Origin of the sequence: Buttiauxella massiliensis (assembly GCF_902500225.1) — a bacterium.
Classification (GTDB): domain Bacteria; phylum Pseudomonadota; class Gammaproteobacteria; order Enterobacterales; family Enterobacteriaceae; genus Buttiauxella; species Buttiauxella massiliensis.
On the sequence record NZ_LR722648.1, the window covers coordinates 195,019 to 310,361 of the forward strand.

Consider the following 115,343-nt stretch of genomic DNA (forward strand, 5'->3'; position numbering starts at 1 on the left):
AGTTGATCACGTTCTGCGCTGTTTTCGGATTCGATAACTGCACGACGAGAAACAACAACGTTGTTACGCTTCTGGTCCAGCTTGATGACTTTGAACTCAAGCTCTTTGCCTTCCAGGTGCAGAGTGTCACGTACCGGACGAACATCTACCAGTGAACCTGGCAGGAACGCACGAATACCGTTCAGCTCTACAGTGAAGCCACCCTTAACTTTGCCGTTGATGATACCGACCACAGTTTCAGCTTCTTCGTAAGCTTTTTCCAGCGTGATCCAAGCTTCGTGACGCTTAGCTTTTTCACGGGACAGCAGAGTTTCGCCAAAGCCATCTTCAACAGCATCCAGAGCAACATCAACTTCGTCACCAACCTGGATTTCCAGTTCGCCAGCAGCATTTTTGAACTGCTCAATCGGAATTGCAGATTCAGATTTCAGACCGGCGTCAACCAATACTACGTCTTTATCGATAGAAACTACAACACCACGAACGATGGAACCCGGACGGGTTTCGATTGTTTTAAGGGATTCTTCAAAGAGTTGAGCGAAAGATTCAGTCATGTTGTTAATCTTCAAGGTTCTTTAGTTTAACGTCCATTTAGCATCCCGCCGAATGGGGTTGTTTCACATACCCCGCCATTGGCTCCATGCCGACAGGGTTTAGGTTACAGGGGTAAAAATCTACCCGATATGTCAGGATACCACTATGGCAATATCATGACAAATATGACAAAACAGACACCAGCGCAATATTGACTATTGAGCTGGTGTTAAAATTTTCTGCGCGTACGTCAACGCTTGTTTGATGACTTCGTCAATGGACATGCTGGTTGAGTCCAGCACCAACGCATCTGCGGCTGGCACTAACGGTGCTACAGCACGGTTACGGTCACGATCATCACGTTCTTTAATTTCTGCCAAAAGGCGCTCAAAGTTAACACTAAAGCCCTTCTCCTGCAACTGCAGCATACGCCTGTGAGCACGCTCTTCAGATGAGGCATCAAGGAAGATTTTTACCGGTGCATCAGGGAAAACGACTGTTCCCATATCACGGCCATCAGCAATCAGGCCAGGGGCCTCTCTGAACGCACGCTGACGGCGTAATAACGCTTCACGTACACGAGGAAAAGCGGCGACTTGAGACGCTGCATTAGCAACCTCCTGAGTACGAATCTCCGCGCTGACATCCTCACCTTCAAGGATAACTTCCAGATTGCCATTACTCGCTACAAAGCGAACATCCAAATGTGCAGCTAAAGGAACCAGCGCATCTTCAGAAGTCACATCAACCTGGTGATGCAGGGCTGCTAATGCAAGAACTCGATAAATTGCACCAGAATCAAGTAGATGCCATTGCAACGCTTCCGCCATGGCCTTACACAGCGTACCTTTACCTGCGCCGCTTGGGCCATCAATCGTTATTACCGGGGCGGGTGCCGTCATCGTACTCTCCTCTCGCTGGAATTGCGGACCTAAAATATCAACGCCGCATATTATACGCCGCCAGATTACTGACCGTTATCTTTCCTGCCAATTATCGTAGTTAATGAGGCTGAGTGTAGAAGAATTGCGCAACTTACGTTAAAAAGCCTGGGAAAACAGCAGGAATGGATACAAAGGATGTGATATCAGAAGGGAAAATTCGTTGAAATCAGCTCCGCCTCATTGTGAGGTCGGAGCTTATCTTCAGGTATTAAGCAGGGGTGCTAATACGCGCTAACTGCTCAAAATAGTCCGGGAAAGTTTTCGCGGTACATTTCGGGTCAAGGATAGTTACTGGTGTGTCGGACAATGCCACCAGCGAGAAACACATCGCCATACGGTGGTCGTTATAGGTGCCGATTTCAGCAACCTGTAGCTGAGCTGGCGGCGTCACAGTAATGTAATCTTCGCCCTCTTCTACCACCGCTCCGACTTTACGCAACTCTGTTGCCATCGCGCTCAGGCGGTCAGTCTCTTTCACACGCCAGTTATAAATATTACGCAGTGTAGTGGTGCCTTTAGCAAACAACGCAGCGGTAGCAATGGTCATTGCCGCATCTGGGATATGGTTCATATCCATATCAATGGCGTTAAGTTCCCCGCGCTCGCAGGAGATGAAATCATCGCCCCAGGTAATTTTTGCACCCATTCTTTCCAACACATCAGCAAAGCGGATATCGCCTTGTACGCTGTTACGGCCAATACCCGTGACTTTTACCGTGCCGCCTTTGATTGCGCCAGCCGCGAGGAAGTAAGAAGCAGAAGAGGCATCGCCTTCCACCAGATACGCGCCTGGTGAGGTGTACTGCTGGCTGCCACGAATAACAAAGCTCCGGTAATCACGGTTTTCGACTTCAACACCAAAAGTTTTCATCAGGTGCAGGGTGATATCGATATACGGTTTCGATACCAGCTCACCTTTAATGGTGATTTCGGTGTCGTTTGCCGCCAGTGGAGCGGTCATTAAAAGCGCCGTCAGGAACTGGCTGGAAACACTGCCATCAACCGAAACCTGGCCGCCGCTAAAACCGCCACGCAAACGCAACGGCGGGTAATTATCCTGCTCCAGATAATCAATCTGAGCGCCGCCCTGGCGTAATGCATCAACCAGATGGCCAATTGGACGTTCTTTCATGCGCGGTTCACCCGTCAGCACGATGTTACTGCTACCCAGACACAATGCCGCCGCCAGCGGGCGCATTGCCGTACCGGCATTACCTAAAAACAACTCAAGTTCACCCGATGCTTGTAACGGACCACCCATTCCTGTGACTTCACAACGCGTACGATCGGCGGAAAGTGTGTAGCTCACCCCTAATGCTTTCAGCGCGTTGAGCATGTGACGCACATCGTCGCTATCCAGCAAATTAGTCAGTTCGGTGGTGCCATTCGCCAGCGCTGCCAGCAACAAAGCTCGGTTAGAGACACTTTTTGAACCAGGGAGATTAATTGTGCCGTCGACAAGGGCGATGGGTTGTAACGTCAGGGATTCCAGCATGGGGAAAATACTCTCAACTCAAACAGAATAAAACCCCGCGAAGCGAGTCGCGGGGAGAATAACAACGAGCAACGATCAACCGTGGCGACGTTCGAAGTCGACCATAAAGTTGGTTAACGCTTGTACGCCCTCAAGCGGCATTGCATTGTAGATGGATGCGCGCATACCACCCACTACGCGGTGGCCCTTCAGTGCATGCAGACCCGCGGCAAACGACTCTTCCAGGAACACTTTATCAAGTGCGCTGTCAGCTAACTGGAACGGCACGTTCATACGTGAACGGTTAGCCGAAGCCACATCGTTACGGTAGAAGTCGCTTTTATCGATAACACCATATAACAACTCGGCTTTTGCTTTGTTGGTTTTGTCCATTGCTTCAACGCCGCCCTGCTCTTTCAGCCATTTGAAGACCAGACCGGAAAGGTACCAGGCGAAAGTTGGCGGGGTGTTAAACATGGAGTCATTTTCGTTAAGCACGGTATAGTCAAGAATTGACGGGCAAGCTTTATGCGCCTTGCCGAGCAAATCTTCACGCACAATAACCAACGTCAAACCCGCAGGGCCGATGTTTTTCTGCGCACCTGCGTAAACAACACCAAAACGACTGATATCCATCGGGTGCGACAGAATAGAGGATGAGTAGTCAGCAACCACGACTGTATCGCCGAAATCAGGCGTTTCATGAGTCGCGATACCGTCAATAGTTTCATTCGGGCAATAGTGCAGGTAGGCACTGTTTTCAGAAACCTGCCACTCGCTCATCGGTTTGATGGCACGCAGGCCATCAGTGGCGACTTTGGCATCAATAACATTCGGAGTGCAGTATTTATGCGCTTCTTTTACTGCGCTACTCGCCCAGTAACCGCCATCAACATAATCTGCGGTAGTTTTGTCGCCCAGCAGGTTTAACGGTACACCAGCAAATTGGCCGCGACCGCCGCCGTGACAGAACAAAACTTTGTAGTTTGAGGGGATTTGCAGCAGATCACGAAAATCTTTTTCAGCTTCTTCAGCGACCTCAATAAACTCTTTACCACGGTGGCTAATCTCCATTACGGAGGTGCCTAAACCTTGCCAGTCGCAGAGTTCAAGTTGCGCACGACGAAGCACTTCAGCCGGCAGCATTGCCGGGCCGGAACTAAAATTGTATACCTGAGCCATTTCCCCTCACCACGCTTAGAGCAATAAGTTTTATCACGCTATCGGTTTTATCACTCAGATGCAGAGGCTGCAACGGTTAATCAGGCATGGCTAGGTAATGTGCGCAAAATCACACAACATAATCAACTAGTCGCTGAAGTAAACGCCCGATAACCGCCCGTCACGTCACTCGCGTGGCGGTGCTGGCTTTGACCCATTTCAGATGTTTACAACGTGGGCATGCTGCTTCAACGCCCGCATTAAAGGTAAGCACTTCGCTGCAATGTATGCAGGCGTAATCACCATCTTCAGGAATCACTTCGAAACGTTTGCTGCAATACTCCGGCAAAATTGATAAACCAGGCCGGACAAGATCGTCGGGGAAGTAATAAACGCTAATCTGGCCGTTAGTTTCGAGTATCGCCAGGCACACCTGCCCCAAATGCTCCACGCCATGCAGTCGTAGCTCCATAAAAAACTCAAACTCGGTCATGTTCTGGGCGTTCATTTTCTCCCACGCAAACTCACCATCTTCGATAATGACAGCCGGTTTCCCTTCCAGAAGGTTTTCCAGTTTTTCACTGTGGCTCATCAACCACATGACCAGACGATACAAACAGGCCAGAGTAATGAATACGACAAACACAGGTAGCATCGGGACATCATGATAAAACGCCACATCCCCTGCCGCCGAGCCAAGCGTCAGTATAATTAGCACTTCAAAAAGCGACATCTGCCGTACGCCACGCCGTCCGGTTATCTTCAAAAACAGGAACACTAATATAAAGGTGTAGAGACTACGAAAAGCCACTTCCCACAGAAAATCGAGAGGGACTTCGTCAAGAGCCATCCGCTGGAGATCAAAAGTCTTCATTTATACCGCCATAACAGTAGGTTACTGACAGTAAGCATAGCCTGTTATGCTAAGGCCGCCTGCGTGCTGCTGACGATGGCGTCAGTCTGCTAAAACCCGTATCATTGCGCGCTTTGCGTACGACAAAAGTGAAACCTCATGACTCAAACCTTTATTCCTGGCAAAGATGCCGCTCTGGAAGACTCCATCGCTCGCTTTCAGACCAAACTCGCCGATCTTGGCTTTAATATAGAAGAAGCCTCCTGGTTAAACCCAGTACCGAACGTCTGGTCAGTGCACATCCGTGATAAAGACAGCGCGCTTTGCTTTACCAATGGTAAAGGCGCAACTAAAAAAGCTGCTTTAGCTTCAGCGCTGGGTGAATATTTCGAACGTCTGTCGACTAACTATTTCTTTGCTGATTTCTGGTTGGGCAAAACCATAGCCAATGGCCCGTTTGTGCATTATCCAAACGAGAAGTGGTTCCCAATCCCAGAAGATGAGCAATTGCCGGAAGGCATCCTGGACTCTCGTCTGCGCGCGTTTTACGACCCTGAAAACGAAGTCACCGCAGGTATGCTTATTGACCTGCAATCTGGTAATGAAGAGCGCGGTATCTGTGCACTGCCATTCACCCGCCAGTCCGATCAAGAAACTGTGTATATTCCGATGAACATCATCGGCAACCTGTATGTTTCAAATGGGATGTCCGCAGGGAACACTGCAAACGAGGCTCGCGTACAAGCACTATCTGAAGTCTTCGAACGCCATATTAAAAATCGCATTATTGCCGAAAGCATCAGCTTGCCAGAAATCCCGCAGGAAGTGCTGGCACGTTATCCGAGCGTGGTTGAGTCTATTGCAACACTTGAAGCTGAAGGTTTCCCAATCTTCGCGTATGACGGTTCATTAGGCGGCAAATACCCAGTTATCTGTGTTGTGTTATTCAACCCGGCAAATGGCACCTGCTTTGCCTCGTTTGGTGCTCACCCAGATTTTGGCGTTGCGCTGGAACGTACCGTAACAGAACTGCTGCAGGGTCGTGGTCTGAAAGACCTCGATGTATTCACCCCACCAACCTTTGACGACGAAGAGGTGGCCGAACATGCAAATCTGGAAACTCACTTCATTGATTCCAGCGGTCTGATCTCCTGGGATATGTTCAAGCAAGATGCTGACTATCCATTTGTTGACTGGAGCTTCTCCGGCACAACAGAGGAAGAGTTTGCCACGTTGATGGCAATTTTTGATGCAGAACACCAGGAAGTCTACATCGCTGACTACCAGCATCTGGATGTTTACGCTTGCCGCATCATCGTGCCAGGCATGTCTGATATTTACCCGGCTGAAGACCTGTTACTCGCAAACAACAATATGGGCTATCACCTGCGCGACACTATTCTGGCACTGCCGGGCAGCGAGTGGGAAAAACAGGATTATCTCAATCTCATCTCGCAGTTAGATGAAGAAGGCCATGATGATTTCACTCGTGTGCGTGAACTGCTGGGCCTGGCGACCGGTAAAGACAACGGCTGGTACACGCTGCGTATTGGTGAGCTGAAGGCCATGCTGGCACTGGCGGGTGGCGATACCGAGCAGGCGCTTATCTGGACTGAATGGACGATGGAGTTCAACGCCTCTATTTTCAGCGCTGAGCGTGCTAACTACTACCGTTGCCTGCAAACGTTACTGCTTTTAGCAATGGAAGAAGATCGCCAACCGCTGCAATACCTGAATGCCTTCGTACGCATGTACGGCGCCGAAACGGTTGAAGCTGCAAGCGCCGCCCTGAGTGGCGAAGCTGCATTCTATGGCCTGCAAGTTGTAGATAGCGATTTAAAAGCCTTCCCTGCGCACCAAGCGTTGTTAAGCGCGTATGAAAAATTGCAACGCGCAAAAGCGGCATTTTGGAAATAAAGTCAAAAACTAAAACTCAAGCTACGTAAACCTTAATGTTTACGCTATATTACGGGGCGATTTTTATTGCCCCGTGTTTTTATTGTCACCACAATAATTTCATTTGTGACTCAATAGTTAAATATTGGTGAAATAATATTATTTTAAGCTATAAATATTGTTGCAAAATTATTGAAATACTCATTTCTAATTAACCATTCACCTGGGCTTCGAGGGTAAATATCAAATTACGTTATAAATTTTAAACTTTATTTTTATAATTAATATCAATTACTTACGCTGAAAATCAGGTAATCACCTGCTTTTAACAGGCCTATAAGCTTGGCGAGATATGATCCATATCAATTTTTACTCTATAATGCTTTGTTAGTATCTCGTCGCCGAATTAAATAAGAGAGAGTTAGTGTGAAAGCTGACAACCCTTTTGATCTATTGCTCCCAGCCGCTATGGCGAAAGTCGCCGAAGATGCTGGCGTCTATAAAGCAACAAAACACCCGCTGACTACGTTTTATTTAGCGATCACTGCGGGCATGTTCATCTCGATTGCCTTTGTCTTTTACATCACTGCCACTACAGGTACTGCAACTATTCCATTTGGGATTGCAAAACTGATTGGTGGAACTTGCTTCTCCTTAGGGCTTATCCTTTGTGTCATCTGCGGTGCCGACCTTTTCACCTCTACGGTGTTAATCGTTGTTGCGAAAGCCAGCGGGCGAATCACCTGGGGTCAGCTAGCCAAGAACTGGATTAACGTCTACGTCGGAAACTTGGTTGGTGCATTGCTATTCGTGGTGTTGATTTGGTTGTCAGGCATGTATATGACGGCCAACGGTGCGTGGGGTCTGAATGTGCTTCAAACCGCAGACCACAAAATGCATCACACCTTTATTGAAGCTGTTTGCCTCGGTATTTTAGCTAACTTGATGGTCTGTCTGGCTGTCTGGATGAGCTACTCGGGTCGCAGTTTGATGGACAAGATGTTTGCTATGATCCTTCCGGTCGCCATGTTTGTTGCTTGCGGTTTTGAGCACAGTATCGCAAACATGTTCATGATCCCTTTGGGTATCGTAGTACGCAACTTTGCAAGCCCGGAATTCTGGACCGCAGTTGGGTCGTCTCCGGACAATTTCACACACTTGACCGTACTGAATTTCATCACTGATAACCTGATCCCAGTAACTATCGGGAACATCATTGGTGGCGGTGTACTGGTTGGGTTGACGTACTGGGTAATTTATCTGCGCGGTGGCGATAAGCACTAAGTGCTAACCATTGTTCAGGGAATAAGAAATCCACATTAGAAGGTAGGTGTTAAATGTCCGAACTTAATGAAAAGTTAGCCACCGCTTGGGAAGGTTTTGCTAAAGGCGACTGGCAGAATGAAGTCAACGTGCGTGACTTTATTCAGAAAAACTACACCCCTTACGAGGGTGACGAGTCCTTCCTGGCAGGTGCTACAGACGCAACTACCGCTCTGTGGGACAACGTTATGGAAGGCGTTAAACAGGAAAACCGCACTCACGCGCCTGTTGACTTCGACACTGATCTCGCTTCCACCATCACCTCTCATGATGCTGGTTACATCAACAAGTCCCTCGAAACTATCGTTGGCTTGCAGACTGATGCTCCACTGAAACGTGCAATTATTCCGTTTGGTGGCATCAAAATGGTTGAAGGTTCTTGCAAAGTATACGGTCGTGAACTTGACCCAATGCTTAAAAAGATCTTCACCGAATACCGCAAAACCCACAACCAGGGTGTGTTTGACGTTTATACCAAAGACATCCTGAACTGCCGTAAATCAGGCGTAATCACCGGTCTGCCGGATGCTTACGGTCGTGGTCGTATCATTGGTGACTACCGACGCGTAGCGCTGTACGGTATCGACTTCCTGATGAAAGACAAATTTGCTCAGTTCAACTCTCTGCAGACCAAACTGGAAAACGGCGAAGATCTGGAAGCAACTATCCGTCTGCGTGAAGAAATCTCCGAGCAGCACCGTGCTCTGGGTCAGATCAAAGAAATGGCTGCTAAATATGGCTGCGATATCTCTGGTCCTGCTAAAAATGCTCAAGAAGCTATTCAGTGGACTTACTTCGGCTACCTGGCTGCGGTTAAATCTCAGAACGGCGCTGCAATGTCCTTCGGTCGTGTATCCACCTTCCTGGATGCATTCATCGAACGTGACCTGAAAGCAGGCAAAATTACTGAGCTTGAAGCACAGGAAATGATTGACCACCTGGTCATGAAACTGCGTATGGTTCGCTTCCTGCGTACCCCTGAGTATGATGAGCTGTTCTCTGGTGACCCAATCTGGGCGACCGAATCTATCGCCGGTATGGGTGTAGATGGCCGTACTCTGGTTACCAAATCTAGCTTCCGTTTCCTGAACACCCTGTACACCATGGGGCCGTCTCCGGAGCCGAACATCACTATTCTGTGGTCTGAAAAACTGCCACTGAACTTCAAGAAGTTCGCAGCTAAGGTTTCCATCGATACCTCTTCTCTGCAATACGAGAATGACGATCTGATGCGTCCTGACTTCAACAACGATGACTACGCAATCGCATGCTGCGTAAGCCCAATGATTGTTGGTAAGCAAATGCAGTTCTTCGGTGCTCGTGCAAACCTCGCGAAAACCATGCTGTATGCAATCAACGGCGGCGTTGATGAAAAGCTGAAAATCCAAATTGGTCCTAAAGAAGCACCAATTATGGCTGATGTTCTGGACTACGATAACGTCTTGGATCGCCTGGATCACTTCATGGATTGGCTGGCTAAGCAGTACGTCACTGCGCTGAACATCATTCACTACATGCATGATAAATACAGCTACGAAGCGTCTCTGATGGCTCTGCATGACCGTGACGTTGTTCGCACCATGGCTTGTGGTATCGCGGGTCTGTCTGTTGCAGCTGACTCCCTGTCTGCAATCAAGTATGCGAAAGTTAAACCTGTTCGTGACGAAGACGGCCTGGCTGTAGACTTCGAAATCGAAGGCGAATACCCAATGTTCGGTAACAACGATTCTCGCGTAGATGATATCGCTGTTGACCTGGTAGAACGTTTCATGAAGAAAATTCAGAAACTGACTACTTACCGTAACGCTATCCCGACTCAGTCTGTTCTGACCATCACCTCTAACGTGGTTTATGGTAAGAAAACCGGTAACACCCCAGACGGTCGTCGCGCTGGCGCTCCATTCGGTCCAGGTGCTAACCCAATGCACGGTCGTGACCAGAAAGGTGCTGTTGCCTCTCTGACTTCCGTTGCTAAACTGCCGTTTGCTTACGCTAAAGATGGTATCTCTTACACCTTCTCTATCGTTCCTAACGCACTGGGTAAAGACGACGAAGTTCGTAAAACTAACCTCGCGGGTCTGATGGATGGTTACTTCCACCACGAAGCGTCCATCGAAGGTGGTCAACACCTGAACGTGAACGTGATGAACCGTGAAATGCTGCTGGATGCGATGGAACACCCTGAGAAATATCCTCAGCTGACCATTCGTGTATCTGGTTACGCTGTACGTTTTAACTCCCTGACTAAAGAACAACAGCAGGACGTTATTACTCGTACCTTCACTCAAACCATGTAATTCACGGTTTGTCTGAAAAGGCGTAGAATACAAGGCTCCACCTCGGTGGAGCCTTTTCTTTGTGAAGAACCGGTTTTGCAAGATAACTGCTACGTTTAAGGTATCTTGCAAAATTGATTCGACGCGGCAATTTATTAAAGACCGCGCTCAACCTGGCTTATGCGTTTGCGCATCAGTCAATACTGGAGATAACACCGCAATGTCAGTAATTGGCCGAATTCACTCCTTTGAATCCTGCGGTACCGTGGATGGTCCCGGTATTCGTTTTATCACCTTCTTCCAGGGCTGCCTGATGCGCTGCCTGTATTGCCATAACCGTGACACATGGGATACGCACGGCGGCAAAGAGATTACCGTTGAAGAACTGATGAAAGAAGTGGTGACCTATCGCCACTTTATGAACGCTTCTGGTGGCGGTGTCACAGCGTCTGGTGGCGAAGCCATTCTGCAGGCCGAATTTGTACGTGACTGGTTCCGCGCTTGCCGTACCGAAGGCATTCATACTTGTCTTGATACCAACGGTTTTGTGCGCCGCTACGATCCGGTGATTGATGAATTACTCGAAGTGACCGATCTGGTGATGCTGGATTTGAAACAGATGAACGACGAGATTCACCAGAATCTGGTTGGCGTTTCAAACCATCGTACGCTGGAATTTGCACGCTACCTGTCCGACAAAAACGTGAATGTCTGGATTCGTTACGTTGTTGTACCGGGCTGGTCTGATGATGATGACTCTGCGCATCGCCTTGGCGAGTTCACGCGTGATATGGGCAACGTCGAGAAGATTGAGCTGCTGCCATATCACGAACTGGGCAAACATAAATGGGTGGCGATGGGCGAAGAATACAAGCTTGATGGCGTGCATCCACCGAAGAAAGAAACCATGGAACGCGTTAAAGGTATTCTGGAACAGTACGGTCACAAAGTGATGTACTAACCTCGAAGCACTAGCAAAAATGGCCCTCGTTGAGGGCCATTTTTGTATCAGGCATGGGCAATCGGTGTCGTATGAGGCCCTGCTTTACGCAGCAACATCAGCAAGTAAACAAATGCCACACCCGCAATCATCACGAACAGTAAGCTGTCAGAGTAGCTTTGCATCAACATTGACGTAAACGTTGGGCCAAGCAAGCTGCCAACGGTGTAACTCAATAACAGCGCCTGGTTCATTGCCACCAGCTGGTGATGTTCAACTTTCTCACAGGCCCAGGCCATTGCCACCGGGTACAGCGTAAAGCCGGCCGCCCCGAGCACAAACAATGTCGGCCCCATCGCGGCATTGGTCAGCATCGCCATGCAACCCATAATCACAATAAACACCTGAACGCGCAGCACTAACAAACGGCCAAAACGGTCAGCAAGGCGGCCAACTGGCCACTGCCCCACAATCCCCGCGCTAACCATCACCGCCATCCAGAAACCAATACCGGCATCGCTGAAGCCTTTATGGTTTAAATACAGCGGCATTAATCCGTACAGCGAACCGAGAACAATCCCGGAAATAATACAGCCGTTTACCCCAAGTCGAGCGTGGCGTAGGCGCAGCATCGGCCATACTAGCGTCGCTTCGTGGTTTTCACTACGGTCATTCACAATTCGAGCGAACAACAGCGGCAGAATCGCGGCCAAAATCAGTGCGGTCACCCACGGCAGAACACTGGCTAAATCCGTTGGCATTTTGCTGATCATCAGCTGGCCCAGAACCGTGCCAACGTAATAAACCATCATATAAGCCGCCAGCAAGCGCCCGCGATTACGGGAAGTCCCGCTGCACATCAGCGCGCTCTCAACCACCACCCAGATCATCGCGCAGCCAATACCCGCGATGAAACGCCACATCATCCAGCTCCAGAACCCGGTCATTAACCCAAGCCCTGCGCAACCCGCAGCAAAAATCAGCGACGCAAGATAGTAGCTGCGATTAAAGCCCTGCCGTTTGATGAGCCATCCGGTCAGTAATGTACCTACTAAGTTTCCGGTAAAGTACGACGAACCGACCATCCCGACTTGCCAGGTAGGAAGATGTTCATGGGCTAACCAGAGGGGAACCAGCGTATTTAAAACCGCTATCGCCAGGGTCAAAAGCATCAGACCACAGAGCAAAAGCATCACTGGTCGGGTATAGGTGGACATGTAGAAACCGCGAGGAAGAGAATAATTTGTGCGCATCATGCCACTGGAAAAATGATTGTCAATCCAGTGCTGACGGGGCCTGGCACGATTTGAAAACTGTCGATTTGAAAAACTTATCTTACTTTTGAGCAAAGCATATAGACGAAATGCTATCTCTCTGTTTTTGATGGGATCAGGTATTGGGAATCGAAGCGGGTTGGATGAAAATTTTCATGGTAAATCGGATGATATTTTTTATACGAAAAGATTAAATGCGCCCGAAAGCGCATTTAATCGAGATGGCATTAACTTGCGATAGCCATACCAACCGTCATATGCAGACCGTAGAACACACCGCGGCCAATTAGCTCACCAACAATAACCAACACGAAGGCGAATGTCAGAACTGCAGGGTTTGCCTGGCCACCTTTGAGTTGCGGGATAATCCAACAAGCTAATGCAAGCGCCAGCACCAACAAGCGCCATGACATCAATGCACCGTATTCAGGAACCAGTGCAGATGCCTGCATGATTGAGCTGTGGATTGTCGCTAAATCCATACCCTGCAACATCACAACCATGGAACTTACTACAACAGCCAGCAATGAAATTGCAGGAAGAAGACGCATTCCCCAACCCGTTACACCTGCAACACGCAGCAGTAAGTAACCGAGTAGCGGCCCACCTATAAACATCGTCAGGAAGAAACTGAGCGGCGTATAAACACTATACCAGGTCGGTACGGTATCAATCAGGTAGACCTTACACATCATCCAGACAAAAAATACGCCCAGAACCATCGTCAGCGTCATCCAGATTTTACCCAGTGCCTGCGGCATTTTGCCCAGCACGGTAATCAGCCACCAGAAACCACCCACTGCAAAGAAGACCGAGCCGCTGGCAATTTCATTACTGAGCGCTGATTCCCCGATGCGATTAAGCGAGTTGAAGGCGCGTAGTGGTGAGCCGAGATGCAGTACTGAGGCCATAAAACCAATGCCCATCAACACCCACAGCACGATCATCGCCCAATGCACACGCTTTTGCTGTGCCCGGTCAGAAACACCAGTCAGCAATGCTAATGCCATAACAATAAAACCACCTGCGACGCACTGTCCTAAAACCGTAAAGACCATTAGTGGCCATTCATGCCATCCGTTACCCATCTCACACCTCCTTCGGGTTTGCCAGATAACCGGTTTTATCCCCACATGGGCGGCTGTTGGCGTTAGGTTTAATGACAATATTTGGCTTGGTGAAATGTGCTGATGGCAGCGGAGCGATGGCGGCCTGTTCTCCATACTTCGCGCGCAGTTCGGCAATTGGTGCCATATCTAGCGCGCGTAATGGGCAGGACTCAACACAGATGGGTTTCTTGCCTTCAGCAATACGCTCATGACAGCCATCACACTTAGTCATATGACCTTTTTCAGCGTTGTACTGTGGTGCGCCGTACGGGCAAGCCATGTGGCAATAGCGGCAGCCAATACAAACATCTTCATTAACGACCACAAAACCGTCATCACGCTTATGCATCGCACCGCTTGGGCAGACCTTGGTGCAAGCCGGATCCTCACAGTGGTTACAAGCAATCGACAGATAGTAGGCAAAGACGTTTTGCTGCCAAACTCCGTTGTCTTGTTGCCAGTCACCGCCAGCATATTCATAAATGCGACGGAAGCTGACGTCCGGGCCTAAATTTTTGTAATCTTTACAAGCCAGCTCGCAGGTCTTACAACCAGTGCAGCGGCTGGAGTCTATATAAAATCCGTATTGGGTTGTCATCAGCTATTCCTTACGCCTTCTCGACCTGGACGAGGTTACTATGGGATGGGTTGCCTTTTGCCAGTGGCGACGGTCGCTGCGTGGTTAACACGTTAATGCTACCCGAGTGGTCAACTTTATTGGCATCAGGGCTATACCAGGCCCCTTCCCCCATCGCGACAACGCCAGGTATTATGCGTGGTGTCACTTTCGCATTGATTTGAACTTCCCCACGTCCATTGAAGATGCGCACTATGTCACCGTTCTTAATCCCACGTTGCTGTGCATCAATTGGGTTGATCCATATTTCCTGACGACAGGCTGCTTTCAACACATCCACATTGCCGTAGGTTGAGTGGGTACGCGCTTTGTAATGGAAGCCCGTCATCTGCAATGGCCATTTCTCGGCCAGCGGATCGCCAAAGTTTTCAAAGCCCGCGCTGTAAACCGGCAGCGGATCGATGACATCTCCTTCATCAAGTTGCCAGGTGGCTGCAATTTCGGCTAACTGCTCAGAATAGATTTCAATTTTCCCTGATGGTGTCGTCAGTGGATTCGCCGCAGGGTCTTCGCGGAAGGCTTTATACGCCACGTGGTGGCCTTCAGGGTCGCGCTGCTTGAAGATGCCAACTTTCCGGAATTCATCAAAGCTCGGTAGGCCAGGAATCGCTTCCTGAGATTGTTGATAGAGATGACGCATCCAGCCTTCTTGCGTGCGCCCTTCAGTGAACTGTTGCTCAACACCCATGCGTTTTGCCAGTTCAGTCGTCATCTCATAAATGGTTTTGCACTCAAAACGCGGTTTGATCACCTGATCGGCAAAAATTACATAAGCCATGTTTCCGCATGACGCATCGAGGCAGAAGTCCATCTGCTCAGATGCGGTGCAGTCAGGCAGCAATATATCTGCGTATTTAGCTGATGAAGTCATGTGGTTATCGATCACCACAATCATTTCGCATTTCTTGTCGTCTTGTAGGATATCGTGAGTACGGTTAATTTCTGAGTGCTGGTTAATCAGGCAGTTACTGGCGTAGTTCCAGACCATCTTGATTGGCACATCGAGCTTATCTTTACCACGCACGCCATCACGCGTTGCCGTCATTTCCGGGCCACGTTCAATAGCATCGGTCCACAGGAACATCGAAATACTTGTCTGTACCGGGTTTTCCAGTGTCGGCATACGCACAAATGGCAAGCTATAAGAGCCTTCGCGCGCGCCGCTGTTGCCACCGTTAACCCCTACGTTGCCGGTCAGAATCGACAACATGGCGATGGCGCGGGAAACCAGCTCACCATTTGAATGGCGCTGCGGCCCCCAACCCTGGCTGATAAATGCCGGTTTCGCCGTGGCGATTTCACGAGCAAGTTTAATAATGCGATCGGCAGGAATACCGGTAATTTGGGCCGCCCATTGTGGCGTTTTTGCCTGGCCATCAGCTCCTTCACCAAGAATATAGGCTTTGTAATGTCCGTTAGCAGGAGCTGTTTTTGGAAGAGTTTTTTCGTCGTAACCGACGCAGTATTTATCGAGGAATGGCTGATCAACCAGATTTTCAGCGATCATTACCCATGCTAAAGCTGAGATAAGGGCGGTATCAGTACCAGGACGAATAGGGATCCATTCATCTTCACGACCAGCCCCAGTATCGGTATAACGTGGATCGATGATAATCATGCGAGCATTAGATTTCTCGCGCGCTTGTTCAAGATAGTAAGTCACCCCGCCGCCGCTCATACGCGTTTCGCCAGGGTTATTGCCAAACAGCACGACTAATTTGCTATTTTCAATATCAGATGGACTATTGCCATCCGCCCAGCCCCCGTAGGTATAGTTCAGGCCAGCGGCAATTTGTGCAGTTGAATAGTCGCCATAATGATTCAGATAACCACCGCAGCAGTTCATCAAACGGGCAATAAGCGTAGAACCTGGTGGCCAGGAGCGAGTCATTGTTCCACCCAACGTCCCCGTACCGTAGTTCAGATAGATAGCTTCGTTACCGTACTCTTTGATAATGCCCTTCATGCTGTTGGCGATGGTATCGAAAGCTTCATCCCAACCGATTTGCTCAAACTTCCCTTCTCCACGCGCACCAACACGCTTCATCGGATATTTCAGGCGATCGGCATTATAGACACGGCGACGCATTGAGCGGCCACGCAAGCAGGCACGAACCTGATGCAACCCTTCATAGTTGTCATCACCGGTGTTGTCTGTCTCAACATATTTGATTTCACCATCCGCCACATGCATACGAAGTGGGCAACGGCTACCACAGTTTACTGTACAGGCGCTCCAGATAACTTTTTCAGCATCTGTTTGTGTATCAGCGGCGGCCTGTGCAAAAGCCAGGCGGCTAAAGGGAAGTGTTAATGCTCCACTCGCAGCAGCAAGACCACCGATAGCTGTGGTTTGCACCAGCTTACGACGACTCACTTGTGCGGTAAGGACCGCATTAGAAGTTTTCTCTTTCATAATGACCCACTTGTTTAGTGCTCACATTTAAACAAGCTGGCAACGGTTGCTGACTAAATTGCGGCACGCGTGTCCATTGCTCAGCCCAAAAGAGAAAGGAGTGTTTTAGGCTATGTCAGGGCCGCTATTGGTAGTCCAGTTACATCATGTAATCTGAAACTATCAAATGATAAGGACGCCGAATGAATTGTATTAATAATCACCACTCTCTTTCTGGGAAAGATAATACCCATATAGGGGTATTTGTTATTGTCTGGTGTCAATAAAGGCAGATTATCTATGGGAATGAGAATATTTACGGCATAAAAAAAGCGCCCGCAGGCGCTTTTCAAGAATAAAATAGCACTAATACATTAGCCGATGAACTCAAGCCCTTTCATGTAAGGACGCAGCACTTCAGGAACTTCGATACGGCCATCAGCCTGCTGGTAGTTTTCCAGCACAGCAACCAGTGTACGACCTACAGCCAGACCAGAACCGTTCAGTGTATGCACCAGACGGGTTTTCTTGTCGGCTTTGCTGCGGCAGCGAGCCTGTAAACGACGCGCCTGGAAATCCCCGCAGTTGGAGCAAGAGGAGATTTCACGGTAAGTATCCTGCCCAGGCAGCCACACTTCCAGATCGTAAGTTTTGACTGCACCAAAGCCCATATCTCCAGAACACAACAACACTTTGCGGTACGGCAGGTTCAATAACTCCAGGACTTTCTCAGCGTGGCTGGTCAACACTTCCAGTGCTTCCATAGAGTCTTCCGGACGCACAATCTGCACCATCTCAACTTTATCGAACTGGTGCTGACGGATAAGGCCACGGGTATCACGACCATACGTACCCGCCTCGGAACGGAAGCATGGGGTATGTGCGGTCATTTTCAGCGGTAGAGTATCTTCATCGAGAATTTCATCACGCACCAGGTTGGTCAACGGCACTTCTGCGGTTGGGATCAACGCGTAGTTGCTTGCATCAGCCTCTTCTTCCAGCGGACGAGTATGGAACAAGTCACCGGAAAATTTCGGCAATTGGCCTGTACCGTAAAGCGTGTCGTGGTTGACCAGATACGGAACATAGTTCTCAATATAACCATGCTGCTCAGTATGCAGGTCAAGCATGAACTGGCTCAGAGCGCGGTGCAGACGAGCAATTTGCCCTTGCATCACAACAAAACGAGCACCGGTCAGTTTAACCGCAGATGCGAAATCCAGGCCTTTAGCCATTTCGCCCAGCGTCACGTGGTCACGTACTTCAAAATCGAATTTACGCGGCTCACCCCAGCGGCAGATTTCAACGTTTTCGCTGTCATCTTTACCCATCGGCACGCAATCGTCCGGGATGTTAGGCAACGTCAGTGCAATGTCGCGGATCTCTGCAAGCAGGACATCAAGCTCACTTTTCGCTGCATCCAGCTCTTCACCCAACTGGTTGACTTGCAAACGCAACGGCTCGATGTCTTCTCCACGCGCTTTCGCCTGGCCAATGGATTTCGATCGCGAGTTACGTTCAGCCTGCAGATTTTCAGTTTTTACCTGCAATACTTTACGACGCTCTTCTAAAGAGCGCAGCGTTTCTACATCCAGCTTGAAGCCTCGGCGTGCCAGTTTTTCAGCGACTGCGTCTGGCTCTGTACGCAGTAGATTGGGATCGAGCATGCTTATCCTGTGCTTATCGAATTAAATGAAGGGGATGCGGCCACAGACTGCAACCACAGTGATAGTTTTCCTAACCTTACCGCAACGTCTGCTTTAGCGGTAGCGTTTTGTCGGGCTATTTTGATCCTGTTCAGCAAGCCAGGCGAGCTTTTCACCAATCTTGCCTTCAAGACCTCTGTTTGTCGGCTGATAATAGCGTGTTTGTGCCATTTCCTGCGGAAAGTAGACTTCGCCGGAAGCATAGGCGTTAGGCTCGTCGTGAGCATAACGATACTCCTGGCCATAACCCATTTCTTTCATCAGCTTGGTTGGGGCATTACGTAAGTGAACCGGAACGTCATAATCCGGACGCTCACGAGCATCCGCCATTGCTGATTTGAATGCTGTGTAAACCGCATTACTTTTAGGTGCACAGGCTAAGTAAACAATGGCCTGAGCGATGGCGCGTTCCCCTTCCGCTGGGCCGACACGGGTAAAGCAGTCCCACGCAGAGATAGCAACCTGCATGCCACGAGGGTCAGCATTACCTACATCTTCTGAGGCAATCGCCAGCAAACGACGAGCCACATACAAAGGATCACCGCCTGCCGTGATAATGCGCGCGTACCAGTACAAAGCCGCGTCAGGGGATGAACCGCGAACCGATTTGTGCAATGCAGAAATCAGATCGTAAAAACGATCGCCTTTGTTATCAAAACGCGCGCTGCGTTCGCCCGCGATTTCAGTCAATAGAGCAATCTGCAAAACGCGATTGCCACTAGAATCGACTTCGGCCATGTCGGCCATCATTTCCAGCGTGTTTAATGCACGCCGGGCATCGCCGTTGACAAGTTCTGCAATAGCAAGACGCGTGTCATCGGGCAGAACAATGTTTTGCCCGCCATAGCCACGAGCGGCATCTCTCATCGCTTGGCTCAAAACTTTTTCAATGTCTTCCGTGGTCAGCGATTTAAGCAAGTAAACGCGAGCACGCGACAATAGTGCAGAATTGAGCTCGAATGAGGGGTTTTCAGTGGTTGCGCCGATAAACGTAATCGTGCCGTCTTCAATGTGTGGCAAAAAAGCATCTTGCTGGCTTTTGTTGAAGCGATGGACTTCGTCGACAAACAGAATCGTTCGCCGCCCGGCGTTGCGATTCTGGCGCGCACGTTCTATGGCTTCGCGGATTTCTTTGACACCTGAAGTGACAGCCGAAATGCGTTCTACATCGGCGTCAGCATAGTGAGCAATCACTTCAGCAAGTGTGGTTTTGCCCGTACCTGGTGGTCCCCATAAAATCATCGAATGGAGATGACCCGCTTCGATTGCTTTAGGAAGCGGTTTACCAGGTGCTAGCAGATGTTGTTGGCCGATGTATTGCGCGAGGTTCTCTGGCCGCATACGCGCAGCCAGAGGTTTGAAGGTATTCTCAGAAAAATCGAGCGACAGGTTGCTCACTGATACCCCTACTTACGTTGATCGTCCACCGTCACGCCTTTAGGCGGGGTAAACGTAAACTTGCTCATATCCACCGCACCATTTTGCTGAGTTTTCAGCGCATAGCTGCTGCGTTGATCGTCTTGCTCAATCGCACTGAACTGATGGATAGTACCGTCGCTTCCGACATTAATAGTGAATTGCTTGAGATTACCTGCACTGGTTTTTGGCGTCAGTACAAAATCATCACCGCTTTGTTTAATGTTGTATTGCTGCCAGTCACTGCTCTGGTTACGCGCAATCAACATGAACGGTGTATTACCGGTGGCATCCTTCAGCCAGGTTGCACTCACTTGTTCAACAAACGGGTTGTAGAACCACAATGTTTTACCATCAGAGACCAGAATACTTTCATCCGGTTGAGTCATGTGCCAGTTGAAAAGATTTGGGCGTTTAACCCACAAGTCCCCCTGACCCTCTTGAACAGCCGCGCCACTACCGTCGGTCACTTTCTGCGTGAAACTGGCGTGGAAGCTGCTGACCTTATCCAGACGCGTTTTCAGGTCACCTGCGGCATCAGCCCAGGCAGCGGTTGCGGTAAGAGCGGTCAACAAAGCACAAGTAATAACGATTTTTTTCATTATGATCCCTTTAAATTCACGCACCACAAAACGAATACACTGTGGCATTTCTGCTGCCCACTCTAGTCGAGAGCTATTCTGTAGCAACAGAAGAATAAGCTGATTTTCCGGTAATTTACCCTTCTTTGCAAAAGAGCCTCAACCATGACTCTTTTGCACAGGGTTACTCAAATGGCGGTGGCGCAAGCACTTCGCGGTTACCATTATGCCCTTGCGGACTCACGATACCCTGCGCTTCCATCTGCTCTACAATTCGGGCTGCACGGTTATAGCCGATGCGGAACTGACGCTGAACGCCGGAAATCGACGCTTTACGTTTTTCAACCACAAACGCGACAGCCTGATCAAATAACGGGTCGAGTTCTTCATCACCGTCAAGACCGCCTCCTGCACCGCCTTCACTTTCGGTATCTGAAGTAATACCGGTGATATATTGTGGGCGGCCACGCGCCTTCCAGTCCTGAACAACTGCATGCACTTCCTGGTCACGAACAAACGCACCATGCACACGCACTGGCAGCGTAGAGTTTGGCCCGGAATAGAGCATATCGCCCATCCCCAGTAGTGACTCAGCACCGGCCTGGTCAAGAATGGTACGGGAGTCAATCTTACTCGACACCGTAAACGCTACACGCGTAGGAATGTTGGCTTTAATCAAGCCGGTAATCACGTCTACCGATGGACGCTGGGTTGCCAGCACTAAGTGAATACCCGCAGCACGCGCTTTCTGCGCCAGGCGAGCAATCAACTCTTCAACTTTTTTACCCACCGTCATCATCAGGTCAGCAAATTCGTCCACCAGCACCACGATATACGGCAGTTTTTCAAGCATTGGATGAGCAGTTTCCATGCTGTCGCCCGGCTTCCAGAATGGGTCTGGAATCGGACGGCCCATACGTTCAGCTTCCAGCACGCGTTCGTTATAACCCGCCAGATTTCGCACGCCTAAAGCTGACATCAATTTGTAGCGGCGTTCCATTTCGTTAACGCTCCAGCGCAATGCATTGGCCGCATCTTTCATATCTGTTACGACTTCAGTTAACAGATGTGGAATGCCTTCATACACTGACAACTCGAGCATTTTCGGGTCGATCATGATAAAGCGCACTTCTTCAGGCGTCGCTTTATACAACATGCTGAGGATCATCGCGTTTACGCCGACTGACTTACCGGAGCCGGTTGTACCCGCGACCAGCAAGTGTGGCATTTTCGCCAGATCGGCAATCACCGGTTCGCCGCCGATGTCTTTACCTAAGACAACCGTTAACGGCGAAGCACTTTCACGGAACTTGGCACAATCCAACACTTCGCGCAGGTAAACGGTCTGGCGTTTTTTGTTCGGTAATTCGAGGCCAACGTAAGGTTTGCCCGGAATAACTTCAACGACACGAACCGCAACAGTGGACAATGAACGAGCAAGGTCACGCGACAAGTTAGAAATACGCGCAGCTTTAACTCCCGGCGCTAAATCAAGCTCAAAGCGCGTGATTACCGGACCTGGGGAGTAATCCACCACATCGGCTTTAATACGATAATCCGCAAGACGAGCTTCAACCAGACGCGCCATTTGCTCAAGTGCAAAGGTATCTACCGGCTCAACTTCCGCAGGTGGTGAAGTCAGCAAATCCAGAGATGGCAGCGGCGTGGTTGGGCGCTGCAATGGGCGATCGTCACCATTACGCATCAGGAAAGGATGGATCAAACTTTCATGAATCTGCGCCTGTGGCGCCGCTACAGGTGCAGAAGGTGCTGGCGACTGTTGCACATTGTGTTGCTGCGGCGGTGCAGGCTGCCAGCTTTGTGGCTGCTGAACAGGCGCAGCTTCTTCAATGTGACTAGGCGTAAACATTGGCTCACCAGGTCCATCGTTCACTAACGTTTTCATTGGCGAGAAATCAAAATCATCCAGTGAGAACGGTACATTGTTTGGCTGTTGTTGGTTAGGTTGCTGCTGGGGTGCTGAATAACGCTGTTGCTGCTGGGCAGCAAACTGACGCGCCAATTCTGCCTGCTCGGCCTCATCCGCATCCTGCTGCAAAGAGTTGTCTTCATACTCTTCGCCATAACGCTGCTGCTGTTGAGCTGCGAACTGACGAGCAAGTTCATGCTGTTCCATTTCTTCGGCATCGTCAGCATAGTCGTTTTCAATATCCATACCATTCTGGCGACGCGCTTCTTCTTCAGCCATACGCTGAGACGGCAACTTGATCCCATAGGAAGCAAGTTCACGGCGAGTCGGGACACGCACACGATTTGGGCGTGGCAACTGCGGGCCAATCCCCTCTTTTGTCTGCGGACGTGGCGCATCACTGGCAATGCTGAATACCGGGCTAAAGGCAGCCACAGCACTGGCAGCTTTTGCCGCATCTTTGACACCTTGAGGAACAGGGGGAGCCGCTACGACAGGAACCTCAGGCACAACGCCAGAGAAGCCCTGAGGAATAGCTGGCGCTTCAAAGCGTGAAGAATCCGGTACAGATGTTGATGCAAATGCCGGGGAGCTGTCATACCCATAAGGATCGGGTTTCGGCTCACTAACCGGTTGATACCAAGCCGCTAGTTGTTCACGCTCACGAGCACGTTTGGCTTCTACTTCTTCAAAATGATAGATAGGCGGACGAACGGCTGGCTTTACCTCTTCTACAGGCTCAGGCTCAACAATTGGTTGCGCTGGGGTGGGGTCGTAATAAATTGGCTGAACTGGAGCTTGTGCAACAACAACTTGTTCAACAACAGGCTGAACTATTTCTGGCTCTGCCCAATAGCTGGTCACCTGTTGAGGGTTGTATTGTTCAGCGGCACGAGGTGCGTGATAACTTTCAGGTGTCGGCGCAAGCACAGGCTCAGGCGTCACAGTAGTCGGTGCTGGTTCCCAGGCAATTGCAGGAGTCTCTACTACTTCCGGCGCAGGCGTGGCGACAGGAGGCACGGTTGCTGTTGGCATCACCGGGGCGGCGTATGCTGAGTTCGCCATAGCGGCAGCGACCGGCGCAACGATAGATTGCCCATGTAATAACGGATCGTACTCATCGCTTTCCGGCATGGTTGCTTTATTACCAGAGAACAATACGTCATCCTCAGGCTGAGTGGCTCTGTTTGGCGAGAACAAAACATCATCCTCGGCATCATCCATTCGTTTGCCAGAAAACAGCGCCGAATCTGTTTTGCGTGCATTTGGATTGGCGAATTTTTCTGAGATGCGCTGCTTGCGAGCCAATGCGCCACGCAAAATACGCGCACGACGAGACTCACGCTTTTCTACTGCTGGTGCGTGTTCTTCATCATGTTCTTCTTCGTCGTCATAATCATCGTCCTGCCAGGTGTTATCCCGACGAGTGCGGTTGCTGGCAAACGTCAGCACGCTTAAAGTCGCGCTACCAATTTTCTCAGCGATCCCGACCCAAGACCAACCAGTAAACAACGTTAACCCTGCTGCCCACACGCACAAAAGCGCAATAGTGCCGCCACTGCTGTTGAGCAATGGCATCATGGCAGTGCTCAGCAAGCTACCAATTACCCCGCCAGAGGCAAAATACCAAATATCATCGGCGTTAATCGCAGCAAGGCCGCAGGCGGTAAGAACCATAGCCAACACACCTATCAGGCGTAAGGAAACGGCAAAATAATCAATAAACTCTTCGTTATCCCGATTGCGGAAAGTAAACCAACACGCACCGATAATGATAACCGGGATGGTGTAGGCCATTACGCCAAAAATAAACAACAGTGTATCGGCCAACCACGCGCCAGGCATCCCACCTAAATTATGGATAGGTTCATGCCATGCGGTTTGTGACCAACTGGGATCGGAAGGATTAAAACTAAGCAGCGCTACCATCAAATAGACGGCAAAAATGGCAACAAGGAGCAGTAAGGCTTCTAATGCCCGACGCCCGCTGCTGAGTTTCCTCAATGTAACTTCTTTTTCTTCGGTGTATTCCTGGCTCAAGTAAGACTCTCCAGGTCCTTAATAACAATGGAGAGCAACAGTGCCGGGCATTCCCGGCACTGTTGCTGTATGAATTACCAGGAGTGTAACCAAAATACGCAGATTTTGCACCTGGCCCGTGTTAACGGGTCTTAATAACCAGACGATTGCTCTGTTTGACCTCTTCCATGACCACATAGGTACGGGTATCGTTCACACCCGGCAGTCGCAACAAGGTTTCGCCTAGTAATTTGCGGTACGCTGACATATCAGGCACGCGGGTTTTCAACAAGTAGTCGAAATCGCCGGATACCAAATGACACTCTTGAATTTCTTCAAGTTTTTGAACTGCGGCGTTAAATTGCTCAAACACATCCGGTGCGCCACGATTCAGAGTAATCTCAACAAAAACCAGAAGTGATGCATCCAGATAATGCGGGTTCAGCAGAGCTGTGTAGCCCTGAATGAAACCCTGTCGTTCCAGGCGACGCACGCGCTCAAGGCACGGAGTCGGTGAAAGCCCTACTCGCTTCGAAAGCTCGACGTTGGAAATACGTCCATCCTTCTGCAGCTCGTTTAGAATGTTACGATCGATGCGGTCGAGATCTTTGCCAGGGCGCTTCTTACTATCTACCATTATTATTGTCTCTCTGTGTTCCTTCCTTCACCTGCCATAACCCGGGCAACGTCAATGTTCCGAGTGTACGTGAGAAGACCGGTGCCCAATGGCCGCCATCGACATCACTCATGGCGTCTGTCCACGCCATGAGTAGATTTCAATAACCCGGTAAAATTGCATCAGGTATGCGTGATTATTTTACAGCTCTCATACCAAATGTTTTTCTTCCTCGAATGTTTTCGCAAATGCTTAGCGGATTGTCAAAGCAAAACATCGAAATTTAGTGGAACGTGCCATATATCCCGGCCACTTGACGATTATTCATCACTTTAGTGCCGTGATTAATTACCCTGTTGTGATGGATTTTTATGCATTTTCTATTCACTCAACACGTCTGATTGAACACAGCTATTACACATATAGTTAACACAATGCCCTAACACCGCCGCTTCACCCTTTTTTTACCTCGCCAAATTCCCTACAATCCCTCGATTGTCTGCCAACGAACAATGAGGATCTCATGGGCACCGCTAAACACAGTAAATTGCTAATTCTTGGCTCCGGCCCTGCGGGCTACACCGCAGCAGTCTACGCGGCACGCGCCAACCTCAAACCCGTTCTGATTACCGGAATGGAAAAAGGTGGCCAGTTGACCACTACGACCGAAGTCGAGAACTGGCCGGGTGATCCAAATGACCTGACTGGCCCAGCTCTGATGGAGCGCATGCACGAACACGCAACCAAATTTGAAACCGAAATTCTGTTCGATCATATTTCTAAAGTTGATCTTCAAAATCGTCCATTCCGACTAACGGGTGATAGCGGTGAATACACCTGTGATGCATTGATCATCGCAACCGGCGCCTCAGCACGTTACCTGGGTCTGCCTTCAGAAGAGGCATTTAAAGGCCGTGGTGTTTCTGCCTGTGCTACCTGTGATGGTTTCTTCTATCGCAATCAAAAAGTTGCGGTCATTGGCGGTGGTAACACCGCCGTTGAAGAAGCGCTTTATCTGGCAAACATTGCCTCTGAAGTGCATCTGATTCACCGCCGTGACAGCTTCCGCGCTGAGAAAATCCTGATTAATCGCCTGATGGATAAGGTGAAGAACGGCAATATCGTACTTCACACTAACCGCACGCTGGATGAAGTAACTGGCGATCAGATGGGTGTTAGTGGTTTGCGTCTGCGCGATGCGCATAATACTGACCAGACTGAAGAGCTAGAAGTTGCGGGTCTGTTTGTTGCTATCGGCCACAGCCCGAACACGGGGATTTTTGACGGTCAGCTAGAGTTGGAGAATGGTTACATCAAAGTCCAGTCCGGTATCCACGGTAATGCCACGCAAACCAGCATCCCGGGTGTATTTGCCGCTGGTGATGTTATGGACCATATCTACCGCCAGGCAATTACCTCTGCAGGCACAGGATGTATGGCTGCATTAGATGCTGAGCGTTACCTGGACGGACTCGCCGAACAGAATAAGTAACTCTCGTAACCCATAGCGACAGTTTGAAGATACGTAAAGGCGACTGAATAAGTCGCCTTTCTTTTGCCTGCGTTGTAACATTGCCCGCAAATTTTGCCTGATAATTCATCATTTACCTGCACTGGCAACCATGAATAAAACCCGTCAACAAGAACTTAGCCGCTGGCTAAAAACACAAAGCATTATCTCGCGCCGCTGGCTGGGGCTTTCCCGTTTTTTGGGTTTGGTCAGTGGGCTGCTGATCGTTGCTCAGGCCTGGATTTTAGCCAGGATGTTGCAGCATATGATTATGGAAAACATACCGCGTGAAGCTTTGCTTCTGCTGTTCGTTATCCTGATTCTGATTTTTGTATTACGAGCCTGGGTCGTATGGCTGCGTGAAAAGGTCGGTTTTTATGCCGGGCTGCACATTCGGCAGGAAATACGCCGTAAAGTGCTCGATCGCATCCATCAAGCTGGCCCGGCCTGGATTCAGGGCAAACCTGTAGGCAGTTGGGCAACGCTGGTTCTCGAACAGATTGAAGATATGCATGATTATTACGCCCGTTACCTGCCGCAAATGTCACTTGCGGTGATGGTTCCGGTACTGATTTTAATCGTAATTTTCCCATCTAACTGGGTCGCTGCATTGATTTTGCTCTGCACCGCACCGCTTATCCCGCTGTTTATGGCAATGGTCGGTATGGGGGCTGCAGATGCGAACCGCCGTAACTTCCAGGCGCTGGCTCGCCTTAGCGGCCATTTCCTTGACCGCCTACGTGGTATGGAAACACTTCGCTTGTTTAATCGTGGTAGCGCTGAAACAGAGAATATCCGCGTCGCTTCGCAGGATTTCCGCCAGCGGACAATGGAAGTACTACGCCTTGCGTTCCTCTCCTCTGGCGTGCTGGAATTCTTCGCCTCACTTTCAATTGCGTTGGTTGCGGTTTACTTCGGTTTCTCCTATCTGGGCGAGCTGAACTTTGGCCATTACAGCACCGGCGTGACGCTGTTTGCGGGTTTCCTGGCCCTGATTCTTGCTCCTGAATTTTTCCAACCGCTACGTGACTTAGGCACTTTCTATCACGCTAAAGCACAAGCCGTGGGTGCAGCTGATAGTCTGATGACATTCCTCGATACGCCATTGCAGGAACGTAAAAAAGGCAGTGCACAATTTAATTGCAACGAGCCAATCTGCATTGAAGCGCGTGATTTAGTTATCCTGTCAACCGAAGAAAAAGTTCTCGCAGGGCCTCTGAATTTCACCCTTTCAGCCAACCAACGCGTCGTTTTGGTAGGGCAAAGTGGTGCCGGTAAAAGCTCACTACTCAATGTGTTATCTGGTTTTTTACCTTATCAAGGGCACTTGCTAATCAATGGTATTGAGCTTTCAGAGCTTGACCCTAAATGGTGGCGCGAACAACTTAGTTGGGTTGGGCAAAACCCACAACTTCCGGCTCCAACCATCCGTGAAAACGTGCTATTGAGTGCTCCCGATGCGAGCTCTGAACAATTAGCTACCGCACTGGAAAAAGCCTCTGTTAGCGAATTCCTGCCGTTGTTACCGCAAGGTATTGATACACCGCTTGGCGAAGCCGCAGCGCGCTTATCGGTCGGCCAGGCACAACGTGTTGCCGTAGCACGAGCCTTGCTGATGCCATGCGGATTGTTACTGCTGGATGAACCAGCCGCAAGCCTGGACGCTCACAGCGAGCAGCGAGTGATGGATGCTTTGAGCGATGCTTCCCGCCAACAAACGACGTTAATGGTAACGCACCAATTGGACTACATCAGCGACTGGGATGAGGTGTGGGTGATGCGTGAGGGTCGTATCGTGCAACAAGGGAATTACGCAACGCTTGCCTCTCAGGAAGGTCCGTTTGCTACGTTACTGGCTCATCGCCAGGAGGAGATTTAATGCGCGCTTTACTGCCCTATCTGGCGCTTTATTGCCGTCATAAATGGCTACTGACACTTGGCGTGGTGCTGGCGATTATCACACTGCTGGCAAGCATTGGGCTGCTCACGCTTTCTGGCTGGTTCCTCTCCGCATCGGCTGTGGTCGGCGTGGCAGGTATTTATAGTTTTAACTATATGTTGCCTGCCGCTGGTGTGCGTGGTGGCGCAATTACGCGTACCGCAGGGCGCTATTTTGAACGCTTAGTCAGCCACGATGCGACTTTCCGCGTGCTTCAGCATCTGCGCGTTTCCACTTTTAGCAAACTGCTTCCGCTCTCCCCTGCTGGGCTTGCTCGTTTCCGCCAGGGTGAATTACTGAATCGCCTGGTTGCGGATGTCGACACCCTTGATCATCTTTACCTGCGCGTGATTTCGCCGATGGTCGGTGCATTTGTCGTCATTGCCGTTGTCACGTTCGGTTTGAGCTTCCTCGATATGCAGTTAGCTCTAACGCTCGGCGGTGTTTTGCTGGCGACATTACTCATATTACCGCCCTTATTTTATTACGCGGGAATATCAACCGGTGAGGCGATTACCGTCCAGCGTGGACAATACCGCCAGCAACTCACAGCCTGGCTACAGGGCCACGCAGAATTAACCATTTTTGGTGCTACCCAGCGTTATCGCCAGCAACTCGAAGCGACTGAAGACAGTTGGCAAGAAGCACAGCGCCGCCAGGCGGAGCTTACAGCTCTTTCACAAGCCGTTATGCTGCTTATCAGCGGTGTTGCCGTCATATTGATGCTGTGGATGGCTGCGGCTGGTGTAGGTGGAAATACAACACCTGGTGCGCTTATTGCGTTGTTTGTGTTCTGTGCCCTGGCCTCCTTTGAGGCACTGGCTCCGGTGACCGGAGCGTTTCAACATTTAGGTCAGGTTATCGCATCAGCATTACGCGTAACTGAAATCACCAGTCAAAAACCAGAAGTCGTTTTCACCGAACAACCTCACTCCATCCCTGAAAGGGTAGCTTTGGATATTAACAACCTTAGCTTTGCCTATCCTGAACAGTCTCAAATGGCGTTACGGGACATTTCTCTCAGAATCGAGGCTGGGCAACATGTCGCGATTCTCGGGCGTACAGGCTGTGGTAAATCAACGCTGCTTCAGTTGCTTACCCGGGCTTGGGAACCGCAACAAGGTGAGATCAATCTTAATGGCGAAGCGTTAAGCCAGTTTGATGAAACGGCTTTGCGTGCGGCTACGAGTGTCGTGTCTCAGCGCGTCCATCTGTTTAGTGCCACGCTGCGCGACAACCTTTTGCTCGCAGCCCCCCAGGCAAGCGATGAACAACTGAGTCGTGTACTGACGCGCGTAGGTCTTGAGAAGTTGTTAGAAGACGCTGGCCTTAATAGTTGGCTTGGCGAAGGTGGCAGGCAGTTATCAGGCGGCGAATTGCGCCGTCTGGCGATTGCCCGTGCCTTGCTGCATGATGCCCCGCTGTTTTTACTCGACGAACCGACCGAAGGTTTAGATGCGGAAACTGAACGCCAGATACTTGATTTGCTGACTGAAGTGACTAAAGAAAAAACGGTGCTGATGGTTACGCATCGCCTGCGCGGGCTGGCCAATTTCGACAGCATAATTGTGATGGACAACGGGCAAATTATTGAGCAAGGTAATCACCCGGATTTGATGGCCAGCGGTGGGCGTTATTATCATTTCCATCAGCGTTTGTAGACTGTGTAATGAGTGCCATCCCAGTAGGCGTTATTGTTACAGTCAGTTTGAACACGGACAGCGTGCAGGAACCGGAACGTACATGAAGTACGTGAGGATTCTGAGCACTGCCCAGGTTCAAAATGGCAAATTAAATAGCCCTAATGGGATGAGCACTTAGTCTATTATCAATAATTATAGTTAGCCCCGGAGCCGTGACGTCATGCGCCTTATTCAGCTTTCCCGTGACTCAATCGCCTTTCCTTCACCGGAAGGCGCGTTGCGTGAACCTAATGGGTTACTGGCGCTCGGGGGCGATTTAAGCCCGGCTCGTTTGCTGATGGCTTACCAGCGCGGCATCTTTCCATGGTTTTCACCCGGCGATCCTATTTTATGGTGGTCGCCAGACCCGCGCGCGGTGCTTTTCCCGGATCAGTTTCACCTGAGCCGCAGCATGAAGCGTTTCCACCGCAACTCCCCGTACCGTGTGACGCTGAACCACGCTTTCGAGCGTGTCATTGCCGAGTGTGCGGACGATCGTGACGAAGGGACCTGGATTACACCTGAAATCATCGACGCCTATAAACGGCTCCATGAATTGGGCCATGCTCATTCGATAGAAGTCTGGGAAGATAAAGAATTAGTGGGTGGAGTATATGGTGTGGCGCAAGGCTCTCTATTTTGTGGAGAGTCAATGTTCAGTCGCCGGGAAAACGCCTCCAAAACAGCACTACTGGTGTTCTGCCAACACTTTCTCAGTTATGGCGGCAAGCTAATAGATTGCCAGGTACTTAATGCCCATACCGCATCGCTAGGAGCAACTGAAATTCCTCGCCGTGAGTATCTTGAACATCTGTCCATATTTCGTCCACAACATCTGGCATCTTATTGTTGGGTGCCACAAATCCTGTCGTAGCGATAATGTTTACGGCACATTACTGTTAAGAGTGTTATAATTAGCCCCGCAGAGTGAGCTCTGCTCATTACCCCGCCGCCGTTTGGGATTAGCTTTAACAGGGACAGCCCATCGTTTATCTCTTCGCAGCCCTCATCATAAGCGCCAATAGTGCAGCTTTTGGTTGGGTTTTGGGTAATGCGCAAATTGCACTTTCGCTGGTGATTTCACCAACAATTCTTTACATGATACGTGAACTTGGGCATTATCTTGCCGGTTCAAAACTATGGTAGTGATACCCTCGAGGATTAGATGGCCAAAGAAGACAATATTGAAATGCAGGGTACCGTACTTGATACGTTACCTAACACCATGTTCCGCGTTGAGCTGGAAAACGGGCACGTGGTAACCGCTCATATCTCCGGTAAAATGCGTAAAAACTATATCCGCATCCTGACGGGTGACAAAGTCACTGTAGAGCTGACCCCGTACGACCTGAGCAAAGGCCGCATTGTCTTCCGTAGTCGCTGATAGTTTTATTTAGCGCTGCGTGGTAAACAGGCGGCGTGAACAATTTAATAATAGAAAGGCCAGGTCATTGACCTGGCCTTTTTTTATTACGGCACTAATTATTAATTAGTGCGCCGTTTCCGGTTTATGCTTCTGCGCACTATGGAAATTATAAATCAGTTTCTGATTATCTTTATCCAGCGCTACCGTCACCTGTCCCCCATCCACCAGTGAACCAAATAACAGTTCGTTAGCGAGTGGTTTTTTCAGGTTGTCCTGAATAACACGTGTCATTGGACGAGCGCCCATTGCACGGTCATAGCCTTTTTCTGCCAGCCAATCGCGGGCTTCCTGGCTCACTTCCAGAGACACACCTTTCTGATCCAGCTGCACCTGGAGTTCGACGATAAACTTGTCGACAACCTGATGAATCACATCTGTAGACAGATGGTTGAACCAAATAATGTTGTCCAGACGGTTGCGGAATTCTGGAGTAAAGATCTTCTTGATCTCTTCCATGGCATCGGTGCTGTTGTCCTGACGAATCAGGCCAATAGACTTACGCTCAGTTTCACGCACACCGGCGTTGGTGGTCATCACCAGAATTACGTTACGGAAATCAGCTTTGCGCCCATTATTATCGGTCAACGTACCGTTATCCATCACCTGCAATAACAAGTTAAAGACATCCGGGTGCGCCTTTTCGATTTCATCAAGCAGCAGCACGGAGTGAGGATGTTTAATGACCGCATCCGTCAACAGGCCTCCCTGGTCGAAACCAACGTATCCTGGAGGTGCGCCAATCAAACGGCTCACCGTGTGGCGTTCCATGTATTCCGACATATCGAAGCGCAACAGCTCAATACCCAGTGATTTCGCCAATTGAACAGTGACTTCTGTTTTACCCACGCCCGTAGGGCCGGCAAACAGGAATGAACCCACCGGCTTATGATCATGCCCTAAACCGGCACGGCTCATTTTGATGGCTTCGGTTAACGCCTCAATGGCTTTATCCTGGCCAAACACCAGCATTTTCAGGCGATCATCAAGGCTGCGAAGCGTATCGCGGTCGCTTGCTGAAACACTTTTCTCCGGGATACGCGCAATACGCGCAACCACGGTTTCGATGTCAGAGACATTGACCGTTTTCTTACGCTTGCTCACCGGCATCAGGCGGCTACGAGCACCCGCTTCGTCGATAACGTCAATGGCTTTATCTGGCAAGTGGCGATCGTTGATATATTTCACCGCCAACTCCACCGCTGCACGAATCGCTTTCGCGGTGTAACGCACGTCGTGGTGCGCTTCGTACTTCGGTTTCAGGCCGTTAATAATCTGAACGGTTTCTTCAACGCTTGGCTCAGTAATATCAATTTTCTGGAAGCGACGCGCCAAAGCACGGTCTTTCTCAAAGATATTGCTGAATTCCTGGTAAGTGGTTGAACCGATAACACGAATCTTGCCACTTGAGAGCAGCGGCTTAATCAGGTTTGCGGCATCAACTTGCCCACCCGATGCAGCGCCCGCACCGATGATGGTATGAATTTCATCAATAAACAGGATGCTGTTCTGATCCTGCTCAAGCTGTTTAAGCAGCGCTTTGAAACGTTTTTCAAAGTCACCACGGTATTTCGTGCCCGCCAGCAGCGAACCGATATCCAGCGAGTAAATGGTGCAATCGGCAATCACTTCCGGAACGTCGCCCTGCACAATACGCCAGGCAAGCCCTTCGGCAATGGCGGTTTTACCGACACCCGATTCACCCACTAAAAGCGGGTTGTTTTTACGGCGACGGCACAGAACCTGAATGGCACGCTCAAGCTCTTTCTCGCGGCCAATCAGCGGATCGATCCCTCCCACACGTGCAAGCTGGTTGAGATTGGTGGTGAAGTTTTCCATACGTTCCTCCCCGCCTGCTTGCTCTTCATTGACCGGATTTTCTGCACCGGGTGCCTGATTAGGTTCGTCTTTACGTGTACCGTGAGAGATAAAGTTCACCACATCAAGGCGGCTGACTTCATGTTTACGCAGCAGGTACGCTGCCTGGGATTCCTGCTCGCTAAAGATAGCCACCAGCACGTTTGCGCCTGTGACTTCACTGCGACCAGAAGACTGGACGTGGAACACCGCACGTTGCAGCACGCGCTGGAAGCTGAGCGTAGGTTGAGTGTCACGCTCTTCTTCACTGGCTGGCAGAACCGGTGTGGTTTGTTCGATGAAGGCCTCGAGTTCCTGTCGCAGCGCCACCAGATCTACGCTACACGCTTCCAGCGCTTCACGAGCCGATGGGTTACTGAGCAAAGCCAGTAACAGATGCTCGACAGTCATAAACTCATGTCGGTGCTCGCGCGCTCTGGCGAAAGCCATGTTTAAACTGAGTTCCAGTTCTTGATTGAGCATAGGCACCTCCCCCAAATTTTGCCTTCTTCAGGCTTTTTCTAGCGTACACAGCAGCGGATGCTCATGCTCCCTTGCATACTGGTTCACTAACGCGACTTTGGTTTCCGCTACTTCTGCAGTAAAAATGCCACAGATAGCTTTACCCTGATAGTGCACAGTGAGCATCAATTGCGTCGCACGTTCTACATCATAAGAAAAGAACTTTTGCAGCACGTCAATAACAAATTCCATCGGCGTGTAGTCATCGTTCATTAACATTACTTTATACATCGACGGTGGTTTTAGCGCTTCGCGCAATTTATCACCCACCAGTTGGTCGAAATCCAACCAATCGTTCGTCTTACCCATTGCAAATCGTCATCATGTTAAATCGCCCGTTATCATTAAGGCGAAGCCCATAGGTTGAGTGTAATACGCTTTCAGTTAACGTGACTCATTGAGTTCAAACGTGACAACTTTTAGCTATAGAGAGCTCTGTCACATTAATCACAATAGCGTTAACTGCTTCAAATTTTTGATTCATTTTCAATCGGTCCCCCCCGTGCAACGCTTGACGACATGGTTAAATTATCTACATTGTACAAGCGTGAGTTGGCGAGGTTTTGAACAGCCCGCCCTCACCCACCGGTTCATTCCATCTCACTTATAAGATTTTCGAAGGATGTAGAAGCATGGAAACGGGTACAGTTAAATGGTTCAATAACGCCAAAGGGTTTGGTTTTATCTGCCCTGAAGGCGGTGGCGAAGATATCTTCGCTCATTACTCCACCATTAAGATGGATGGTTACAGAACGCTTAAAGCCGGGCAAACAGTCAGGTTTGATGTACATCAGGGGCCAAAAGGCAATCACGCTAGCTTGATTGTACCTCTGGAACTCGAAGCTGCGGTCGCCTGACCTTTTGTTTCATTGTGTACATCCCCCAGTCAAAATGCCAGCCCGCAAGCTGGCATTTTTATTTCGGGTCTATAACCAATCGTCATATCTCAGATTAAAATTATTCACGCGCCAGCGCATCAATCGGGTTCAATCTTGCGGCATTTCTCGCTGGCAGCCAGCCAAAAATAATTCCCGTCGCAGTCGAACAGGCAAATGCGGTTAACAATGCCATCGGCGAGAAACCAATTTCCCAGCCCGGTAAAACCAGTTGCAGCGTGAAGGCAATCAGCAGAGATAACGAAATCCCCAACGCGCCTCCTACCAGGCACACCAGCACAGCCTCAATCAAAAACTGCTGCAATACATCACTGGCTCGTGCGCCAACTGCCATGCGAATGCCAATTTCTTTGGTGCGCTCGGTTACCGACACCAGCATGATATTCATCACGCCAATACCGCCTACCAATAACGAAATGACCGCCACCAAAGTCAGGAACATCTGCAGAGTACGTGTAGTCTTTTCTGCCGTTTTCAACAGTCCGTCCATATTGTAGGTGAAGAAATCTTTCTTACCGTGACGTAACTGCAACAAACGGTTGAGCTGCTGCTCTGCCTCGTGACTGTTGTAGCCTTCGTTGACGCGCACAGTGATGGAGTTCAGCCAGCTTTGCCCCATCACTCGCCCAGCCATGGTGTTATACGGCAGCCAGACTCGCAAAATTTTACTGCTGCCGAACATCGACTGCTTCTCTTGCGCCACACCGATTACTGTCGCAGGCATATTCCCCACCAGCACAATCTCACCCACTACATTGGCTTTATTCGGAAACAATTGCCGTTTGGTGTTGCTGTCCAGCACCACCACCTGTGCGCGCCCTGCCAGCTGCTCTTCGTTAAAGGTATTCCCTTCGCTAAAGGTCATGCCATAGACGTTAAAATACTGGCTGCTGACACCGTTCACGCTGGCGGCCGCATCAACATTGCCATAACGTAAACGTAAGTTGCTTGAAAGCGCAGGTGTGGCTGACCTGACCCACGGTTGCTGGCTTATTGCTGCCAGGTCATCGTATTTCAGCGCCTGCTGGTACTGCGGGTCATCGTCGCCAAAATCTTTACCTGGATAGATATCAATCGTATTGGTACCTATCGAGCGAATATCCTGCAACACCATCTGTTTTGCTGCATCACCGACAATGACTATCGATACCACCGAAGCAATACCGATAATGATCCCAAGCATGGTTAACAGAGTGCGCATTTTATTCGCCGCCAGCGCCAGCCAGGCCATGGTAAATGCTTCGCGGAAACTGCTAAGTGTTTGCTGAAATGCCGAGTTTGCGGGCTGTGGTTTCACCTCTTTCGGTGCACCAGTCTGTTGAATAACAGAAGGAGGATTACTGATAATCTCACCATCGTGAATCTCGATAACACGCTGCGCCTGCGCGGCAATGGAAGGATCGTGCGTCACAATAATGACAGTATGCCCCTGCTCACGCAGTTGCTTGAGTGTTGCCATCACCTCTTCGCCAGAGTGGCTATCCAGCGCGCCAGTTGGCTCATCAGCAAGAATGACCTGCCCACCATTCATCAGAGCGCGAGCGATACTGACGCGCTGCTGCTGCCCGCCGGAAAGCTGTGAAGGCAAGTAGTCGACGCGCTCAGCGAGCCCCAGGCGCATCAACAACGCTCGTGCACGTTGCTGGCGGTAAACACGCGCCGTACCGGCATACACCGCTGGCACTTCCACGTTTTGGGTCGCGTTCAGATGCGAGAGCAAATGGTAGCGCTGGAAGATAAAACCAAAGTGCTCACGGCGTAACGTCGCAAGTGCATCGCTGTCCAGGAGTGCCGTGTCCTGGCCGGCCACTTTGTAACTACCGCTGCTGGGTTTATCCAGACAGCCAAGAATGTTCATCAGCGTGGATTTACCAGAACCTGACGCCCCGACAATCGCCACCATCTCACCGGCTTCAATCGTGATATTGATGCCTTTAAGCACTTCAACTTGTTCGTCTCCCGACGGATAGCTACGGCGAATATCCCGTAGCTCAAGCAGTGCTGTCATGGCGCACTCCCGGCGGTGCTTTTGCCAGTCACCACTTCTTCACCTTCGGTGAGGCCAGTGGCAACTTGCGCCTGGGTGTCATTACGCATACCGATAGTAATTTCGCGGTCACGGGTTTCACCGTTGCGTAAAACCGAAACTTTATAGCGGTTATCACCGACCGGCTCGCCCAGAGCGGCAAGCGGTATGGTTAACACGTCTTTCACGCCACCAAGCTGAATATGTACCTGCGCTGTCATTTCCAGACGCAACACGCCTTTCGGGTTCGGGACTTCGAAACGGGCGTTATAGAAGATCGCGTCGTTGACCTTAACCGGCGTCGGCAGAATATCAATGAGCACGCCTTCATAACGCGTCAATGGATCACCGAGCACCGTGAACCAGGCTTTTTGACCAGGTTTTAGGTGAATCACGTCCGCTTCAGAAACCTGCGCCTTCACTAACATGGTCCCGAGATCAGCAAGTGTCAGAATGTTCGGTGCTTGCTGAGCCGCAATCACCGTCTGGCCTTGTTTGGTGGTGATTTCCGTCACTTCACCTGCCATCGGTGCCACAATCTGCGTGTAATCAAGGTTAGTTTTTGCCGTATCTAATGAGGCCTGATTACGTTTAATTTGCGCGTCAATAGTGCCAATTTGCGCCTGCCTGACTTCCAGATCGGTCACTGCGGTATCCAGATCTTGCTGTGATATTGCCTGCGTTTTGGCCAGCGCCCGCTGGCGGTTTAACGTCACTTGCGCAAGTTTGGACTGTGCCACAGCCTGGCGCCGCTGAGCACGCAACTCCATTAATGTCGCTTCCACTTCTTTAATCTGGTTTTGTGCTTGTTCGGGATCGATAACCCCCAACAGCTGATCTTTCTTCACTTTATCGCCGATGTTTACCGACAACGTTTTTAGCTGCCCGCTGACCTGGGCACCCACGTCAACTTTACGCAAAGCATCGAGTTTACCCGTCGCTAGCACCGTTTGTTGCAGCTCGCCTTTACGCACAATCATGGTCTGATAAACCGGCGCTGGCGCATTCAGAAACTTCCAGAGCCAAATGACGAACAGCAATACCAACAGGCCCAGAAGCCAATAACGTTTTTTTATTTTTCCCTTGAATCTCATAGGTATCCTGCAAACAGACTGGCTAATTAAATGAAGTCTCAACAAAAACCGCGAGTCTACCGCTCTGTGGCTACTGATTGAACATTCATTGAACTTAAGAGTGGTGAAATTACACCATTCTTTATCAACCAGGTTTCAATCATGTCGCCAATTACCGTAGACGAACTTATTTCAACACCGCAACTTAGTGGATGGCAGCTATTTCTTTGTCTGGCAAAGGGACAGTGGACGCCTGGTAGCGCGTGGAAAAATCCGGCTTACCGCCGCAAGTTTGTCCTGCGGTCACTGGCAAATCCATGGGCTACGGCACGTTTACTGAGCGATTTATCTCATCAGCCCTGGCTTGAAAAACTGCTTAACGTGCAGCCTGGTTTACCCTGCCGAACCCATCGCCCTTATTTAACAACGAATTTTAACCGCAAGGCTGTGGCGAATGCATTGTCTTTCCACTACAACGAGCTGACCAATGCTCTGCCTGTAACCCTACTACAGCAGCACTTTTCAGAAAAAGGTGCACGCCTGGCAACCATAACGGGTAAAGATGAATGCTTCTACTACCTGAATTTTTGCGCCATCGCCAATCTCGACAAAGAAGGTGAAGCGACGTTGACCTTCACCCGCCAGGATGGAATTACGCTTGCTGGATTAACCTTCACTTTGTGCCAGCATCAGGGCCAAAAGACACTGTTTATCGGCGGATTGCAGGGAGCTCAAAGCGACGTACCCCATGAATATATCCAGGTCGCCACGAAAGCCTGTCACGGATTGTTCCCAAAACGCCTGGTTCTTGAAGCTGCCTGCCAACTGGCTCGCCATTTAGGAGCGAAAAAAATCCTTGCGGTCAGCAACAGCTCGCATATCTATCGCTCATGGCGCTATGCGAAAAAGAAGAAAGACAAAATCCATGCTGATTACGATAGCTTCTGGCAATCAATGAGCGGTGAGTTATTGCCAGAAGGTTTCTTTAGCATGCCTTTAAGCGTGGCTCGCAAACCCCTTGAGGATATCGCCAGCAAAAAACGCGCTGAGTATCGCCGCCGCTACAATTTGCTCGATGAGATGACAACGCATATTGAGCAGCAGTTTTAAGCAACTGCCGGGCTAATCAGCACGGCCACGCGCCAGCCATAAGACACGTGAGAACATTTTTCGCAACAGCGAAGGCACAGCATCAACACCACGCCTGCCAGCCTCCATCGCCACTTCAATAGCCAGGTCAGGCTTAGAAGAACGGTGGATGGCTTTTACAATAATGCGCCGCATATTCATCGGCACATTTTCGGGAAGCTGTGCCACACGGTGGAAAACATCTGCAAACCCCTGACGATACATGAAATGCTCCATGTCCATCGCAGGCAATGTCGTCAGATGGTCGCGTTCCTGATCGCGGTCATTTTCCAGAATGCCGCGCACCACAGACGCATATTTTTTGCCCGCTTCATCGCCATCAACCAGCACATGCCATTCAATACCCATGCGCCTCGCAAATTTTATCAAGGGGCGTAGACCAGACTGTGCAAACTCTATGACCTTCACCCCTTCGGCGTCAAAATGGTGCCCACACTGGCGCGCCAGTTCGTTCATCACCCACACCTCTGTTTCCCCTTCGACTAACAACCAGCAGCGAGCAAACAGTGATGATGCCCGATTAAAGCGGATGTGAAACGCAATGCGACGGCTATCTTCAGCATTCATCCCGCCAGGACCGAGCCGCCATGCAGCAACTTTCGAAGATTCACGCACCAGACGACAGACATTCTCAACCGGGGTGAGTGATAACAATTCACCGGAATTGGTGGTGGTGATTTTTTGTAGCGGTAGCAGATTTAATAAATGCCAGGCCACTGACAACATAATAGGGTGTAGCCGCGTTTCCGGATCTTCCACCAGCAACAGGGGGCGCGCGTCTTTATCCAGCGCTACGGTTCCTTTTGCTTGCAGAAGTGTTGAAAACATTCCCAGTAAGATCATGCGGTGAGCACGACTATTGGGTTTGTCTATCATGCGGTTGATGACATCCAGATAACGCCAGCTTCGTTGCTCATCGTGCGAGCGACGTCGTAACAGCCGCTGATGCGCAACAGCACCCTGCTCAGAAAAATAGTGTTCAAGCAATTGCACCATGGCCGACAGCCCCTGGCGCAACTGTGAATCTGTGAGATTTTGCGGGCGAGAAACCAGTTCACGCGCGAGGAAATCAAGCTGACGGGCCGTCATCTCAGTTTCTGGCATTACCGGGATGCTATCGTTGCGCAGGCGGCGCATAAATCGCGCATCACGTAAGCGTAACACGGGGTTGAGACGGATAATTTGCCTGGCAAGCGTATCAATATCATCAAGCTCAACGGAGTGACCGTTGTTATCAAGGAAGCTGCGTAGCGTCAGAATTGTGCCATCGTCCGCAAGCTCACCGACCAGACGATACATGATGCGATGGAAGCCATCATTCCCTTCCACCCATACAGGCGACAGTGAGCGGTAACGCCGCCCGAGATGATGGCCAGGTGCTGTTTCCCGAAAGGTCAGCACAATGTGTAGATGGTGCTCCCGGCCTTGTAGATCGCCCGGAGGGAAGTAGAAATCGTCACGACCGAAGTGATAGAGAGTTTCGTGCGGTGACAGCAACAAAGTGAGCGCATCCAGCAAGCTGGATTTACCCCATGCGTTTTCGCCAATCAAAACGTTATTTTGCTCAAGCATTAACGATAGACGGTTAATACCCCTGAATCCGACAATTTCTACACGCTCGAGAAACATAATCCCTCCAGATTGGTTAATGCTTTCCTTTAGCTACACGCCACAGCCTGCATAGCTCGAGTATATACCTTTCCCCCTCTGGCGGCAGGTTAGCCCGTCGAGTTATTTGTGGCGTAGCAGGATAGTATTAATTTTGCCATTTTTATTCGTTCCAAAAATAAACAAATAATTTTATTGCTATCACTTGTAATTCCACCAACTGATAAAAAGTGCGTTTAATACAAGACAATTCTTACTTTATTAAAAACTCTTCTATACTTCCAACGTGTTTATTCTTGATAGGAATGCCATCTCATTGCCCTAAATCAATTTTTTAGGATTTTATAGTGTGGCTCTAACTAAGTGAACTCATTAACATTGCTGCTCTTTTATTATTTACGTTACGTCTTAAACGGTTGTAACAAACAATAATCGGGTAGATGCCTTTATTTACATCACCCGGGATTCACTGTTTTTGAAATGCAGAGGTGGTTATGTTTAGGAAATTAGCGGCAGAATTCTTTGGCACATTCTGGTTGGTATTTGGTGGTTGTGGGAGTGCAGTGTTGGCAGCGGCATATCCTGAGTTAGGGATTGGTTTTGTCGGTGTGGCATTAGCATTTGGTTTAACTGTATTAACTATGGCCTATGCAGTTGGTCATATTTCCGGCGGTCACTTTAACCCAGCAGTCACTCTGGGCTTGTGGGCTGGCGGACGTTTCCCAGCTAAAGATGTTATTGGTTATATTGTGGCGCAAGTGATTGGCGGTATTGTTGCAGCCGGTATTCTTTATTTAGTTGCCAGCGGCAAAAGTGGCTTTGATGCAGCAGCAAGCGGTTTTGCGTCTAATGGTTATGGTGAACATTCACCAGACCATTACTCCATGTTGTCAGCAATCATTATTGAAATCGTCTTAACCTGCGGCTTCTTGATTGTGATCCATGGGGCAACCGATAAGTTTGCACCAGCGGGCTTTGCACCTATTGCTATCGGCCTTGCGTTAACCTTGATTCACCTGATTAGCATCCCAGTCACCAATACCTCTGTGAACCCAGCACGTAGTACTGCCGTTGCTATCTTCCAGGGCGGTTGGGCATTACAGCAATTGTGGCTGTTCTGGGTAATGCCAATTATTGGCGGTATCCTGGGTGGTGTTATCTACCGGACATTGCTGGAAAAACGTAACTAATTTGACTCAAGCGTCACCGGCTTCAATTTGGCTGGTGGCGCTGTATTTACTTGCCCTGCACCAAATCCTCAACCTGCATAAAAATCCTTTTTTTTCGTAGCTTTACTCATTCTCTTTCTTTGGGTAGTGTGACATACGTCGTTACTTCTATCGCAAGGATTGTCCGCACCATGTTTTCGGGATTGTTAATTATCTTAGTGCCGCTGATTATCGGTTATCTGATTCCTCTGAAACAAACCAGTCTGTTAAAGCTCATTAATCGCCTATTGAGCTGGATTGTGTATGTGATTTTATTTTTCATGGGCATCAGCCTCGCATTTCTCGATAACCTGGCAAGTAACCTGCTTGCAATCCTTCATTACGCTGCGGTCACCGTCGTGGTTCTGCTGTTATGTAACGCAGCGGCGCTGCTTTGGCTTGAGCGTTCCATGCCATGGCGACACAATCACGAGCAAGAAAAACTCCCTTCACGAATTGCGATGGCGCTGGAATCACTAAAATTATGCTTCGTGGTGATAGCTGGTTTTCTACTTGGCCTGACTGGCTGGCCAATTCTGCATCACGCGACCGACGCCAGCGAATACACACTTATATTCCTGTTGTTGCTGGTTGGTATCCAACTGCGTAATAGCGGTATGACGTTAAAACAGATTGTGCTTAATCGGCGCGGTATGATCGTGGCAGTAGTCGTGGCACTGAGTTCACTTGCCGGTGGTGTTATCAACGCCTTTATTCTCGACCTACCGATTAAGACTGGTTTAGCGATGGCATCGGGATTCGGCTGGTATTCACTGTCGGGTATTTTGATGACTGAATCCTACGGACCAGTAATTGGTAGTGCGGCATTCTTTAATGACCTGGCGCGAGAGCTAATTGCCATCATGTTGATTCCCGGGCTAGTACGCCGTAGCCGTTCAACCGCCCTCGGGTTGTCTGGCGCAACGTCGATGGACTTCACCCTGCCTGTTTTACAGCGCAGCGGAGGGCTGGAAATTGTTCCAGCGGCGATTGTTCACGGATTCATCCTCAGCTTACTCACCCCGCTTCTCATGGCGTTTTTCGCTTCCTGATACCTCATTGGCGGTAGGTTTCTGCCGCCAAAATTGCGCTAAATCAATCTCCTTTTAAGTTGGATCAGAAATACCTTTTCCCTGTGCGGCACTGAGTATAGCCTTAAACATGTATATTAAATATAACTTTAAAAGGTACGATCATGTTTTGTGTGCAATGTGAACAAACAATCCGCACCCCTGCGGGCAACGGCTGCTCTTATGCTCAGGGCATGTGCGGGAAAACGGCTGAAACATCAGACCTACAAGATTTGTTGATCGCAACACTGCAGGGTTTATCTGCATGGGCACTGGCCGCACGTGAAGTCGGCATCATCAGTCATGAAGTTGATCACTTTGCACCGCGTGCCTTTTTCTCAACGCTGACCAACGTTAACTTCGACTCTCCGCGCATCGTTGGCTACGCCCGCGAAGCCATAATTGCGCGCGAAAGCCTGAAAGCTCGCACCCTCGCGATTAACCCAAACATTACCGTCACCAATCCAATGGCTGAGCTGCAACTGGTCAGCAACGATTTGGGCGACCTGCAGCGTCAGGCGGCTGAGTTCGCGCCAAACCGCGACAAAGCAGAAATTGGTGACGATATTCTTGGCCTGCGCCTGCTGTGCTTGTACGGCCTGAAAGGTGCGGCGGCGTATATGGAACACGCCCACGTTCTTGGCCAGTACGACAACGATATCTATGCGCAGTACCACAAAATTATGGCGTGGCTCGGCACTTGGCCTGCGGACATGGGCGCACTGCTTGAGTGCTCCATGGAAATCGGCCAGATGAACTTCAAAGTGATGAGCATTCTGGACCAGGGCGAAACCGAGAAATACGGTCACCCAACACCTACGCAAGTGAATGTGCGCCCAGTCGCTGGCAAATGTGTTTTGATTTCCGGCCATGATCTTAAAGATCTCTATAATCTGCTGGAACAAACTGAAGGCACAGGCGTAAACGTCTATACCCATGGCGAAATGCTGCCAGCGCATGGCTACCCGGAACTGCGCAAATTCAAACATTTGGTTGGTAACTACGGCAGCGGCTGGCAGAACCAGCAAAGCGAGTTCGCCCGCTTCCCTGGCCCAATCGTGATGACCTCAAACTGCATCATCAACCCGGAAGTCGGCTCATATACTGACCGTATCTGGACCCGTAGCATTGTCGGCTGGCCGGGCGTTAGCCACCTCGAAGGCGATGATTTCACATCAGTCATCACCCAGGCTACGCAAATGGCGGGCTTCCCATATAGCGAAATCGAACACCTGATTACTGTCGGCTTTGGCCGTCAGACGCTGCTGGGTGCGGCTGATACCCTTATTGACCTGGTTAGCCGTGAAAAACTGCGCCACATCTTCCTTGTGGGCGGCTGTGACGGTGAACGCGGCGAGCGTAGCTACTTTACTGATTTCGCCACCAGCGTGCCGAAAGACTGCCTGATCCTGACACTTGCCTGCGGTAAATATCGCTTTAACAAACTGGACTTCGGCGATATTGAAGGACTGCCACGCCTGATCGATGCCGGTCAGTGTAACGATGCTTACTCAGCAATCATTCTTGCTGTAACACTTGCTGAAAAACTCGGTTGTGGCGTGAACGACCTACCACTGAGCCTGGTGCTTTCGTGGTTTGAGCAAAAAGCGATTGTTATCCTGCTGACCCTGCTGTCGCTGGGCGTCACCAATATCGTCGCCGGCCCTACCACACCGGCCTTCCTGACGCCAAATCTGTTGGCTGTGCTCAATGAGAAATTTGGCCTGCGCGCCATCACGACTGTTGATGACGATATTAAACAGCTGATGGGTGCATAAGGAGAAGCCATGACTATGCCAACGCCACTGTGCCCGTACCGCATGCAGGTGCATCATATTCATCAGGAAACGCCGGATGTCTGGACGCTGTCGCTGATCAATCACGACTTTTATCCTTACAAGGCCGGGCAATATGCACTGGTGAGTATTCGTGATAGCGATGAAACGCTACGGGCTTACACCATTTCTTCCACGCCGGGACTCAGCCCGTTCGTCACGCTGACCATCCGCCGTATCGAAAATGGCGTTGGTTCCGCATGGCTAACCCAGGACGTGAAACCCGGTGATTACCTCTGGCTGTCTGAAGGCCAGGGGGAATTTACCTGTGAAAATCTCACCACCGACCGCTATCTGTTGATGGCAGCCGGTTGTGGCGTAACGCCAATTATGTCGATGCGCCGCTGGCTGGCAAAGCACCGCCCACAGGCCGACGTGCAGGTTATTTATAACGTTCGCTCACCAGAAGATGTGATTTTTGCTGACGAATGGCGTGATTACCCGGTGACACTGGTGGCCGAGAATAACGCGACGCACGGTTTCATCTCCGGGCGCATTACTCGCGAAATTCTGGCTTGCGTGCCGGATATTGCCTCGCGCACCGTCATGACCTGCGGCCCTGATCCGTATATGGAATGGGTGGAAAAAGAAGTTCAGGCGTTAGGCGTGAGCGCATTTTATGCGGAGAAGTTCTTTACGCCGGTCGCCGCACCTGTCGAAAGCGGTTTGAAGTTCACCACGTTAAAACCGCTGCGCGAGTTCTACGCGCCGGTAGGCAGCTCTCTGCTGGCGGCAATGGAAAGCAATAAAGTGCAAGTGAATGCAGCTTGTCGTGCAGGTGTTTGCGGCAGCTGTAAAACCAAAGTTGAGTCCGGTGAATACACCGTAAGCAGCACCATGACATTAACTGACGCAGAAGTTGCCAACGGTTATGTGCTGGCTTGTTGCTGCCACCCGCAAAGTGATTTAGTTCTCGCTTGATCCACTCGTGCCACTCAGATGCTGAGTGGCACTTTCTGCCCTGCCTCTTCTGTTTCCTTGACTAAGCTTGTTTACGTTAACTGAATCGTGACAAGGAGAACCAATGAAACAGACCGTAGCAGCTTACCTGGCAAAAACGCTTGAAAGTGCAGGTGTAAAACGAATCTGGGGCGTCACGGGGGATTCCCTTAATGGACTTAGCGACAGCCTTAACCGCATGGGTACCATTCAATGGATGCCGACACGCCATGAAGAAGTCGCCGCTTTTGCCGCAGGCGCAGAAGCCCACCTATCAGGTGAACTGGCGGTGTGTGCGGGTTCCTGTGGCCCCGGCAACCTACATTTAATCAATGGTCTGTTCGACTGCCACCGTAACCGCGTCCCGGTGCTGGCCATTGCCGCGCATATTCCATCGAGCGAAATCGGCAGCGGTTATTTCCAGGAAACCCATCCCGAAGAGTTGTTCCGCGAATGCAGCCATTATTGCGAGCTGGTGTCATCCCCGGAACAAATCCCCCAGGTACTGGCGATTGCGATGCGCAAAGCGGTATTAAACCGTGGCGTTTCGGTCGTGGTCTTGCCCGGCGACGTAGCACTTAAACCCGCCCCGGAAACCGCCAGCACGCACTGGTATCCGGCACCACAACCAATTATTGTGCCACCCCATGACGAACTGAAAAAACTGGCGCAATTGCTGCGTTATAACGACAACATCGCGCTGATGTGCGGCAGCGGTTGTGCGGGTGCGCATGAAGAACTGGTGCAGTTTGCCGCCACGCTTAAAGCGCCGATTGTTCACGCACTGCGCGGCAAAGAACACGTTGAATACGATAACCCTTACGATGTTGGCATGACCGGGCTAATCGGCTTTTCATCAGGTTTCCATACCATGATGAACGCCGACACGCTGATCCTGCTCGGTACCCAATTCCCCTATCGCGCCTTCTACCCGACCGATGCAAAAATCATTCAGATTGATATCAACCCCGGCAGCATCGGTGCGCATAGCAAAGTCGATATGGCGCTGGTCGGCGATATTAAAGCCACACTTGCGGCACTCATTCCGCTACTGGAAGAAAAAACCGACCGCAGCTTCCTCGACAAAGCGCTGGATAATTACCGTGAAGCGCGGGAGAGCCTCGACGAACTGGCTCAACCCGGCGATAGCGACGTGGTTCACCCGCAATACGTTGCACAGCAAATCAGCCATTACGCCGATGAAGATGCCATTTTCACCTGCGATGTCGGCACCCCCACCGTGTGGGCTGCGCGATATCTGAAAATGAACGGTAAACGCCGTCTGATAGGTTCGTTTACCCACGGTTCAATGGCGAACGCCATGCCACAGGCGCTGGGCGCAAAAGCGACCGCACCAGACCGGCAAGTTATCGCCATGTGCGGCGATGGCGGTTTCAGCATGCTGATGGGGGATTTTCTCTCGGTCGTGCAGATGAAACTGCCGATCAAAATTGTGGTGTTTAACAACAGCGTGCTGGGTTTTGTGGCAATGGAAATGAAAGCCGGCGGCTACCTGACAGACGGTACGGAACTTCACGACACGAACTTTGCCAATATCGCCAATGCCTGCGGGATCACCGGTATTCGTGTTGAAAAAGCGGCCGACCTGGATAATGCCTTGCAACGAGCCCTAAGCATTGACGGCCCGGTGTTGGTGGATGTGGTGGTTGCCAAAGATGAACTGGCAATTCCACCGCAAATCAAACTCGAACAGGCCAAAGGGTTCAGCCTGTATATGCTGCGCGCCATTATCAGCGGGCGCGGTGATGAAGTTATCGAACTGGCGAAAACGAATTGGTTCCGGTAAAACAGTTCTTTAATTGAGGACATTAATAAGGACCGACCGTGATTGACTTGCGCAGCGACACCGTAACCCGCCCGAGCGAAGAAATGCTCAAACGTATGATGGCAGCCCCCACTGGCGATGACGTTTACGGTGATGACCCAACGGTCAACGAACTACAAGATTACGCCGCCAAACTCAGCGGCAAAGAAGCCGCGCTATTTCTGCCAACCGGCACTCAGGCAAACCTGGTGGCGCTGCTGAGCCATTGCGAACGTGGTGAAGAGTATATTGTTGGGCAACTTGCCCACAATTATCTCTACGAAGCCGGCGGCGCTGCGGTTTTAGGCAGTATTCAACCGCAACCGATTGACGCTAACCCGGACGGTTCGCTGCCGCTTGATAAAGTAGCCGCGAAAATCAAACCTGACGATATCCACTTTGCGCGAACCAAACTGCTCAGCCTTGAAAACACCCATAATGGCAAAGTTTTGCCGCGCGAGTATTTGAAGCAAGCCTGGGAATTTAGCCGCAATCACAACCTGGCTTTGCACGTTGACGGCGCACGTATCTTTAATGCCGTGGTGGAATATGGCTGTACGCTCGAAGAAGTGATGCGCTACTGCGATACCTTCACGATTTGCCTCTCTAAAGGACTTGGAACACCGGTCGGTTCGCTGTTAGTCGGCAGCCATGAGTACATCAAGCGTGCAACACGCTGGCGTAAAATGGTCGGTGGTGGCATGCGTCAGGCGGGAATTCTGGCGGCGGCGGGTTTATACGCGCTGGAGAATAACGTGCAACGCCTGAAAGAGGATCACGCCAACGCCCATTGGCTGGCTGGCGAATTGCGTGAAATCGGTGTTGATGTCTCTCGTCAGGATACCAATATGGTGTTTGTCCGCGTGCCGGTTGAACAAGCAGAAAGCCTCGGTAAATTCATGAAAGAACGCGGTGTTTTGATGAGTGCAGGCCCGGTAACTCGCCTGGTGATTCACCTTGATGTGAACCGTGAGCAGTTGGCCGAAGTGGTTTCTCACTGGCAGACTTTTTTACAACGCTAAACAGAGGTCACGGACGATGACACAGCCACAAAACATTCTGGTGCTCGGTGCTAGCGGCTATATAGGCCAACATCTGGTGCCAAAGCTTGCCGCTGCCGGACATCATGTTACTGCAGCGGCAAGACGTGTCGAGTGGCTGGAGAAACAACCCTGGCCGGGAGTCGTTTGCCGCCATGTCGATTTACAATGGCCGGGAGCGCTTCCCGCACTGCTGGAAAACATCGATACCCTTTACTACCTGGTACATAGCATGGGCGACGGCGCTGATTTTGTTGCCCATGAACGCCAGACTGCGCTCAATTTGCGTGATGCACTACGAGAACATCCGGTAAAGCAGCTTATCTTTCTGAGCTCACTGCAAGCTGCCGAAGGTGACGGTGATTCCGCACACCTGCGCGCTCGCCAGCTCACCGCCGATATACTGCGTGATGCTGGAGTTCCGGTAACTGAAGTTCGGGCCGGCATTATTGTTGGCGCAGGTTCTGCCGCCTTCGAAGTCATGCGCGATATGGTTTATAACCTACCGGTACTCACGCCCCCACGTTGGGTGCGCTCGCGCACCACACCTATCGCACTCGAAAACTTGCTGCATTATTTGACTGAACTACTCAATCATCCATCACAGGAAAATCGTGTTTTCGAAGCCGCCGGCCCGGAAGTACTAAGCTATCAGCAGCAGTTCGAGCGCTTTATGGCAATTAGCGGTAAACGTCGCCCTCTTATCCCCATTCCGTTGCCGACCAGTTGGATCTCGGTCTGGTTCCTGAACATGATCACTTCGGTGCCACCAACGATTGCTAAAGCGCTGATCCAGGGGTTGAAGCACGATCTGCTGGCCGAGGATCGTGAACTTCGCGCGTTGATCCCGCAAAAGTTACTTACCTTTGATGATGCCGTTCGTGCAACGCTTGAAGATGAACACAAACTCGCTAATTCGCAGGACTGGGGTTATGACGCCCAGGCATTTGCCCGTTGGAGACCAGATTACGGTTACTTCCCCAAGCAAGCGGGCTGCACGCTAAAAACAAGCGCTGAGTTGGCAGATTTGTGGCAAGTAGTTAATCAGATAGGTGGGAAAGAGGGGTATTTCTTCGGCAATATTTTGTGGAAAACCCGTGGTTATATGGATCTATTAGTCGGGCATCGGCTGGCAAAAGGCCGCCCTGACAGACCAATGCTTGAAGTAGGCGACCATGTAGATAGCTGGAAAGTGATTATTGTTGAGCCACAAAAAGAGCTTACATTGTTGTTTGGTATGAAAGCGCCGGGACTTGGGCGGCTTTCCTTCACACTGCGTGACCACGGTAAGTATCGAACGCTGGATGTTCGTGCCTGGTGGCACCCCCATGGAACCGCAGGTTTGTTCTACTGGTTGATAATGATCCCCGCTCATCTGTTCATTTTTCGAGGTATGGCCCGCCGGATTTGCCAACTTTCCGAACGAGCTTCCCCACAATAATTCGAGTTGCAGGAAGGCGGCAACGTAGTGAATCCCCAGGAGCTTACATCAGTAAGTGACTGGGGTGAGCGAGGAAGCCAACGCACATGCAACTTGAAGTATTAAGGGGAATGGCACATAAAGTTCGTTAACTCCTCCTAAACTTTGGCTTTCCCCATTGCAAGCGCCGCCATTTCACGGAAAAATGCGCAGCGTAAATCTCAATTATCATGAGTTGGTCGACATGAAGGTACTGGTAACGGGCGCCACCAGCGGTTTAGGCCGAAACGCGGTCGAATTTCTTCGCGCAAAAGGCATCAGCGTTCGGGCAACTGGTCGTAATGAGGCCATGGGCAAACTGCTGGAAAAAATGGGTGCAGAGTTTGTTCATGCAGACCTGACCGATCTGGTTTCTTCGCAGGCTAAAGTGATGCTGGCCGATGTCGATACGCTTTGGCATTGCTCAAGCTTTACCTCTCCGTGGGGAACACAGGAAGCATTCGATCTCGCCAACGTCCGCGCCACTCGCCGTTTAGGTGAATGGGCCGTTGCCTGGGGGGTGCGCAACTTCGTGCATATTTCCTCGCCGTCGCTCTATTTTGATTACCATCACCATCGCAATATCAGCGAAGAGTTTCGGCCGGTCCGTTTTGCTAACGAATTTGCTCGCAGCAAAGCCGCCAGCGAAGAAGTGATTCAACTGTTAGCGCAGTCAAATCCACATACACGTTTCACGATTCTGCGCCCGCAAAGCTTATTTGGTCCGCATGACAAAGTCTTTTTCCCACGTCTGGTGCAGATGATGCGTCACTATGGCAGCGTGCTGTTGCCACGCGGAGGTGAGGCGATGGTGGATATGACTTATATCGAAAATGCGGTGCATGCGATGTGGCTTGCCACGCAGTGTGAAACGCAGCCGTCAGGCCGGGCGTACAACATCACGAATATGGAAGCTCGTCCTCTACGCGTTATCGTGCAGAAATTGATTGATGAGTTAGAGATTAAATGCCGGATTCGTTCCGTGCCCTACCCTATGCTGGATGTGATTGCCCGCAGCATGGAGCGTCTGGGTAGCAAGTCAGCAAAAGAACCGGTGCTGACTCACTATGGTGTGTCGAAGCTGAATTTTGATTTAACGCTGGATACGACTCGAGCTGAGACCGAATTAGGCTATAAACCGATTATCACCCTTGATGAAGGTATTCGTCGTACCGCGCTTTGGCTGCGCGACCACGGTACGCTGCACCGCTAACCCCGTTATCCTTCAAGTCTAAGCCAGGGTCTAACCCTGGCCATATTTCTCGAGCAACGCTTGTGCAATGGATTCAGTTTGCGCATCCGGCAGGCCGGAATATTCTTTTGGCCGGAAGTGCATCTGGAAAGCCTGAATCACTCTTTTTTGCTGTTCCGACGACATTTCAGGCGTCACCTGATAACCATAACGCGATAGCAAATCGAGCAAACCTCGCTTATCCACAGGCTGGTATGGTCCACGGCCATTCAGGTAAAAGGCCACTCTGTTTGCATCCGGCCAGGCACCTACACCCTGCTGTGCCAGTTGCTGCCACGGGAAGAGTGGGCCGGGATCAACTTTACGCTGCGGGGCAATATCCGCATGTGCGACCACGTTTTGCGGTTGGATTTGATAACGAGCGATAATCACTTTCGCCAATCTCTCCAGCGCCGAGATCTGCGCTGGGTTGAATGGATAAAACTGCTTTACACGGCCCTGGCGCGTAAAACCTTTATTCTCCAGCTCAATACCAATCGAAGTGTCATTAATGCGCGTAGCGCCGCGCCAGAAGCTCACACCTGCATGCCACGCTAATTCACTTTCAGGCACTAATTGCCAGATAACCGGTTTGCCGCCAGATGTCGGTGGTGTATCGGGAATCAAATAGTGAGAACTGACATTTTGTTCAGTTAAAGTAGTTAGCGAACCGGCAAAATCATCGGCGGTGTAGTGAATAACCAACACTTTTACACGTGGATAGGCATTCCTCGCAGTGTGGCTGGTGTCGACTATATAATCGCCTTTATCGACAACGTTTTTTTCAGCAACTTCAGGCTTGCTGGCACACCCCGCGAGCAAAAGCGCGATTAAAAATGCGGCCAGGCGATCTTTCATCAACACGTTTTCACCGCGGTGCCAGTGACGCTCACCATCAACATGCTGCCATCTTTGCCCACTGTTTCGTAGTCGATATCAATACCCACCACGGCGTTAGCTCCCAGGCTTTCTGCCTGCTCCTGCAATTCTCTAAACGCTATCTCACGCGCTTTGCGCAGCTCTTTTTCGTAAGCACCGGAACGGCCACCGACGATATCGCGCACGCCAGCAAAAAAATCACGGAAAATATTGGCACCCAGAATCGCTTCCCCAATCACCACACCACAATATTCCGTGATGCTCTGCCCTTCAAGCGTAGGGGTTGTTGTAAATTGCATAAGCTTCTCCTCTCTTTGTATCAACATCTTAGCGCATAAACCCGCCACGCATTTTGACAGCGATACGCTATGCTAAGTTAGTCCTCCTGAGAAGATAAGGAAATAAAAATGCGCAGCTCAGTTTTGGTTCTTCTTCCGTGCGCGATGTTACTCACGGCCTGTACCACCAGCGTCACTCCCGCTTTTAAAGACATTGGCACCCGCAGCGGCCCTTGTATTGATGGTGGTCCGGATAGCGTGGCGCAACAGTTTTACGATTACCAAATTAACCATAAAACGCAGGGCAGCAGCGCGATTACCGGCTTACGTCCTTATATGAGTGACGCCCTGGCACAACAAATGCAAAAAGCCAGCACTTCACCGAACGCGCAGAACGAGTTTATGCGCAGCAATATGTTCACCAGCAATGCCGACGGTGCAGACAGTGCAGAAGTTGCCTCCGCATCAACCATTCTTAATACCGATGCACGCAATATTCCGCTGCGTGTAAAACTCACGAAAGGCAGTCAAAGTTGGCAAGACGAAGTGCTGATGATTCGTGAGGGCCAATGTTGGGCGGTTGATGACGTACGTTACTTAGGCGAGAACAGCCATGCACCTTCAGGTAGCCTGCGTCAGGCGATAGAAACAAACTAATATTTACATTCACCATCAGGCGGGAAAGGTAACCCTTGTAAATAGTCTGGAATTTTTGCATAACTCCGACATTTATTCTTGCCTCCCTCCCGCCTCGATATATTGTGCTACCTTTAATGCATGGCAGTAGTTATTTTTAGGTTTTAACGCACAAAGATTGCATAACTATTCTGTTAAAGGTACCCTTTGCGGCTTCAATTGCTATTCAACTTATGCGCATGAGTATTCAACTAAACGGCATTAATTGTTTTTATGGCGCTCATCAGGCGCTGTTCGATATCACCCTTAGTTGCCCACAGGGCGAAACGCTGGTGCTGCTTGGTCCAAGTGGCGCAGGTAAAAGCTCGCTTCTGCGCGTACTCAATCTGCTTGAGATGCCGCGCTCTGGGCAACTCACCATTGCAGACAACCATTTTGACTTTGCAAAAGCACCTGGCGATAAAGCCATTCGTGAATTACGTCGCAACGTTGGCATGGTGTTCCAGCAATATAATCTTTGGCCTCATCTCACTGTGCTGCAAAACCTGATGGAAGCGCCTTGTCGTGTCCTGGGTATCAGCAAAGATGAAGCACGCCTTCGTGCCGACAAACTGCTTGAGCGTTTACGCCTGAAACCTTATCAGGACCGTTTCCCGCTCCACCTTTCTGGTGGTCAGCAGCAGCGTGTCGCGATTGCACGAGCATTGATGATGGAACCACAGATTCTGCTGTTTGATGAACCGACCGCAGCACTGGACCCGGAAATCACCGCACAAATCGTCAGCATTATTCGTGAGTTGGCTGAAACCAACATCACTCAGGTCATCGTTACCCACGAAGTGGAAGTTGCGCGTAAAACCGCAAGTCGCGTGGTGTATATGGAAAATGGCCACATCGTCGAACAAGGTGATGCGAGTTGCTTCGCAAAACCACAGACCGAAGCGTTTAAATTCTATCTGTCACACTGATGTATCCGGGAAAATAACCATGAAAAAAGTTCTGCTTGCCACATTATTAGCCAGCCTGAGCCTTTCCGCGACGGCTGCACAAACTATTCGTTTCGCAACGGAAGCTTCTTACCCTCCGTTTGAATCTATGGATGCCAGCAACAAGATCGTTGGTTTTGATGTCGATTTGGCTAATGCGCTGTGTAAAGAGATTGATGCAACTTGCACATTCTCCAACCAGTCTTTTGATAGCCTGATCCCAAGCCTGAAATTCCGTCGTATTGACGCAATTATGGCGGGTATGGACATCACGCCTGAGCGTGAAAAACAAGTTCTGTTCAGCAACCCTTACTACGACAACTCAGCTCTGTTTGTCGGTCAGAAAGGCAAAGTTGCTGATATCGCTGCCCTTAAAGGTAAGAAAGTTGGCGTGCAGAACGGTACTACGCACCAGAAATTTATCATGGATAAACATCCAGAAATCACCGTGGTTCCTTACGATAGCTACCAGAACGCTAAGCTGGACCTACAGAATGGTCGTATCGATGCGGTATTTGGTGATACAGCTGTGGTGACTGAGTGGCTGAAAGCAGAACCTAAACTGGCCGCTATTGGCGACAAAGTGACAGACAAAGGCTACTTCGGTACCGGTCTGGGCATCGCTGTTCGTCAGGGCAACACTGATTTGCAGGCGAAGTTCAACACTGCGCTGGCAAAAGTTAAGCAAGATGGGACTTACAAAACCATCTACGAAAAATGGTTCCAGAAGTAATCTGAATGAACGAAATGTTTACTTTAGCGAGCGCCGCCGGGATGACCGTCGGCCTCGCCGTTTGTGCGCTAATCATCGGCCTGGCTCTGGCGATGATTTTTGCCGTATGGGAGTCTGCGAAATGGCGTCCGATAGCCTGGCTGGGTTCAGCTTTGGTTACGGTGCTACGCGGTCTGCCTGAAATCTTGGTGGTGCTGTTTATTTATTTCGGCTCCTCCCAGTTATTGCTGATTCTCTCAGATGGTTTTGTCCTCAACCTCGGTTTTGCGCAAATTCCTATCCAATTGCAGATTGAGAATTTCGATGTCAGCCCGTTCCTGTGCGGCGTCATTGCCCTTTCCCTGCTCTACTCGGCTTACGCCTCACAAACTTTGCGTGGCGCACTTAAAGCCGTACCAGTTGGGCAATGGGAATCTGGCCAGGCATTAGGCATGTCGAAGGCGGCCATTTTCTTCCGCCTGGTGATGCCGCAAATGTGGCGCCATGCGCTGCCGGGTTTAGGTAATCAGTGGTTGGTATTGCTCAAAGATACCGCGTTGGTATCGCTGATTAGCGTTAACGATTTGATGCTACAGACCAAGAGTATCGCCACTCGTACTCAGGAGCCGTTTACCTGGTATGTGGTTGCCGCCGCGATCTACCTCGTGATCACCCTCATCAGCCAGTATGTACTCAAACGTATTGACCTGAGAGCGACGCGTTTTGAACGGAGACCCGGCTGATGCTTGAGTATTTACCGGAGCTGTTTAAAGGCCTGCATACCAGCCTGACACTCACCGCGGCATCCATTGTGGTCGCGCTGATTTTATCGCTGCTTTTCACCATCGTTCTGACGCTGAAAACACCGGTACTGGTTTACGTTGTGCGCGCCTATATCACTCTCTTTACCGGCACACCTTTGCTGGTGCAAATCTTCCTGATTTACTACGGTCCAGGTCAGTTCCCGTCCATTCAGAACTACCCTGTTCTGTGGCATCTGCTTTCTGAGCCATGGCTGTGTGCGTTGATTGCGCTGTCGTTAAACAGTGCGGCATACACTACTCAGCTATTTTACGGAGCAATTCGCGCAATTCCTGAAGGCCAGTGGCAGTCATGCGGTGCATTAGGGATGAGCAAGAAAGATACGCTCGCTATTTTGCTTCCTTATGCATTTAAACGCGCACTTTCTTCTTATTCGAATGAAGTGGTTCTGGTGTTTAAAAGTACCTCACTGGCGTACACCATTACGCTGATGGAAGTGATGGGCCACGGGCAACTGCTATATGGTCGCACTTACGATGTGATGGTGTTCGGGGCTGCGGGCCTGGTTTATATGGTGGTGAACGGGCTATTAACGTTGTTGATGCGTGTGATAGAACGCCGTGCACTGGCATTTGAACGCCGTAACTAAACATCCATTCATCATCTTAAAACGGCGGGAACTTTCCCGCCTTTTTTACGCCCGTAGAAATATAATTATACATTTTATTTGCATATAAATTCATATGCTGGCATGATTTTTTGACGCCGGAAAACGGTGAATACAATAAAATATGACAGACGGGAGCAACACACATGAAGAAGTTTATTTTGGCCGCAATGTTCGCTACAGCCGCATTCAACGTGACTGCAGCAGACAAAATCAACTTTGGATCTTCGGCCACTTATCCGCCATTTGAATCACTTGATGCCAACAATCAGATTGTCGGTTTCGATATCGATTTGGCTAAAGCTTTATGCAAACAAATGCAGGCAGAATGCACCTTCACTAACCATGCATTTGACAGTTTGATTCCGTCGCTGAAATTCCGTAAATACGACGCGGTAATTTCAGGTATGGATATTACGCCTGAGCGCAGCAAACAAGTTTCTTTCACCACGCCGTATTACGCTAACTCAGCCGTCGTCATTGCCAAAAAAGGTGCATTCAAATCCTTTGAAGAACTGAAAGGCAAACGTATTGGTATGGAAAATGGGACTACGCACCAAAAATATCTCCAGGACAAACATCCGGAAATTAAAACTGTCTCTTATGATAGCTACCAGAATGCGATTATTGACCTGAAAAATGGCCGTATTGATGGGGTATTTGGTGACACGGCAGTGGTAAACGAATGGCTGAAAACAAACCCACAATTAGGCACAGTTGGCGAGCATGTTACTGATGCAGAATACTTTGGCACAGGTTTGGGTATTGCAGTGCGTCCTGACAACCAGGTTCTGTTGACCAAACTGAATACAGCGCTGGCGGCGATTAAAGCTGACGGGACTTACAAAAAGATTAGCGATCAGTGGTTCCCACAGTAAAGAGTAATGACTTACATCGGATGTCGCTTACGCTAATCCGAACGACTCAAAGCCAGATGCTTTAAAAGGTGGATTAGCTAACAGCGACATCCACCACGTTAATCTGCCACTCTCACCAGCAGCACCAATACTTCGTAATGTGCCGTATGCGGGAACATATCGAATAATTGCACGCGCTCGACCCGATATTCCGCCAGTGAAGAAATATCCCGCGCCATGGTCTGCGCATTACAACTTGAATAGATAATGTATTTCGGGTCCATGTTATTAAGGAAGTAGCATAACGCCTGTCCAATACCACGTCTTGGCGGATTCACTAATACCAGGTCAGGCACATCCTGTTGCTCAGTCGCAAATTTCGTGGAATCCAGCGCCTGAAAATGAATATCGGTTAAGCCGAGTTTTTCAGCCGACTGACGTGCGCAGGCAATGGCTTCAGGGGCAATCTCAATCCCGGTCAATTTCATATCCGGTGTCGCACAATGCAGGCCAAACCCGCCTACTCCACAGAACAAATCCCACATATGTTTGACTGGCAATTCGCGAACCCATTCACGCGCAGTCGCATACAGCGAGGCGGCAACCGTTGGGTTAGTTTGGAAGAAACTTTGTGGACGGATATACAGCGGCACACCATTAAACTGTTCTTCCAGCGCCTGCTGCTCAGTAAATGGGATTTCCTGCTCGCCTTCCATAATCGCCATATGTACCGGCTGAATATTGGCAGAAATTACTTTTAACTGTGGCAATTGTTGTTGTAACCATGGCAATGCCGCACGCAGTTGTTCCAGTTTGGCTTCAGAGCGCAGAACAAAGCGCAGCATCATGCCACCATCTATTTGGCTTTCAGTCAGCAACAGGTATTTCAACTCGCCACGTTTGCGTGACACGTTATAAGGCGTCAAGCCAGCACGGGCGATAAATGGCTTCAGTACGGCAAACACCGTCTGGAATGAAGCAGGATAAAGCGGGCACTCGGTTAAATCTTCCGGTGTTCCATCGCGATGCAGCATCCCCAATAATGGTTTTTCTACGCTGCCGCTGACCACCATTTTGGCTTTATTGCGAAATGCCTGTTCAGGGCCACTCATCGGCTCAAACCAGTCATGCACCGCAATACCCTCCAGCAGGTGCTGAAGTTCGTTCATTTTGGCGGTGAGCTGTTCGGAAATCGGCTGTTCAATCCACTGACAAGAGCGGCAGCGATTTGCCTGATAGAGCGCGCAATGCATAATTAAATCCTGAAAACCGGGGGCACAGATTGTAGCACTACGCGGTTATTGAAGTTTAAAAAAAAGCCGGCTCCGCGTGGGGATAAACAGCAGAAATAGCACTAACAGGTCGGGAAGTTTTTGCGTCATCAACGAACGGAATATTTCACGCTTTGATTCACCAGGGATACTGAATAGCTCAGGGTAACCCCAACCAAGCGACGCCGACCACAGATATGCAACTGCAATGACCTGCGTGGCAAGAAATACCCAGCGTCCCCAATTACGCCCTTTCATAATGACAAAGGCACAACGTAATTCGATACACAGCATCACCAGGCTGCCGAGAAAAATCAGCGTCAAGTTCCACGTTTGCACACTGCGGTGAACAAAATCAATAACGCCACGAACCCCGAGCATGTTGAAAAGCAACATAAGATCGAGGACATGCGTTGAAAGAATAGCAACTGCCGCCACCAGCACTAAAGTGGGAGCGTTCAATTTAGCTTGTGTTTGACTTCGTTTCCTGAAAATTTCCGCAAACCTCGTGTTCCATACGACATAGTGCCGCGTCTGGCGCGGCACTATGGGAATTATCGCTGCAGATTTTAAGTTGCAAGGGTGCTGCCTGCAACCCGAATTATCTAAGCTGTACGCCTTGCACGCTGGATATCGCGCAGACGTTGCTTTTCTGCTCGAGCCATAAACCACCAGGCTATTAAACCGATAACCCCGACGACTCCCAAAATTATAGACGCCAATGCGTTAATTTCAGGATTCACCCCCATTCTTACGCTTGAGAATACCAGCATCGGCAACGTTGTTGCCCCCGGCCCAGAAACAAAACTGGCAATAACCAGGTCATCAAGGGATAGAGTGAACGCCAACAACCAACCAGAGATAATCGCAGGAGCGATCATCGGAACGGTTATCACAAAGAAAACCTTCAGCGGTGTCGCCCCTAAATCCATCGCAGCTTCTTCGATAGAGTGGTCCAGCTCCCTTAAACGTGAGCTTATCACCACCGAAACATACGCCGTACAGAAGGTCACATGTGCAAGCCAGATGGTTAGCATGCCACGATCGCTTGGCCAACCAATCGCGTGTCCCAATGCCACAAACAAAAGTAGCAATGAAAGACCGGTGATGACATCAGGCATTACCAACGGTGCCGTGAGCATGAAAGCGAACCCCGTCGAGCCACGGAATTTACCAAAACGCACCATTACCACTGCCGCAATTGTTCCGAGGATAACCGCCGCCGTGGCCGCCGCCGCCGCTATGGTCAAACTAAGCCCAACGGCGCTCATCATTGCTGAGTCCTGGAACAACTCAACATACCAGCGCGTTGACCATCCTGCCCATACCGTCACCAGTTTCGAGCTGTTAAACGAGTAGATCACCAGCATTAACATAGGTGCATAGAGGAAAGTGAAGCCAATCACCAAAATCAAAATACGCCACGGTGAACGCACTACCGGTAAATTATTCATGCATGGCCCTCCGCGGTTCTATTCTGGTATTTGTGGAACCACATAATCGGCACAATCAGTAAGATAAGCATTGTTATTGCCACCGCGGATGCGACCGGCCAATCGCGGTTATTAAAGAACTCCTGCCACAATACGCGACCAATCATGATGCTATCTGGCCCTCCGAGCAGTTCCGGGATAACAAACTCACCTACCGCCGGGATAAAGACCAACATAGAACCGGCAATAATGCCGCCTTTAGTCAGTGGCACGATGACGCTGAAGAACGTTTTCAAAGGACGTGCGCCCAGATCCAAGGAGGCTTCCACTAACGAATAATCGAGTCGTGTCAGCGCGGTATAAATCGGCAACACCATAAATGGTAAGTAGGCATAAACGATACCGATATAGACCGCCAGATTGGTATGCAGAATCACTAACGGTTGATCGATAACGCCTAACCACATCAGCACATTATTGAGCACGCCGTTATTTTTCAGAATGCCCATCCACGCATAAACGCGAATCAGGAACGATGTCCAGGAAGGCAAGATAACCAGCAATAACAGAATATTACGCGTTGATGATTTACTGTGCGCCACCGCCCAGGCCAGCGGATAACCCAACAGCAAACAGCAAATTGTGGAAACGCCCGCCATTTGCAGCGACTGCAAATAGGCTTCGGCGTAAAGCGGATCGTCGGTTAACTGGAGATAGTTGGCCAGGTTAAGCACCAGTGAAATCTGATCGTCAGCCCAGGTCACCAGATCGGTATAAGGTGGAATGGATCGCGCAATTTCTGCAAAACTGATCTTGAAGACAATCAAGAACGGCAGCATAAACAGCAAAATCAGCCACAGATAAGGCAATGCAATCACCAGCTTGCGGCCATGACGCATTTGCATTTTTCCCAGCCACAATTTGAAACCGCTTGCCGGTGGCTCGGCCGGGCGTTCAGTCATCGTGCTCATTTCGCCCCCTTAAACTGTCAGCACCACACAACTTTCAGCATCCCAACACAGGCGAACTTCATCGTCCCACGTCGGCATTCCTTTACGGCTGCGGTTCTCATTTTGCAACTGCGCGCTGATCATCTGGCCGCTTTTCAGGCGGACGTGATAGATCGACAGGTCGCCAAGATAAGCAATGTGTACCACTTCACCGACAGCAAAGTTGAAACCGTCGGCTGGCGGCTCGTCACAAAGCATCACTTTTTCTGGGCGTAAGGCCACATACACCGGAACACCGTCGACAACGGAAATATCAGGGTCAACTTTTAGCGGATGCACAAGCCCTGGACTATCAATTACCAGACCATCATCCTGGCGCTCTTTTAGCAGCCCTTCAAAGACGTTCACAGAGCCGATGAATTCGGCGCTATAGCGTGTCGCCGGATATTCGTAGACTTCTTCAGGCTCACCGATTTGCTCGAACTTGCCGCGATTCATGATGGCAATACGCCCCGCCATGGTCATCGCTTCTTCCTGATCGTGCGTCACCATGACGCAGGTTGCTCCCACGCGTTCAAGAATATCCACCACTTCAAGTTGCATACGGTCACGCAGTTTTTTATCCAGCGCCCCCATTGGCTCATCAAGCAGCAATAATTTTGGCCGTTTCGCCAGGCTACGCGCCAGAGCGACACGCTGGCGCTGCCCTCCAGAAAGCTGATGCGGTTTACGTTTGGCATACTCCTGCATATGCACAAGCGTTAGCATTTCTTGCACGCGTTGAGCTATTTCATTCTTCGGTAACTTGTCTTGCTTGAGACCAAACGCAATATTTTGCTCGACCGTCATGTGCGGAAAAAGTGCGTAGGACTGGAACATCATATTGATCGGACGCTGATACGGAGGCACATGCGACAAGTCCACGCCATCGAGCATGATTTGCCCAGCGCTTGGCTGTTCAAAACCCGCCAGCATGCGTAGCAGGGTTGATTTTCCACAACCAGATGGGCCGAGCAGCGCAAAAATTTCGCCTTTATAAATGGTGAGATTCACGTCATCAACGGCGTGTTGCCCGTCGAAGGACTTTGTGAGGTTGCGAACTTCAAGCAGCGGGGTGAGCGCTTTGCGAGTTTTCGCGTGCGGACGAGGGGTTGCGTCGTTCAATTATGTTGCTCTCCGGCAAAAACAAAATAGAGGTACGACCCGGTTGCCGTACTAATGACGGACAGAAGTTTTAACACTTCTGTCCGTGTTGGAGCACATGCACTGTTTCGGTGCACCGCTGCGTTGCAAATCTAATTAGATAACACTTATACCCAAAATAATTCGAGTTGCAGGAAGGCGACCAGGCCGTAAGTCCCCAGGAGCATAGATAACTATGTGGCTGAGGCGCACGGGTGCAGTCAACGCATCTGCGGCTTGAAGTATGACGGGTATTATTTGCCTGTTTTAACTTTAGTCCAGGCTCTGGTAATAACACGGTCAACTTTTGGAGACTGCACGCCCTGAGTGAACAGCTTGGCACGCACATCTGCCGGTGGATAAATTCCCGGGTTATCGCGAATTTCAGCGTTTAATAGCGGCGTCGACTCTTTGTTCGCATTAGCGTAATAAACATGATTACTGATATTCGCTACCACATCCGGTCGCATCAAATAGTTAAGGAACTGATACGCTTCGTCTTTATTTTTCGCATCAGCGGTCATTGCGAACATATCGAAGTACACCATCGCCCCTTCTTTAGGAATGGTATAAGCAATATTCACGCCATTTTTTGCTTCTTTGGCGCGGTTTGCTGCCTGAAGAATATCGCCGGACCAGCCGATCGCTACACAGATGTCGCCGTTAGCCAGGTCATTGATATATTGGGATGAGTGGAAATAACGAATAGACGGGCGCAGTTTCAGCAGCAGATCGTTCGCAGCTCCGGTGTAATCTTTCGGATCGGTACTGTTTGGATCTTTGCCAAGGTAATGCAGGACCGACGCGTAAACTTCGCTTGGTGCATCAAGGAAGGAAACACCACAGCTTTTCAGCTTCTCAAGATTTTCTGGTTTCAGGATAAGATCCCAGCTATCAACCGGCGCGTCTTTGCCCAATGCCGCTTTCACCTTTTCGACGTTGTAGCCGATACCGGTCGTCACCATCATGTACGGAATGCCGTATTTATTGTCGTGGTCGTTATGGGCCACCAGCTTGAGCATTTCCGGATCGAGGTTTTTGTAATTAGGTAGTTTGCTTTTATCAAGAGGCTGGAAAATACCGGCCTGAGCCTGACGCTCAAGGAACTGAGAAGATGGCACCACAAGATCATAGCCAGTGCTGCCCGCCATCAACTTCCCCTCCAGCACTTCGTTGGAGTCGAAGACGTCGTAAACCACTTTAATGCCGGTTTCTTTGGTGAAGTTTGCCAGCGTATCCGGCGCAATATAATCAGACCAGTTATAAACGTGCAGCGTCTTTTGTTCCGCAGCAAATGTGGTAGCAGAAACAGCCATCAGCGCTGTCATCAGCACACCTGCCACCACACCGGATAACAATTTTTTACGTTGGGTAAACATATGTGATTCCTTCTGAAAAAGTCTAATTCCCGCTTTCGCGAGCATAATTTACTCAATCATACTTTTACGCATTTTCTTCTCGCTTCTGGCACATGCAAGAATCATGCATCTCTATGCAAACTGCAGTAAAAAAAGTACAGACGCCTTGCTGCAGAGGTTGCACGTTTGTAGCGTCCCGCAAGAATAACTGTAGCCAGGATTAGTGACTATAGCTCAGCTAAAAAAGCGCCATTTATCAAATTTTTAAGCATAAAACGTCTACGCTGTGGCGCATTCCGGGGAGTAGTGGCGAGAATAATGCTGGAGATAGACTGATAAGGCAGAATATAAAATTGTGGGACGCAGCGGGTATAGACGCCGCTGCGGTCAGGAAAGCAACAATTAGTGCAGAAAGTGGGTTTGAATAATTGTGCCGTCTTCTTGTTCTTCATCTGCGTCAGAGATAAAGAGCAGTTGGTTTGCGCAGGCTTCCAGAATCACCATTGAGATTTGCTCTTCGCTCTGTTTTACAAAGGCAGCAAACTGCTCACGAGTAATTCCGACGGACGCTTGTAGCGACTGGCAAACGACCAGCTTAGGTAAATTGTCGTCCTGAATATCCAGAAACGCTTTCACGGTTAACGAACTGGCATTAATAGAAGACAAATCAGATGCCAGTGGCAACAGAGCGGAAGGTTTTACTTCAGCCAGTGCCGAAAACAAGACAATATCGTCGACCAGGTCGATTTTCGCATCATAGACACCATCGAAATTCTGCATGTGCGGCAGATGGAGCGCCTGGCAAGTATCGCACTCGAAAATGGTCACACCGATTTCGTCCAGCCAGCGGCGTAAGATGTCCAGAGTAGGGACAACGAGTGAATCCATAAATGCCGTAGCCTCTTTTAAAGGGAGTGATTAAGTCGCGCCATAGCTTACGCAAAAATGGCGGCTCATACTAATTTTATGCGCCCAATGGCACATTCGCTCGAATTTAGCCGCCGGTTTTCAGGCAATATCCTGGCTGCGCTTGCTGCTCAATCCATTTGATCATCAGCGTCGCGATATCCACGCCACTGGTTTTTTCAATGCCTTCAAGACCCGGTGAGGCGTTGACCTCCATCACCAGCGGGCCGCGTTGCGCACGCAAAATATCGACACCTGCCACGTCTAAACCCAGCGTTGCTGCGGCATGTAAGGCGATTTCACGTTCACGTTCGGTAATGTCGACCTGATTAGCCACGCCACCACGATGCAAGTTGGAACGGAAATCCCCAGGTTTTGCCTGACGTTCAATGGCCGCAACGACTTTATTGCCCACCACCAGGCAGCGAATATCCTTACCCTTCGCTTCTTTAATATATTCCTGCACCAGAATATGCGCATTCAGGCCGCGAAACGCGTCGATGACGCTTTCAGCGGCCTGCCGTGTTTCGGCCAGCACCACGCCAATGCCTTGCGTGCCTTCCACCAGCTTCACCACCAGCGGCGCACCACCGACCATGTCGATTAAATCACTGGTGTCATCAGGCGAATGGGCAAAACCGGTGACCGGCAAATCAATGCCCTGCCGCGCCATAAGTTGCAACGAGCGGAGTTTGTCGCGCGCACGAGTAATCGCCACCGATTCATTGAGCGGATAACTGCCCAACATTTCAAACTGGCGCAAAACGGCGGTGCCATAAAAGGTGATCGCCGAGCCAATACGCGGAATCACTGCATCATAATGGGGAAGCTGACGCCCCTTATAGTGCACTGATGGTGCAGCGGGGTTGATGTTCATGTAGCAAGAAAGGGGATCAATGACTTCGACAGCGTGGCCCCGGCGTGATGCCGCTTCACGAAGCCGTTTACACGAATAAAGCGTTCCATCCCGGGATAAAATGGCGATTTTCACCCTGCACCTCAGCGTTTCCAGTCTAATAATGACAGCGCGGATATCATAGCACTGCCATGTTGTTTCAACGAACGGGCAATGTGTCCGGCGACTGTTTTAGCTCGTCGATTAAATGACGCGTGGTCGAGGCCAGATGGTGCGGATCGTAGACTACATACAGATCTGCCGGGATCGCTTTCGTTAACGGGCGGAAGGTAACACCCGGCCAGTTCATTTGCGCGTAGCTGTCGGCCATAATTGTCAGCCCCATACCGATGCTTACCAGTGCCAGTACGGTCTGCGGCTCAACTGCTTCTCTGACAATACGAGGCGAAAAACCTGCCTCGCGACAGACACCTTGCAAAAACGTCCAGTCAGAATGCACCGCAGTCATAGTGACAAATGGTTCATGGCGCAGTGACTCAATATCAATAGCAGCTTGTTTCGTCAGCGGATGTTTTTCTGGTAAAGCAACAAGGAACGTAGCGTCATGCAGTTTTTCACTTCGTAGACCCGGAGGAGGATTGGTTTCCATGCGCCAGATACCGGCGTCAATTTCGTGACGCTCAATCAAGGAGATTTGATCTCCCGGCGACTTCTCGCGAAACAGAATATCAATAGCCGGAAAATCAGCGATAAACTGTTGTAACCCAAGACGTAATCCACCCCAAATCGCCGTACCAACAATTCCCAAATGAATGCGCCCGCCTTCACCACGACCAATTTGTTCTACCCTGGCCAATGCAAGGTTTGCGCTGTCGAGCAATCGACGGGTCTCTTCAAGCAAGATTTCGCCCGCGTGTGTCAATGCAACGCTGCGTGAATGGCGAATAAACAGAACGGTGCCGAGCTGGGATTCTAATTCTTTGATATGAAAACTCAGCGGCGGCTGAGACATATTTAAGCGCGCAGCAGCTTTGCCAAAATGCAGCTCTTCCGCCACTGCCTGAAAATAGCGCAGTAGTTTTAGATCGGTACGATAAACTCGCTGTGAAATGCTCATGAGGCTCCCTTAGTTCTGGCAGCCCCATAAACTATCACTCCTGTCGCTCGCTGTAATCCAGCCGACGGTTAATGTGCGACCGGGGCCGGAGCCTTGAGCGAAGGATTGTGACGATACTGGAAACTGAAGTGGAAAATAACCGCCAACACAAATGCGTATCCGGCAAACACCAGCCAAATCGTCGTCCAGTCTTTAACGCCATCAACGCTGAAGTAATCCACAACATAGCCGCTGAGAATTGCCCCAAGATAAGCGCCAATTCCGTTGACCATCGTCATAAACAACCCTTGCGCACTGGCTCGAATACGCGAATCCACTTCTTGCTCCACAAACACGGAACCGGAGATATTAAAAAAGTCGAACGCACAACCGTAAACCACCATCGAAAGCAGCAGTAAAACGAAACCAAAGGCAGACGGATCGCCCCACGCAAATAACGCAAAACGCAGCACCCAGGCCACCATACTCATCAGCATCACTTGTTTAATACCAAAGCGACGCAAGAAGAATGGGATGGTGAGGATAAATGCCACTTCCGACATTTGCGAAACCGACAGCAAAATCGATGGATACTGAACCACGAAGCTATCAGCAAATTCAGGATTACGCGCAAAATCGTGCAGGAATGGGTTTCCAAACGTATTGGTAATCTGCAACACCGCGCCTAACAACATGGCAAATAAGAAGAAAACAGCCATGCGCGGGTTCTTGAACAATACAAAAGCATCAAGCCCCAGACGGCTTACCCAAGTACGAGAGATCCCACCTTTCACCACTGGTATAGTTGGCAAAGTTAGTGAGTAGAGGGCCAGCGCTAATGACGCTCCAGCTGCAATATAAAGCTGAAGATTGCTAAGTTCAAAGCGCATCAGACTCACGGTCCACATTGCAGCAATAAACCCAATAGTGCCAAAGACGCGGATCGGTGGGAAATGGCTGACGGTATCCAAACCGGCTTTTTCGAGGCTGGCATAAGAGATGGTGTTTGAAAGCGCAATGGTTGGCATAAATGCCATCGCGTTCCCCAGCATCACCCAAAACATCAGTCCTGGCTGATTAATGCTGGCCGCCCAGGCCAGCATTGCCGCACACACCAGGTGGCAGAGCGCATAAACACGATTCGCTGGCATCCATTTATCGGCAATAATCCCAACAATTCCTGGCATTAGCAGCGCAGCAATTCCCTTGGTGCTGTAAACCATACCCACATCAGCCCCCCGGAAACCGAGGGTGTTAATCATGTATGAGCCTAGTGTGACAAGCCAGGCGCCCCAAATGAAATACTGCAAAAACAACATGATTTTCAAGCGAGGTTGAATCGCCATAACGTTAATCGCCATGTGTTTTACCCGGTGTGTTGGAAGTGCCTCAGGCAAGTTTGCCCAGGAAACCGCAAATCAGATTGATAAAGTTCTGGCGCGAAAGTGCCGCAGCCGCCAGGGTTTGCGCATGGGATAGTTGCACACTGCCCAAACCTTCGGCCAGGTTGGTAATCGCCGAAACGGCCACCACTTTCAGGCCACAATGGCGAGCGCTGATCACTTCAGGCACCACCGACATCCCCACTACATCACCGCCGATGATTTGCATCATGCGAATTTCAGCGGCGGTTTCAAAGTTCGGGCCGGGATAGGAAACAAACACGCCTTCAGTCAGCGGGAAGCCCTGCTCTTTTGCGACTTGCTGTAAAACGCCACGGTAATCCGCGTCATAGGCATTTGCCAGTGAGAAGAAACGTTCGCCGAAACGGTCATCGTTAGGGCCGACGGTTGGCGTGCCAGGCATGGTATTAATATGGTCGTTCAACGCAACCAGGCTACCAGGGCCGACTTCGGGGCGTAACGAACCGGCGGCGTTAGTTGAGAACAGAATTTCGCAACCGAGTAATTTGAACGTACGAATCGCGTTAGTCATCACCGACATACCGCGCCCTTCGTAGAAATGACCGCGTCCCTTCATGCAGGCGACGGGAACACCAGCAAGCGTGCCGACCACCAGTTCACCCGCATGACCATGAACGGTGCTTACCGGGAAACCAGGCAGTTCGTCATAAGGGAAAACAACGGCCTGTTCGATTTTCTCAGCCAGTTCACCCAGGCCGGAACCGAGAATGAAAGCCACGCGTGGCACCAGGCCATTAATACGGGAACGGATAATATCTGCGGCGTAGTACGGGGAGTTATCAAAAGTCGGCATCGGGTGCTCCTTGTCATGTGACGAATAATCAGAGTTAGCGTTAACTCAGTTATACCGACTGACAATGGTGCAAAACCAATACTGTTTGGGCGGGTGATTGATAGCGAAAATGTATTGATTGGCTGTGGCCGGTGCCACAGCCTGAGAATTTAGCGGGTCGCCCAGCCTTGTTTGTGCAGATATTCCAGAATAAATGGACGGTTCTCTTTAATGATGGTGCGGCGAATATGGTCGCTCCAGGTGTCGCGTCGCGCGTTGCTATCACGGGAAAGATAGTACTGCGCCATCTCTTCGTCATAATCCGCCAGCACGTTTTCATCAACCGGCTGATAGCTGTTTTCATGCATGATCATGGCGGCTGGAATGCGCGGTTTGATACCGTGATCTTCATCAGGCCAGCCCAGACATAAACCAAACAGCGGTAAAACATGTTTTGGGATGTTCAGCAATTCCGTTACCGCTTCGATGTTATTGCGCAGCCCACCGATGTAAACGCCACCCAACCCCAGCGACTCTGCCGCAGTAAAGGCGTTTTGAGCCAAAATCGCAGTATCAACCGCGCCGAGTAAAAGTTGTTCCGCAAGCCCAAGTTGAGCTTCCGGGCAGATTTGCAGATGGCGGTTAAAGTCGGCACAAAAAACCCAAAACTCTGCGGCTTGCGCGACATGTTTCTGCCCGCCAGTAAGCTGAACAAGTTGCTCACGAAGGGATTTGTCGGTGATGCGAATAATCGAAGTACATTGTAAAAAACTGGAACTGGAGGCCGCCTGGGCACTGGCAATAATTGCTGCACGCTGTTCATCCGTTATCGGCGCATCGGTGAAACGGCGCACAGAACGGTGTGAACGCAGCAGATCAATGGTCGGCGTCATCGTGTTTATCCTTTGGCTTGTCTGAATGAGATTTATCGAGTGGGGCCTGGCCTTTGGTCAGCAGCGGCGCAACGTTTTGAGCCATCGCCCAAACCATAAATGCTGCCGCCGGGAGCATCAGCGCAATGCCTAAAAATACCATGATGATAGCCGCTGTGGCATTCCCAAAGGGTGCGGATAAAGTCACGTAACCGTTCAGGGAAAGATATGACAGCAGTAAAAAAGCGATACCGATAACTTCGAGGATTAACACAGGTTTCGGTAACGCACCGAGTGAACGCATCCGCTTGTCTCCACAGACTGTATAGGTAGCGAGTATTATATTAACAGGTAACACCTTCTTTCCATTCGCAACAGTTAGCGGCATTATAGTCGCCATTCGCCGGTACGTATCGGCCACAAAAAATAAAGGAGATTCCATGTTTGCAGTAATCTTTGGTCGCCCAGGCTGCCCATATTGTGTTCGTGCTAAAGAGTTGGCTGAGAAATTGACCGCTGAGCGTGACGACTTCAACTTCCGTTATGTTGATATCCATGCGGAAGGTATCAGCAAAGCCGATCTGGAAAAAACCGTAGGCAAACCTGTTGAAACAGTACCGCAGATTTTCCTCGACCAGAAACACATTGGCGGTTGTACTGATTTTGAAGCTTACGCTAAAGAACACCTGAGTTTGTTCCAGAACGCAGAATAAGCAGCAGACAGAAAGAAAAAAACCGGCTCACTGAGCCGGTTTTTTTATCGCCGCTGACGGCGGAGCACGCTACGAAGAAACAAATAGCACAATGCTCCAAGAGCACACCAAAACACAGCACTAAACATCCAGGCCATTTCTTGCCAGAACGTTCGCGTTGGCGAGAGCCAAAAGTGAATGATTAACAGACAAAAAGGTGAAGCCAGTACTGCGCCCATCAGCGGTTTGATCACTCGGCCATGGCGTGAAAACACGCTAGCGATAACACCCGGAAGGATAAAAAACAGCAATCCCCACTCAGAATGTTTATCACCCGGGTAGCTGCTGGTGGCACTCAACTTTTGAGACAAAAACACACCAACAAACAACACGAAGCAACAAATGACTCCGAACCAACGTTGTCCACGCATGAACACACATCCTCCTGACGATCGCTTGTATCGAACTTAAATTTACGGCTCTGCACGCAGAAACCTTGCCCCAGTTAGATAAAGTCTCAGCAATCCCTGCTAGAAAATAGGTAGCGCAATTAGCACAATATTCTTACTAGCCGTAAAACTTCATAAAGATTAAACTAACGGCTATTATCAGGTCTGCGCACTGGATATTTTAATGCACTAGAAATACATTAAATTGCGTCGTAATTAGTAGAAACCCTAACGCAAAAAACCATTTCTTTCAACAAGTTACTAGTAAACAAGAAGTTACCCTTCGTGAATATAAACGTCGCAGATTTGTTAAGCGGGAATTACATCCTGTTATTATTTGTTGTTCTGACCTTAGGTTTATGCCTGGGTAAATTACGCCTTGGTCCAGTCCAACTAGGTAATTCCATTGGTGTTTTAGTAGTCTCTTTATTACTCGGCCAACAACATTTTTCCATTAACACAGACGCCCTAAATCTGGGTTTTATGTTGTTCATTTTTTGTGTCGGGGTGGAAGCTGGGCCAAACTTTTTTTCAATTTTCTTCCGCGATGGCAAGAATTACTTGATGCTGGCACTGGTGATGGTGGGAACCGCCATGTTGCTTGCCTTAGGGTTGGGGAAACTCTTTGGCTGGGATATTGGCCTCACGGCGGGGATGCTCGCAGGCTCAATGACCTCAACGCCAGTGTTGGTCGGTGCAGGTGATACCTTGCGACATTCGGGTGCCGCTGGCACCCAATTAGCGACATCGCTCGATAACCTCAGCCTCGGCTACGCACTAACCTATCTTATCGGTCTGGTCAGTCTGATTGTTGGCGCACGTTACCTGCCAAAACTTCAACACCAGGATTTGCAGACCAGCGCGCAACAAATCGCCCGCGAACGTGGCCTGGACACCGATGCCGCACGTAAAGTCTACCTTCCTGTTATTCGCGCCTATCGCGTAGGTTCTGAGTTGGTTGCCTGGGCTGATGGTAAAAACCTGCGTGAATTGGGCATTTATCGCCAGACCGGTTGCTACATAGAACGTATCCGCCGTAACGGCATTCTGGCAAACCCGGATGGTGACGCTGTGCTGCAAAAGGGTGATGAAATCGCACTGGTAGGTTACCCGGATGCGCATTCACGCCTCGATCCAAGTTTCCGTAACGGTAAAGAGGTTTTCGATCGCGACTTGCTGGATATGCGCATCGTTACCGAAGAAATTGTGGTAAAGAACCACAATGCTGTCGGCCGCCGTCTTGGGCAATTAAAGCTGACCGACCACGGCTGCTTCCTAAACCGTGTTATCCGCAGCCAGATTGAAATGCCTATTGACGACAATATCGTGCTCAACAAAGGTGACGTTTTACAGGTCAGCGGTGATGCCCGCCGCGTAAAAACCGTCGCTGAACGTATTGGCTTTATCTCGATTCACAGCCAGATAACTGACCTGCTCGCCTTCTGTGCCTTCTTCATTATTGGCCTGATGATCGGCATGATCACCTTCCAGTTCAGCTCGTTCAGTTTTGGCGTGGGTAACGCTGCAGGCTTGCTATTCGCCGGTATCATGCTCGGCTTCCTGCGAGCCAACCACCCGACATTCGGCTATATCCCGCAAGGGGCGCTGAATATGGTGAAAGAATTCGGCCTGATGGTATTTATGGCCGGCGTCGGCCTAAGCGCCGGTAGTGGCATTGGCAACGGCCTCGGTGCTGTAGGTGGGCAAATGTTGATTGCTGGGCTTATCGTAAGCCTGGTGCCCGTTGTTATCTGCTTCCTGTTTGGTGCATATGTTTTACGTATGAACCGCGCATTGCTATTTGGGGCAATGATGGGTGCACGTACCTGCGCACCAGCGATGGAAATCATCAGCGACACTGCGCGCAGCAACATTCCAGCCCTTGGATACGCCGGGACTTACGCTATCGCTAACGTGTTGTTAACGCTGGCGGGGACGCTTATCGTAATCATATGGCCCGGTTTGTGATCGGTGCCGCAGACAAAGAAAAAAGATTTTTTTATGACAGTGCGAACTTTTTGCCTGGGGCAAAGTCTTAATTAGTGCCACTGCTTTTCTTTGATGTCCCCAATTTGTGGAGCCCATCAACCCCGCCTCTTTGGTTCAAGGTTGATGGGTTTTTTATTGCCTGAAATTTGAGTTCTGTTTTAAATCATAAAGTTATATTGCTTCCTGGAACCAACACGCCATCACCTGCGCCAATATCTGTACATCGTCCATAATTTTGAAAAGTACGATTTGGTGAAGAGGAACTCGAAATGTTACTTAACGGCAAAGTAGCTGTGATCTTCGGTGGTAGTGGTGCCATCGGCAGCGCGGTTGCGCATGTGATGGCGCGAGAGGGGGCGCATGTGTATTTAGGCGCACGCAGTCAGGAAAAGTTGAACCGGGTTGCTGATGATATCCGCGCAGCGGGAGGAAGCGTCGAAACATTCAATATCGACGTGCTTGATGAACAGTCAACAATTGAGCGAACGGCGCAACTGGCGCAGCAAACCGGTGGCTTTGATGTGGTGATAAACACAACCGGTTTTGTGCATGACCAGGGAAAGAGTGTTATTGAATTATCTCTGGCGCAGTTTAGAGAAGGGTTTGACCCGTTCCTCACAGCTCAATTCAATATTTCAAAAGCAGTTGCTCCGCATATGGGCGGCGAACGCGCGGGAAGTATCCTGACGGTAGTGGCTCCCGCAGGCGTAATGGCGATCCCCGGCCACTCTGGCCACATCGTCGGCTGCGCGGGCATTGAAGCGTTTGTCAAAGCTCTCGCCTGCGAACTTGCTCCCAAAAATATCCGCGTTATCTGCGTGCGTTCACATGCGCTTGTCGGCGCGGTTGAGGCAGGTTCCTACACCAACGAAGTGTTCGCTTCTAAGGCACAAGCAATGGGAATAACCGTGGAGCAGTGGGTGGGAGGTGCGGCGCAAAGCACCATGTTGGAACGCCTGCCAACGCTTTCACAAGTAGCGGAACTTATGGCTTTTCTGGCGTCAGATCATGCAGGTGCAATGACAGCAACGGTGGTCAACATGACGGCGGGCACAACAACGACATAACGGGTTTGAAATTCAAACCCTAGCCTACAATTTTCGCCAGCATTCTTCTGAGGTCTTCACGACTCAGCGGGTTCCTGTCGGTCACATAATGTAGCGTCATACCTTCGATAAAAGCATCCAACGCGCGCGCGGTAATCGGGTCAAAGAATGCTTCCAGCACTTGTTGGCTGCGGCACATCCAGTCCTGCATAATGCTTTTTAGCGCCGGGTTGCGGTTGGCGTAAGCGTAAAGCTGATACATCACCTGCATGTTGTACGACGTGGCAATTTTCTCCCCGCAAATCATATCGACTATCGCCTCGCAGGCTTCGTCACGATCACGAGCTTGTTCCATACGGGCGCGGTAATCGTCTGACATCTGATATGCAAACTGCGTGAACGCTTCGCTCAGTAGCGATGCTATGCCATCAAAATAATAGGTCATTGACCCTAACGAAACGTCCGCCGCATCGGCAATCTTACGGTGGGTAATATGACTAATACCGTGTTCTACCAGCATATCCAGCGTGGCTTGCAAAATACGCTCTCGCCGGTCTGGATCGTTGCGCCTCGGGGATTTGCTCATCTTTTTCGCTCGCTAATAACTGACTAAAAGAGTTTACCAGGCAATATGTACAAATGTACACAAACTTGCTAGTGTAATTTGTATTCGCCGCCAACCGGTATTTCCATGTCAGCCGTCATTCCTAACCGCAAATCTACTCAACTTCGCACCTGGGCGCTGTTCGCCTTCTTTTTTCTGCCTGGCCTGGTTATGGCCTCCTGGGCTACACGAACTCCAGCCATTCGCGACACGTTAAGTGTTTCGACTGCGGGTATGGGGATTGTGCTGTTTGGCCTATCGGTGGGCTCGATGAGCGGAATTTTATGCTCCGGCTGGCTGGTTAAGCGTTTTGGGACTCGCAATATCATCCGCAGTGGTATGACATTAATGGTAACCGGCATGCTGGTTATGGGCGTTGCGCTATACCTTTCCTCACCGGTGCTATTCGCTCTAGGCCTGGCCATTTTGGGAGCCGGACTTGGATCAGCCGAAGTCGCGATGAATGTCGAAGGAGCCATTGTTGAAGGGTTGCTGAAAAAGACCGTGCTACCGATGATGCATGGTTTCTATAGCCTGGGCACCCTTGTAGGTGCGGGTATCGGTATGAGTTTAACCGCCCTCAATTTCAGCGCGTATGGGCACTTATTAGTGATTGGCCTACTCGTCATTACGCCAATTGTTATTGCCATTACGGCCATTCCGCATGGAGTAGGTAAGAGCAATACAGCCGTAGATGCAGAAAACCCACACGAGCCCCACCCGCCCTTTTATAAAGATCTGCAGCTGATATTAATCGGCACCATTGTGCTGGCGATGGCATTCGCCGAAGGCTCAGCGAATGACTGGCTGCCGCTTTTGATGGTCGATGGCCACGGTTTTAACCCAACATCTGGCTCGATGATTTATGTCGGCTTTACTCTGGGCATGACAGTCGGGCGTTTTACAGGCGGCTGGTTTATTGACCGTTATAGCCGCGTGACGGTAGTACGGGCCTGCGCGTTCATGGGTATTTTGGGTATTGGTCTGATCATCTTTGTCGATAACGCCTTTGTGGCGGGAATTTCTGTCATTTTGTGGGGATTGGGCACCTCGCTAGGTTTCCCATTAACCATTTCGGCCGCAGGCGATACCGGCCCAGATCCGGCGACTCGCGTAAGCGTGGTTGCTGCATCGGGTTATATTGCATTCCTGGTGGGGCCACCACTACTTGGCTTCCTCGGTGAACATTACGGCCTGCGCCTTGCCATGTTAGTCGTATTAAGTTTGATGGTCGTCGCAGCACTAGTCGCGAAAGCCGTCGCAAAACCAACAGATCTTGTTACTAATTCGCTTGAAGGGAGAGTTCGATGAGTGTGAAATTAATTGCCGTCGACATGGATGGTACGTTCCTGAACGATAACAAAGAGTACAACCGCGCACGCTTTGCTGAACTTTATGCACAGATGAAAGAGCAAGGGATTCGTTTTGTGGTCGCCAGCGGCAACCAGTATTTCCAGTTGATTTCATTTTTCCCGGAGATTGCCCACGAGATCTCTTTCGTTGCCGATAACGGCGGCTGGGTAGTGAGTGAAGAAAAAGATATCTTTAATGGCGAGCTAACAAAACAACAATTCAACACGGTTATAGACCACCTGCTGACACTGCCGCATGTGGATATCATCGCCTGCGGCAAGCGCAACGGCTATACCCTGAAAAGCTATGACGACGCCTTTATCACCATGGCGCGTAGCTACTATCACCGCCTGGAGCTGGTAGAAAACTTCTCGAATCTGGACGACGTGTTCTTTAAGTTCGCGCTGAATCTGCCTGATAGCCTGTTAGATGACACCATGAGCTCCCTGTCTGAAATTCTCGACGGTGTGATGGTGCCGGTCACCAGCGGTCACGGCTCGATTGACCTGATTATTCCTGGTATCCATAAAGCCAACGGTTTGCGGATATTGCAGGAAAAATGGGGTATTGATGACAGCGAAGTCGTGACCTTTGGCGACGGCGGCAACGATATAGAAATGCTGCGCCAGGCCAAATATGGTTTTGCAATGGCAAATGCCCCTGAAAAAATCAAACAGATCGCGTCTTATCAGGCTGGGCATTGCAACCAGCAAGGTGTGCTGGATGTGATTGAAAAAGTTCTGAAGAAAGAAGCGCCGTTTAACGCGTAATACGAAGCGAGGGGCGGCAAAGCCCCTCTCCTCTGCCGTCCTAAAATTGCTTTAGTAGCACCAGCAGACCGTAACCTATGGCAGCCGCCCACAACAGCATCGGCAATGAATAGTAGTGAAAGCGTATCCAGATGCGCCGATCGTTAGCCATGCGCAGAGCTATCAGATTTGCCAACGACCCCGGCAGCAGGCCAAAACCGCCAATGTTTACCGCAAAAGCGAGCAGCACTGAGACTGGAACGTAATTGAGCAGTAAAATGGTTGATGGAACATTGCTGATAAATTGCGATAAACCAATCGCCAGTGCAAACAAACCGCCACTTGAAAGCTGATTAATCCCCGCCAGTGCATGTTGTAATACCGGCAGTTGCGTTATCAGGTAAACGTCGATAAACATCACCATAAACACCAGCAGCAAACTCCAGTCGATACTCAGTAACACCCGGCGCGCCAATAGCAAAAAACCTACCGCCACCACGGCTAGCCCCCAGTTCTCCTGCTTTAACTCCAGCGAAACAATAAATACAACGTAAAGTGCCACGCAGCTCAGCACCAATCGTGGCTGCCACTCATGGCGTTTATCGTGAGTCTGATAGATAAGCTTTTTATTAGGGAAGCAAAACCAACATAACAGAAGCAAACTGGTCATTATCGCCAGCGCCAGCGGGGCCATTTGCCAGGTGAATTCGCCAAACGATAAACCCGAGCGCCCCCACAGCAAAATATTCTGCGGATTTCCAATCGGCGTGAGCAGCGACCCGGCATTCACCGCCAGGGCTTCAAATATGATGAGTCGACTAATCGGTATCGCACATAGTTTTTTCAGCGTAATGGTCAACGGAACAATAATAAATAGCGCGACATCGTTGGTCAGAAACGTAGAAAGCAGAGCCGCTGCGCTGACCAAAAACATCGCCAGGGTTCGTTCGTTATCAAAACGCTTCACCATGCGGCGGCCCAGCACATCGAAATAACCGCTTAGCTCCACGCCTTTGGTCAACATCATTAAACCTGCGAGCGTAATGATGGTATGCCAGTCGATAGCGTGGACCCAACGCTTCGGCTGAAAGGGCGCAACAAAACTCAGCGCCACACCGACAAGCAGCAATAGATGAAGAAAGCGATCGCGAGCAAACGGTCGAACAAGGTTGAGCAACATTACTGCGTGAATCCTCGCTTCTCACTAAACAGGCGAAATGCTTCCAGCGTCTCTTCACTAACGTGGTGCTCAACACCTTCCGCGTCAATTCTTGCAGTTTCTGCACTAATACCCAGCGCGAGGAAAAAGTTTTCGACGATCTGATGACGTTCACGACTCATTTGCGCCAGTTTCTCCCCTTCCGGAGTCAGAAACACACCGCGCCATGGAATTTGTTCAATAAGCCCAACCGAGGCGAGTCTTTTTAACATTTTTGCAACCGTTGGTTGGGAGACACCCAGACGTGCGGCCATATCAACCTGGCGCACCTCGCCGACCTCGCGAATCAAATCAGAAATCAGCTCAACATAATCATCAATTAATTCACGGCGATGCGCTTCCCGCACCTGCCTAAAGCCTTCGACATGCTCTTCAACATTTACCAACGGCATCACTTTCTGTTTATTTTTTTGGCCCGCAGTACGGCTCATGATGCTTCCTCTAACAGTGGCACGGCATCGTCCAATGACGACATTTGGCCCCATTGTAAACCAGCATCACCCAAGCACAAAAATTTAACGAATTAGCAATAGCTATACAATATAGCCTGTGCTATATCTGTATGTAATGCAGTCAGCCTTTAAAGGATCTAAGGGCAGCAGATGTTAAGAGGAGGAAAAAATGAACGAATTTAAGAGGTGTATGAGCGTGTTTACACATTCCCCGTTTCAAGTGCGGCTGATGCTGCTCAATATGTTGTGTGATTGGGTTTCCGGGAAACCACAGCAGGGCGAAAAACCGAAGTCATAGGCAGTCGCCCTGCCTTCTTCTCCTTTAGTCTCTCTGAATGGTTTCTTTGGCCTGTTTGTAATTTTTCATTTAAATAGACTCAGTGAATATCCCGCGTTTTCGAGCTTTAACCCTATCATTTGTCGGATTTGTTACCGGCTTCGCAAAACACATTTCGCTTATCAGTTGATCTTCTTATCGTACCGCTCTATCTTCTTGCAGCCCTGAACATGAAGCGGCCCGCAGATGCGGTCCAGTTTCCTTTCTTTTCCGTCTGTCAGGCAGGTTCTTACCCTCGTCGCCAGGGTTTTCGCATGGCGTTTAGTAGATCTCGATAAACATGAATTTAACGGTTAAAGATACCCTGACGACCCGCGCAATTGCGCTCAATCCGTGGACTGGCTTTTATTTCCTGCAGTCGTTACTGATTAACTTCGCACTCGGTTATGAATTTAGCATTCTCTATGCAGTCGCATTTAGTTGCGTATTAATGCTGCTGTGGCGCAGTGCGCCCAAATTACAAAAAGGTTTACTGGCGATTTGCAGCCTGATTGCTGCAATGTATTTCCCTTTTGGCCAGGCCTACGGCTCGCCGAACTTTAATACCCTGCTTGCCTTGCACTCGACCAACTTCGAAGAATCCACGGAATTGATGACTATTTTCCCGTGGTATAGCTATTTGGTGTCAGTGTTTATTCTGGTGCTCGGTGTTATCGCCGTGCGTCGCAAAGTCACGCCGAAAAAAAGAGCATGGTGCCATTTCGACAGCTTATGTCTGGTGGTGAGCGTGGTCTGCTTCTTTGTCGCACCAGTACAAAACCTGGCTTACGGTGGCGTGTTTAAAATCAAAGACTCTGGTTATCCGGTATTCCGCTTTGTTAAAGATGTGGTGGTTAACAACCAGGAAGTAATCGACGAGCAAACCCGCATGCAGGCCTTCTCACAAATGAAGGACACCTGGAATGTGCTGGCGGTTAAACCGAAGTACCAAATTTATGTAGTGGTGATTGGTGAAAGCGCGCGTCGCGATGCGTTAGGTGCATTCGGCGGTCACTGGGATAACACCCCGTTCGCAAGCCAGGTGAATGGCAATATCTTCATGGATTATGTATCAGCCAGTGGTTCCACACAGAAATCGTTGGGCATGACGCTTAACCGCGTCATTGATGGCAAACCGCAATATCAGGACAACATTATTACGCTGGCAAACCGCGCTGGTTTCCAGACCTGGTGGTTCTCAAACCAGGGGCAAATTGGTGAATACGATACAGCCATTGCCAGCATCGCCAAGCGTGCTGATGAAGTACAGTTCCTGAAAAGTGGGGATTTTGAAGCGGATAAAAATACCCGTGACGAAGCGCTGCTTAAAATGACAGCTCAAGTATTTGCTACCCCGCGCACCACTCCGCAACTGATTGTATTGCATTTGATGGGTTCGCATCCCCAGGCTTGCGACCGTACACAGGGTAAATATAAAGATTTCGTTCAGTCGAAAGAGACCTCTTGTTATATCTACAGCATGACGCAAACCGACGACCTGCTAAAACAGCTCTATCAGCAGCTGCAAAATAGCGGTGAAAGTTTCTCGATGGCTTACTTCTCCGATCACGGTCTTGCCATCAAAGAACGCGGCACCAAGGTGCAATATCTGGCGCATGATGATGAGTTCCAGCAAAACTTCCAGGTACCGTTTATGGTGCTATCAAGTGATGATAAAGAACATCGCCAGATAAAAGCACGGCGTTCAGCGAACGATTTCCTGAATTTCTTCTCGGCATGGACGGGGATTAAAACCAAAGAGTTAACGCCAAAGTACAAGTTCATTTCTGAGCAGAATGCGGGGCCTGTCTACATCACCAACTTTAAGCTTAAGAAGGTGGACTATACTCATTTGCAGACGGATGTGTTTGAAACTAAAACGCGCTAACTCAAATTGCAGAGATAAAAAAATCCGCCACTATAGGCGGATTTTTATTTTCACTAGTTAAAGTGAAATTAGAAGCGGTAACCCACGCCTGCGATCCAGGTGCCAACATCAACATTACGGATGCGGCTCTGCTCGTAGGAAACGTCCAGAGCAACGTTTTCAATTGGGTTGAACTGCATACCTGCGCCGTAGGAGAAACCGTAGTCGCTGGTGTTTGTATCAGTTGCGCCAGTAGTCTGGAATTTACCGTAACCAACACCGACTACACCGTAGATGCTTGCCCAATCGTTGATGCGGTAAGCAGGACCAGCAGTGATGCCGTAGTATTGTGATTTATTGTAAGCGTCAGCTTCGCTGCGGTTTTTCTCGGTGTAAGTGAAAGAACCGATGTAACCCAGCGGGGTGTCGTTTTCATAACGGTATTTCAGGTTGAAACCGCCTGCTTTGTTAGCTTTGCCCTGCATATCGCTTTGTGCGTAGCCACCAGTTACGGTGCTAGCTGCAGATGCGGTACCAACGGAAACGGCCAGAACACAAGCCAGTGCTGAAAGACATGCAATTTTTTTCATAATCCACCTCAAATGTGCTTCAAGTAACTTCTAAGTTTTTAATATATCAAAATTGTGTAAGAAACTCTGCGACATTTACGTTGTCTAACGATTCCTTTCCTGTAACAGAACATTTCCATTACATCGTAGTCCCTTCAATTTGCAGCGCTTTTAACCAAAAACGCGCTAATTATTGGCATGAATCGCAACATCGTCATCCAGATAATTCTTAAACTGCTCTGAACAAAACTTACGCAATCAGGCTGTTATGGTACTGCATCAGACAATTATTTTTTTCAATGAATTCTCAACCAGCCATAACTTATTCATTTACACTGGGGTTACTTTTATTTTTTTGACCGAATTAGACACTGACTGACAGGAAGCAGGATGCCGCTATCGCCACGTAAAACCCCAGTTTGGTTACCCATCGTCGTTCTTTTAATTGCTATGACCTCAATTCAAAGTGGCGCTTCACTTGCAAAATCTTTGTTCCCATTGGTTGGTGCACCAGGCGTTACAGCACTGCGTCTTGCGTTGGGTACGCTAATTTTGGTCGTGATTTTCAAACCATGGCGTTTGCGTTTTAAAGCAGAACAACGTTTCCCCTTGCTGATGTATGGCCTTGCTCTTGGTGGAATGAACTACCTCTTCTATTTATCTATTCAGACTGTTCCCTTGGGTATTGCCGTCGCACTGGAGTTCACCGGCCCGCTTGCGGTAGCGTTGTTTGCATCGCGCCGTGCCGTTGATTTTGTCTGGGTAATTCTGGCGGTACTCGGCTTGTGGTTCCTGTTGCCGCTCGGGCAGTCAATTTCGAGCGTTGACTTAGCGGGGGCCGCTTTTGCTTTGGGTGCAGGTGGTTGCTGGGCGATTTACATTCTGTTCGGCCAAAAAGCGGGGGCCGATCACGGCCCGGCAACGGTGGCTTTCGGGTCGTTAATTGCGGCTGTTATCTTTGTGCCAATTGGCGCCTGGCAGGCGGGTGAAGCGCTTTGGCACTGGTCACTAATACCGCTCGGTCTGGGGGTCGCAATTTTGTCGACGGCACTGCCCTACTCTCTGGAAATGATCGCTCTGACGCGCTTACCGACACGCACTTTTGGTACTCTGATGAGCATGGAGCCTGGACTTGCGGCGCTGTCTGGCATGCTGTTCCTTGGTGAGCATCTGACGCTTGTACAATGGCTTGCACTACTGTCAATTATCGCAGCGTCCATTGGTTCAACACTGACCATCAAACGTGAAGCTCAGATTACCAGCGTTGACGTAAATTAATTCCCCATATTATTTACCGTGGTTATTGTGACCACGGTAAATATTCTCCCGCGATCAAGTCTTTATATTTAGACTTATTCTTAGATACAAACAAAAATTATTCCCATTTAATAATCACACTTTTTTTATTCCAGTAACGCCTCGCAACAATAAATTTAAAATCCATTATTAACAATCAGTTACTAAAATCCATCCTGAACCTGCTATTTGTCTGATAGGTATAACCTGCTCCATTAAAATCAAAATCCGGTGCTATACTTATTTCCGGTAATTCAATTAGACATAACATCAAGAGGAAGAAAGATTATGACTACCGCTAAACTGGTAAAAACCAAATCTACTAACCTACTGCATACCCGTAATGATGTTGCAGACAGCGAAAAGAAAGCTACCGTTGAGCTGCTAAATCGCCAGGTCATTCAGTTCATTGATTTGTCGTTAATTACCAAGCAAGCGCACTGGAACATGCGTGGCGCTAACTTTATTGCCGTTCATGAAATGCTTGACGGCTTTCGTACAGCACTCACAGATCACCTTGATACCATGGCAGAACGCGCTGTTCAGCTCGGTGGTGTTGCACTGGGTACCACGCAGGTCATTAACAGTAAAACCCCGTTGAAGAGCTATCCGCTGGATATTCACAGCGTGCAAGATCATCTGAAAGAGTTGGCTGACCGTTACGCAATTGTGGCAAACGATGTGCGTAAGGCAATTAGCGAAGCGAAAGACGAAGATACTGCTGATATTCTGACCGCCGCATCGCGCGATTTGGATAAGTTCCTGTGGTTTATCGAGTCAAATATCGAATAATTGCTAGCAGTTTGTTACTCCATCCTCCCTTTTTAGGGAGGATGGTTGCACTATTTTAGCGCATGAAATTGTTTACCCCTGCCGCATAAGTTACTCAATTGTAATAATCACTTCACACAATCGTTAACAGACGATTGTTTTGCCGCCTTAATATGCGGTAAAACTACACTTCGCCCTCTCGCAATACTTCACGCACCATAATTGGGCACCAATACAGTGCGCTGCAACCCGCTTGCAACCATTATTGTGCAATGTTACATATTCACATCCTTGCAAAAACAGTAGGTTGAAAAGCTGGCATGATTTTTCCATGTTGCGGCTTACTGATGCAGGGGATTGCCCCATGGATAAACAAGGAAATGCTATGAAGTCGATTTTGAAAGTTTCACTGGCTGCACTCACCCTGGCTTTTGCGGTTTCTTCCCACGCTGCTGAGAAGCAACTGGTCGTAGCGACCGACACCGCATTCGTTCCTTTTGAATTTAAACAAGGCGACAAGTACGTCGGTTTTGATATCGATTTATGGGATGCAGTAGCAAAAGAATTAAAACTTGATTACACCCTTAAGCCAATGGATTTCAGCGGCATCATTCCTGCGCTGCAGACCAAAAACATTGACCTGGCGTTGGCTGGCATCACCATCACCGAAGAACGTAAAAAAGCGATCGAATTCTCTGATGGCTACTACAAAAGCGGCCTGTTAGTGATGGTTAAAGCTGACAACGACTCAGTAAAAAGCGTGAAAGATCTCGACGGTAAAGTGGTTGCGGTTAAGAGCGGCACCGGTTCTGTTGATTACGCGAAAGCCAACATCAAAACTAAAGACCTGCGTCAATTCCCGAACATCGACAACGCATATATGGAACTGGGCACCAACCGTGCTGATGCAGTACTGCACGACACCCCGAATATCCTGTACTTCATCAAAACTGCAGGCCAGGGCAAGTTCAAAGCTGTTGGCGACTCTCTGGAAGCACAGCAATACGGTATCGCCTTCCCTAAAGGCAGCGATGACCTGCGCGTGAAAGTGAACGGCGCACTGAAAACGTTGAAAGAGAACGGCAAGTACAACGAAATCTACAAAAAATGGTTCGGCACTGAGCCAAAATAATAATTCTAAAGTTTTATGAGTGACTCAGGGGCGACCATTTTCGCCCCTGCTATTTTTGAACCACGGTATAACAACCCAAATAATTCGAGTTGCATCGCGGCGGCAAAAGAGCGAGTCCCGATGAGCTTACATAAGTAAGTGATTCGGGTGAGTGATTGCAGCCAACAAAGAGGCAGCTTGAAGTATGAAGGGTTAACAATAGGAAAGAATCATGGAGTTCGACTGGAGTGCCATTTGGCCTGCAATCCCGCTTTTGATTGAAGGCGCCAAAATGACTTTGCTGATTTCGGTCATCGGGTTATTTGGCGGTCTGATAATTGGTCTGGTCGCCGGTTTCGCCCGTACTTACGGCGGCTGGATTGCCAACCACATCGCATTAGTATTTATTGAAGTGATTCGCGGTACGCCGATTGTCGTACAGGTGATGTTTATTTACTTCGCCCTGCCAATGGCCTTTAACGACCTGCGCATCGATCCGTTCAGCGCCGCCGTCGTAACGATTATGATCAACTCAGGCGCCTACATTGCGGAAATTACCCGTGGTGCGGTGCTGTCGATTCATAAAGGTTTCCAGGAAGCGGGTTTGGCCCTCGGCCTGTCTAAGCGCGAAACCATTCGCCACGTGATTATGCCGCTGGCGCTGCGTCGTATGCTGCCGCCATTGGGTAACCAGTGGATTATCAGCATTAAAGATACCTCGCTGTTCATCGTTATCGGTGTGGCTGAGCTGACCCGTCAGGGGCAAGAAATCATTGCCGGGAACTTCCGTGCGCTGGAGATCTGGAGCGCCGTTGCGGTCTTCTATCTGATTATTACTTTGGTGCTGAGCTTCGTGCTGCGTCGCCTTGAAAGAAGGATGAAAATCCTATGATTGAATTTAAAAACGTCTCTAAGCACTTTGGTAAAACCCAGGTGCTACATAACATCGACCTCGATATCAAACAGGGCGAAGTGGTTGTCATTATCGGGCCGTCAGGCTCAGGTAAATCCACGCTGCTGCGCTGCATTAACAAACTGGAAGACATCACCAGCGGTGACCTGTTTGTTGATGGCCTTAAGGTCAACGACCCGAAAGTGGACGAGCGCCTGATTCGTCAGGAAGCGGGAATGGTGTTCCAACAGTTCTACCTGTTCCCACACCTGACTGCGCTTGAAAACGTCGCCTTTGGTCCGATTCGTGTGCGTGGCTTAAGCAAAGATGCCGCCGATAAACTGGCGAAAGAGTTGCTGGCAAAAGTGGGCCTCGCAGAGCGAGCGCACCACTATCCGTCCGAGCTTTCCGGCGGCCAGCAGCAGCGTGTCGCGATTGCCCGCGCGCTGGCGGTTAAGCCAAAAATGATGCTGTTCGATGAGCCAACTTCTGCACTTGACCCGGAACTGCGTCATGAAGTTCTGAAGGTTATGCAGGATCTGGCCGAAGAAGGCATGACGATGGTTATCGTGACTCACGAAGTGGGTTTTGCCGCCAAAGTTGCCTCACGCCTGATCTTCATTGATAAAGGCCGCATCGCTGAGGATGGCAATCCGCAAGAGCTGATTGATAACCCGCCAAGCCAGCGCTTGCAGGAATTCTTGCAGCACGTTTCCTGATAACCTGTTGCGCTTATCCCCCTGCGTCCGCTTTGGCGTAGGTCGGATAAGCGCAGCGTCATCCGACACCAGTTCGATTTTCGCACCAGATAATTCCTGTTTTCCCGACCACAAACCCCCGCGCTCTATACTTATTCCTTTGTCTGACTTTTCAGTTCGGAGGAACGCCGTGCCGCTACTCTTGCTACTGCTGTGCATGTTTAGCTTTCAAACGCAGGCCGTCACTCTACCGGCTGCGGCTGTTGCCGCGTCTGCTCAACAGAACGCGACCACCCCGCCCGCTGAACCTAACCTTGAAGAAAAAAAGAAAGCCTATTCAGCTCTCGCCGATGTGCTGGACAACTCGCAGTCGCGTGATGAACTGATTGGGCAATTACGCAAAGTGGCCGCCACGCCACCGCCTGAACCGGTGCCCGCTATCGTTCCACCAGAACAATTGAGTGAAGACAAAACGGTTCTCGAAAATGTCACCGATGTCAGTCGCCATTACGGTGGAGAGCTGGCGCAGCGGTTTGCGCAATTGCACCGCAATATTATGGGTGCGCCGCATAAGTCTTTTAATTCACAAACTTTTTATAATGCGATCACCCATTTTACGATGCTCGCCGTCAGCGTTTTCGCCTTCTATTTGTTGATTCGCGCTTCTATGACCCCGGTCTGGACGCGCATGGGCAAATGGGGGCGCAAGAAAAACCGCGAGCGTTCGAGCTGGTTCCACCTGCCGCTGATGATCATCGGTGCGTTTATCATTGATCTATTATTGCTGGCGTTGACCATTTTCGTCGGGCAGATCTTTAGCGACATGATGAACGCTGAAAATCGCACTATCGCCCGTCAACAAGGGCTGTTTCTGAATGCCTTTGCGCTGATTGAATTCTTCAAAGCCATCCTGCGTTTAATTTTCTGCCCCCGCTTTCCTGACCTACGGCCATTCCCGGTGACCGACCAAAGCGCAAAATACTGGAATCTTCGCCTTGCGGGGTTAAGCAGCTTGATAGGCTACGGTATTTTGGTTGCGGTACCGATTATTTCTAATCAGGTAAACGTACAGGTAGGAGCGATTGCCAATGTGGTGATTATGCTCTGCATCACCCTTTGGGCTCTGTATCTGATTTTCCACAACAAACGCCAGATTCAGCAAAGTCTGATTCAACTAGCCGACCGCTCAATGGCGTTCTTTAGCCTGTTTATTCGTGCTTTTGCACTGGTCTGGCACTGGCTGGCTAGCGCCTATTTCGTTGTGTTGTTTTTCTTTTCGCTGTTCGACCCGGGCAACAGTCTGAAATGGATGATGGCAGCGTCTGTGCATAGTCTGGCGATTATCGGTATCGCGGCGTTTATCTCGGGCATGTTGTCGCGCTGGCTTGCGAAAACCATCAACCTTTCACCACAGGTGCAGCGCAACTATCCTGAACTGCAAAAACGCCTTAATGGCTGGATCTCCGCCGCCCTAAAAATGGCGCGAATTATGACGGTATGCGTGGCGGTCATGCTGCTACTAAACGCCTGGGGACTGTTTGATATGTGGGCGTGGATTTCCAACGATGCCGGTGAGAAAACTATCGATATTATTATTCGCATCGTGTTAATTCTGCTTTTCTCCGCCGTAGGCTGGACTTTACTGGCAAGCCTGATTGAAAACCGCCTGGCGTCAGATATTCATGGTCGACCGATGCCCAGTGCCCGCACCCGTACACTGCTGACACTGTTCCGTAACGCTCTGGCAGTAGTTATCAGCACCATCACTATCATGATTTTGCTTTCAGAAATTGGAGTGAATATCGCCCCATTACTGGCTGGGGCTGGCGCACTGGGTTTAGCCATTAGTTTCGGCGCGCAAACCCTGGTGAAGGACATTATTACTGGCGTCTTTATTCAGTTTGAAAATGGGATGAATACCGGTGACTTAGTCACCATCGGGCCGATTACAGGTTCTGTTGAACGCATGTCAATTCGCTCAGTAGGCGTGCGCCAGGATACCGGGGCTTACCACATCATTCCGTGGTCATCGATTACCACCTTCGCCAACTTTGTGCGAGGTATTGGTTCGTTTGTCGCCAATTACGACGTGGATCGCCAGGAAGATGTTGAAAAAGCAAACCGAATTCTGAAAGAAGCCGTAGATGAACTGATGGAACAGGATGACATTCGCAAGCTGGTGATTGGTGAGCCGTCGTTTGCCGGAATTGTTGGTCTAACCAACCAGGCCTTTACCGTGCGCGTATCATTCACCACTCAACCTTTAAAGCAGTGGTCGGTGCGATTTGCATTAGACGGGATGGTGAAGAAACATTTTGATGCGGCAGGGATTCGCCCACCGGTACAAACCGTGCAGGTTATGCAACCCGGCAGCGATGCCACTCAGGCACTTCAGGAGTCACAGGCAGCAGCGGGAGCACTGCCACCTGCCAATCCCACTATCTGACTATTTGTAACGTGTAGCAGCCCAACGAGCGCGTTGTGCGTCATTCATAAACGTCCAGGCGATGAAGCGGCTCTGCTTCTGACCCTGGGCCATCTCTTTCTTCACGACTTTCTCAACGCCCGCTTCCTGCAATGCGCGATAAATCAGAGGCAAATTCTCGCCACGAGAAACTAATGAGGTAAACCACTGCACTTGACGGCCAAATTCTTTACTTTCGTTAACCATCTGGGTGACAAAGGCTACTTCACCACCTTCACACCACAACTCTTGTTCACGACCACCAAAGTTCAACGCACCATTTTTATCCTGGCCGAGGTTTACGCGTTTACGTTCGCTACCGCTGCGCGCAGCCTGTGCGGAGTCGTGGAACGGCGGGTTGCACAGAGTGGCGTCGAACATTTCATTCTTGTGGATCACGCCCGGCAAAATTGCGGTCGGGGTTTTCTGGCGACGCACACGAATCAGACGCGAAAGCCCTGGGTTGGCATCAATAATCGCCGTTGCACTGCGCATCGCTTCCGGGTCAACGTCTGTGCCGGTAAAACGCCAGCCATATTCATGCTGCCCGATAAGCGGATAAATGCAGTTCGCACCAACGCCCACATCCAACACTGAAGCCTGAGATGGCACCACACCGCCGTTACCTTCAGCCAATAAATCGGCCAGATGGTGAATGTAATCAGCACGGCCAGGCACCGGTGGGCAAAGAAAACCGTCTGGAATACTCCACTCTTTCACGCCGTAGAAGTGCGCAAGCAGCGCCCTATTCAGCGCTTTCACCGCCATTGGATCGGCAAAATCAACCGTAGTATCGCCATGCGGGCCAGGGCGTAAAAATGCGCTCAATTCCGGGCTGCTTTGCGTCAGAGCAGGGAAATCATAACGGTTACGATGGCGGTTGCGTGGGTGCAGACCCGGTTTAGTGGTGTCAGGGGTTTTCATTGCGGCTTCTCCTTGTGTGGGCGCGTAAGATACTCTGTGAACCCTGCGGGGTAAATACGCCGCGTGATTTTCGCCTGAGATAAATCAACATAAGGTGCGCTATGTCTAAACGCTATTACTACGAACCTGCCGATGGGCATGGTTTGCCGCATGATCCGCTGAACGCCATTATTGGCCCGCGCCCTATCGGCTGGATTGCGTCGTATGACAGCCACGGAAACCGTAATCTGGCTCCCTATAGCTTCTTTAACTGCTTTAATTATCGCCCACCGATTATTGGTTTCGCCAGCAGCGGCTTGAAAGACAGCGTGCAAAATATTCTCGACACCAAAGAGTTCGTCTGGAACCTCACCACGCGAGAATTGGCCGAGCAGATGAATGAGACTTCCGCCGCCATTCCACACGGTGAAGATGAATTTGCTCGCGCCGGGTTAACCGCCGTGCCGGGGCGCAAAGTCAAAGCCAGTCTGGTGGCAGAAAGCCCGGTCAACTTTGAATGCCGCCTTTCGCAGTGCATTCAATTAACCCGCGCTGACGGTGCGGCCATTGATACGTGGCTGGTGCTGGGCGAAGTCGTCGCGGTTCACATTGATGAGTCATTGCTGATTGACGGCATTTATCAGACGGCTCTGGCAAAACCGGTGCTGCGCGCGGGTGGCCCATCGGCTTATTACACCATTGATGAAGCGCACCGCTTCGACTTGATTCGCCCGGACGCACGATAAAATCAGCAAAATCATGTACCTGTATCTGTATCTGGCTGATTTGTAAGTATTTCGTCAAGTAATGTCGTTCAAAAAATGAGCATAAGTCCATCAGTTTTTTGCGTCTTTTAAATGGCGCATTGCACCTACACTTTTAGTGTTGATGTTTTTTTAATCGACCCCCTGAAAGTGATGAGGATGTGATTATGAAAAAATTGCTGTATTTTTCTGCGGTTGTCACCCTTGCGGCATTACCGTTTGCTACCATGGCAGCCCAACAAATGTCTGATATCAACACCAGTGGGCTACGCCCGGCAGGAACCGTTTCGGTGACTGGCGCGGCGAGTCTTGACGATCTACAAACCAAGCTTGGAGAAAAAGCGAAAGAAGAAGGAGCAAAAGGTTTTGTTGTTAACTCGGCTAGTGGTAATGAACGCATGTTCGGCACCGCGACTATTTATAAATAGTCTCAACTCTATTTCCCGGAAATATCCCGCGTAACGGTTTCCCTTATCAGGAAACCGTTATTTTATTGTTAACCTTTGGTGTCAAATAATCTTCAATAAATAGCCATAGTATTTCCGCGCCAATACCTCGGTATTTCCTTGCATTCAAAGTTCTAATCAGAAATTAAATTCCCGCACAACGAAAAATTCATTTATTAATAATTCCAGGAAAGTGAGCGGGGACACAAAAAAGATCTAAAGCAATCCCGTTAGATTAAAAATGTGAAGTGAACACAACATGGTTATCGGACAAATACAATAAGCTGTCATACAGCAATCGCTATCTCGCAATATCACTTAACCTTTTTTGCAGGGAGCATTATTGATGAAACTTTTTACCCTACCACGCCAGTTACTGTGTGCCTCGCTAATAACTTTATGCGCCACAGGCGCAAATGCCGCAGATAAAATCACCCTGAAACTCGCGCATAATCTGGAGCGCAGCCATGTTGTGCATCTGGCCTTTGAAGAATTAGCCAAAGAGGTACAACAACTTTCTGATGGCAATATGCGTATTCGTATTTACCCGAGCAGCCAAATGGGTAGCGCCCGCGAAACACTAGAACTATTGCAAAATGGCGCACTGGATATGACCAAAGGCTCGGCCAGTGATTTGGAATCTTTTGACAATACTTACGCGATTTATAATTTGCCGTATTTATTTAAAGACCAGGCGCATTTTAATCGTGTGGTGTTTGGTGAAGTCGGCAAAGAAATTATGGAATCGACGAAAGATAAAGGGTTCTTTGGTATTTCCGCTTACGTTGCTGGCACCCGTAGTTTTTATGCTAAAAAACCGATTACCAAACCAGAAGATTTAAAAGGGCTGAAAATTCGCGTACAGGCCAGTCCAACAACGCTGAAAATGGTTGAATTAATGGGCGGTTCCCCCACTCCTATTTCCTTCGGCGAAGTGTATACCGCCATGCAGCAAGGCGTGGTCGATGGCGCAGAAAATAATGTGCCGTCCTGGGTTCAGACTCGCCATATCGAAATCGCTAAAGTGTTCTCAGAAGATGAACACACCTCCATTCCTGACTTCCTCGTGATCTCGACCAAAACCTGGGCGAAGCTCTCCCCTGAACAACAGCAAATCCTGATGAAAGCGGCGAAAAATTCCGAAGCGTACCAACAAAAGCTTTGGGAAAAAGTCGATGCCGATTCCCGTGCACAGGCTAAAGCCATGGGCGCGACGATTCTCACCGTTGATAAAGCCCCGTTCCGCGCCGCTGTAAAACCGCTGTATGACGACTTCGCCAAAGATCCAAAACAGGCCGCTTTGCTGGCTAAGTTTGAATCCGCTGCTGAGTGATTTAGAGCGGTAAGTTTCAGCGGGTGATATGTCATCGCCCGCTCGTCCAGGTTAAATTTCAGGTATGCAAACATGATACTTAAGCCCATAAAGCTTGCGGTAGACCGGACTATTGCCACGTTTTCTGTGCTGGTGATGGTCGCTCTGGTCGTCTGCGTGGTGTGGCAGGTTTTCAGCCGCTACGTCCTCAACCAGCCCAGCACCCTCACCGATGAACTGGCGCGTTTTCTGATGATTTGGGTGGGTCTTTTGGGCGCATCTTATACAGTTGGCGCACAACGCCATCTGTCCATCGACTTTCTTGCCATGATGCTGCCAGACCATAAAAAGCCGCTGCTCGGTATTCTCATCAACACGCTGGTGCTGCTGTTCTCGGGCGCAGTGATCGTCAACGGCGGTCTGAAGCTGATTGAAAAAACCTTAGCCACTTCGCAGCTCTCCGCGGCGTTACAAATCCCGATGGGGTACGTCTACATTGTGCTGCCATTAAGCGGCGCAATCATGATGTTTTACTCGCTCTATTTTATCCTGACCGACGCTCACACTCTGGTCAGCAAGGAAGGGAAATAATGGAAACTTATATCGCCCTCACTTTATTTGGCGCGTTCTTCGTGTTGGTGTTTATCGGCGTTCCGATTTCATTTGCGATTGGCATTGCCACTGTTTCTTCAATGCTGCTGATGTTCCCGTGGGATGTGGCAATCATCACCGTTTCACAGCGCCTCGCTAACGGGCTGGATAACTTCGCTCTGCTGGCGATTCCGTTCTTTATCTTTGCCGGAACCTTGATGAACAGCGGCGGCATAGCCATCCGCTTAATCAACCTCGCGCAAATTATGGTTGGGCGCATTCCAGGTTCACTGGGCCACGTTAACGTGCTGGCGAACATGATGTTTGGTTCAATCTCCGGTTCAGCAGTAGCAGCCGCCGCAGCCGTTGGCGGCACGCTTTCGCCGATTCAAAACAAAGAAGGTTATGACCCGGCGTTTTCCACGGCGGTTAACGTTTCATCCTGTATTACCGGGTTGCTGATCCCGCCTTCTAACGTGCTGATCGTTTTCTCGCTGACGGCGGGTGGCGTCTCGGTAGCCTCATTATTTATGGCCGGTTATTTGCCTGGCATATTAATGGGCCTGTCAGTCATGTTGGTCTGCTGGATTATCTCCAAACGTCGCGGTTATCCGGTATCAGCGCGTCCCACCTGCGCGCAAGCCTTCAAAGCGTTTCTTGATGCGCTACCAAGTTTGCTGCTGGTGATTATCGTTATGGGCGGGATTCTGGGCGGCGTCTTTACCGCGACAGAAGCCTCAGCCATCGCGGTGGTGTACACCTTTGTGCTCTCGGTGCTTATCTATCGCGAAGTGAAATGGCGTGATTTACCGAAGCTGATCCTTGATTCAGTGGTCACAACGTCCATTGTTCTGCTGTTGATTGGCTTCTCGGTGGGGATGTCATGGGCGATGACCAACGCCGACATTCCGTACATGATCAGCGACACGCTGATGGGCATTTCCGATAACCCGCTGGTGATTCTGCTGCTGATCAATATTGTGCTGCTGATTGTCGGCATCTTCATGGATATGACGCCTGCGGTGCTGATCTTCACGCCAATCTTCCTACCGATTGCCCAGGATTTGGGGATGGACCCGGTTCATTTCGGCATCATGATGGTGGCGAACCTGTGCGTCGGCTTGCTAACACCGCCAGTGGGTAGCGCGTTGTTTGTCGGCTGCTCCATCACTGGAGTTAAAATTCAGAATCTCATTAAACCGCTGTTACCCTTCTACGCTGCCCTGTTCGTTTCGCTGATGATGATTACCTACATCCCGGAAATTTCCCTGTTTATTCCTAAACTTCTGGGATTGATGTAAACCATCGATAAAAAACGGCTTTCGGGCCGTTTTTTATTTTTCACTCTTAAAAAGAGCGCGCAAGCGATTGCAGGCCAGACCAGATGCGTGATGGCAAAAAAAGTAGCAAAAGATGCGAAAAGCGAAGCGGGATCTGTGTCACATAAATACGGATGATAATTCGCGTGCTAATCATTACTTATTTCAATGAGTTAGATCAGCTTCAAAAATTTTGAATAAGGTGGTCAATTCTATTCGATTTATTATTCTGCTCAAAAGTGTGACCATAATCACATCGACGGAACAACGTCACTTTAAACAGAATAACCTGCGAGAATTAATTATGAAAACCATCAAATATGCTGTAGCCGCTATCGCCCTGACCACTCTTTCTTTCGGTGCAATGGCTGCACAATCTATCAGCGCTGCTGATGCTCAGAACATGAACAAAATCGGTGTAGTTTCCGCTGATAACGCAACCACTCTGGATGGCCTGGAAGCGCAACTGGCTTCTAAAGCAGAACAAGCTGGCGCAAAAGCGTACTCAATCACTTCTGCTAACACCAACGGAAAAATGAGCGGTACTGCGGTTATCTACAAGTAAGACTGCTGTATTGCCCTGATACACCCTCATTTTGGAGCTCTGCTCCACCCTGTTTGACTCTGTTATGACCCTTGTTGCCCGCGACCATTTATCGCGGGCTTTTTTTTGTCGTTTTTCTGTCAAACAACCATGAATCAGAAGACCTGATTAACGCGGGTTAAACCTTCCTCATATGTCGTAGCTTCACCCGTTGCCACAAGACAACATGCCATTTGTATTTTTAATGACTGCGGTACGGGTTCAACGCCTGCAACGCAACGTTCAATCCAGCGGGCGGTCACTTCCGGGTCTTTTCCAGCAGGCAGCACCACTTCTTCATCGCTGACTTCCGTCTGGCGTTCACTCAGTACGCGCGAACCGAGGCTGTCGATAAGCGTAATCTGCGGGCAGCGTTGCGGGTTGGCATACACCTCCCCTTCTGTTCCATGCATCAGCAAGCCACGGCCGCCAATATCGGCAAAGAATTTTGCTACTTTCGGGACATATTCAGGATGGGAAACACTGGCAAGACGTAATGCGGCATCTTCTGCAAATGGGGTCGCCAGTTTGGCAAGTGTATGAGCGCTATTTCGTACACCCATACGCCAGCGCATCGCGAGCTGATCTTCCATCGGAGGGCACAGCGCACTGACAGGAATATAAACCGGGTGATGTAGATCCAGTTTAGCTTGCGCCTGACCCGCATGTAACGTTGGTTCAATGCCCATCAGTGTAAAAATGGTTTCCGTTAATACACGCGTTGGATCGTGGCTGACGCCGTGTACTACCACCGGAAATCCAAGGCGATTAAGCAAAATAGCCAGCAATGGCGTGAGGTTCGCTTGTTTGCGCGCGCCATTGTAAGAAGGAATAACAATTGGCATTGGTTTGTTCGCTGGAGGCGTAAGTGTAATCATGTGGTGCTTCATCGCGTCATAGAAACCGAGCATTTCCGCCTCGCCTTCCCCTTTGATGCGCAATGCAATCAGCACGCCACCCAACTCCAGTTCTGGAACTTCACCTCTGAGCATATGGGCATATAAGCCACGAGCAGTGTCAAAATCCAGATCGCGAGCATGGTTCTTACCGCGCCCGACTTCTTTAATGATCTTACGGTAATCCACTCAGATTCTCCTTTCTATTTCTTGCTCACACGTTTGCGCCGCACCGTCTTTTTCGGCGTGGTATCAATCAGTTTAGCTGCTGGCGTTTCGGGTTGACTGATCGGAAACACCGGTAACGCACCCAGTAAACGTTGACCATAATTTTTGGTCAACAGGCGGCGGTCATAAATCACTACCTCACCATAACAGCCATGGCTACGAATTAAACGTCCAACTTGTTGGATAAGATTAAATGAAGCACTGGGTAAACTCTGTACTTCAAAAGGATAGCGTTTCAAGGTTTTTAACCATTCACCCTCAGTGAGCACCACTGGGCTGTCGATAGGTGGGAAAGCGATTTTATGGATGTGTACCTGACTGAGTAAATCACCCTTTAAATCAAGCCCTTCAGCGAAGGATTGTAAACCAACCAGCACGCTGGTTTCGCCCTGCTCAACGCGTTTACGGTGCAGCTCCACCAGTCTGTAACGGGGCATATCCCCTTGCACCAGTAATGTCAGGCGCAAATCGGTGACATGCGTCAGGAATACCTGCATCGCACGGTTGCTGGCAAATAGCACCAGCATGCCTTTGTGTTCGCCTTTCGCCAGTTCAGCGCGGAAAAATGCGGCCATCTCAGCCAAGTGTTGAGCTTCATTTTCCATAGTTGGCTCAACGGTTAACTGCGGTATAACCAGCTTGCCCTGTTCAACATGGTTAAATGGCGAATCGAGGGCAATAAAACGATCGCCCGCATCTTCATCCAGCCCACTCATCTCTTGCAGGCGGTCAAATTTATTCAGCGAGCGCAACGTTGCAGAGGTCACAATCACATGTGGAACGTTGCGCCAGACCAGTTTTTCTAACTGATCGCAAACACGAATGCCCACACAATGGAAATACAGATGCGGCTGCCCTTCGCGGATTTCACGCGTCACCCACTTCGACACCGGCGCTCCCGATGCCTTTTCCATTGCCGAAAGCCGCCACAGTTTGCTCTGCGTTTCGAAATAGCCTAACGCCCGATTCATGTGCAGCAGTGAACGGTGCAAACGCACAATATCGTGCGTTCCAGTTTTTTCGCCAAGATCGTTAAGCAAGGCCTCCGACAGGCTGCGCAGCCCTTCCATCAGCTTTGCCAGCCGCTTGCAAATCACCATAATTTCTTCGGGCAGCACGCCCATTTCAAAACGATGCTCGGCCTCTTTTTCGCCCGGCAACCACAATGAAACAATGCTATTAAATGAGCTGAGCAGCTCAAAAATTTCGTCGCAATGATTGGTCAAACGTTCTGGATTGGTCAGCGGCGGTGGACTTTTTGGGCGGAACTGCGCCATGCAGGTTTCGACCAGTTTGGTGAAGAGATCGAACTGCAAACGGCTATAGCCCGGCGTGACTTCGGCACTCATTTCCAGCGCGTCACGTGCCACATCCGGCAGATGGTGGCCTTCATCTAAAATCAGCAGCAGGTTTTTGGCTTCGGGCAGCACCGCATCACTTTCCATCGCGGCCATCACCAGAGCGTGGTTGGCGACCACCACTTCGGCATCGTCTATCTCACGGCGAGCCACAAAAAACGGGCATTCACGATACCAGTGGCAATTGCGCCCCAGGCAACTGGCCTTGTCAGTGCTTAAGCGCCGCCAGAGATCGTCTTCAATATTTTGCGAAGTATGGTCACGCAACCCGTCCCATTTATAGGCATCAAGATCGGTTTTCAGTTTTACGCAACGCTGCTGTTCGTCTTTGCTGGTCGGCGCCATCTCGTCTTCGAGAAAAGCCAGCAAATCGCCCTGTGAGGCGTTGTCTGTCGCCAGAGCGGCAAGGTTGCGCGGGCAAACGTAACGCCCACGGCCAAACGCAGCGGTAAATTTCAGGTCGGGGATAATCTTGCGCAGCAGCGGCAAATCTTTGCTGAATATTTGATCCTGAAGGGCCACGTTTGCCGTGCTGACCACCAGCGTTTTTTGTTCGCCGCGTGCAATAGCGATACCGGGGATCAGGTATGAAAGCGTTTTCCCCACGCCGGTAGGAGCCTCAATCGCCAGATGTCGCCCCGCTTCACCCGCGAGCGTTTTTGCCACTTCGGCAATCATTTGCCGTTGCGGTGGGCGCGGAATGAAGTCTGGGATCTGCTGTTGTAGCGCCTTATACCAGGCGGCGATTTGCTCTTTTTGAGCGGAGGACAAGGCCATAAAAACCACTTCTACTGTATAAACAGCCACTATTGTCCCACTTTTTAAAGCCGGGATGTATTGTTTTTTCACCAACACTGTGAGCAAGCCTTGACTCATGACAAGGCGGCCTGCGGCGTACCTTCTCTATAATCGAGCCCGTTTATCCTCCACTGGTATCAAAAAATGGATTATCAACTTAATTTAGACTGGCCTGAGTTCTTAGAGAAATACTGGCAAAAAAAGCCGGTCATCTTAAAAAATGCGTTTCCTGATTTTGTCGATCCGATTACCCCGGATGAATTAGCCGGTCTTGCTATGGAAGCAGAGGTGGATAGCCGACTGGTCAGCCATACCAATGGTCAATGGCAGGCCGCCAACGGCCCTTTCGAGAATTTTGACAATCTCGGTGATACCGGTTGGTCATTACTGGCTCAGGCTGTTAACCACTGGCATGCGCCGTCTGCTGAACTGGTTCGCCCATTCCGTGTCTTGCCGGACTGGCGTTTAGACGACCTGATGATCTCTTTCTCCGTACCTGGTGGCGGTGTTGGTCCACATATCGATCAGTACGATGTGTTTATTATTCAGGGCATGGGTAGCCGTCGTTGGCGCGTGGGTGACAAACTGCCAATGCGCCAGTTCTGCCCACATCCCGCTTTGCTGCACGTTGATCCGTTCGAGCCAATCATTGATCAAGATCTGGAACGTGGCGATATTCTGTATATTCCACCGGGCTTCCCACACGATGGCTTCACTCACGAAACTGCACTCAACTATTCCGTTGGTTTCCGTGGCCCAAATGGCCGTGATTTGATCAGCAGCTTTGCTGATTACGCGTTGGAAAACGATCTGGGTGGCGAGCACTATAGCGATCCTGACTTAACCGTCCGCGAACATCCTGGCAAAGTTGAAGGCTACGAGCTTAATCGCCTGCGTGACATGATGATGGAAGTCATCAGCCAACCTGAAGATTTCAAACAGTGGTTCGGCCGCTTTGTTACCACACCGCGCCACGAACTGGATGTTGCTCCAGCAGAGCCGCCATATCAGCAAGATGAAATCCTCGATGCGTTACTGGGCGGTGAGAGCCTGACACGTCTGAGCGGTTTACGAGTGCTGAATGTTGACGGTGAGTTCTTCGTCAATAGCGAAGCAATGGAAGCACCTGTTCCGGCAGCAGCGGACGCATTATGCCGTTACACCACCCTTGGTCAAACTGAACTGGGCGATGCGTTAGAGAACCCGGAATTTGTTAACGTATTGACTGAGCTGGTTAATCAGGGCTATTGGTATTTCGACGACTAAATAATCCTGCAAACCTGGGTCCACTGACTACAGTTATACGGGGGCTTCCCGGGCAGACAGTGGATTTAACATGGCGCTTTATACCATCGGTGAAGTGGCTGTGCTTTGCGATATTAACCCCGTGACGTTGCGTGCCTGGCAACGACGTTACGGGTTATTAAAACCTCAGCGCACGGATGGCGGGCATCGCTTATTTGACGATGACGACATCGAACGTATCCGTGAAATCAAACGCTGGATTGAAAACGGCGTTCAGGTCGGCAAGGTGAAAGCCTTATTGGGCGGCGAGCGCCAGGATCTGGAAAGTGGTTGGCGTGAACGCCAGGAACTGCTGCTCCATCATTTGCAAAGCGGCAGCCCCAACCGCTTACGCACCTGGATGGCTGACATTGGCCGTGATTACCCCGCAGAAACCCTCGTTCACCAGCTTTACACTCCCCTTCGTCGCCGCCTGCAATGCCATCAAGTCACCTTGAATACCTTACTTAGCCTACTGGACGGCGCACTGATCAACTACATTGCACTGTGCCTTGCCTCGGCGCGTAAACGCAGCGGAAAAGATGCGTTACTTGTAGGCTGGGACACGCCCGATACCACACGCTTGTGGATGGCTGCTTGGATGGCAATCCAGCAGGGCTGGCGTATTGATGTGCTGGCCCATCCGCTCCATCAACTGCGACCTGAGCTTTTTGCTCAACAGACATTACTGGTGTGGTGTGGTGATACGCCGACCACCAATCAGCTCGACCAACTGGAGCTTTGGCGCTGTGCAGGAATGCAAATTTTCCCACTCATGAGCAACGGGCAGTCGACTGAACGCGCATAAGGCAAAGTTAATAGTTCATTAACAAGCCCGCTTCATCTTATAATCGCCTGCGTAACGTATGGAGCGGACATAAAGATGAAACTAAATAAAATAGCCTTGGTGGGCGGCATGCTGGTAATGGCTATCGGCGGAATTGGCGGCGTGATGCTGATGGGTTATATCGTCATCCTTCATAACGCGTGATGTAGCGCAAAAGACGCTCAAACAGGCGGTCAATAACAATTGCCGCCATCGCGACCAGCAGAGCCCCCTGAATCACATAGGCGGTGTTAAAACCGCTCAAACCAATGATTATCGGCGAGCCCAGAGTGCTGGCACCAACGGTTGATGCAATCGCCGCAGTCCCGATATTAATAATCACCGAAGTGCGGATCCCTGCCAAAATCACCGGTGCTGCCAATGGCAACTCAACTTTTCTCAACATCTGCCAGCGGCTCATCCCTGCGCCCAATGCAATCTCTTTAGTCGCTTCCGGCACTGAGCCAATTCCAGCCAATGTTCCTTGTAAAATCGGCAGCAAGCCATATAGCACCAGCGCGATAATCGCAGGCTGCTGACCAAACCCCATCACCGGAACCGCAATAGCCAGTACCGCCACAGGAGGAAATGTTTGCCCTGCAGCCGTAATGGTTTCGACCAGTGAACGGAATTCAAGCCCTGCCGGACGAGTCACAACAACACCTAACCCGACACCTACGGCAATCGCCACTACGCTTGAAACCCCGACCAGTAGGAAGTGCTTTAACGCCAGCGCAATAAAACTGTCTTGCTGGTAAAGCGGTCTTTCCAGCTCTGGAAACAGCCAACTGAACAACGCGCTGCTGTATGGCATCAATACCAGCAGTGCGATAAAGAGTGCAATCAGCCACAGCAGCGGGTCACGTAACAGGCGCATTTTCACCTCGCAGCTCTTCACCACGCACTAAATCACTAAAATGCAGTACACCACAGGGTTCGCCTTGCTGATTAACTACCGGCAACTGTTGGCACTGGCGGTCAACAAACAACGATAGCGCCTCACGCAGAGTGATCGTTTCACTGATCGGTTCGCCCTCTAAACGTTCCTGTGTTCGTACGCGGTCCGCAACCTGGCGCAACGATAGCAACCGCACGCCTGACTCGCTTCGGCCAAAGAAATCACGCACAAAATCTGTCGCTGGGTGAGTTAACAACTCCAGCGGTGTACCTTGCTGAACGACCCTTCCCCCGTCCATTAGCACAATGCGGTCAGCCAGCGTCAGCGCTTCGTCGATATCATGCGTCACCAGCACGATGGTGCGTCCAAGCAGTTGGTGGATGCGAATAATCTCCTGCTGAAGCGCACCGCGTGTTACCGGGTCCAACGCACCAAACGGCTCATCCATCAATAACACTTCCGGGTCGGCCGCCAGCGCACGCGCTACACCCACACGTTGTTGTTGCCCACCGGAAAGTTGATGTGGATAACGGTCACGAAATTGCTCAGCTTCCAGACCGAGTAAAGCGAGCAATTCGTCAATACGCGCACTGATACGTGCTTTCGGCCATTTCAGCAACTGCGGAACGGTGGCAATATTCTGTGCAACGCTCCAGTGAGGGAAAAGCCCAATAGACTGAATCGCGTACCCCATACGGCGGCGTAGCACCTTGGCGTCAAAATTGCGGATCTCTTCTCCGGCAAAGCGAATGCGCCCGGTATCGTGTTCAACCAGGCGGTTAATCATCTTAAGCGTGGTGGATTTGCCGGAACCGGAAGTGCCAATCAGTACCGTAAACTCACCTTCCTTGATGTTTAGCGTCAAGTCGCTCACAGCAGGTTCACCCTGGAAGAACTTGCTGACATTTTCAAATTCGATCATGGCTGTTTTTCCTCAAGTAATGAGATAAACAGTTTAAAAAGCGCGTCGAGAATGACCGCCAGCGCGATAACCGGGATCACACCGAGCAAGACCAAATCCAGCGCACTACTGAGTAATCCCTGGAAGATAATCGCCCCAAACCCACCGGCACCAATCAGCGCTGCAATCACCGTCATACCAATGGTTTGCACGCAAACAACCCGCAAGCTACGCAGCAAAACGGGCAACGCCAGCGGCACTTCGGCCCGCCAGAAAATCTGCCAGCGCGACATGCCCATACCTTCGGCACTTTCAATGATATTGCGCGGGACATGCTGCAAACCTGCTACAACACCGCGCACCAATGGCAGCAATGCGTATAAAACCAGTGCAATGAGTGCCGGAGCCACGCCAATCCCGCTCACGCCAAGCGAGCTGAGCCACGGAGCTAACTTCACAAGCCCTGCCAAAGGTGCAATTAACAGCCCGAACAGTGCCACAGACGGTACCGTCTGAATCACATTAAGCACGGAGAACACCGAAGACTGACAGCCCGGACGGGTGTAGCACAGCACGCCCATCGGCACGCCAATCATCAGGGCGGGTAGCAAAGTCCCTAGCAATAAAGCCAGATGGCGAGTTAGCGCATCATCAAACACATCCTGGCGGTTGGCATACTCTTTAAGCAGCGAAAGATCGGCAAAGTACCCGCTCCACAGCAGCGCTACCGGTACGATCCAGACCTGCAAATTGAGCAGTAAACGCCATAGCGCATTGGGAGTCAGACGGTTGATGGTATCGGCACAAAGCAGCAGGCACAGAGTTAAAGACAGCCATAACCCGCTACCGAGAGACGTTCGCGCAAGCGTGCTCCCTTGTTCAGCAAATTGCGAGGCGGTGTGCCCCATCATCCACAACATGGCGATAAACAACAGCTCGCCCGTAATTAGCGTCAGTGTTAATGACAGTCGCCGGGAAGGTGCCAGAGTCAGACATGCCAGAATAAGTACTGGAAGAGAGAGAATCAGACCAACATGTTCAGGAAGCCGGCTAAGCGCGATAGATTCTCCGGAAACCAGGCGGTTGGGCGCAAAGTTGATAAATGGCAGAACTGCGCCTGCTACCACCAGCAAAATCACCAGCAGCAACAGAACGCGATTATGAATTTTGAGCAAACAGACATCCTGTAATTATTGTCTTGCCGGATGGCGCTGGCGCTTATCCGGCCTACTTCAACCTGTAGGATGGATTAGCGTAAGCAACATCCACCAGAAGATCAGCGACCTACTTCACGAAGCCTTTTTGCTTCAGGTAATCCGCAGCCACTTTTTTGGCATCTAGGCCTTCGACTGCAATACTGGCGTTAAGCTGCTGCAAGGTTTTCTCATCAAGGGAGGCAAACACCGGTTTTAACCACTCTCCCATTTCAGGATAAGCCTTGAGCACCGCTTCACGCACAACAGGCGTTGGCGCGTAAATTGGCTGAACACCTTTTGGGTCGCTCAGCGTCTGCAAACCCAGTGCCGCCACCGGGCCATCAGTGCCGTAGGCCATTGCCGCATTCACACCAGAGGTTTGCTGCGCCGCAGCTTTTATGGTCACAGCCGTGTCGCCGCCAGCCAGCGAGAGCAGTTGCGGCTGTTCAAGTTTAAAGCCATAGGCTTTTTCAAAGGCAGGAAGCGCATCGGAGCGTTCGATAAATTCAGCGGAAGCAGCAAGTTTGAATTCACCGCCTTTTTTCAAATAAGCGCTGAGATCATCAAGTGAGGTGAGTTTGTTTTTTTCGGCCAGATCTTTGCGTACTGCGATGGTCCAGGTATTGTTCGCGGGAGCAGGTGTTAACCACACGAGGTGATTTTTTTCAGCATCGAGTTTTTTAACTTTCTCATATCCCTGTTGCGCATTTTTCCAGGCTGCATCTTTTTCATCTTTAAAGAAAAATGCCCCGTTACCGGTGTATTCCGGGTAAATATCCAGTTCGCCCGCCGTAATCGCCCCACGCACAACCGGGGTGGTACCTAACTGCACTTTATTGACAGTTTTGACGCCGTGGCTGTCCAGTACCTGCAAAATGATATTACCGAGTAGTGAGCCTTCGGTATCAATTTTTGAACCTACTTTCACCGGCTCCGCAGCTTGTGCCCCTGCGGCCAGTAAGACTAACCCCGCCATACCCCAACGCGCTGATACGTTCATCGTGCTTCCTCACTGTTTTTCTTTGCTTAAAAATCATGAACTCGCAAAAGTTTAGACGAGAATTGGCATTTTGGCAGGTTGGTAGAACGAGGAGAGCAGAATAAGAAAAGAGCCGGAAAACCGACTCTTTTCTTGGGTGCAGCTTCAAATATGAAGGGTAATTACTTGAGTTCAAACTCGCTCTGTTTCACACGAGCTGAATCCAGGCCGATAAACACATTAAACTTGCCAGGCTCGGCAATGTGTTTCATCTGCGCGTTCCAGAATTTCAACGCTTCAACGTCAATCGGGAAGCTTACAGTCTGGGTTTCGCCAGGTTTCAGCGTCACTTTCTTAAAGCCTTTCAGCTCTTTGACCGGGCGACTCATCGATGCGGTGACGTCCTGCAAATACATCTGTACGACCGTTTCGCCTGCACGATCACCGGTGTTTTTCACTTCAACAGAAGCTTCGACTTTGCCATCCGCTTTCATTGATGGTGCAGACATTTTCACATCAGACACGCTGAAAGTGGTGTAGCTCAGGCCATAACCGAATGGGAACAGCGGGCCGTTCGCTTCATCAAAGTAGCGAGACGTATATTTGTTTGGTTTTTCCGGATTGTACGGACGCCCTGTATTCAGATGGCTGTAATAGGTTGGGATCTGCCCGACAGAACGTGGGAAGGACATCGGCAATTTGCCTGACGGGTTGTAATCGCCAAACAGGATATCGGCCACCGCGTTCCCGCCTTCAGTACCGCTATACCAGGCTTCCAGCAGCGCATCAGCCTGTTGGTTTTCTTTCACCAATGCCAGAGGGCGGCCGTTCATCAACACCAGCACCAACGGTTTACCCGTCGCTTTCAACGCAGCAATTAAATCACGCTGGCTTTGTGGCAGCACCAGATCGGTACGGCTTGAGGCTTCGTGCGCCATCCCCTGAGCTTCACCAACAACGGCTACAACAACATCAGCAGATTTCGCAGTAGTAACCGCTTCATCGATCATCGCCTGTGCAGAACGGGTATCAACCGTAACGGCTGGTTCGTACTGGTTCAGGAAATCAACAATGCCTTTTTCGTCGGTGACGTTAGCGCCTTTGGCGACCACGATTTTGGCTTTGTCACCCACGGCACTTTTGATGCCCTGAAGTACTGTGATGGTTTGATCGGCTACACCAGCAGCTGACCAACTCCCCATCATGTCACGTTTGCTGTCAGCCAACGGGCCAACCACGGCAATGGTGCCGGATTTTTTCAGTGGCAATACGTCCAGGCGGTTTTTCAGCAACACCATGCTTTCACGTGCGACTTCGCGAGCATCTTTACGGTGCAGGCGGCTTTCAGCGTTGGTGTCTTGCGGGTCGGATTCTTTCGGCCCTAAGTGGCTGTATGGGTCGTTGAATAGCCCCATATCGTATTTCACGTTGAGCACATGGCGCGCGGCATCATCAAGTTCAGCCATTGGCACAGCACCACTTTTCACCAACTCTGGCAAATACTTGCTGTAGTACTCATCGCTCATACTCATGTTGATGCCAGAATTCAATGCTATGCGCACTGCATCTTTCGGATCGCTTGCCACACCGTGTTTAATCAGCTCTTTAATGGCACCGTGGTCTGAAATGGTAATGCCTTTAAATTTCCACTCATCGCGCAGCAAATCTTTCAGCAACCACGAGTCGGAAGAAGCCGGAGTGCCGTTAAGGGAATTGAGCGCCACCATCACACCACCACTGCCAGCATCCAGTGCGGCTTTGTATGGCGGCATATAATCGTTGAACAGTCGCTGCGGACTCATATCAACGGTGTTGTACTCTTTGCCGCCTTCAACTGCGCCATAGGCCGCGAAGTGTTTCACGCTGGTCATGACCGAGTAACGGTCTGCTGGGCTTTTGCCCTGCATCGCTTCAACCATGGTGCGACCCATGATGGAAGTCAGGTAAGTATCTTCACCAAAACCTTCGGAGACACGGCCCCAACGCGGGTCGCGTGACACATCCACCATTGGCGCCCAGGTCATGTTCAGGCCATCGTCTGCAGCTTCATAAGCAGAGACGCGGCCCACCGTTTTCACGGCATCCAGATTGAAGGAAGAAGCTAAACCGAGGCTGATTGGGAACACCGTACGTTGACCGTGAACCACATCGTAAGCAAAGAATAATGGAATTTTCAGGCGGCTAAGATCCATCACTTGGTCTTGCATGGTGCGGATGTCATGACGAGTCACGGTATTGAAAATCGCCCCGACTTGCCCATCTTTGATCATCTCGCGAATGGCTTCTTTCGGGTTATCTGGCCCGACACTGATTAACCGTAACTGGCCGATTTTCTCGTCAGTGGTCATTTTCTTCAGCAAATCAGTGACGAATGCGTCACGCGCTTCCGGTGTTAACGGGTGTGGGCCAAACATTTCGTTAGCCAGCGCGGGTTGCAGCGCAAGGCTAACTGCAATACTTACAGAACAGAGCCATTTCATCGACATTACTCTCTTGCTCAAGCCGCCACAGAGGGCCGCACGAAGTGATAAGACGAGCAGTGTGCCACAAGGTTACTGCTGTAAGAAGTGTCGCTTCGGTGTTATGTGCTGATTTTTCGAACCTTTAAGACGATTCATTATCGATTTGCGAGCTATGCTTGTAGTCGTCAATATTTTCCCAAGGAGCGGATAAATGTCTAACCCTACACCATCCCAAAAACAAACATTTATAAATGAGCTGAACCGTCTGGTGGGCAGCCAACATGTATTAACCGATGCGGCAAAAACCGCGCGTTACCGTAAAGGTTTTCGCTCCGGCCAGGGCGATGCGCTAGCGGTCGTTTTCCCAGGCACGTTACTAGAGTTATGGCGTGTTCTAAGCATTTGCGTCAGCACCGATAAAATTATTCTGATGCAAGCCGCAAATACCGGTCTGACTGAAGGTTCAACGCCGAACGGCAACGATTACGACCGTGAAATTGTCATTATCAGCACCCTGCGTCTGGATAAATTGCAGCTTTTGGATGGCGGAAAGCAGGTGCTGGCCTTCCCTGGAAGTACGCTATATCAGCTGGAAAAAGCCCTTAAACCGCTGGGCCGTGAGCCGCATTCAGTGATTGGTTCATCGTGCATTGGCGCGTCGGTGATTGGCGGGATTTGTAATAATTCCGGCGGCTCTTTGGTTAAACGTGGCCCGGCATATACCGAAATGGCGCTATACGCCCGTATTGATGAACAAGGCAAATTAACGCTGGTGAACCATCTGGGTATCGATTTGGGTGTGACGCCTGAACAGATCCTTGGCAAGCTCGATGACGAGCGCGTAAAACCTGAAAATGTGCTCCATGACCAGCGCCAGGCCTCAGATAAGGATTATGCCGAGCGTGTACGTGATGTAGACGCTGATACCCCATCGCGCTTTAACGCCGACCCAAGCCGCCTGTTTGAAGCCTCTGGCTGCGCCGGAAAGCTCGCGGTATTCGCTGCGCGCCTCGATACTTTTGTGGCAGAAAAACAAAACGAAGTGTTCTACATCGGCACCAATAAACCGGAAGTGCTGACTGAAATACGCCGCCACATCCTGGCTAATTTTGAAAACCTACCGGTGGCGGGCGAATACATGCACCGCGATATTTACGATATTGCCGAAGTGTATGGCAAAGACACCTTCATGATGATCGACAAACTCGGCACCGATAAAATGCCGCTGTTCTTCACCTTGAAAGGTCGCACCGATGCGTGGATTGAAAAAGTCCCGTTTATAAAACCCCACTTCACTGACCGCGTATTGCAACGCCTGAGCGGCTGGAGCCCAAGCCACTTACCACCACGGATGAAAGAGTGGCGCGGTAAATATGAACACCACCTGTTATTGAAGATGTCTGGCGAAGGTATTAGCGAGGCCCGTAACTGGCTGGAGAGCTATTTCGAGCAGGCTGAAGGCGGCTTTTTCGTCTGCACACCAACCGAAGGGGCGAAAGCCTTTTTACACCGTTTTGCCGCGGCCGGTGCAGCAGTACGTTATCACGCCGTACATGCCAACGAAGTGGAGGATATTCTGGCACTCGATATTGCCCTGCGTCGTAACGACCAGGAATGGTTTGAGCAACTACCGCCAGAAATCAGCAGCCAGATTAGCCACAGCCTCTATTACGGCCACTTTATGTGCCATGTTTTCCATCAGGATTACATTGTTAAGAAAGGGGTTGATGCACATGCATTGAAGGAGCAGATGCTTGAGTTGCTGCGCACGCGCGGTGCGCAATATCCGGCAGAGCATAATGTCGGGCATTTGTACGAAGCGCCTGAAAGCTTAAAACAATTTTATAAGTCCAATGACCCAACCAACAGTATGAACCCTGGCATTGGTAAGACCACAAAACGAAAATGGTGGGAAGAGCAGGCTTGTAGCCATACGCATCACCACGATCCCCATTAAGTGAAACTGTCAACTGCCAGAACCCGGGCTGTTTTTTGCTCATTTTTCGTACTAAATTAAAATGCGAAAAGTGGTGTGAGCTCATGCCACTTTGATTTTTTACGTACAGGAGCGAGAAATGTCTGTCCTCGAAACAATGCCGTCCGCTCGGATACAGGTTCGTGATGCCACTAACGATGATATCCCATCCATCACTGCTATTTATGAATGGCATGTACTGCATGGCCGGGGTTCTTTTGAGGAAATCCCCCCGACACAAGCTCAAATGGCTGAACGGCTGCAAGCCGTTCACGCTCAGGAGTTGCCGTGGTTGGTGGCTTTGCATAGCGGCATTGTGGTGGGTTATTGCTACGCGACGGTTTATCGTCCGCGCCCTGCTTACCGTTTCACGCTTGAAGATTCTGTTTATATCGACGCCAGCATGACCGGGCAAGGTGTAGGGCGTGAGTTATTGACTATGTTGATAGAGCGCTGTGAGCAAGGCCCGTGGCGGCAAATGGTGGCGATTATTGGCGATGGCGAAAACAACACGGGTTCGTGTCATCTGCATAAGCAGTTGGGTTTTGAAGTGGCCGGGTTGCTGCAAAGTGTGGGGTTCAAGCTCGGCGCATGGCGCGATACGTTGATTATGCAGCGTCCGCTCAATGATGGAGATCGGACGCTGCCATGATACCCATCATACTTCAAGTTGCAGCTTTGTTGGCTACGCTCATTCGCCCGAATCACTTAGTTCACTAAGCTCATCGGGACTCATTCACTTGCCGCCTTGCTGTAACTCGAATTATTTAGGGTATCGTTTGATTTGCCTTAATCGTCAAGCGCATTACTCTGCGTACTATTGCTCGCCATTTGCGCAGCTTTTTGCTTTTTATAAGCCAGGGCCGAGCCCGGAACTGGTGTCACCTTGCCGGTTTCCAGATAGTTGCGCAGACGGTTTGCATCCGCAAAGTGGGTGTATTTCCCGAACGCATCCAACACCACCAATGCCACCGGTCGATTGTTAATCATGGTGCGCATCACTAAACAATGTCCGGCATTGTTGGTAAAGCCGGTTTTAGTCAGCTGGATATTCCATTTATTGTTATAAACCAAATGGTTGGTATTACGGAATGGCAGCGTGTATGGCGGATTACTGAAAGTAGCCATATCTTCTTTAGTGGTACTCAGCTGGCCGAGCATCGGATATTGTTTAGATGCAATCAGCAGCTTAGACAAGTCGCGTGCTGTAGAAACGTTGTGAATCGAAAGCCCGGTTGGCTCAACATAACGCGTATGGGTCATTCCAAGAGATTTTGCTTTCGCATTCATGGCGCGAATAAATGCGTTATAGCCACCAGGATAATGGTGCGCCAGGCTCGCTGCCGCACGGTTTTCTGAAGACATTAATGCCAATAGCATCATGTCTTTACGGTCGATTTTACTATTCAGACGCACACGGGAATAAATTCCTTTCATTTCCGGCGTTTGGCTAATGTCGACACTCAGCATTTCATCCATCGGTAACTTCGCATCAAGCACCACCATTGCCGTCATCAATTTGGTAATTGAGGCAATCGGGCGTACCAGATCAGGATGGCTGGAATAGAGAACTTTATTGGTTTGCAGATCGACGATCATGGCACTGCCAGAGGCGATCTCTTGCCCGGCACTGACCTGTTGTACGATGGTTTTATTCGCAGCCTGGGAAGCGAATGGTACGGCAATCATCAGCGCAAGGCTGAGCAACGAAAGACGAATTTTTGTCGGCATGGTGACACTTCTGTAAGTATTCAAAAAAATAATGTGTCCTTCGGATCTCTTCACAGCGCGTATGAATAGATGAGGCGCCAGCATAATACGCTGACGCCCCTGAAAACTCCCACTATTGATTCGTAAACAAGTATCAAAATAGACGGTAACCATAACCCCAAAGAATAACACTCAGGGCTAACAGTACCTCAAGCACCAGCACGCCAATGGCGAGTGTTGAGCTGGAAAAGCTCATACCCTCTTCTTTGTTGATGCCAAGGAACTCAGGTACCCCTACATACAACAGGTATCCGGTATAAATAAGGGCTGCGGCCCCTACCAGCACGCATAACCACACCAATGGATACAATGCGACTAAACCGCTGATAAACAGCGGAGTTGCTACGTAACCTGCAAACACCATGCAACGAGCAAGCGACGGGCGATGCGGGTAGTTACGCGCCATCCACCAGATGACTCGCCCCATGACGGCCACACCAGCCAGCATCAGGGCATAAAACAGTACGCCTAAATAGAATCCGTTAAACATCGATAATTGAACGAAGGTACCATCACCAAAATTCCAGCCAATTTGGGTTGTGCCAATAAACGCACAGATAACCGGAATGGCCGCCATGATTAATACATGGTGAGTGTAGTGATGCGTTACCGTTTCGTTCTCGCGTTTTATGTCCTGCATTTCACGATTAGGGTGGGAAAAAAGCCCCCAGACATGACTCATAACGCCTCCTGACATGCCAAAAAAATCGATTGAGCACAGTCAAAGTATAATGCACAGCGGCTTGATTGTTTTTTAATCACCTGAAAATATCTGCATGCTGCAAATAGCAGAATTTATGCCGCCACGTTGACGAAACGGCAAAAGCGTCATATTTAATTAACACCGCCCAATAGTGCTTTATCAGGACCGCTCCCCAATGTAATTCCGTAACCAATAAGCCTGTATCTACACGATGACTTTGTCATTTCTCACCTCTGTTGAGAAATGTGCACTTATTGGATTATTACGGAAACAATCATGCTAAAAGCACTATACCAGGCCCTGGCTGACAAGCGATGGCTGCTACTTCTTGGGTTCTCTTTTGTTGTTTCATCTATCGGAAATGGCATAACCTACATCGTCATTTTCAGCGAACTCATTCGCCTGGCGGCACCGACAACCTCACTTACCCTCGCCTACGTTCTTTCTACCGTTCCTGGTTTAATTGGCAGCAAAATAGGCGAGCGGTACTGCCAAAGTGCAAACCCCTTCAAGATTCTGATAGTGGGGGAATGTTTGGGTATGCTAGGGCTTCTCGCGCCACTTAGCGCTGTAATGACGGGTTCAATTCCGCTGTTTCTCATTGCTCAGACCGCCTCTGCATTCACTATCGGGATGACATTCCCGGCAATCAGTAAGATTTTTAAAACGGGACTCACCGAGAAAGAACTGCCGGTTGCCACCACGCTCGAAACCATCATTTTCGCCTGCTATGTGATTTTTGGCGTTTGCCTCGGTCTTTTGCTGTTAGGGCATATCAGCGTAATGTCACTACTGGTTCTTGATGCTTCAAGCTTTGTCATCGCACTAATATTGTTGAAATTGTCGCAGTCACGTTTCACTAAAACCTTCATTAAAGTTTCCCCCTCAAAAGCGCAGATTAATTGGCGAACATTGTCAGGCGTACAGCGGCGTGGGATTTTACTTTTACCCCTGTTGGCGTTAGCTGCAGCCCCTGCCATGGCACTGCTACCCGCACTGGTTCCCCCAATATATTCAGGATCTGAAGCGCAAAGCATGGCACTGGCGTTACTTTTCGCCCGTAGTCTCGGGCAGTTAGCGGGCCCATTAATCTTAAATCCTGAGAAATTTGAGAAAAACAGTAACAGTAATGTGCTGATGGTCAGTTGTCTGTTCGCCTTTATCACCTGCTACGGATTAGTCCCCTTTTCACCGTCGAAATATTTGGCGCTGGCGTTCATTTTTATGGCTCATCTGTTCTCAAACGTGGTGTTTTCACTGGCGATTTATACCATCCTGAAGAAGTTTGATGAGGTTCAAATCTCGGCCGCAATGGCAAAAAGTTACCGGTTACAGATGATGGTAACGGCATTGGTTTCCATGGGCGCGGGATACAGTGCGCAGTACTTTGGCGTGGTGTATTCACTGTATCTTTTCAGCGGAGCGGGGTTTGTATTGATAGTGATACTGTCTTTAGGTGAGCGTTGGCTTAAACAAAAGTCGGTAAATTTCCGACCTGAGCAGCAATAAGCAAGAAAGCACGCCGACCATGCTGGCGGTGTGCTTTCTCAGGTGATTACATCATTCCCATGAAACGTGGCAACCACAGTGAAATAGCCGGAACATAAGTTACCAACAGCAATACCAGCACCAGAATGGCATAGAACGGCAGCATCGATTTCACCACTTCTTCTATCTTCTGCTTACTCACCGCACTGGCGACAAACAGCACTGAACCGACAGGTGGCGTAATTAAACCGATCCCCAGGTTAACCATCATGATCATCCCAAAGTGTACCGGGTCGATACCCAGAGCATTTGTTACTGGCAGAAGCACAGGTGTTAAAATCAGGATAATTGGTGCCATATCCATCAGCGTGCCAATCAGCAACAGCATGATATTGATATAAATAAGAATGACGTATTTGTTATCAGAAATTGAGGTGAAGAATTCAGTGATACGCGCTGGCAACTGCATGTAGGTCATTACTGCGCCAAAAGCGGATGCAAAACCGATAAGTATCATTACGATAGTGACCGTTTTTACCGTGCGGAACATAAGTTTTGGTAACTCGTTCCACTTGTAGTCACGATAGATAAACATGGTCACAAAGAATGCCCAAAGACAGGCAACAGCCGCAGATTCAGTAGCAGTGAAGACACCAGATAAAATGCCCCCCAGAATAATGACCACAGTCATCAGGCCCCAACACGCATCCAGCAGAATTTTAAATGCCTGCTTCATCGGAATACGTTCACCTTTCGGATAACCGCGACGATGAGCAAAGAACAAGCACATCAGCATCAACGAAAGGCCGAGCAACAAGCCCGGTACGATACCTGCAATAAAAAGTGTGGCAATCGATACCGTACCGCCCGCAGCAAGTGAATAAATCACCGAGTTATGGCTTGGTGGAACCAAAATCGCCTGCACCGAACCACTCGCTGTCACGGCAGCGGCATAAGCTCGCGGGTAACCTTTTTTCTCCATCTCAGGGATCATTACCGTACCGATTGATGCGGTATCTGCCACAGAAGATCCTGAAATTGCACCGAAGAAAGTTGAAGCAACGATGTTAACCAGCGACAGCCCGCCACGAATAAAGCCAACGAATACGTAGGCAAAATTAACCAGACGACGAGCAATTCCGCCTTCTGCCATAATCGCCCCGGCAAGAATAAAGAAAGGGATCGCCAACAAAGTAAATTTATTTACCCCGCTGGTTATTTGAATCATTAACGCTTCTAAAGGTAAATCAATCCATAATGCCCCGGCAATAGCACTTAAACCTACAGCAAAGGCAACCGGCACACCGATTGCCAGTAATACGCCCAGAGAGGCTAATAAAATAAATGCGTCCATAATGACTCCTTGTTATTAGCCGTGGTTACCAATTAATACCACCGGACGCTGCTCCTGAGAGCCAAATGCCAGCCGCTCGATAATAAACAGCAATAAAACAAATGCGCCAATAGGCAAAGGTAAATAGGTTTGCCCTGAGGTAACAATAGGGAATTCAGCGACCGGTTGGTCCCATAAATCCAGACATAGGAAAAAGCTGTAATAAAGCATGGTCAAGGTCATACAGAGCATGCAAATATCCACCAGACGTGCGCAGAGTTTTTTCAAAAAATCTGGAAGCCTGTCTGTCATCATCGTTACCGCAATATGGGAACCTGCACGATAACTAACTGCGGCACCAATAAAGGTAAATGTCACCATGCAAATGATTGCGACTGGCTCAGGCCAGGACTCTCCACGATTAAGGACATAACGCGAGAATATACCGATGGGGATAATGATTGTCATAGTTAATAATGCAATACCAGAAATTGCCATTGCCGTTAAATAAAGCCGATCCATCCATGGTAAATAATAACGAGCCATACGCCACCTTCACAAAACTCAGCACCTGCCAGAATATTTCCGGCAGAGTACTGATGAGTGTATAAATTAAGAGTAATTAATTAGGCCAAGTTTAAAAACTAAGACTTGTTTGCATCGGCAATGGCCTGTATTAACGCCTGATGTTTTTCACCATATTGTTGGCGTACAGGCTCCGTGGCTTTAATGAAGTAAGAGCGATCAATTTCATGGAAGGTCACCCCACCTGCCTTCATTTTATCAACTGCTTTCTGGGTGTAGTCCTGCCACAGCTTACGCTGCTCAAACTGCGCTTCACGGGCGAGGGTCAGGATTTTTTGTTGATCTTCCGGCTTGAGTTTGTCCCATCTTATTTTGGAATAGAGGAATACTTCAGGGGTAATAAAGTGGCCACTCAGCGTGTAGTTTTTTGATACTGGCATATAGTTGTGCGCCACAAATGTTGGTGGGTTATTTTCAGCACCGTCTATTACACCGGTCTGCATGCCACTAAACACTTCACTCACGCCCATAGAAACAGAGTTTGCCCCCATCGCTTTTAACGTCGCCAATGCGACCGGGCTACCCTGAACACGAATTTTCATGCCTTTTAAGTCTTCTGGCGTTACAACAGGTTTTTTAGTTATTAAATTACGCGTACCGGAATCCATCCAGCCGAGGAATACTAATTTTGATTTAGGGTTATTGGTAATTTTATCACCGATTTCTTTACCTATATTTCCATCAACCACTTTATGCATGTGATCTTCATTTTCAAAAATATACGGTAGGGTAAAAACCTCTATTTCCGGGAGAATAGCTGCCACAGGTGCCATTGATACACGAATCATGTCAATTGCCCCCATTTGTGCCTGTTCAATCATCTGTTTTTCATCACCCAGTACTCCGCTAGGGAACATTTTAATTTCCAGATTACCGTTCGTTTGTTGCTTAAGCTTTTCACCCATTTTCTCTACTGCAACAACATTCGGGTAACCTGCCGGGTGAACATCAGCTGCTTTAATAACTTGAGCTAAAACAGAAGGAGTAAACAATATTGCGGCACCGGTGATACATAAACCCGTAACCAAAGGGAGCAATTTTTTAGACATTAGGCATCCTTTCTTGTGAAATAATGTACTTTATTAATTAAACCATCGTTTTATTTTTGCAAATTGAAATTAAACCAATTGTTATTAATAGAATTTGAATGAGTTCACATAAACAACTTAACCTCTGTTATTTGTAGTGATTTTGTGACTTACACCACGCCAATACACAGAAGTGTCGTAACAACCGCTATACTGTTGTTGTAAAAGAACAAGGAGTTAGATTCATCATTGTGGATATTAATAATCTGATTGAGCATTACGGCTATGCCGCACTGGTTGTGGGTAGCATGGCGGAAGGGGAAACAATTACACTGCTAGGCGGCGTTGTAGCACACCAGGGGCTGCTCAAATTCCCGCTTGTGGTGCTGTCTGTCGCGCTCGGCGGCATGATTGGCGACCAACTGCTGTATCTGGTTGGCAGGCGTTTTGGTGGCTCAATTTCAGAGCGCTTTAAAAAGCATCAGAAGAAGATCACTAAGGCGCAGAAGCTGATTAACCGCCACCCTTACTGGTTTGTGATAGGTTCGCGCTTTATGTACGGTTTTCGTGTGATTGGGCCGATTTTGATCGGTGCCAGCCGCCTACCCCCGAAAATATTCCTCCCTCTTAACATCGTTGGCGCATTAATTTGGGCAACCCTTTTCACCACACTCGGATATGTGGGCGGTGAAGTCGTTGGCCCATGGCTGCATAACCTGGACCAACATATTAAGCACTGGATTTGGTTGCTCGGCGTGGTCGCCTTAGTGTGGCTGGTGCGATTGTGGTTTAAACACCGCGAGAATAATCAGCAAGACTAACCTTTCGGTTTGAAATGCGGGTTGGCAAACATAAAACCGCCGTCGACGATAAACGATTGTCCGGTGGTGTAGCTGGCGCTTTCTGA

104 protein-coding genes (2 of these 104 only partly in view) are annotated in these 115,343 nt (G+C 49.8%); 51 read left to right on the top strand and 53 right to left on the bottom strand.

What is annotated here, in order from left to right:
* The 5 genes from rpsA to GC128_RS00935 form a co-directional block, all read right to left on the bottom strand.
* Nucleotides 1-554 carry the beginning of a 30S ribosomal protein S1 gene (gene rpsA, locus GC128_RS00915; protein ID WP_064517522.1) on the bottom strand. It extends 1,123 nt beyond the left edge of the window, so the window shows 554 of its 1,677 coding nt (coding positions 1-554); the start codon lies at nt 552-554; its stop codon lies off the left edge, out of view.
* Between the two features lie 195 nt (nt 555-749).
* Entirely contained in the window at nt 750-1,436 is a 687-nt protein-coding gene (gene cmk / locus GC128_RS00920) for a (d)CMP kinase (protein WP_151992714.1), read from the bottom strand.
* A gap of 250 nt (nt 1,437-1,686) precedes the next feature.
* On the bottom strand, nt 1,687-2,970 hold the full coding sequence (aroA, locus tag GC128_RS00925; protein WP_151992931.1) for a 3-phosphoshikimate 1-carboxyvinyltransferase: 1,284 nt from the start codon (nt 2,968-2,970) through the stop codon (nt 1,687-1,689).
* 78 nt (nt 2,971-3,048) lie between these two features.
* Nucleotides 3,049-4,134: a 3-phosphoserine/phosphohydroxythreonine transaminase gene (gene serC / locus GC128_RS00930; RefSeq protein ID WP_151992715.1), complete on the bottom strand. Its 1,086-nt coding sequence runs from the start codon at nt 4,132-4,134 to the stop codon at nt 3,049-3,051.
* Nucleotides 4,135-4,294: 160 nt separating this feature from the next.
* Nucleotides 4,295-4,987, bottom strand: coding sequence for a DUF421 domain-containing protein (locus GC128_RS00935; protein WP_151992716.1), 693 nt, complete (start codon nt 4,985-4,987; stop codon nt 4,295-4,297).
* A gap of 138 nt (nt 4,988-5,125) precedes the next feature.
* On the opposite strand from GC128_RS00935, the gene ycaO reads away from it, so the two are divergent.
* The 4 genes from ycaO (at nt 5,126) to pflA (ending at nt 11,422) form a co-directional block, all read left to right on the top strand.
* A complete protein-coding gene (gene ycaO / locus GC128_RS00940) occupies nt 5,126-6,883 on the top strand; it encodes a 30S ribosomal protein S12 methylthiotransferase accessory factor YcaO (protein WP_151992717.1) in 1,758 nt (585 codons plus the stop codon).
* Between the two features lie 405 nt (nt 6,884-7,288).
* On the top strand, nt 7,289-8,146 hold the full coding sequence (gene focA, locus GC128_RS00945) for a formate transporter FocA (protein WP_034494317.1): 858 nt from the start codon (nt 7,289-7,291) through the stop codon (nt 8,144-8,146).
* A gap of 53 nt (nt 8,147-8,199) precedes the next feature.
* Nucleotides 8,200-10,482, top strand: coding sequence for a formate C-acetyltransferase (gene pflB, locus GC128_RS00950; protein WP_151992718.1), 2,283 nt, complete (start codon nt 8,200-8,202; stop codon nt 10,480-10,482).
* Nucleotides 10,483-10,681: 199 nt separating this feature from the next.
* Entirely contained in the window at nt 10,682-11,422 is a 741-nt protein-coding gene (gene pflA, locus GC128_RS00955; RefSeq protein WP_120065129.1) for a pyruvate formate lyase 1-activating protein, read from the top strand.
* A 47-nt stretch (nt 11,423-11,469) separates the two neighbouring features.
* Here pflA and GC128_RS00960 read toward each other — a convergent pair whose 3' ends face one another.
* The 9 genes from GC128_RS00960 to lrp form a co-directional block, all read right to left on the bottom strand.
* Nucleotides 11,470-12,618, bottom strand: a complete 1,149-nt coding sequence (locus tag GC128_RS00960; RefSeq protein WP_151992719.1) for an MFS transporter — start codon at nt 12,616-12,618, stop codon at nt 11,470-11,472.
* Nucleotides 12,619-12,902: 284 nt separating this feature from the next.
* Complete coding sequence (locus GC128_RS00965) at nt 12,903-13,763, bottom strand: dimethyl sulfoxide reductase anchor subunit family protein (RefSeq protein ID WP_151992720.1); 861 nt, start codon at nt 13,761-13,763, stop codon at nt 12,903-12,905.
* 1 nt (nt 13,764) lies between these two features.
* Nucleotides 13,765-14,382, bottom strand: a complete 618-nt coding sequence (locus tag GC128_RS00970) for a DMSO/selenate family reductase complex B subunit (protein ID WP_151992721.1) — start codon at nt 14,380-14,382, stop codon at nt 13,765-13,767.
* A 10-nt stretch (nt 14,383-14,392) separates the two neighbouring features.
* A complete protein-coding gene (gene dmsA, locus GC128_RS00975; protein ID WP_151992722.1) occupies nt 14,393-16,837 on the bottom strand; it encodes a dimethylsulfoxide reductase subunit A in 2,445 nt (814 codons plus the stop codon).
* Nucleotides 16,838-17,190: 353 nt separating this feature from the next.
* Nucleotides 17,191-18,483 carry a serine--tRNA ligase gene (serS, locus tag GC128_RS00980; RefSeq protein ID WP_151992723.1) on the bottom strand — a complete coding sequence of 431 codons (1,293 nt, stop codon included), beginning with the start codon at nt 18,481-18,483 and terminating at the stop codon, nt 17,191-17,193.
* 93 nt (nt 18,484-18,576) lie between these two features.
* On the bottom strand, nt 18,577-19,920 hold the full coding sequence (locus tag GC128_RS00985; protein WP_151992724.1) for a replication-associated recombination protein A: 1,344 nt from the start codon (nt 19,918-19,920) through the stop codon (nt 18,577-18,579).
* 8 nt (nt 19,921-19,928) lie between these two features.
* A complete protein-coding gene (gene lolA, locus GC128_RS00990) occupies nt 19,929-20,540 on the bottom strand; it encodes an outer membrane lipoprotein chaperone LolA (protein ID WP_151992725.1) in 612 nt (203 codons plus the stop codon).
* Nucleotides 20,541-20,703: 163 nt separating this feature from the next.
* Nucleotides 20,704-24,489: a DNA translocase FtsK 4TM domain-containing protein gene (locus GC128_RS00995; protein ID WP_151992726.1), complete on the bottom strand. Its 3,786-nt coding sequence runs from the start codon at nt 24,487-24,489 to the stop codon at nt 20,704-20,706.
* A 121-nt stretch (nt 24,490-24,610) separates the two neighbouring features.
* On the bottom strand, nt 24,611-25,105 hold the full coding sequence (gene lrp, locus GC128_RS01000) for a leucine-responsive transcriptional regulator Lrp (protein WP_000228469.1): 495 nt from the start codon (nt 25,103-25,105) through the stop codon (nt 24,611-24,613).
* Between the two features lie 502 nt (nt 25,106-25,607).
* Here lrp and trxB point away from each other — a divergent pair.
* The 5 genes from trxB (at nt 25,608) to infA (ending at nt 31,599) form a co-directional block, all read left to right on the top strand.
* Nucleotides 25,608-26,576 (top strand): thioredoxin-disulfide reductase, encoded by a 969-nt coding sequence (gene trxB, locus GC128_RS01005; RefSeq protein ID WP_064517474.1) that lies wholly within the window; start codon nt 25,608-25,610, stop codon nt 26,574-26,576.
* Nucleotides 26,577-26,706: 130 nt separating this feature from the next.
* Nucleotides 26,707-28,473: a heme ABC transporter permease/ATP-binding protein CydD gene (gene cydD / locus GC128_RS01010; protein WP_151992727.1), complete on the top strand. Its 1,767-nt coding sequence runs from the start codon at nt 26,707-26,709 to the stop codon at nt 28,471-28,473.
* On the top strand, nt 28,473-30,194 hold the full coding sequence (gene cydC / locus GC128_RS01015; RefSeq protein ID WP_151992728.1) for a heme ABC transporter ATP-binding protein/permease CydC: 1,722 nt from the start codon (nt 28,473-28,475) through the stop codon (nt 30,192-30,194). Before cydD ends, cydC begins: the two co-directional genes overlap by 1 nt.
* Nucleotides 30,195-30,396: 202 nt before the next feature.
* Entirely contained in the window at nt 30,397-31,089 is a 693-nt protein-coding gene (aat, locus tag GC128_RS01020) for a leucyl/phenylalanyl-tRNA--protein transferase (protein ID WP_151992729.1), read from the top strand.
* 291 nt (nt 31,090-31,380) lie between these two features.
* Nucleotides 31,381-31,599, top strand: coding sequence for a translation initiation factor IF-1 (gene infA, locus GC128_RS01025; RefSeq protein ID WP_002211347.1), 219 nt, complete (start codon nt 31,381-31,383; stop codon nt 31,597-31,599).
* Between the two features lie 105 nt (nt 31,600-31,704).
* On the opposite strand, the gene clpA is transcribed toward infA, so the two are convergent.
* Together clpA and clpS are read right to left on the bottom strand one after the other, a co-directional pair.
* Nucleotides 31,705-33,978 (bottom strand): ATP-dependent Clp protease ATP-binding subunit ClpA, encoded by a 2,274-nt coding sequence (clpA, locus tag GC128_RS01030; RefSeq protein ID WP_151992730.1) that lies wholly within the window; start codon nt 33,976-33,978, stop codon nt 31,705-31,707.
* A 27-nt stretch (nt 33,979-34,005) separates the two neighbouring features.
* Nucleotides 34,006-34,326 (bottom strand): ATP-dependent Clp protease adapter ClpS, encoded by a 321-nt coding sequence (gene clpS / locus GC128_RS01035; protein ID WP_034456405.1) that lies wholly within the window; start codon nt 34,324-34,326, stop codon nt 34,006-34,008.
* A gap of 323 nt (nt 34,327-34,649) precedes the next feature.
* On the opposite strand from clpS, the gene cspD reads away from it, so the two are divergent.
* Nucleotides 34,650-34,874, top strand: a complete 225-nt coding sequence (cspD, locus tag GC128_RS01040) for a cold shock-like protein CspD (RefSeq protein WP_151992731.1) — start codon at nt 34,650-34,652, stop codon at nt 34,872-34,874.
* Between the two features lie 100 nt (nt 34,875-34,974).
* Here cspD and macB read toward each other — a convergent pair whose 3' ends face one another.
* Nucleotides 34,975-36,921: a macrolide ABC transporter ATP-binding protein/permease MacB gene (gene macB, locus GC128_RS01045; protein WP_151992732.1), complete on the bottom strand. Its 1,947-nt coding sequence runs from the start codon at nt 36,919-36,921 to the stop codon at nt 34,975-34,977.
* A complete protein-coding gene (gene macA / locus GC128_RS01050; RefSeq protein ID WP_151992733.1) occupies nt 36,918-38,033 on the bottom strand; it encodes a macrolide transporter subunit MacA in 1,116 nt (371 codons plus the stop codon). Before macA ends, macB begins: the two co-directional genes overlap by 4 nt.
* 141 nt (nt 38,034-38,174) lie before the next feature.
* On the opposite strand from macA, the gene GC128_RS01055 reads away from it, so the two are divergent.
* Nucleotides 38,175-39,122, top strand: coding sequence for a VirK/YbjX family protein (locus GC128_RS01055; RefSeq protein ID WP_151992734.1), 948 nt, complete (start codon nt 38,175-38,177; stop codon nt 39,120-39,122).
* A 12-nt stretch (nt 39,123-39,134) separates the two neighbouring features.
* On the opposite strand, the gene GC128_RS01060 is transcribed toward GC128_RS01055, so the two are convergent.
* Nucleotides 39,135-40,790, bottom strand: a complete 1,656-nt coding sequence (locus tag GC128_RS01060; protein ID WP_151992735.1) for an ATP-dependent endonuclease — start codon at nt 40,788-40,790, stop codon at nt 39,135-39,137.
* Between the two features lie 473 nt (nt 40,791-41,263).
* Here GC128_RS01060 and aqpZ point away from each other — a divergent pair, with 473 nt between their 5' ends.
* From aqpZ to GC128_RS01100, 8 genes are all read left to right on the top strand, one after another.
* Nucleotides 41,264-41,959: an aquaporin Z gene (aqpZ, locus tag GC128_RS01065; RefSeq protein ID WP_034456414.1), complete on the top strand. Its 696-nt coding sequence runs from the start codon at nt 41,264-41,266 to the stop codon at nt 41,957-41,959.
* Nucleotides 41,960-42,129: 170 nt separating this feature from the next.
* Nucleotides 42,130-43,029, top strand: coding sequence for a lysine exporter LysO family protein (locus GC128_RS01070; protein WP_064517446.1), 900 nt, complete (start codon nt 42,130-42,132; stop codon nt 43,027-43,029).
* A gap of 143 nt (nt 43,030-43,172) precedes the next feature.
* A complete protein-coding gene (hcp, locus tag GC128_RS01075; RefSeq protein WP_151992736.1) occupies nt 43,173-44,825 on the top strand; it encodes a hydroxylamine reductase in 1,653 nt (550 codons plus the stop codon).
* Nucleotides 44,826-44,834: 9 nt separating this feature from the next.
* Nucleotides 44,835-45,803: an NADH oxidoreductase gene (gene hcr / locus GC128_RS01080; protein WP_151992737.1), complete on the top strand. Its 969-nt coding sequence runs from the start codon at nt 44,835-44,837 to the stop codon at nt 45,801-45,803.
* Between the two features lie 103 nt (nt 45,804-45,906).
* On the top strand, nt 45,907-47,628 hold the full coding sequence (gene poxB / locus GC128_RS01085; RefSeq protein WP_151992738.1) for a ubiquinone-dependent pyruvate dehydrogenase: 1,722 nt from the start codon (nt 45,907-45,909) through the stop codon (nt 47,626-47,628).
* 38 nt (nt 47,629-47,666) lie between these two features.
* Nucleotides 47,667-48,668, top strand: a complete 1,002-nt coding sequence (gene ltaE / locus GC128_RS01090; RefSeq protein WP_151992739.1) for a low-specificity L-threonine aldolase — start codon at nt 47,667-47,669, stop codon at nt 48,666-48,668.
* Nucleotides 48,669-48,684: 16 nt separating this feature from the next.
* Complete coding sequence (locus GC128_RS01095; protein ID WP_151992740.1) at nt 48,685-50,127, top strand: SDR family oxidoreductase; 1,443 nt, start codon at nt 48,685-48,687, stop codon at nt 50,125-50,127.
* 223 nt (nt 50,128-50,350) lie between these two features.
* A complete protein-coding gene (locus GC128_RS01100) occupies nt 50,351-51,358 on the top strand; it encodes an NAD-dependent epimerase/dehydratase family protein (protein WP_151992932.1) in 1,008 nt (335 codons plus the stop codon).
* A gap of 30 nt (nt 51,359-51,388) precedes the next feature.
* On the opposite strand, the gene GC128_RS01105 is transcribed toward GC128_RS01100, so the two are convergent.
* On the bottom strand, nt 51,389-52,234 hold the full coding sequence (locus tag GC128_RS01105) for an N-acetylmuramoyl-L-alanine amidase (protein WP_151992933.1): 846 nt from the start codon (nt 52,232-52,234) through the stop codon (nt 51,389-51,391).
* The gene (locus GC128_RS01110) at nt 52,234-52,554 is read right to left on the bottom strand and encodes a heavy metal-binding domain-containing protein (RefSeq protein ID WP_151992741.1); all 321 of its coding nucleotides are present in this window, start codon (nt 52,552-52,554) and stop codon (nt 52,234-52,236) included. Before GC128_RS01110 ends, GC128_RS01105 begins: the two co-directional genes overlap by 1 nt.
* 108 nt (nt 52,555-52,662) lie before the next feature.
* Here GC128_RS01110 and GC128_RS01115 point away from each other — a divergent pair, with 108 nt between their 5' ends.
* The 6 genes from GC128_RS01115 (at nt 52,663) to artJ (ending at nt 57,174) form a co-directional block, all read left to right on the top strand.
* Nucleotides 52,663-53,190, top strand: coding sequence for a lipoprotein (locus tag GC128_RS01115; RefSeq protein ID WP_151992742.1), 528 nt, complete (start codon nt 52,663-52,665; stop codon nt 53,188-53,190).
* Between the two features lie 218 nt (nt 53,191-53,408).
* Nucleotides 53,409-54,137 (top strand): arginine ABC transporter ATP-binding protein ArtP, encoded by a 729-nt coding sequence (artP, locus tag GC128_RS01120; RefSeq protein WP_064517680.1) that lies wholly within the window; start codon nt 53,409-53,411, stop codon nt 54,135-54,137.
* A 19-nt stretch (nt 54,138-54,156) separates the two neighbouring features.
* Complete coding sequence (artI, locus tag GC128_RS01125) at nt 54,157-54,888, top strand: arginine ABC transporter substrate-binding protein ArtI (RefSeq protein WP_151992743.1); 732 nt, start codon at nt 54,157-54,159, stop codon at nt 54,886-54,888.
* Nucleotides 54,889-54,893: 5 nt separating this feature from the next.
* Nucleotides 54,894-55,610: an arginine ABC transporter permease ArtQ gene (gene artQ, locus GC128_RS01130; protein ID WP_151992744.1), complete on the top strand. Its 717-nt coding sequence runs from the start codon at nt 54,894-54,896 to the stop codon at nt 55,608-55,610.
* On the top strand, nt 55,610-56,278 hold the full coding sequence (artM, locus tag GC128_RS01135) for an arginine ABC transporter permease ArtM (protein ID WP_151992745.1): 669 nt from the start codon (nt 55,610-55,612) through the stop codon (nt 56,276-56,278). The genes artQ and artM overlap by 1 nt, the downstream gene beginning before the upstream one ends.
* Before the next feature lie 164 nt (nt 56,279-56,442).
* The gene (gene artJ / locus GC128_RS01140; protein WP_151992746.1) at nt 56,443-57,174 is read left to right on the top strand and encodes an arginine ABC transporter substrate-binding protein ArtJ; all 732 of its coding nucleotides are present in this window, start codon (nt 56,443-56,445) and stop codon (nt 57,172-57,174) included.
* A gap of 98 nt (nt 57,175-57,272) precedes the next feature.
* On the opposite strand, the gene rlmC is transcribed toward artJ, so the two are convergent.
* The 13 genes from rlmC to GC128_RS01205 all read right to left on the bottom strand — a co-directional run bounded on the left by rlmC (nt 57,273) and on the right by GC128_RS01205 (nt 69,577).
* Complete coding sequence (gene rlmC / locus GC128_RS01145) at nt 57,273-58,406, bottom strand: 23S rRNA (uracil(747)-C(5))-methyltransferase RlmC (RefSeq protein WP_151992747.1); 1,134 nt, start codon at nt 58,404-58,406, stop codon at nt 57,273-57,275.
* Between the two features lie 45 nt (nt 58,407-58,451).
* Complete coding sequence (locus GC128_RS01150; protein WP_193216211.1) at nt 58,452-58,919, bottom strand: YbjO family protein; 468 nt, start codon at nt 58,917-58,919, stop codon at nt 58,452-58,454.
* Nucleotides 58,920-59,029: 110 nt separating this feature from the next.
* The gene (gene potI, locus GC128_RS01155; protein ID WP_151992749.1) at nt 59,030-59,878 is read right to left on the bottom strand and encodes a putrescine ABC transporter permease PotI; all 849 of its coding nucleotides are present in this window, start codon (nt 59,876-59,878) and stop codon (nt 59,030-59,032) included.
* Nucleotides 59,875-60,828: a putrescine ABC transporter permease PotH gene (gene potH / locus GC128_RS01160; RefSeq protein WP_151992750.1), complete on the bottom strand. Its 954-nt coding sequence runs from the start codon at nt 60,826-60,828 to the stop codon at nt 59,875-59,877. Before potH ends, potI begins: the two co-directional genes overlap by 4 nt.
* Nucleotides 60,829-60,837: 9 nt before the next feature.
* Nucleotides 60,838-61,971, bottom strand: coding sequence for a putrescine ABC transporter ATP-binding subunit PotG (potG, locus tag GC128_RS01165; RefSeq protein WP_151992751.1), 1,134 nt, complete (start codon nt 61,969-61,971; stop codon nt 60,838-60,840).
* 272 nt (nt 61,972-62,243) lie between these two features.
* Nucleotides 62,244-63,368 (bottom strand): spermidine/putrescine ABC transporter substrate-binding protein PotF, encoded by a 1,125-nt coding sequence (gene potF, locus GC128_RS01170; protein WP_151992752.1) that lies wholly within the window; start codon nt 63,366-63,368, stop codon nt 62,244-62,246.
* Nucleotides 63,369-63,749: 381 nt separating this feature from the next.
* Nucleotides 63,750-64,235, bottom strand: a complete 486-nt coding sequence (locus tag GC128_RS01175; protein WP_120065093.1) for a YbjN domain-containing protein — start codon at nt 64,233-64,235, stop codon at nt 63,750-63,752.
* Nucleotides 64,236-64,341: 106 nt separating this feature from the next.
* Nucleotides 64,342-65,244, bottom strand: a complete 903-nt coding sequence (gene rimK / locus GC128_RS01180) for a 30S ribosomal protein S6--L-glutamate ligase (RefSeq protein ID WP_120065092.1) — start codon at nt 65,242-65,244, stop codon at nt 64,342-64,344.
* Nucleotides 65,245-65,308: 64 nt separating this feature from the next.
* On the bottom strand, nt 65,309-66,226 hold the full coding sequence (locus tag GC128_RS01185) for a LysR family transcriptional regulator (protein WP_151992753.1): 918 nt from the start codon (nt 66,224-66,226) through the stop codon (nt 65,309-65,311).
* Nucleotides 66,227-66,294: 68 nt separating this feature from the next.
* Nucleotides 66,295-67,551 (bottom strand): nucleoside permease, encoded by a 1,257-nt coding sequence (locus tag GC128_RS01190; protein ID WP_151992934.1) that lies wholly within the window; start codon nt 67,549-67,551, stop codon nt 66,295-66,297.
* A 43-nt stretch (nt 67,552-67,594) separates the two neighbouring features.
* A complete protein-coding gene (xapA, locus tag GC128_RS01195; RefSeq protein ID WP_151992754.1) occupies nt 67,595-68,422 on the bottom strand; it encodes a xanthosine phosphorylase in 828 nt (275 codons plus the stop codon).
* Between the two features lie 149 nt (nt 68,423-68,571).
* A complete protein-coding gene (nfsA, locus tag GC128_RS01200) occupies nt 68,572-69,294 on the bottom strand; it encodes an oxygen-insensitive NADPH nitroreductase (protein ID WP_151992755.1) in 723 nt (240 codons plus the stop codon).
* Nucleotides 69,278-69,577 carry a YbjC family protein gene (locus GC128_RS01205; RefSeq protein ID WP_151992756.1) on the bottom strand — a complete coding sequence of 100 codons (300 nt, stop codon included), beginning with the start codon at nt 69,575-69,577 and terminating at the stop codon, nt 69,278-69,280. Before GC128_RS01205 ends, nfsA begins: the two co-directional genes overlap by 17 nt.
* A gap of 136 nt (nt 69,578-69,713) precedes the next feature.
* Here GC128_RS01205 and GC128_RS01210 point away from each other — a divergent pair, with 136 nt between their 5' ends.
* Entirely contained in the window at nt 69,714-69,986 is a 273-nt protein-coding gene (locus GC128_RS01210; protein ID WP_034456459.1) for a GrxA family glutaredoxin, read from the top strand.
* A 44-nt stretch (nt 69,987-70,030) separates the two neighbouring features.
* On the opposite strand, the gene GC128_RS01215 is transcribed toward GC128_RS01210, so the two are convergent.
* Nucleotides 70,031-70,396 (bottom strand): inner membrane protein YbjM, encoded by a 366-nt coding sequence (locus tag GC128_RS01215; RefSeq protein WP_151992757.1) that lies wholly within the window; start codon nt 70,394-70,396, stop codon nt 70,031-70,033.
* Between the two features lie 303 nt (nt 70,397-70,699).
* Here GC128_RS01215 and GC128_RS01220 point away from each other — a divergent pair, with 303 nt between their 5' ends.
* Together GC128_RS01220 and GC128_RS01225 are read left to right on the top strand one after the other, a co-directional pair.
* Complete coding sequence (locus tag GC128_RS01220) at nt 70,700-72,382, top strand: aspartate:alanine antiporter (RefSeq protein WP_151992758.1); 1,683 nt, start codon at nt 70,700-70,702, stop codon at nt 72,380-72,382.
* A gap of 290 nt (nt 72,383-72,672) precedes the next feature.
* Nucleotides 72,673-73,470 carry an SDR family NAD(P)-dependent oxidoreductase gene (locus tag GC128_RS01225; protein ID WP_151992759.1) on the top strand — a complete coding sequence of 266 codons (798 nt, stop codon included), beginning with the start codon at nt 72,673-72,675 and terminating at the stop codon, nt 73,468-73,470.
* 19 nt (nt 73,471-73,489) lie between these two features.
* Here the strand turns inward: GC128_RS01225 and GC128_RS01230 are convergent, their stop codons facing one another.
* Complete coding sequence (locus tag GC128_RS01230) at nt 73,490-74,035, bottom strand: TetR/AcrR family transcriptional regulator (RefSeq protein WP_151992760.1); 546 nt, start codon at nt 74,033-74,035, stop codon at nt 73,490-73,492.
* A gap of 105 nt (nt 74,036-74,140) precedes the next feature.
* Here GC128_RS01230 and GC128_RS01235 point away from each other — a divergent pair, with 105 nt between their 5' ends.
* Together GC128_RS01235 and GC128_RS01240 are read left to right on the top strand one after the other, a co-directional pair.
* Nucleotides 74,141-75,364, top strand: coding sequence for an MFS transporter (locus GC128_RS01235; RefSeq protein WP_151992761.1), 1,224 nt, complete (start codon nt 74,141-74,143; stop codon nt 75,362-75,364).
* A complete protein-coding gene (locus tag GC128_RS01240) occupies nt 75,361-76,176 on the top strand; it encodes a Cof-type HAD-IIB family hydrolase (RefSeq protein ID WP_151992762.1) in 816 nt (271 codons plus the stop codon). Before GC128_RS01235 ends, GC128_RS01240 begins: the two co-directional genes overlap by 4 nt.
* A 40-nt stretch (nt 76,177-76,216) precedes the next feature.
* Here GC128_RS01240 and GC128_RS01245 read toward each other — a convergent pair whose 3' ends face one another.
* Together GC128_RS01245 and mntR are read right to left on the bottom strand one after the other, a co-directional pair.
* Entirely contained in the window at nt 76,217-77,335 is a 1,119-nt protein-coding gene (locus tag GC128_RS01245) for an anion transporter (RefSeq protein WP_151992763.1), read from the bottom strand.
* The gene (gene mntR, locus GC128_RS01250; protein ID WP_034456468.1) at nt 77,335-77,805 is read right to left on the bottom strand and encodes a manganese-binding transcriptional regulator MntR; all 471 of its coding nucleotides are present in this window, start codon (nt 77,803-77,805) and stop codon (nt 77,335-77,337) included. Before mntR ends, GC128_RS01245 begins: the two co-directional genes overlap by 1 nt.
* 190 nt (nt 77,806-77,995) lie before the next feature.
* On the opposite strand from mntR, the gene mntS reads away from it, so the two are divergent.
* Both mntS and GC128_RS01260 read left to right on the top strand, forming a co-directional pair.
* Nucleotides 77,996-78,124, top strand: coding sequence for a manganase accumulation protein MntS (gene mntS / locus GC128_RS01255; RefSeq protein WP_034456469.1), 129 nt, complete (start codon nt 77,996-77,998; stop codon nt 78,122-78,124).
* A gap of 319 nt (nt 78,125-78,443) precedes the next feature.
* On the top strand, nt 78,444-80,030 hold the full coding sequence (locus GC128_RS01260; RefSeq protein WP_151992764.1) for a phosphoethanolamine transferase: 1,587 nt from the start codon (nt 78,444-78,446) through the stop codon (nt 80,028-80,030).
* 68 nt (nt 80,031-80,098) lie between these two features.
* Here the strand turns inward: GC128_RS01260 and ompX are convergent, their stop codons facing one another.
* Nucleotides 80,099-80,599, bottom strand: a complete 501-nt coding sequence (gene ompX / locus GC128_RS01265; RefSeq protein WP_151992765.1) for an outer membrane protein OmpX — start codon at nt 80,597-80,599, stop codon at nt 80,099-80,101.
* A gap of 369 nt (nt 80,600-80,968) precedes the next feature.
* Here ompX and rhtA point away from each other — a divergent pair, with 369 nt between their 5' ends.
* From rhtA to ybiO, 6 genes are all read left to right on the top strand, one after another.
* On the top strand, nt 80,969-81,856 hold the full coding sequence (gene rhtA / locus GC128_RS01270; protein WP_034456472.1) for a threonine/homoserine exporter RhtA: 888 nt from the start codon (nt 80,969-80,971) through the stop codon (nt 81,854-81,856).
* A gap of 306 nt (nt 81,857-82,162) precedes the next feature.
* Complete coding sequence (gene dps, locus GC128_RS01275) at nt 82,163-82,666, top strand: DNA starvation/stationary phase protection protein Dps (protein ID WP_064517352.1); 504 nt, start codon at nt 82,163-82,165, stop codon at nt 82,664-82,666.
* Nucleotides 82,667-83,030: 364 nt separating this feature from the next.
* The gene (gene glnH, locus GC128_RS01280) at nt 83,031-83,777 is read left to right on the top strand and encodes a glutamine ABC transporter substrate-binding protein GlnH (protein WP_151992766.1); all 747 of its coding nucleotides are present in this window, start codon (nt 83,031-83,033) and stop codon (nt 83,775-83,777) included.
* Nucleotides 83,778-83,988: 211 nt separating this feature from the next.
* Nucleotides 83,989-84,648: a glutamine ABC transporter permease GlnP gene (gene glnP / locus GC128_RS01285; RefSeq protein WP_151992767.1), complete on the top strand. Its 660-nt coding sequence runs from the start codon at nt 83,989-83,991 to the stop codon at nt 84,646-84,648.
* Complete coding sequence (gene glnQ / locus GC128_RS01290; RefSeq protein WP_064517349.1) at nt 84,645-85,367, top strand: glutamine ABC transporter ATP-binding protein GlnQ; 723 nt, start codon at nt 84,645-84,647, stop codon at nt 85,365-85,367. The genes glnP and glnQ overlap by 4 nt, the downstream gene beginning before the upstream one ends.
* A gap of 169 nt (nt 85,368-85,536) precedes the next feature.
* Nucleotides 85,537-87,792, top strand: a complete 2,256-nt coding sequence (gene ybiO / locus GC128_RS01295; RefSeq protein WP_151992768.1) for a mechanosensitive channel protein — start codon at nt 85,537-85,539, stop codon at nt 87,790-87,792.
* On the opposite strand, the gene rlmF is transcribed toward ybiO, so the two are convergent.
* Nucleotides 87,793-88,734 carry a 23S rRNA (adenine(1618)-N(6))-methyltransferase RlmF gene (rlmF, locus tag GC128_RS01300; protein ID WP_151992769.1) on the bottom strand — a complete coding sequence of 314 codons (942 nt, stop codon included), beginning with the start codon at nt 88,732-88,734 and terminating at the stop codon, nt 87,793-87,795.
* Nucleotides 88,735-88,835: 101 nt separating this feature from the next.
* Between rlmF and GC128_RS01305 the strand changes: the two genes are divergently transcribed.
* The 6 genes from GC128_RS01305 (at nt 88,836) to ybiJ (ending at nt 93,710) form a co-directional block, all read left to right on the top strand.
* Nucleotides 88,836-89,459: a flavin reductase family protein gene (locus GC128_RS01305; protein ID WP_151992770.1), complete on the top strand. Its 624-nt coding sequence runs from the start codon at nt 88,836-88,838 to the stop codon at nt 89,457-89,459.
* 185 nt (nt 89,460-89,644) lie between these two features.
* Nucleotides 89,645-89,905, top strand: a complete 261-nt coding sequence (gene mcbA, locus GC128_RS01310) for a DUF1471 family periplasmic protein McbA (protein ID WP_120066066.1) — start codon at nt 89,645-89,647, stop codon at nt 89,903-89,905.
* A gap of 364 nt (nt 89,906-90,269) precedes the next feature.
* Entirely contained in the window at nt 90,270-91,256 is a 987-nt protein-coding gene (locus tag GC128_RS01315; RefSeq protein ID WP_120066065.1) for a TRAP transporter substrate-binding protein, read from the top strand.
* 72 nt (nt 91,257-91,328) lie between these two features.
* Nucleotides 91,329-91,826, top strand: coding sequence for a TRAP transporter small permease (locus tag GC128_RS01320; protein ID WP_120066064.1), 498 nt, complete (start codon nt 91,329-91,331; stop codon nt 91,824-91,826).
* Nucleotides 91,826-93,127 (top strand): TRAP transporter large permease, encoded by a 1,302-nt coding sequence (locus tag GC128_RS01325; protein ID WP_151992771.1) that lies wholly within the window; start codon nt 91,826-91,828, stop codon nt 93,125-93,127. The genes GC128_RS01320 and GC128_RS01325 overlap by 1 nt, the downstream gene beginning before the upstream one ends.
* A 322-nt stretch (nt 93,128-93,449) precedes the next feature.
* Nucleotides 93,450-93,710 (top strand): DUF1471 family protein YbiJ, encoded by a 261-nt coding sequence (gene ybiJ / locus GC128_RS01330; protein WP_120066057.1) that lies wholly within the window; start codon nt 93,450-93,452, stop codon nt 93,708-93,710.
* A gap of 134 nt (nt 93,711-93,844) precedes the next feature.
* On the opposite strand, the gene ybiB is transcribed toward ybiJ, so the two are convergent.
* Nucleotides 93,845-94,813: a DNA-binding protein YbiB gene (gene ybiB, locus GC128_RS01335; RefSeq protein ID WP_151992772.1), complete on the bottom strand. Its 969-nt coding sequence runs from the start codon at nt 94,811-94,813 to the stop codon at nt 93,845-93,847.
* Nucleotides 94,814-94,827: 14 nt separating this feature from the next.
* Nucleotides 94,828-96,987: an ATP-dependent DNA helicase DinG gene (dinG, locus tag GC128_RS01340; protein ID WP_151992935.1), complete on the bottom strand. Its 2,160-nt coding sequence runs from the start codon at nt 96,985-96,987 to the stop codon at nt 94,828-94,830.
* 165 nt (nt 96,988-97,152) lie between these two features.
* Here dinG and GC128_RS01345 point away from each other — a divergent pair, with 165 nt between their 5' ends.
* The 3 genes from GC128_RS01345 to GC128_RS23030 all read left to right on the top strand — a co-directional run bounded on the left by GC128_RS01345 (nt 97,153) and on the right by GC128_RS23030 (nt 99,283).
* Nucleotides 97,153-98,274, top strand: coding sequence for a ribosomal protein uL16 3-hydroxylase (locus GC128_RS01345; protein ID WP_064517324.1), 1,122 nt, complete (start codon nt 97,153-97,155; stop codon nt 98,272-98,274).
* A gap of 70 nt (nt 98,275-98,344) precedes the next feature.
* Nucleotides 98,345-99,100: a MerR family transcriptional regulator gene (locus GC128_RS01350; protein WP_134183630.1), complete on the top strand. Its 756-nt coding sequence runs from the start codon at nt 98,345-98,347 to the stop codon at nt 99,098-99,100.
* A 75-nt stretch (nt 99,101-99,175) separates the two neighbouring features.
* The gene (locus GC128_RS23030; RefSeq protein WP_226811966.1) at nt 99,176-99,283 is read left to right on the top strand and encodes a hypothetical protein; all 108 of its coding nucleotides are present in this window, start codon (nt 99,176-99,178) and stop codon (nt 99,281-99,283) included.
* Here GC128_RS23030 and GC128_RS01355 read toward each other — a convergent pair.
* The 5 genes from GC128_RS01355 to bglX all read right to left on the bottom strand — a co-directional run bounded on the left by GC128_RS01355 (nt 99,264) and on the right by bglX (nt 105,572).
* Nucleotides 99,264-99,995, bottom strand: coding sequence for an ABC transporter permease (locus GC128_RS01355; RefSeq protein WP_151992773.1), 732 nt, complete (start codon nt 99,993-99,995; stop codon nt 99,264-99,266). The genes GC128_RS23030 and GC128_RS01355 overlap by 20 nt on opposite strands.
* Nucleotides 99,979-100,938: an ABC transporter ATP-binding protein gene (locus GC128_RS01360; RefSeq protein WP_151992774.1), complete on the bottom strand. Its 960-nt coding sequence runs from the start codon at nt 100,936-100,938 to the stop codon at nt 99,979-99,981. The genes GC128_RS01355 and GC128_RS01360 overlap by 17 nt, the downstream gene beginning before the upstream one ends.
* Complete coding sequence (locus tag GC128_RS01365) at nt 100,935-102,092, bottom strand: ABC transporter permease (protein ID WP_151992775.1); 1,158 nt, start codon at nt 102,090-102,092, stop codon at nt 100,935-100,937. Before GC128_RS01365 ends, GC128_RS01360 begins: the two co-directional genes overlap by 4 nt.
* A gap of 109 nt (nt 102,093-102,201) precedes the next feature.
* Nucleotides 102,202-103,113, bottom strand: coding sequence for a glycine betaine ABC transporter substrate-binding protein OsmF (gene osmF, locus GC128_RS01370; protein WP_151992776.1), 912 nt, complete (start codon nt 103,111-103,113; stop codon nt 102,202-102,204).
* A gap of 161 nt (nt 103,114-103,274) precedes the next feature.
* A complete protein-coding gene (gene bglX, locus GC128_RS01375; protein ID WP_151992936.1) occupies nt 103,275-105,572 on the bottom strand; it encodes a beta-glucosidase BglX in 2,298 nt (765 codons plus the stop codon).
* 193 nt (nt 105,573-105,765) lie between these two features.
* On the opposite strand from bglX, the gene dld reads away from it, so the two are divergent.
* Nucleotides 105,766-107,511, top strand: coding sequence for a D-lactate dehydrogenase (gene dld, locus GC128_RS01380; RefSeq protein WP_151992777.1), 1,746 nt, complete (start codon nt 105,766-105,768; stop codon nt 107,509-107,511).
* Between the two features lie 118 nt (nt 107,512-107,629).
* Complete coding sequence (locus GC128_RS01385) at nt 107,630-108,181, top strand: GNAT family N-acetyltransferase (RefSeq protein WP_151992778.1); 552 nt, start codon at nt 107,630-107,632, stop codon at nt 108,179-108,181.
* A gap of 137 nt (nt 108,182-108,318) precedes the next feature.
* On the opposite strand, the gene pbpG is transcribed toward GC128_RS01385, so the two are convergent.
* Entirely contained in the window at nt 108,319-109,260 is a 942-nt protein-coding gene (gene pbpG / locus GC128_RS01390) for a D-alanyl-D-alanine endopeptidase (protein ID WP_151992779.1), read from the bottom strand.
* Nucleotides 109,261-109,393: 133 nt separating this feature from the next.
* A complete protein-coding gene (locus tag GC128_RS01395) occupies nt 109,394-109,981 on the bottom strand; it encodes a Yip1 family protein (protein ID WP_064517294.1) in 588 nt (195 codons plus the stop codon).
* Between the two features lie 297 nt (nt 109,982-110,278).
* Between GC128_RS01395 and GC128_RS01400 the strand changes: the two genes are divergently transcribed.
* The gene (locus GC128_RS01400) at nt 110,279-111,511 is read left to right on the top strand and encodes an MFS transporter (RefSeq protein WP_151992780.1); all 1,233 of its coding nucleotides are present in this window, start codon (nt 110,279-110,281) and stop codon (nt 111,509-111,511) included.
* A 46-nt stretch (nt 111,512-111,557) separates the two neighbouring features.
* On the opposite strand, the gene GC128_RS01405 is transcribed toward GC128_RS01400, so the two are convergent.
* The 3 genes from GC128_RS01405 to GC128_RS01415 form a co-directional block, all read right to left on the bottom strand.
* The gene (locus GC128_RS01405; protein WP_151992781.1) at nt 111,558-112,844 is read right to left on the bottom strand and encodes a TRAP transporter large permease; all 1,287 of its coding nucleotides are present in this window, start codon (nt 112,842-112,844) and stop codon (nt 111,558-111,560) included.
* Between the two features lie 15 nt (nt 112,845-112,859).
* Nucleotides 112,860-113,369 carry a TRAP transporter small permease gene (locus GC128_RS01410; protein WP_151992782.1) on the bottom strand — a complete coding sequence of 170 codons (510 nt, stop codon included), beginning with the start codon at nt 113,367-113,369 and terminating at the stop codon, nt 112,860-112,862.
* 98 nt (nt 113,370-113,467) lie between these two features.
* Nucleotides 113,468-114,457, bottom strand: coding sequence for a TRAP transporter substrate-binding protein (locus GC128_RS01415; protein ID WP_151992783.1), 990 nt, complete (start codon nt 114,455-114,457; stop codon nt 113,468-113,470).
* 230 nt (nt 114,458-114,687) lie between these two features.
* Between GC128_RS01415 and GC128_RS01420 the strand changes: the two genes are divergently transcribed.
* Entirely contained in the window at nt 114,688-115,257 is a 570-nt protein-coding gene (locus GC128_RS01420) for a DedA family protein (RefSeq protein WP_151992784.1), read from the top strand.
* On the opposite strand, the gene GC128_RS01425 is transcribed toward GC128_RS01420, so the two are convergent.
* A protein-coding gene (locus GC128_RS01425; protein ID WP_151992785.1) for an SDR family oxidoreductase crosses the window boundary here: on the bottom strand, nt 115,254-115,343 show its 3' end. The gene runs 684 nt beyond the window's last position; only the last 90 of its 774 coding nucleotides appear in the window; the start codon falls outside the window, past its right edge — the gene reads right to left on this strand; the stop codon is at nt 115,254-115,256. The genes GC128_RS01420 and GC128_RS01425 overlap by 4 nt on opposite strands.

Bases quoted from the DNA above. Each gene is read 5' to 3' on its own strand.
- GC128_RS01305 (WP_151992770.1), top strand. From the start codon at position 88,836: ATGTCTAAACGCTATTACTACGAACCTGCCGATGGGCATGGTTTGCCG.
- GC128_RS01230 (WP_151992760.1), bottom strand. From the start codon at position 74,035: ATGAGCAAATCCCCGAGGCGCAACGATCCAGACCGGCGAGAGCGTATT.
- aat (WP_151992729.1), top strand. From the start codon at position 30,397: ATGCGCCTTATTCAGCTTTCCCGTGACTCAATCGCCTTTCCTTCACCG.
- pflA (WP_120065129.1), top strand. From the start codon at position 10,682: ATGTCAGTAATTGGCCGAATTCACTCCTTTGAATCCTGCGGTACCGTG.
- cydD (WP_151992727.1), top strand. From the start codon at position 26,707: ATGAATAAAACCCGTCAACAAGAACTTAGCCGCTGGCTAAAAACACAA.
- dps (WP_064517352.1), top strand. From the start codon at position 82,163: ATGACTACCGCTAAACTGGTAAAAACCAAATCTACTAACCTACTGCAT.
- cydC (WP_151992728.1), top strand. From the start codon at position 28,473: ATGCGCGCTTTACTGCCCTATCTGGCGCTTTATTGCCGTCATAAATGG.
- clpS (WP_034456405.1), bottom strand. From the start codon at position 34,326: ATGGGTAAGACGAACGATTGGTTGGATTTCGACCAACTGGTGGGTGAT.
- clpA (WP_151992730.1), bottom strand. From the start codon at position 33,978: ATGCTCAATCAAGAACTGGAACTCAGTTTAAACATGGCTTTCGCCAGA.
- GC128_RS00965 (WP_151992720.1), bottom strand. From the start codon at position 13,763: ATGGGTAACGGATGGCATGAATGGCCACTAATGGTCTTTACGGTTTTA.
- GC128_RS01215 (WP_151992757.1), bottom strand. From the start codon at position 70,396: ATGCGTGGACAACGTTGGTTCGGAGTCATTTGTTGCTTCGTGTTGTTT.
- glnH (WP_151992766.1), top strand. From the start codon at position 83,031: ATGAAGTCGATTTTGAAAGTTTCACTGGCTGCACTCACCCTGGCTTTT.
- GC128_RS01345 (WP_064517324.1), top strand. From the start codon at position 97,153: ATGGATTATCAACTTAATTTAGACTGGCCTGAGTTCTTAGAGAAATAC.
- rlmF (WP_151992769.1), bottom strand. From the start codon at position 88,734: ATGAAAACCCCTGACACCACTAAACCGGGTCTGCACCCACGCAACCGC.
- GC128_RS01260 (WP_151992764.1), top strand. From the start codon at position 78,444: ATGAATTTAACGGTTAAAGATACCCTGACGACCCGCGCAATTGCGCTC.
- poxB (WP_151992738.1), top strand. From the start codon at position 45,907: ATGAAACAGACCGTAGCAGCTTACCTGGCAAAAACGCTTGAAAGTGCA.
- GC128_RS01315 (WP_120066065.1), top strand. From the start codon at position 90,270: ATGAAACTTTTTACCCTACCACGCCAGTTACTGTGTGCCTCGCTAATA.
- artJ (WP_151992746.1), top strand. From the start codon at position 56,443: ATGAAGAAGTTTATTTTGGCCGCAATGTTCGCTACAGCCGCATTCAAC.
- GC128_RS00935 (WP_151992716.1), bottom strand. From the start codon at position 4,987: ATGAAGACTTTTGATCTCCAGCGGATGGCTCTTGACGAAGTCCCTCTC.
- xapA (WP_151992754.1), bottom strand. From the start codon at position 68,422: ATGCCGACTTTTGATAACTCCCCGTACTACGCCGCAGATATTATCCGT.
- GC128_RS23030 (WP_226811966.1), top strand. From the start codon at position 99,176: ATGAAACTAAATAAAATAGCCTTGGTGGGCGGCATGCTGGTAATGGCT.
- hcp (WP_151992736.1), top strand. From the start codon at position 43,173: ATGTTTTGTGTGCAATGTGAACAAACAATCCGCACCCCTGCGGGCAAC.
- GC128_RS01175 (WP_120065093.1), bottom strand. From the start codon at position 64,235: ATGGATTCACTCGTTGTCCCTACTCTGGACATCTTACGCCGCTGGCTG.
- GC128_RS01405 (WP_151992781.1), bottom strand. From the start codon at position 112,844: ATGGACGCATTTATTTTATTAGCCTCTCTGGGCGTATTACTGGCAATC.
- GC128_RS01385 (WP_151992778.1), top strand. From the start codon at position 107,630: ATGTCTGTCCTCGAAACAATGCCGTCCGCTCGGATACAGGTTCGTGAT.
- artP (WP_064517680.1), top strand. From the start codon at position 53,409: ATGAGTATTCAACTAAACGGCATTAATTGTTTTTATGGCGCTCATCAG.
- hcr (WP_151992737.1), top strand. From the start codon at position 44,835: ATGACTATGCCAACGCCACTGTGCCCGTACCGCATGCAGGTGCATCAT.
- GC128_RS01110 (WP_151992741.1), bottom strand. From the start codon at position 52,554: ATGCAATTTACAACAACCCCTACGCTTGAAGGGCAGAGCATCACGGAA.
- GC128_RS01095 (WP_151992740.1), top strand. From the start codon at position 48,685: ATGACACAGCCACAAAACATTCTGGTGCTCGGTGCTAGCGGCTATATA.
- potI (WP_151992749.1), bottom strand. From the start codon at position 59,878: ATGAATAATTTACCGGTAGTGCGTTCACCGTGGCGTATTTTGATTTTG.
- mcbA (WP_120066066.1), top strand. From the start codon at position 89,645: ATGAAAAAATTGCTGTATTTTTCTGCGGTTGTCACCCTTGCGGCATTA.
- GC128_RS01185 (WP_151992753.1), bottom strand. From the start codon at position 66,226: ATGAGCATTTCACAGCGAGTTTATCGTACCGATCTAAAACTACTGCGC.
- GC128_RS01410 (WP_151992782.1), bottom strand. From the start codon at position 113,369: ATGGCTCGTTATTATTTACCATGGATGGATCGGCTTTATTTAACGGCA.
- mntS (WP_034456469.1), top strand. From the start codon at position 77,996: ATGAACGAATTTAAGAGGTGTATGAGCGTGTTTACACATTCCCCGTTT.
- GC128_RS01060 (WP_151992735.1), bottom strand. From the start codon at position 40,790: ATGTTTCTCGAGCGTGTAGAAATTGTCGGATTCAGGGGTATTAACCGT.
- dmsA (WP_151992722.1), bottom strand. From the start codon at position 16,837: ATGAAAGAGAAAACTTCTAATGCGGTCCTTACCGCACAAGTGAGTCGT.
- GC128_RS01190 (WP_151992934.1), bottom strand. From the start codon at position 67,551: ATGGCGATTCAACCTCGCTTGAAAATCATGTTGTTTTTGCAGTATTTC.
- artQ (WP_151992744.1), top strand. From the start codon at position 54,894: ATGAACGAAATGTTTACTTTAGCGAGCGCCGCCGGGATGACCGTCGGC.
- dinG (WP_151992935.1), bottom strand. From the start codon at position 96,987: ATGGCCTTGTCCTCCGCTCAAAAAGAGCAAATCGCCGCCTGGTATAAG.
- GC128_RS01320 (WP_120066064.1), top strand. From the start codon at position 91,329: ATGATACTTAAGCCCATAAAGCTTGCGGTAGACCGGACTATTGCCACG.
- bglX (WP_151992936.1), bottom strand. From the start codon at position 105,572: ATGAAATGGCTCTGTTCTGTAAGTATTGCAGTTAGCCTTGCGCTGCAA.
- glnQ (WP_064517349.1), top strand. From the start codon at position 84,645: ATGATTGAATTTAAAAACGTCTCTAAGCACTTTGGTAAAACCCAGGTG.
- potF (WP_151992752.1), bottom strand. From the start codon at position 63,368: ATGTTTACCCAACGTAAAAAATTGTTATCCGGTGTGGTGGCAGGTGTG.
- rhtA (WP_034456472.1), top strand. From the start codon at position 80,969: ATGCCGCTATCGCCACGTAAAACCCCAGTTTGGTTACCCATCGTCGTT.
- potH (WP_151992750.1), bottom strand. From the start codon at position 60,828: ATGAGCACGATGACTGAACGCCCGGCCGAGCCACCGGCAAGCGGTTTC.
- GC128_RS00960 (WP_151992719.1), bottom strand. From the start codon at position 12,618: ATGTCCACCTATACCCGACCAGTGATGCTTTTGCTCTGTGGTCTGATG.
- ycaO (WP_151992717.1), top strand. From the start codon at position 5,126: ATGACTCAAACCTTTATTCCTGGCAAAGATGCCGCTCTGGAAGACTCC.
- GC128_RS01325 (WP_151992771.1), top strand. From the start codon at position 91,826: ATGGAAACTTATATCGCCCTCACTTTATTTGGCGCGTTCTTCGTGTTG.
- osmF (WP_151992776.1), bottom strand. From the start codon at position 103,113: ATGAACGTATCAGCGCGTTGGGGTATGGCGGGGTTAGTCTTACTGGCC.
- cmk (WP_151992714.1), bottom strand. From the start codon at position 1,436: ATGACGGCACCCGCCCCGGTAATAACGATTGATGGCCCAAGCGGCGCA.
- nfsA (WP_151992755.1), bottom strand. From the start codon at position 69,294: ATGACGCCGACCATTGATCTGCTGCGTTCACACCGTTCTGTGCGCCGT.
- serC (WP_151992715.1), bottom strand. From the start codon at position 4,134: ATGGCTCAGGTATACAATTTTAGTTCCGGCCCGGCAATGCTGCCGGCT.
- GC128_RS01210 (WP_034456459.1), top strand. From the start codon at position 69,714: ATGTTTGCAGTAATCTTTGGTCGCCCAGGCTGCCCATATTGTGTTCGT.
- GC128_RS01235 (WP_151992761.1), top strand. From the start codon at position 74,141: ATGTCAGCCGTCATTCCTAACCGCAAATCTACTCAACTTCGCACCTGG.
- GC128_RS01240 (WP_151992762.1), top strand. From the start codon at position 75,361: ATGAGTGTGAAATTAATTGCCGTCGACATGGATGGTACGTTCCTGAAC.
- ompX (WP_151992765.1), bottom strand. From the start codon at position 80,599: ATGAAAAAAATTGCATGTCTTTCAGCACTGGCTTGTGTTCTGGCCGTT.
- GC128_RS01100 (WP_151992932.1), top strand. From the start codon at position 50,351: ATGAAGGTACTGGTAACGGGCGCCACCAGCGGTTTAGGCCGAAACGCG.
- artM (WP_151992745.1), top strand. From the start codon at position 55,610: ATGCTTGAGTATTTACCGGAGCTGTTTAAAGGCCTGCATACCAGCCTG.
- GC128_RS01350 (WP_134183630.1), top strand. From the start codon at position 98,345: ATGGCGCTTTATACCATCGGTGAAGTGGCTGTGCTTTGCGATATTAAC.
- GC128_RS01205 (WP_151992756.1), bottom strand. From the start codon at position 69,577: ATGCGTTCACTCGGTGCGTTACCGAAACCTGTGTTAATCCTCGAAGTT.
- GC128_RS01055 (WP_151992734.1), top strand. From the start codon at position 38,175: ATGTCGCCAATTACCGTAGACGAACTTATTTCAACACCGCAACTTAGT.
- GC128_RS01355 (WP_151992773.1), bottom strand. From the start codon at position 99,995: ATGCGCCTGTTACGTGACCCGCTGCTGTGGCTGATTGCACTCTTTATC.
- artI (WP_151992743.1), top strand. From the start codon at position 54,157: ATGAAAAAAGTTCTGCTTGCCACATTATTAGCCAGCCTGAGCCTTTCC.
- GC128_RS01395 (WP_064517294.1), bottom strand. From the start codon at position 109,981: ATGAGTCATGTCTGGGGGCTTTTTTCCCACCCTAATCGTGAAATGCAG.
- GC128_RS01415 (WP_151992783.1), bottom strand. From the start codon at position 114,457: ATGTCTAAAAAATTGCTCCCTTTGGTTACGGGTTTATGTATCACCGGT.
- GC128_RS01225 (WP_151992759.1), top strand. From the start codon at position 72,673: ATGTTACTTAACGGCAAAGTAGCTGTGATCTTCGGTGGTAGTGGTGCC.
- GC128_RS01400 (WP_151992780.1), top strand. From the start codon at position 110,279: ATGCTAAAAGCACTATACCAGGCCCTGGCTGACAAGCGATGGCTGCTA.
- GC128_RS00970 (WP_151992721.1), bottom strand. From the start codon at position 14,382: ATGACAACCCAATACGGATTTTATATAGACTCCAGCCGCTGCACTGGT.
- serS (WP_151992723.1), bottom strand. From the start codon at position 18,483: ATGCTCGATCCCAATCTACTGCGTACAGAGCCAGACGCAGTCGCTGAA.
- GC128_RS01360 (WP_151992774.1), bottom strand. From the start codon at position 100,938: ATGATCGAATTTGAAAATGTCAGCAAGTTCTTCCAGGGTGAACCTGCT.
- dld (WP_151992777.1), top strand. From the start codon at position 105,766: ATGTCTAACCCTACACCATCCCAAAAACAAACATTTATAAATGAGCTG.
- pbpG (WP_151992779.1), bottom strand. From the start codon at position 109,260: ATGCCGACAAAAATTCGTCTTTCGTTGCTCAGCCTTGCGCTGATGATT.
- macB (WP_151992732.1), bottom strand. From the start codon at position 36,921: ATGACAGCACTGCTTGAGCTACGGGATATTCGCCGTAGCTATCCGTCG.
- trxB (WP_064517474.1), top strand. From the start codon at position 25,608: ATGGGCACCGCTAAACACAGTAAATTGCTAATTCTTGGCTCCGGCCCT.
- mntR (WP_034456468.1), bottom strand. From the start codon at position 77,805: ATGAGCCGTACTGCGGGCCAAAAAAATAAACAGAAAGTGATGCCGTTG.
- ybiJ (WP_120066057.1), top strand. From the start codon at position 93,450: ATGAAAACCATCAAATATGCTGTAGCCGCTATCGCCCTGACCACTCTT.
- aqpZ (WP_034456414.1), top strand. From the start codon at position 41,264: ATGTTTAGGAAATTAGCGGCAGAATTCTTTGGCACATTCTGGTTGGTA.
- infA (WP_002211347.1), top strand. From the start codon at position 31,381: ATGGCCAAAGAAGACAATATTGAAATGCAGGGTACCGTACTTGATACG.
- GC128_RS01245 (WP_151992763.1), bottom strand. From the start codon at position 77,335: ATGTTGCTCAACCTTGTTCGACCGTTTGCTCGCGATCGCTTTCTTCAT.
- rlmC (WP_151992747.1), bottom strand. From the start codon at position 58,406: ATGCATTGCGCGCTCTATCAGGCAAATCGCTGCCGCTCTTGTCAGTGG.
- lrp (WP_000228469.1), bottom strand. From the start codon at position 25,105: ATGGTAGATAGTAAGAAGCGCCCTGGCAAAGATCTCGACCGCATCGAT.
- glnP (WP_151992767.1), top strand. From the start codon at position 83,989: ATGGAGTTCGACTGGAGTGCCATTTGGCCTGCAATCCCGCTTTTGATT.
- GC128_RS01115 (WP_151992742.1), top strand. From the start codon at position 52,663: ATGCGCAGCTCAGTTTTGGTTCTTCTTCCGTGCGCGATGTTACTCACG.
- cspD (WP_151992731.1), top strand. From the start codon at position 34,650: ATGGAAACGGGTACAGTTAAATGGTTCAATAACGCCAAAGGGTTTGGT.
- lolA (WP_151992725.1), bottom strand. From the start codon at position 20,540: ATGAAAAAAATCGTTATTACTTGTGCTTTGTTGACCGCTCTTACCGCA.
- GC128_RS01070 (WP_064517446.1), top strand. From the start codon at position 42,130: ATGTTTTCGGGATTGTTAATTATCTTAGTGCCGCTGATTATCGGTTAT.
- GC128_RS01105 (WP_151992933.1), bottom strand. From the start codon at position 52,234: ATGAAAGATCGCCTGGCCGCATTTTTAATCGCGCTTTTGCTCGCGGGG.
- pflB (WP_151992718.1), top strand. From the start codon at position 8,200: ATGTCCGAACTTAATGAAAAGTTAGCCACCGCTTGGGAAGGTTTTGCT.
- macA (WP_151992733.1), bottom strand. From the start codon at position 38,033: ATGAGATTCAAGGGAAAAATAAAAAAACGTTATTGGCTTCTGGGCCTG.